This window comes from Sinomonas sp. B1-1, assembly GCF_050474465.1.
Taxonomy (GTDB): domain Bacteria; phylum Actinomycetota; class Actinomycetes; order Actinomycetales; family Micrococcaceae; genus Sinomonas; species Sinomonas flava.
Genome location: NZ_JBCHVF010000015.1, coordinates 1 through 104,285, shown reverse-complemented (window position 1 = coordinate 104,285; position 104,285 = coordinate 1). Strand labels below are relative to the sequence as shown.

Here is a 104,285-nt window from a genome sequence, read left to right as displayed (position 1 = left end):
CCCTGCTCGAACAACGCTACAGCCGCCGACCGCTGCCCCTCGGACAGCGAACTACTCACACGCATGAACTGCTCCCCAGAAGACGGAACCGAATATCACGGTCCAACTTCCGGGGAGCAGTGCATTGCGGGGTCCCGTCCCTACCGTTGCGGGGTCCCGTCCCTACCGTTGCGGGGTCCCGTCCCTACCGTTGCGGGGTCAGACGGCGACGGCCTCGAACTCGCCCGCGCGGACCTTGGCGAACGCGACGGTCCAGGCCACGAGCTGGTCCAGCATCGGGTCCACGGAGGCGGCCTGCTGCTCGGTCGGGGTGAAGACGGAGAAGTCCTTGAAGTCCGTGAAGAGCGAGAACATGCCGGTCTTCTGCACGTGCGCCACCTGCAGCTCGGACAGGATGCCGCGCAGGTGCTCGACGGCGCGCGCGCCCATCGCCGAGCCGTAGCCGACGATGCCCGCCGCCTTGTTCGCGAACTCGGCGTTGAGGAAGCTCAGTGCGTTGGCGAGGGCCGGCGTCGTCGAGTGGTTGTACTCCGCGGTGACGAACACGTAGCCGTCGAACTCCGCGATCTTCGCGGCCCAGGCCTTGGTGTGCTCGCCCTGGTAGTTGCCATACGCGGCAGGGAAGGCCTCGTCGAGCAGCGGGAGGTCGAACGAGTCGATGTCCACGAGCTCGTAGACGGCGTCGCCGCGCTGGCCCGCGCGGGCCACGAGCCACTCGGCCACCTGGAGGTTGTTGCGGCCCGGGCGGGTGCTGCCCGTGACCACGGCGATGCGGGGCGCACCGGCGCGCACGACGGCGGCGGGAGCCTCGGCGGGGGCGGTCGCCGGAGCCTGGACCGCCTCGGCGGCCGGGGCGGCCTCGACGACGGGCGCGTCAGCGCGGTGGGCAGCGGCGGAGTCAGACTTGCCGAAGAGCTTGGAGAACCAGGACATGATGCCTCACAGGGGAGAGTAGTTGATGTTTCAACGATTACTCTACGCCGTTGTAGTTGACGCATCAAGTTCCTGTCGGCGAGATCATAGTGCAGCTTCAGGATTGGCAGAGGCGGTCCAGCGTCTCATTCAGTGACGACTCGATCTGCTCCCCGTACAGCCCCCGCTGGCGTGCGGTGTCGGGGTCTTCGAGCTCGGTCGCGAATGGTTTGACCGAGACGCTCATTGCGGCCTGGTACCTGCCGTCGTCGCTGGCCACCGCGACCGTCACGGTGTGCCAGAAGGCGCCGCGGCTCTCGTAGCGCTCGTTCGTCGAGCAGCCGGAGTGCACCCAGAGTCCGAGTGCGTACGGGAGCCCCGGCCTCGGGCTCTTCTTCATCTGCGCCAGGGACGGCGCGGAGACGAGCCTGCCCTGGAACAGCGCGCCGAAGAAGGTGTTCACATCTGCCACGCTGGAGACCGCTCCGTTGTACGGCATTCCCGCGGAGAACGTGTTGTCGCTGAGATCGATCCGTTCGCCGCGAAGCGTCACGTAACCGTGGAGGAGATCGGCCGCGCGGACATCGGCCCGGTCCATGCTGGTCTTCGAGAGCCCGAGCGGTGAGATCACCTCGTCCCGCAGGACATCTGCGAAGGGACGGTGCCGCAGCGTCTGGACGAGCAGCCCGAGTGCAGCGTAGTCGGTGTCCGAATAGCGGAACCCTCCGACATCGGCGGCGGTCCACGGGAGGGTGCCCGCCAGTTCGAGCGCGCGTTCCATGGTCATCGGCCGGTCGAGCAGCGGCCGGAAGTCGGGGTTGCCGGGAAGCGCATCGTTGAAGTCGGGGACGCCTGAGGTGTGGCTCAGCAGCTGGCGCACGGTGATCGGTCCTGGAGGCTTCAGCAAGGTTGTGAAGCCCGGGATCGCATCGTTCACGGTGCTGTCGAGGCCGATCAGCCCGTCATCGACGAGCTTGAGCACGGTCACCGCGGTCATGGACGCCGTGACGGCGGCTACCTGCACGCGGTCATCGGGCCTGGCCGGCATCCTCGTGTCGAGGTCGCTGACCCCGTAGGCCCGTGACCACTCTCCCCCGGGCCACCGGACCTGGACGACGGCGCCCACGGCACCGTTGTCGATGAGCAGTCTGGCCTGGCTGTCCAGGGAGTCCATCGGGCCGGGCGCTGGAGCGGGCGGCGCCGGGTCCGGACCGGCGTACGCGCAGCCCGAGAGCGCGAGGAAGAGTGCAAGCACAGCCGCTGCGCGCCGTCGTGCGCCATGCTGGGGTCCCATGCCGGTGCTCTCTCAGTGGTGGGGGACGTGGAGTCGACCGCCCGCGGCGCCGCACCCGGTCAAGCGCCTCCCGGCGTCGCTGCCCAGCACTCACATTTTAGACCCGCCCCGCAGCCGCGGTGGGGCCGGGATGCGCCCGGATCCATCGCCGGACTCTGGTGTTGAAGGCGTCGGGCTCCTCGAGGAAGGTCAGGTGCCCTGGGCCTGGGATGACCGCGAGCTGGGCCTGGGGGATGGCCTCCCGCATCGCCTCGCCGACCGCCACCGGCGAGCGCGTGTCCTTGGATCCATAGAGGAGGAGGGTCGGAACCGAAATCGTCGGAAGCACGGGGCGGTAGTCTGCGCGCCCGGCCAGCTCGAGCAGGGACCGCATGCCCGCGGGCCGGAAGTCCGCCATGACGTGGGAGACGAGGTCGACGGCCTCGGGCGGCGCATGCTCGCTGAAGAGCGTCGGAAGCCACGCGGGGATGATCTCGGCAGCTGGCTTCTCGAGCTCGGCGAGCACCTGGGAGTACCGCCGCTCGACCTCCTCGGGGGGCAGCGATCCGGCCCACCCGGCGTAGGCCGAGGCGAGGATGAGTGAAGCCGGGGCGCCCGGCGCCACCCGCACGAGGTCCAGCGCGACCGTGGACCCGAACGACAGGCCCAGCACATGGGGCCGGGTTGCGCCCGTGAGCCCGAGCCCCGTCAGGAAGCCCGCGAGGACCGCGCCGAGGCTCCCGGTGAAGCCACCGGGAAGGTCGTCCGAGCCGCCGCAGCCGGGGGTGTCCCAGGCGATGACCGTGAACTCGTCGGCGAGGCCCTCGAGCTGGTACTGCCAGATGCGGCTGTCCTCGTACGCCCCGTGCAGCAGGACGAGCGGCGGGCCGTTCCCCGCCCGGCGGTACGCCACGCGGAGGCCGTCCACGTCCACGCCCTGCAGCTCTGGAACGTCCATGCCGCAAGCGTGCGGCCCCCCCGCCGCTGCCGTCAACGGGCTCAGGCGAACGGGGTCGGGGCGACACCGGCGCGCAGCATCGCGGCCGAATCCTCGTCCCGGCGGGCGCGGAGGCGCGCATCGACCGCGGCCGCCGCGCCGAACTGCCCCGCGAGCCACGCCCACGTCCGGCGGAGGCGGCGGCGCAGCGCCGAGAAGTCGGGCAGTCCGAGGAGGTCGCCGGAGTGGTCCGGAAGCGTCGTCGGCGCGACGAGGGGCCGGTCAGCGCGGCGGGGAGCCCGCGCTGCGTCAGGCTCCGCGAGCGGCAGGCGGGGGGACGACGGCGGGTTCCCGGCCGGCGTCGTGCGCTCACCGGCGGGCGGCCCACCGGCGTCGCGGTGCGGGTCGCGGACGGGCCGACGCGTGGTGGGGCGGAGCGGATGCAGGGTCCGGTCGAGCCGTTCGGTGGAGTGCTGGGTGCGGGTGTTCGTTGCCATGCCCACGAGTGTGCGCCGCACTCGGAACGGCCGAAACGATTCGGCGTTCACCGAATCCTCGCCCTGGGAGGTCCGGGTTCCTACGCTGGATCCATGTTCATCACGCTCACCCACGAGGACCTCACGAGGGTCCGCTTCGAGGCGTCGCCGCTGTGGGAGACGGTCACGAGCCTGCGGGCCCTCCAGGCTGGGACGCCCCTGCACCGGCCGTGGGTCACCGAGGCACGCCGCCGCATCACGGCCAGCGGCGACCCCCTCGCGCGCGAGCACCTGCGCCTGCTCACCACGCTCGTGCAGCCGCAGGGGTTCATCGCCGACTCGCTCACGCCCACGCCCGAGCGGGGGGACTCGTTCGCCGATGCGCTCGACGCCGTCGCCGCAGTCCCGGGCGAGCTGTGGCTGCGCGACCTCGGCTACCTCGAGCGCCGCAAGCCGACGGGGACCATCCTCGCCACGCTCGAGGAGCTCCGTGCGGACATCGACGCCGCCGTGCCCCGCATCGTCGCGGCGCTGCGCTGGTACTGGGCGACCGCCGTCGAGCCCTACTGGCCGAGGCTGCGCTCGGTCCTGCTCGCGGACATCGACTCCCGTCTGGATGAGCTCTCGCACTACGGCATCCAGGAGGTCTTCAAGACACTCCACCCGAGCGTGCGCCCCACCGAGACGGGCCTCGAGATCACGCGCGGCTGCGAGGCCACGGACCTGCCCGAGCCGGGCAGCGGCCTCATCCTCGTGCCCAATGCGTTCGTGTGGCCGAACACGCTGGTGCTCAACATCGCCCCGTTCGTGCCGACCATCACCTACGCGCCCCGGGGCGTCGGGCGGCTGTGGGAGGCCACGCGCGAGACGCGCGAGTCCCCCATCTCGCGGCTTCTCGGGCGGACGCGCGCGCAGATCCTCGCCCAGCTCGACGTCCCGATGACGACGACGCAGCTCGCCTGCGCGCTCGACCTCGCCGCCGGGACGGTCAACGCGCATCTCAAGGTGCTCGCGGAGTCGGGGCTGACCGAGCCGGTGCGCGCCGGGCGGGAGGTGTTCTACCAGCGCGGCCGCGTGGGCGAGGAGCTCCTGGCCCGCGCCTGATCCTGTTGTGGGGTCATGTCCCTGCGTTGAGGGGTCATGTCCCTGCCTTGAGGGGTCATATCTCTAGAGAGCGGATTCCTTTTCTTAGAGACATGACCCCTCAACCTCCGGACCGGGGCCTGAGAGGCTAGGGATGTGACCCCACAAGGAGGGGCTATCTAGCAGGCGGAGGCTGGGACCCCGGCCGTCGCCTCGCCGATGCTGTGCAGCGCGACCGGGGAGACGCCGTTGACGAACCAGTCCCCCAGCCCGCGCGCCTTGAACGCCACGGGGTTGTGCGTCGCGACCGTGCGCGCGTTGCGCCAGTGGCGGTCCAGCGCCTTGCCCCGGGACACCGCGGAGGCGCCGGCCGTGTCGAAGAGCTGCTGCGCGGCGTCGATCACCAGCGGCGGCACGGCCACCTGGGCGAGGTCGACGGCGACCGCTCCCCGCGCGTAGCGGTCCTCGGCGCTCGCGTCGGGTCCCAGCGCGAGGGCGTCATCGAGCTCGCGGGCGGCCGCGAGCACCGACGACTCCGCAGCGAACGACTTCGCGGCGAGCTGCCCGACGAGGTTCAGGATGAGCGGATCCTCGCGGAACAGCTGGCCCGAGCCCGTGGAGAACGTGCGGGTCCGCTTCGCGACGAGCGACGACGCGTCCCGCACCACGGCCTTGCCGATCCCTGCGAGGACGGACAGGAGCATGAGCTGCAGGAACGCCGGCTCGTGGGTGGTGGACTCGGTGCGCGGCACGGTGTCCTCGGCGGGGATCGGGACCTCGCGGAACACCGCCGTCCCCGTACCAGTCATCTGCTGGCCGAATCCGTCCCAGTCGTCGCGGATCTCGACGCCGGCGTGCCGGGTCGGGGCGATCGCGTACAGCCGGGAGCGCTCGCCCTCGGGGGACGCCATCACGGCCACGTAGTCGGCGAAGATCGTGCCGGTCGTGTAGTACTTCTCGCCCGTGAGGAGGTACCCGCGGTCGCCCGCGGGCACGAGCCTGGTCGCGACCGTGCCGAGGGCGTTGCCGGCCCGCTCAGTCGCGGCGTTGCCGAAGATCACGCCGTCGACGACGCGGCCGAACCACCGCGCGCGGAACGCGTCGTCCTGGAGCGAGATCGTCTCGACGAACGCGAAGTGGGAGCGCAGCAGGTGCGCCACCGACGAGTCCGCGGCGGCGAGGTCGATGAGCAGCCGCACGAGGGTCTCGACGGAGGCCCCGAAGCCCCCATATGCGACCGGAACCCGGAGGCGGCCGAACCCGGCCTCCTTGAGCCACTCGACCTGCTCGAAGGGCAGCGTCCGGCCCAGTTCGCGCTCCAAGGCACCCTCGGCAATGCGGTCGAAGACCGGTGCGAAGCGCTCGGCGAGCTCGGCGTACGAGGCACCGCCCGGCGTCGTGCGTCCCATGCGTGCATCCCCTCTCCGGCGGGCCATCGGCGGGCGCACGCCGTCGAACAGTATTCGGCGCCAGCCAGCCGAGCGCGAGTGTGACGAAATAATTTGCCTCGTTACGGCCCCTCTGGCGACAATCGGAAGGACCATCCCGAGCGGCCGAGAGATCTGGATCTGTGACGCCGCAGCAACCATTGCCCCCAAATGCCGGAACAACGGCCGGAGCCAAAGGTGCTACTGCCAGAAGCGATGGTGAGCGATCAGGCCACATCCTGCGCTGCACGTCGCGCCCGAGTTCCAAGGAGCGCAGCATGACCGACCACCGCATCGACTTCGAGACCCCGCTGAAGTTCGCGTACTGGGTGCCCAACGTCTCGGGCGGCCTCGTCGTCTCGACCATCGAGCAGCGCACCAACTGGGAGTTCGAGTACAACAAGAAGCTCGCCCGCATCGCGGAGGACTCCGGCTTCGAGTACGCGCTGACCCAGACCCGCTACGCCGCGAGCTACGGCGCGGACAAGCAGCACGAGGCGACCTCGTTCAGCCTCGCCCTCCTCGGCGCGACCGAGCGGCTCAAGGTCATCTCCGCCGTGCACCCCGGCATGTGGCACCCGGGTGTCCTCGCCAAGTTCATCATCACCGCGGACCACCTCTCCGGCGGCCGCGCGGCCGTGAACATCGTCTCCGGTTGGCTCAAGGACGAGTTCGTGAACTTCGGCCTGCCGTGGCTCGAGCACGACGAGCGCTACGTGCGCACCGAGGAGTTCATCAACGTGCTCCGCGGCCTGTGGACCCAGAAGGGCTACTCGCAGTCGGGGAAGTACTACAACATCAAGGACTTCACCCTCAGCCCGGCCCCGCTGGACATCCCGGGCCGGGCACACCCCGAGATCTTCTTCGGCGGCAACTCGACGGCCGCACAGGCCGCCGCGGGGCGCACCGCGGACTGGTACTTCTCCAACGGCCGCGACCTCGAGCCGTTCAAGGACAACATCCGCGGCGTCCTGGCCGCCGCGCAGGACGGTCGGACCGCCCCCGCCGCCCCGCGTTTCGGCCTCAACGGCTTCGTGATTGCCCGCGACACGGAGAAGGAGGCCCAGGACACCCTCCGCGAGATCATCGCCAAGGCGCACAAGCCGGCCGTCGAGGGCTTCGCGGCCGCCGTCAAGGAGGCCGGCCAGTCCACGAAGGACGGCAAGGGAATGTGGGAGGACTCCACGTTCGAGGACCTCGTCCAGTACAACGACGGCTTCCGCACCAAGCTCATCGGCACCCCCGAGCAGATCGCCGAGCGGATCGTCGAGTACAAGAAGATCGGCGTGAACCTCTTCCTCACCGGCTACCTGCACTTCCAGGAGGAGGTCGAAGCGTTCGGCCGCGACGTCCTCCCGATCGTCCGCGAGCTCGAGGCGGACCTAGCTCGGAAGAACGGCACGGAGCTGCGCACGGACCTGCTGCCGGTGACGAGCTTCCAGGCTGCCGGGGCGAACGCCTGATGGCCGAGCGCCAGTTCGGGTTCCGCACCCGCGCCCTGCACGCCGGCGGCACGCCCGACGCCGAGCACGGCGCCCGGGCGGTGCCCATCTACCAGTCCACCTCGTTCGTGTTCAAGGACTCGGACGACGCCGCGAACCTCTTCGCGCTGCAGAAGTACGGCAACATCTACTCCCGCATCGGCAACCCCACGGTCGCGGCATTCGAGGAGCGCATCGCGTCCCTCGAGGGCGGCCTCGGAGCGGTCGCGACGAGCTCGGGCATGGCCGCGGAATTCATCACGTTCGCCGCGCTGACCCAGGCCGGGGACCACATCGTCGCCTCCTCCAAGCTCTACGGCGGCACGATCACACAGCTCGACGTGACCCTGCGCCGCTTCGGGGTCGAGACCACGTTCGTGGACTCGACCGACCCCGCCGCGTTCAAGGCCGCCCTGCGCGAGAACACGAAGGCCGTCTACACCGAGGTGGTGGCCAACCCCTCGGGCGACATCGCCGACGTCGCCGGCCTGGCCGCCGTCGCCCACGAGCACGGCATCCCGCTCGTGGTCGACTCGACGCTGACGCCGCCGTACATCTTCCGGCCGATCGAGCACGGCGCGGACATCGTGATCCACTCGGCCACGAAGTTCCTCGGCGGGCACGGCACGACCCTCGGCGGCGTCGTCGTAGAGTCCGGGACGTTCAACTGGGCCAACGGCAAGTTCCCGTCCATGACCGAGCCCGTGCCGAGCTACGGCAACGTGACGTGGTGGGGCAACTTCGGCGAGTACGGCTTCCTCATGAAGCTGCGCTCCGAGCAGCTGCGCGACATCGGCCCGTCCCTGTCGCCGCAGTCCGCGTTCCAGCTCCTGCAGGGCGTCGAGACGCTCCCGCAGCGCATGGACGCGCACCTCGCGAACGCGAAGGCGGTCGCCGAGTGGCTCGAGGCCGATCCGCGCGTGACCTACGTGAACTATGCGGGCCTGCCCTCGCACCCGCAGTACGAGTTCGCCCAGGGCCTCCTGCCGCTCGGCGTCGGGAGCGTGTTCAGCTTCGGCGTGAAGGGCGGCCGCGAGGCCGGGGCCCGCTTCATCGAGGCCCTCCAGCTCGCCTCGCACCTGGCCAACATCGGCGACGCACGTACGCTCGTGCTGCACCCGGCGTCGACCACCCACCAGCAGCTCTCCGCCGAGCAGCTCGTCGCGGCGGGCGTGCCGGGGGACCTCATCCGCTTCTCCGTGGGGCTCGAGGACGTCGAGGACATCATCTGGGACCTCGACCAGGCGCTGGCTGCCAGCCAGGAAGTGGACGAGCTTGAGGAGGAGTTCGCTGCACCGACGTACGACGGCGAGGCCTGCTCCCTGCCGCTGAAAGGGGGCGCCAAGTGAGCGCGACCGTTGAGACCGCGGACCGGACCTGGGTCGGCCCGACCGCCCCGGAGCGCCTGCAGATCCTGCGCGAGACGAAGTCGATCGCGATCGTCGGCGCGTCCGACAAGCCGAGCCGCGCGAGCTACTTCGTCGCGACGTACCTGCTCTCCTCGACGAAGTTCACCGTCTACTTCGTCAACCCGGCGCTGAAGACCATCCTCGGCCAGCCGGTCTACCCGTCCCTCGCGGACCTGCCCGAGACGCCGGACCTCGTCGAGGTGTTCCGCCGCCACGAGGACATCCCCGGGGTGCTCGAGGAGGCCAAGGCCGTGGGCGCCAAGACGCTCTGGCTCCAGCTCGGCTCGTGGCACGAGCAGGTCGCGGCCGATGCCGAGGCGGCAGGCATGAACGTCGTGATGGACCGCTGCGTCAAGATCGAGCACGCCCGCTTCCACGGCGGCCTGCACCTCGCGGGCTTCAACACCGGGGTCATCTCGAGCAAGCGCCAGGTCCTGTCCTAGCGCCGTACCCACTGCACGCACGACGCCGGCCGGTCACCTTCCGCACAGAAGGGGACCGCCGCCGTCGTGCTTAAGCACAGTGATGTGCGCCACGGAACGGGGCAAGATGGTGCCATGACTACCACTGCGAGCACCCGCGACGAGCCCGGCTACCGTGTCCTGAACCCGGCCACCGGCGAGGTCGTCGAGACGTTCCCGACCGCCACCGACGAGCAGGTCCAGGAGGCCTTGGCCGCGGCCCAGTCCGCGTTCGAGTCATGGCGCGAAACCCCGATCGAGACGCGCGCCAAGGTGGTCGCGCGCATCGGCGAGCTGTTCACCGAGCGAGCGGACAAGCTCGCCGCCATCATCACCGAGGAGATGGGCAAGCCGCTCTCCGAGGCCAAGGGCGAGGCCGAGTTCTGCACGGACATCTTCCGGTACTTCGCCGAGGAGGGGCCGGGCCTCGCCGCGGACACCGAGATCAAGACGTTCGCCGGCGGCCGCGCGGTCGTGCAGAAGCTCCCCGTCGGCCCGCTCCTGGGGATCATGCCGTGGAACTACCCGTACTATCAGGTGGCCCGCTTCGCCGCCCCGAACCTCATGCTCGGCAACACGGTCATCCTCAAGCACGCCGAGTCGTGCCCCCGCTCGGCGCTGGCGATCCAGGAGATCATGGACGACGCCGGCCTGCCGAAGGGCGCATACGTGAACGTCTTCGCATCGCACGCGCAGATCGCTGACATCATCGCGGACCCGCGGATCCAGGGCGTCTCCCTGACCGGCTCCGAGCGCGCCGGGGCGATCATCGGCGAGCTCGCGGGCAAGAACCTCAAGAAGGCTGTGCTCGAACTCGGCGGCTCGGACCCGTTCGTGGTCCTGGACTCCCCCGACGTCCGCGCCCTCGCGGACACGGCGTGGGAGACGCGCATGGAGAACACGGGCCAGGCCTGCAACTCCAACAAGCGCATGATCGTCATGGAGGACATCTTCGACGACTTCGTCGCCCGGCTCACCGAGCGGGCGCGGGGCCTCACCCCGGGCAACCCCGCCGATGACGCCGAGGGGACCTTCGCGCCGCTCTCCTCCCGCGCCGCTGCCGAGGGCCTCGCCGCCCAGGTGCGCGACGCCGTCGAGAAGGGCGCCACCCTGCACGCCGGCGGCGAGCTCTCCGACGGCGACGCGGCGTACTTCTCCCCCGCCGTCCTGACCGGCGTCACCCCCGAGATGCGCGCCTACAAGGAGGAGCTGTTCGGCCCGGTCGCGGTGGTGTACAAGGTGGCCAGCGACGAGGACGCGCTCCGTCTGGCCAACGACACCCCGTACGGCCTGGGCGGCTCGGTCTTCTCGGCGGACACCGCCCGCGCGGAGCGGGTCGCCCAGCGCCTCGAGGTCGGCATGGCGAACGTCAACCTCCCCTCCGCCGAAGGCGCCGAGATCCCGTTCGGCGGCGTCAAGCGCTCGGGCTTCGGCCGCGAGCTCGGCCCGCTCGGCATGGACGAGTTCGTGAACAAGCGCATGTACTTCGTCGCCGACTGATCCACAGCAAGTGACCCACAGAAGGTGACCCCCAGAAGGTGACCCCCAGACGGGGACGGGGTGGGCGGGCTCAGCCGATCTGCAGCTCGCCCATCGCGTCCCAGCCGTTGCCGTCGACCTGCCGGGAGACGATGCTCGGGGTCTTGGTCAGGCACGGGCGCATGGCCTCGAGGCCCTTCGCAAAGTGCTCGCTCTGGACGTGCGGGCCAGCGCCCTCGTCGGTGAACGCCTCCACGAGGACGTACTCGGCCGGGTTCTCGAGGGACCTGGACCACTCGAAGAACAGGTTGCCCGGCTCCTGGCGGGTCTTCTCGGTGAACTCGCGCACGATCTCGGGGAACTGCTCCGTCGACTCGGGCTTGGTCTCGAACTTCACGACGATGAAGTACATGGGGTCCTTCCGTGGTTTCGGATTCGCTCATCCACCGTATTCGACCGCTCGGCATGCCGCGATTCCCTCCCGCGCCCATTCCTCCTGCGCGGGGGTGCCGACCCGGGCGGCCCACTGTTCGGCGAGCTGGAACTCGACGAGCGCCCGGTGGGCCTCGCCGGCGTCGAGCAGGAGCCAGCCCAGGTGGCCGTGCAGCGAGGCGCACCACCGCTGCGCCCGGGGGCTGTGCGCCTCACGGGCGTATTCGATGCCGGCACGCGCCCAGGACTCGGCATGGGCGGCGTCCGCGATGGCGAGCATATGGAACGCGTCGGCGGCAAGGTACTCCTCCCCGAGGTGCTCGCCCAGTTCCGCGGCCTGCTCGAAGAGCGGCACCGCCATCGCGGCGCGTCCCGCGGAGTTCAGCAGCCGGCCGCGCTCGAGGAGGACGCGCACACCGATCGTCGGGTCTGCCTCGCAGTCGATCCCGTCCAGCAGGGCATCGGCCTCCTCGAACCGGCCCTGGAGCCCGATGGCACGCCCGAGCTGGGTGGCCAGCTCGCACCGCTCGACGCCGTCGTAGGAAGGGTCCTCGAGGGCCTCACGGAAGAGGCGTTCGGAGGCGGGGGGATCGTCGAAGTCCCACAGGGAATCAAGGGTGGTCTGGTCGAGCATCAGGCCTCCTGACAGGGTCGGGCGGGGGCTCGGTCCCCACCCTAGCAGCGCGCTCAGCGCGCGAGGCCGCTCCAGCCCAGGGCCTCGCGCTGGGCCTTCGGCAGGCCCGCCACGACCAGGTCGTAGGAGTCCTCGACGAGGTCGCGCACGTCCTCGTCCGTCAGGTCACCGTCCAGGCGCACATCGCTCCAGTGCTTCTTGCTCATGTGCCACGCCCCCGTGATCTCGGGGTGTGCCGCCCTGAGCTGGACGGCCAGGACCGGGTCGCACTTGAGCGCAACGCTGAGCGGCGCGGAGTCGAGCGCGGACAGCGCGAACATCTTCCCGCGCCGTTCGTCGCCGCCGGACGGTGCCCTGACCTTGAAGACGGAGGCCTCCGGCCCGAAGGGGAAGTCCTCATAGGCACCCGGGAAACCGAGGCACAGGATCCGCAGGGCCTGGGCGTCCATCAGGCAGGCCTTCTGCGATGCCAGATCTCCCGCTGGGGGCACGCATCCATCACCACGTCGAGGCCGGCAGCCTTGGCGCGGTCCGCCGCGTCGTCGTCGACCACGCCGAGCTGCAGCCAGACCGCCTTGGCCCCCACGGCGATGGCCTGGTCCACGACGGCCCCGACCTTCCGGGAGTTCACGAAGCAGTCCACGACGTCGATGGGGTGGTGATCCGCCGGGATCTCGGCAAGGGCGGCGTAGCCCTTCTCGCCGTGGACATCCTCGGCCCGCAGGTTCACGGGAATGATGCGGTGCCCGAGGGTGTCGCGGACGAAGAGGGACACCGAGTACGCCGCTCGCCACTCGTTCTGGGAGAGACCGACGATCGCCCACGTGCCGGGGGTGTCCATGAGGCTCTCGATGACCGCGGGGTCGTTCACGTGCCGCATGTGCCCATGCTATCCCCGCCGTCCGCGGCAGACCGGACGCCGCGAACCTGCCTAGCGGTTGCTGCCCTGGCTGTTGCCCTGCCGTCCGGACTGGCCGCTGCCGGTCTGCCCGGTGCTGCCCTGGCTGTTGCCGCCTTGGCTGTTGCCACCCTGGCTGCCCTGGGTCCCCGAACTGCCGGTGCCGCCCTTGGGCCGGGTCTGGTCCCCGCCCTGCGCGTCGGCGCCCTGGGAGCCGGCGCTTGGGGAGCTCTGGGCCGCGCCCGAGTCCGCGGCCGACTTCGCCGTCGGAGACTCCGGCTGCGCTGGCTGCACCGCGGCGGCTCCCGAGTGTGCAGGAGCCTCGGGCGTCGCCGGGTTCGCGTCCTGCGTGACGGACTCGGACGGCAGGACGCGGGCCAAGCCGGACGGCCAGGCCTCCCAGCCCTGAGAGCTGAGGGCCGCGACGCCGCTGACGCCGAGACCCATGCCCGCGACGACGACGGCACCGATCACGGCGCCGCGCCGGCGCCACCGGGGCCGGGCAGCAGACGCCGCCGCTGCCTCGGCACGCCGCGCCTCTGCGCGGCTGAGCTGGATCACCGCGGCACTGGGCACGACGGCGAGCTGCGCCGTCACCGGAACGTCAGCCCGCGGCGCGCCGTCGGCGCGCGAGAACACCGCTGCGAGCTCCGGCGAGAGTCCGGGCGCCACCGCCGGGCGCAGCGAAGGGAGCTGTGCGAGCGCACGCCGCAACTCGGCGTCGTGCTCCAGCCCTTCCTCCGCGAGCACCGCCTCCACCTGCGTCATTGATGCACTCATCGGACCCACTCTTCCTCGGACACGTGCTCCCGCAGCGCCTTGAGGGCCCTGCGCTGGAGCTGTTTGACGGCGCCGGGCGTCTTTCCCAGCGTGGACGCCACTTCCTCGATGCTCATCTCTCCCACGATGCGCAGGAGAAGCACTTCTCTCTGGTCGCCCTTGAGCTTGCCGATCAGCAGTTCGGCGTCCGAATTGCCGGTGGCCACGAGGGCCTCGTGCTCCGCGGAGCTGGAGAGGCGCCCGTCCAGGAGGGGGTCGTAGTCCACGCTCCTGGGGCGCCGCTCGTGGCGCCGGTAGTAGTCGACGACCCGCGCATGCGCCACCGAGAACACGAACGACCGCAGGCCAGACGCGCCGCCGCTGATGCTCCCCAGGCGGGGCAGGACCGTCACGAAGACGTCCTGCGTCAGCGCCTCTGGATCGTCGACGCCGCGCCCCGCGAGGTAGCCCATGACGGCGGGGGCCAGCGCACGGTACACAAGCGTGAAGAGCTCATGCTCCGTCCAGGCGCCCGGCGCCAGATCGGCGTCGGTGATGGGTTCTAGCACGGGGTTCCCTCTGCAGACTCCTGCGGCGGACAGGACCCGCTCAGTCTAGCCGTCAGCCAGCTGCGCCGACGGCCGGACCGAGACAGAGAAGAAGCCGGGCTGGAACATGATGGGGGACAGATTCCAGCCCGGCTTGCACTTGGGTAATCGCTCGGGGGCGCGCTGGGGTTACGCGCTCCCGGAAGTTTTTTTCAGATCAGTCGATCAGGTCCCGGACCACGATGGTCTGGTCGCGGTCCGGCCCCACTCCGATGGCCGAGAAGCGGGTCCCGGAGAGCTTCTCGAGCGCGAGCACGTAGTCGCGGGCGTTGGCGGGAAGGTCCTCGAGGGTCTTCGCGCCGGAGATGTCCTCGGTCCAGCCGTCGAAGTACTCGAAGATGGGCTTCGCGTGGTGGAACTCGGTCTGCGTCATGGGCATCTCGTCGTGCCGTTCGCCGTCGACGTCGTACGCCACGCACACCGGGATGCGCTCGATCCCGGTGAGCACGTCGAGCTTGGTGAGGAAGTAGTCCGTGAAGCCGTTGACGCGCGAGGCGTGGCGCGCCAGCACGGCGTCGTACCAGCCGCAGCGACGGGGACGGCCGGTGTTGACCCCGTACTCGCCGCCGGTCTTCTGCAGGTACTCGCCCATCTCGTCGAACAGCTCGGTGGGGAACGGGCCCGCACCGACGCGCGTGGTGTAGGCCTTGATGATCCCGATCGCGCGGGAGATGCGGGTCGGGCCGATGCCGGAGCCCACAGAGGCCCCGCCCGCGGTCGGGTTCGAGGACGTCACGAAGGGGTAGGTGCCGTGGTCGACGTCGAGGAAGGTGGCCTGGCCGCCCTCCATGAGGACCACCTTGCCGTCGTCGAGCGCCTGGTTGAGGACATAGGTCGAGTCGATGACGAGGGGGCGGAGCCGCTCGGCGTAGGAGAGGAAGTACTGGACGATCTCCTCCTCGATGACGGCGCGGCGGTTGTAGACCTTCACGAGGAGCTCGTTCTTCTGGCGGAGCGAGCCCTCCACCTTCTGCCGCAGGATCGATTCGTCGAACACGTCCTGCACGCGGATGCCGAGGCGCGCGACCTTGTCCATGTACGCGGGCCCGATGCCCCGCCCGGTGGTCCCGATGGCGCGCTTGCCGAGGAAGCGCTCCGTGACCTTGTCGAGTGTCTGGTGGTAGGGCGCGACGAGGTGGGCGTTGGCGGAGACACGCAGCCGGGAGGTGTCGCCGCCGCGGGCCTGGAGGCCCTCGATCTCCTCGAAGAGCGCCTCGAGGTTCACCACGCAGCCGTTGCCGATGATCGGGACCGCGTTGGGGCTGAGGATGCCGGCCGGGAGGAGCTTGAGCTCGTACTTCTGGCCGCCGACGACCACGGTGTGCCCGGCGTTGTTGCCGCCGTTGGGCTTGACGACGTAGTCCACACGGCCACCCAGCAGATCCGTGGCCTTGCCCTTGCCCTCGTCACCCCACTGGGCTCCGACGATCACGATTGCTGGCATGGATTCCTCCCCGGGACACCGCCCACGGCCCGGCTGGCCGTCGGCCTACATGCGAAGGCCCCGGTTCCACTGCGCACCTCGAGGGGTAAGAGCAAGAAGGCCGGGGCTCTTGCCACCCAAGTCTACCGAAGCGGTGCCCGGGGCCGCGAAAATAGGCGCACGACGACGATGAGGAGGCTTCCATGGCAGGGGGCACCGAGGCGGGGGGATCAATGGGCGGGGCAGCGAAGGGCGCCGCGCGCGATGCGGCGAGCGGGACTGTTCGGGCAGCCCGGTCCAAGGGGGGCCGCGCGCTCGCGCAGGGCGGGTTCGTCTTCGTCGGCCTCCTCCACCTGATCATCGCGTACCTCGCGCTGCGGATCGCCCTGGGCGGCCAGGGCGAGCACGCCGACCAGAGCGGCGCCATCCAGCAGATCGCCGGGGCGCCGGGAGGCCTGATCGTCCTGTGGGTGGCCGCCCTGTGCTGCGCCGCCCTCGCCCTGTGGTGGATCAGCGAGGCCATCCTGTCCGCCCGGAGCAGGTCCGAGGGCACGTGGGACGTGCTCTCTGCCGCCGGCAAGGCCGCCGTGTTCCTCGCCATCGGCGGCCTCTTCCTCTCGTATGCGCTCGGCGCGGGCAAGGACTCGCGCCAGAAGTCGCAGGAGATCACCGCGACGATCCTCGCGGCCCCGGGGGGGCAGGTGGTCCTGGTCATCCTCGGGCTCGTGGTGGTCGGAACGGGGGTGTACTACGTCTGGCGGGGCGTGAGCCGGAAGTTCTTGGACACAGAGGTTTCCCCGCACGGCCGGGCGCGCAAGCCGGTCGAGGCCGTGGGCGTGCTGGGCTACGCCGCCAAGGGCGCCGCGCTCGGCATCGTCGGCGTCCTCGTGACCGTGGCGGCCCTGCGCTTCGACGCCTCGGAGCAGACCGGGCTCGACGGCGCCCTCAAGGGCCTCGCCGCGCAGCCGTACGGCGCGTGGGTCCTCGGCATCGTCGCCCTGGGACTGGCCTGCTTCGGGCTGTACTCGGCCGCCCGGGCCAAGTATGGGCAGATGTAGCTAGCGGGCGAGCGTCCTGAGGCTGACGGCCGGGTTCGCCAGATCCGCGGGATCGGCCTTGGTGCGCCGGTCGATCATGCGCCGTGCGGCGCGCACGGCCGTCCCCCCGTCGACCGCCGCGCAGCCCACGAGGTAGCCGTCCGGGTCGAGCCGGAAGGCCACGGTCGGCACGCCGTCCACCTCCCGCAGCACGGTCGTCCCCTCGGCCGTCATCGACCCGACGCCCTCGACGTGGACCCCGTGGCGGTCGGACCAGAACCAGCTCGCACCGTGCTCGGGACGCTCGTGGCCGAGGAGCGCTGCGGCCGCCGTCGTGCCCGTGTTCATGGCATGCTCCCAGTGCTCGGCACGCGGCATGAGGGTCCCGTCCGGCAGCCTGGTCCGAGCCACATCGCCCACCGCGTAGACCCGCGGGTGGGCCGTCCGCTGGGACTCGTCGACGAGCACGCCGTCGTCCACCGCCAGGCCAGCCGCTTCCGCGAGCGCCGTGCGGGGCACGATGCCGATGCCTGCGAGGACGACGTCGGCGACCACCGTCTCGCCGGACGCGAGCCGCACATGGTGCTCGCCGCCGTCGCGCGTGATGCCCGTGGGCAGGCCGGTGACGACCCGGATTCCCTCGGCCGCATGCATGTCGTGGAGGCGGCGGGCGAGCTCCGGGCCGACGGCAGGGGCCAGGGGCGGGTCGACGGGGTCGATGAGCGTCACCTCGGCTCGGAGCCGCAGCGCCGAGGAGGCCACCTCGGCGCCGATGAGGCCGGCGCCGACGACCGCCAAGCGGGTGCCGGGCCGCAGCAGCGCGCGCAGGCGGTCGGCGTCCTCCCTGCTGCGCAGCTCGAGGACCGAGTCGAGGTCCCCGCCCGGGATCGGGAGCCGGCGGGCCGCTCCCCCCGTGGCCAGGACGACCGCCGCGGCCGCGATGGTGCGGCCGTCCTCGAGGACCACCTCGCCGTGGTCAGGGCGGAGCTCGACCACGGTGCCGCTCACGACGTCGACCCTGTTCTCGGCGAACCACTCCGCCTTGGAGAGCTGGATGGCCTCGGCGCCGCGGGCGCCGAGGAGGTAGCCCTTGCTCAAGGGCGGGCGGTCGTAGGGCAGGCCCTCAGGGTCGACGATCGTGATGGCCCCGGTGAAGCCGCGCGAGCGCAGCTCCTTCGCGGTCGTGAAGCCGGCCAGGCCGCCCCCGACGATGGTGACGGACGACAGGGACATGGCGTGCTTCCTCCAGTTCGGGACTGCCAGCCTACCGGCCCCGCCGGCGTGTCGTTGCCTGCTCCCGCGCCGCCTACCCCGCGTACTGCTTGCGCAGCTCCGTCTTGCGGATCTTCCCGCTGGCGGTGCGCGGCATCTCCTCGACGAAGACGACCGACTTGGGGATCTTGTACCGCGCGAGCCGCCCGTCCAGGTGTGCCCGGACCTCCTCCTCGGTAAGCGTCATGCCGTCGCGGACGGTCACGATGGCCTTGGGCACCTCGCCCCACTTGTCGTCGGGCACGCCGATCACCGCGACCGATGCGACCGGCTCGAGCTCGACGATGATCGCCTCGACCTCGGCGGGGTAGATGTTCTCGCCACCCGAGATGATCATGTCCTTGAGCCGGTCCGAGACGAAGAGGAAGCCCTCCTCGTCGAGGTAGCCCATGTCCCCGGACTTGAACCAGATGCCGTCGGCGAACGAGTCCCGCGTCGCCTCTGAGCGGTTCCAGTACTGCTTGATGACGTTGGGGCCGGAGATCTGGATCTCTCCCACCTCCCCGGGCGCGAGGACCTCCCCGATCGGGTCGACGATGCGCACGTCCGTGAAGAACTGGGGAAGGCCGGACGAGCCAGCCTTCTCCCTGGACCGCCACACGGGCAGCGTGGTTGCCCCGGGGGCCGTCTCGGTCATGCCGTAGCCGTTGGAGAACCCGAGGCCGCGCTCCTCGTAGGCCTCGAGGACCCGCATCGGGACCGCCGAGCCGCCGCACGTGAGCTTGTCGAGGGAGCTGATGTCCGTCGTCGCCCAGGCGGGGTGCTCGGCCAGCAGCTGGTAGGTGGTCGGCACGCCGCTGAGGGCGGTGATGCGGTGCTTCTCGATGAGCTCGAGCGTCCGGCCTGGATCGAACTTCTGCTCGAGCACCACCGTGGCGCCCTTGAGCAGCATCGGCAGGAGCCCCATGTCGAGGGAGGCCACGTGGAACAGCGGCGAGATCATGAGCGCGATGTCGTTCCGGTTCACGTCCATGTCCGTGATCACGTTGATGCAGTTCCACGTGATGTTGCCGTGCGTGAGCAGGGCGCCCTTCGGACGGCCGGTGGTTCCGGAGGTGTAGAGGATCATGGCGCCGTCGTCGTGCGTCACGGCCTCGTCGATCACCTCGGCCGGTGCCGCGGCGAGCGCGTCCTCGTAGCGTTCGACGCCGGCGGTGCCGGTCCCAGCGGTGGCGGTGCCGGCGTCGGGCGCAGCGCCGACGACGAGCCGCCGCTGCACCCCGGTCCCCTCGACCGCGGCAGCGGCGAGGGCGTCGAGAGCGGCACCGTGGACGAGGAGCCTCGTCCCGGAGTCCTCGAGCTGGTACTGCAGTTCGGGTGCGGCCAGGCGCGTGTTGAGCGGGATGAAGATGGCGCCCAGGATGCCGGCAGCGAAGAACGTCTCGACGAAGGCCGGGTCGTTCTCTCCGAGGTAGGCGATCCTGTCGCCGCGGGCGACCCCGCGGCGGCGCAGCGCGTTCGCGAGTCGGTCTGCGCGCTCCGCCAGCTCGTTGTAGGTGAGCTCGAGCTCCCCCGCCACGAGGGCGACCTTGGGACCGGACTTGGGGCGGCGGCGGTGGAGCCAGGAGCCAACTCCGTTGTTGTACATGGCGTCAGTCCTATCGAACGGTGGTGAGGTCGTTGTCCTTGGACTCCCGCGTGAGCAGGATGAACACGGCGGAGACGATGGACATCACGGCGAGGAACGCGACGACCGCCCCGATGCTCTCGCCCGAGTCCTTGTAGAGCGAGGCGACGATGCCGGGGGTGAAGCCTGCTCCGATGAGGGTCGCGAGCTGGTAGCCGAGCGCCGCTCCCGTGTAGCGGGACGTGGTGCCGAACTGCTCCGAGACGAACGCGGCCAGCGGCCCGTAGAGCGTCGAGTGCAGGATGAGGGCCACCGTGAAGGCGAGCAGCACGAGCCACACGTTGCCCGATCCGAGCAGGCCGAACATCGGGAAGAGGTACGCGACGAAGAGGACGAGTCCCACGACCATGACGGGCCGTCGTCCCAGGCGGTCCGAGATCCGGCCGCCCAGGAGCACGAACGCGATGGAGATGGCCGAGGCGGCGGCGAAGGCGTACAGCACGCCCTGCTGCGGCGCCCCCTTGGACACGGCATAGGTCACCGAGAAGGTGGGGAGCACCACCTGGAGGCCGAACCCCGCGGCGCCGGCGAGCATGATGAAGACCAGCGCCTTCGGACGCCTCAGGACGGCCAGCAGCGGCGCCTTCGGAGCGCGCTGCCCGGCGCCCTTGGACGCTTCGGCGGCCACGGCGGCGGCGAAGATCGGGCTCTCGGAGATCCTCACCCGGACGAACATGCCCACCAGGAGGAGCACGAAGGAGAGCAGGAACGGCACGCGCCAGCCCCAGGCCAGGAAGGCGTCCTGGGGCAGGGCCGAGAAGATGCCCATGACCACCGTCCCGAGGACCGCCCCGGAGGGGGCGCCCGCGTTGACGAACGACGCCGCGAAGCCGCGCCGCTTGGGATCGGAGTGCTCGAGCGCCATGAGCGCGGCCCCACCCCATTCGCCCCCGACGGCGATGCCCTGGAGCACGCGCAGCAGCACCAGGATCACGGCGCCCCAGGGCCCGATGACGTTCGCGCCCGGGATGAATCCGATGAGGGTCGAGGCGATGCCCATGACCGCCATGGACACGATGAGCATCCCCTTGCGGCCCAGCCTGTCGCCGAAGTGGCCGAAGATGATCCCGCCGAGCGGGCGGGCCACATAGCCGGCGGCGAACGTCGCGTACGCGGCGACGACGCCGACCCAGGGATCTGTCCCGGCGAAGAAGACCTTGGGGAACGCCACGGCGGCGGCCGTCGCGTACAGGAGGAAGTCGTAGAACTCGATGGTGCTGCCCAGGTAGCTGGACAGGATGACGCGGCGGGCTTCCTTGCGCTGCGCGCTCGTGCTCATGTGCGTGAGCTGAAGGGTTCCAGACATTGGAGGTTCCTAGGGGCGGGGCGGACGGGGATGGACTGGACCGAGGGGCCTACTTGTAGAAGCGGGCGAGGAACTCGGCGACGACGGCCGGGCGCTCCTGGCCTTCGATCTCGATGGTCGCGTTGACCTTGATCTGCGCGCCGCCCTTGACCTCGGAGACCTCGGCGATGGTGCCGACCATGCGGACCTTGGACCCGACCTTGACGGGGGAGGTGAAGCGGACCTTGTCGAGGCCGTAGTTGACCTTCGTCGTGACGCCCTCGACGTCGAACAGCTCGCCCCAGAAGGGGATGACGAGCGAGAGGGTCAGGAAGCCGTGCGCGATCGGGGCGCCGAAGGGGCCGTCCTTGGCCCGCTCGGGGTCGGTGTGGATCCACTGGTGGTCGTCGGTGGCGTCGGCGAAGAGGTTGACGCGGTCCTGGGTGATCTCCATCCAGTCGGTCGCGCCGAGGTCGGCGCCGGCCATGGTGAGGAGCTTGTCGAAGTCGACGACGAGCCTGGGCTCGGCGGAAGGGGACTCGGCGGTACGGGGGGTGGTCATGGTGGTCTCCTGTGGGTTCTCTATTTGGTGAAGGCGCTCTGCCCGGTGAGGGCGCGTCCGACGATGAGGGCGTTGATCTCGTGCGTGCCCTCGTAGGAGTAGACGGCTTCGGCGTCGGCGTGGAACCGGGCGACGTCGGTGTCGAGTGTGATGCCGTTGCCGCCTACAACCTCGCGGGCGAGGGCCACGGTCTCGCGCATGAGCAGGGAGGTCTGCATCTTTGCCAGTGCGGAGTCTTGGTCCCGGTAGATGCCCTTCTCCTGCTGCTCGGTGAGCCGGACGACGAGGGACAGGCTCGAGGTGAGGTTGCCCAGCATGCGGGCGAGCTTCTCCTGGACGAGCTGGAACGAGCCGAGCTGGCGGCCGAACTGCTCGCGCTCCCGCACGTACTTCAGCGCGGCCTCGAACGCTCCGGCCTGGATGCCGGTGGCGATCCAGGCGACATCCGAGCGCATGGCGCGCAGCATCGCGGCCACGTCCTTGAACGAGTTCACGTTGTGGAGGCGGTCCGCCTCGGTGACGCGCACGCCGTCGAGCGTGATGTGCGCGTTCTGCATCATCCGCAGCGCCGTCTTGCGGTGGATCTTCTCGAGGGTGACGCCGGGCGCCTCCCGCGGGACGAGGAAGGCCTTGACCTGGCCGTCGGCCACGTCGCGGGCGAAGACCGCCAGGACGTCCGCGGTGAACGCCCCGCCGATCCAGCGCTTCGCGCCGTCGATGATCCACGTGTCACCCTCACGCCGGGCCGTGGTCGCGAGGCCGCCGGCGATGTCCGAGCCCGACTCGGGCTCGGTGAGGGAGAAGACGCCCTTGAGCGAGAAGTCGACGACCTTGGGCATCCACTCCTTCTTCTGCTCCTCGGAGGCGCCCACGCGGATGGCGGTGCGGAACAGCCCGGCCTGGGCCGTGTAGAACGTCGCGATCGATGCGTCCGTGCGTGCGAGCTCGAAGATCCGGAAGCCCTGGTAGATGCCGCGGGCCTTCTCGCCGTCGCGGGTGAGCTCGGCGGGCTCCATGATGTCGAGGTCGATGAGGGGCTGGGCGATCTCGTAGGGGAACTCCCCGCGCTCCCAGTAGTCGCCCACCAGCGGCTTGGCCTTCTCCTCGAGGAACTCGCGCAGGCGCCCGAGGACCAGCCGCTCGTCGTCGGTCAGGAGGGCGGCGGCGTCGTACCAGTCGCAGGCTGAGTAGAGGTCCATCTCAGTCCTCTCCCCCGGCACCCAGGCGGAGCAGCTTCACCGCGTTGTCCTTGAGGATCTTCGGCCGGACGCTGTCCTTCAGCGGCAGCTCCGCGAAGGCGCCGAGCCACTTGGCCGGGGTGATGAGCGGGAAGTCGGTCGCGAAGAGGACCTTGTCCTGCAGCATCGAGTTGGACGCCTTCACCAGCGACTCCGGGAAGTACTTCGGGGACCAGCCCGACAGGTCGATGAACGCGTTCGCCTTGTGCGTGGCGATCGAGATCGCCTCGTCCTGCCAGGGCACGGACGGGTGGGCCATGATCACGGTCAGGCCCGGGAAGTCCGCGGCGACGTCGTCGAGCAGGAGCGGGTTCGAGTACCGCAGCTTGATCCCGCGGCCGCCCGGCATGCCCGCGCCCATCCCGTTCTGGCCCGTGTGGAAGACCGCCGGCAGGCCCAGTTCCTCGAGCACCGCCCACAGCGGGTAGAACTCCTCGCTGGACGGGTCGAATCCCTGCAGGGAGGGGTGGAACTTGAATCCGCGCGCCCCGAGCTCGAGCGCCTGGTGCTTGGCGCGGGCGATCGCGTCCTCGCCCGTGCGCGGGTCCACCGAGCCGAACGGGATGAGGACGTCGTTGTGCTCGGCCGCGCCGGCGATGAGGTCCTCAATCGAGTTGGGCTCGTGGTGGAGCTGGGTGCGGGCGTCGACCGTGAAGACCACCGCCGCCATGTTCAGCCCGCGGTAGGTGTCCGCGATCCTCTCGAGGGTGGGGTGCCGGTCCTCGGCCTTGAAGTACTTCGAGGAGGCCTCGTTGAGGTCATCCGGGAGGGAGCAGTGGCCGTGGCCGTCGATCTCGACGTGCACGTGCATGTCGATCGCGTCGATGGCCTCGACGTCGATGCCGAGTTCGTAGCGGGCCACCTCAGGCACCGGCCTTCGCGGCGGCCTTGTCGGCCTCCGGCCGCAGCTCGGCGGGCAGCGGGAGGAACTCCTCGCCCACGCTCTGCAGGTGGCCGCCGATGAGCTCGGCGCCGCGCTCCTGGAGGGCCTCGTACGTCCAGCCGCCCTCGCGGTAGTCGGTCGTGGCCGGCTCGGGGTGGGTCCACACCTGCAGGCGGTCGCCGCCGGCGCCGATCGCCTGGCCCGTGATGCCGGCGGCGGCGTCGGAGGCCAGGTACGCGACGAGGCCGGCGACGTCGTCGGCCGTGCCGAAGCCGAGGTCGTGGCGGAAGAAGGCCGGCATGGCCTCGCCGCGCTCGTCCGCCTCGACAGCCTTGGCGAAGTACGGGACCGTCTTGGTCATCGCGGTCGCGGCCACGGGGATGACGGCGTTGACGGTCACGCCGGCCTTCTTCATCTCCAGCGCCCACGTGCGCACCATGCCGACGATCCCGGCCTTCGCCGCGGCGTAGTTGGTCTGGCCGAAGTTGCCGCGCTGCCCGGTCGGGGAGCCGATGGTGACGATGCGGCCGGCCACCCCGTTCTCCTTGAAGTACGCGTAGGCCTCGCGGACGCACGTGAACGTGCCCTTGAGGTGGACGTTGATGACGAGGTCGAAGTCCTCGTCCGTCATCTTCAGCAGGCTCTTGTCCCGCAGGATGCCGGCGTTCGTGACAAGGATGTCCAGGCGGCCGAACGCCTCCACGGCGCCGTCCACGAGGGCCTTGGCGGCCTCGGACGTGCCCACGGGAACGACGACGGCCGTCGCCTTCCCGCCGTCGGCCTCGATCTGCGCGACGGCCGCGGCGGCGGTCTCCTCGTTGACGTCGTTGACGACGACCGCAGCGCCCTGACGGGCCAGCTCACGGGCGTAGGCGAGGCCCAGGCCCTGTCCGCTGCCGGTCACGATCGCTACCTTGCCTGCCAGGCTCATGCCATGCTCCTTCGCACTTCACTCCATGCGGTGCCCGCGGCCTGCTGACCGTGAGACCCTTGTCACAGTCCATGAAATTACGGATCATTGAGAATGTCAACGATTGATTTTTTCGTCCAGATTGTTCGCACGGTAGGAGATGCCCATGAGCGTGGACTTCCAGATTGAAGGCGACGGCGCTCCGCGGCTCGCTTCCTCGGCGATCGGCGGCGACGTCGGCCTGCTGCTGGCCAAGCTGCACGCGACCGGGTCCGTGCTCAACAACCACGCTCTGGCGGAGTTCGGGCTGCGCGAGCGCTCCTACTCGGTGCTGCGCCTCGCCTGCAGCGGCCTCGAGCCGACCCAGCGCGAGCTCGCGGACTTCCTGAGCCTTGACCCGAGCCAGATCGTCAGCCTCGTGGACGAGCTCGAGAAGCGCGGCCTCGTGACGCGCGAGCAGGGACGCACGGACAGGCGCCAGAAGATCGTGCTCGCGACCCCGGAGGGCGAAGTGGTGCATGCGAAGGCGCAGGCGGAGATCAGGGCCTGCGAGCGCCAGCAGCTCTCGGCGCTGACGGACGACGAGGCCGGCACGCTCACGGCGCTGCTCCGCAAGGCTCTCTGGGCGTAGGCCTCACTCGCAACGCCGCTCCAGGGCTTCGGCCGTCAGTCAGCGCGGGCCGGTCAGTCAGCGGCCAGCGCCGGGAGCCGGCCGTCCACGTAAGTGACCGTGCTGCGCTTGAAGATCTCCGCGTAGAGGGAGAGCTCAACCCCGAGAACGCCGGGCCGCCCCTCGATCCCCTCGACGACGGAGCGGAGCTCGACGACGGACCGGGCGGCAGTCTGGACGAGCAGTTGGCCCGAGACGTTGGCCGCCCAGCGGGTCGTGGGCAGTTCTGCGACGTAGGCACCTACCGCGTCGACGTCCCCGGGAGAGGTGCGGACCGTGAGGAAAGCCTCGAAGGGGTAGCCGATCGACGACGGGTCCAGGATCGCGCGGACGTACACGCCCCCCGAGGCGATGAGCGCCTCGAGCCGCCGGCTCGCGGTCGCCTTGGAGACGGAGAGGCCGGCGGCGAGTTCCTCGATGGTGGCCCGGCCGTTGGTCCTCAGGATGTCCACGAGGGCCTGGTTCGGCTCGTCGAGGCGGGGCATGCCGAGCTCCTCGTAGCGCGTGACGTACTGGGGAAGCTCGGAGGGGCTGAGCGCGTCGTACTGCTCGCGCGTGAGCAGGTCGGGACGCCAGCCGGAGACGGTGCGGTAGTACTCGAAGATCGGCTCCAGGGAGACGTCCCGCACGCCGTCGACCTGCGCAAGGTCCCGGTACAGCAGCGGCCCGATCTCCTCCTGCCCCGCGAAGAGCTCCACGATGCATTCGCTGGCGCCGGCGAGGGCGCTGACCCAGTGGGTCTCGGGGCGGTCCGCGAGCCACGCACCGATGCCCCGCAATGCTCCAGGGGCTGCCGCCACCCGGAGCATGTAGAGGTCCACGGGCGCCAGCGCGGCCGGGTTCGGGAAGGACTGGACCCGCACGACCCCGGACGCCAGCAGGCGGTTCCCCCGGCGGGCAACGGTCCGCTCCTGCTGGCCGAGGACCTCGGCGACGAGCCGCCACGGCGCCCTGCCGTTGCGGATGAGTGCCGCCACTATCTGTCGGTCGAGGTCGTCGAGCATGGCCCCATCCTGTCAGGAAGCGGGAGTGGGGGCGCACGACGGCGGGTGGGCGGCCGCCGTCGTGCGCCCCCGGTGGGGTGGGGCTACCGTCCGAGGTAGGCGAGCAAGCCGGTGAGTGCGGCGCCGGTGCCGTTGACGACGGCGAGCTCGGCGTCCGGCGCGAACTGCGGCGAGTGGTTCCCGGCCGGGGTCCCGCCGCCGGCGAACTCGTCGGCGGGGAAGGCCCCGAAGGACCAGAAGACGCCCGGCACGCCGATGGCGTCGCTGAGCCATCCGGCGTCCTCGGAACCCATGCCGAGGGGGCTTTCGGCGACGGCGTCCTCGCCGAAGCCTGCGCGCAGCGCGGCGGCGACGCGCGCGGCATGCTCCTCGTCGTTGAAGAGGCGCGGGAACCGATTGATCTCCACGATCGCCGGGTCCTCGATGCCGGAGGCCAGGGCCTCGGCGGAGATGATGCGCCGGATCGCGGACAGGACCCGCTCGCGGGTGTCCTCGTCCGGAGTGCGCACGTTGAGGCTGAATTCAGCGGTCTCCGGGATGATGTTCTCCTTCAGACCGGCATGGAACGTGCCGACCGTGACGACGGCGGGCGTGGTCGGCGGGAGCTCCCGCGAGACGATGGTCTGGAGGCGCAGCACCATCGCAGAGGCCGCGACGATCGGGTCGAGCGACTTCTCCGGCTGGGAGCCATGCGCCTGGCGTCCCCGCACCGTGACCCGCCACGAGTCGGCGAGGCTCGCCATGTTGCCTCCCCGGAGCCAGAACGTCCCTGCCTCCTGCGGCATGACGTGCTGGGCGAGCACGATCTCGGGTCGCGGCGCGCGGTCCCACAGCCCGTCGTCGACCATCTCCTTGGCGCCCCAGGCGGTCTCCTCGCCCGGCTGGAAGATCAGCACGAGGGTTCCGGTCCACTCCTCGGGGTGTTCCGTGAGGTACTGGGCGGCGGCGAGCGCCGCCGTGATGTGGGTGTCGTGGCCGCAGCCGTGCATGACCGGTGCCTCGCTCCCGTCCGGCAGGGTGCCGGTGGCGGTGCTCGCGTAGTCGAGGCCGGTCTCCTCGGCGATCGGCAGGCCGTCCGTGTCGGCGCGGAATCCGACCACCGGGCCCTCGCCGTTGCGCAGGATCCCGACGACGCCGGTGCTCCCGCAGCGGAAGTGCTCGATCCCGAGCGCGGTGAGCCTCGCCTCGATCGACTCGGCGGTCCGGTGCTCGGCCGAGGAGAGCTCGGGCGCGCGGTGGAACGCCTTGTACAGCGCGATGTGTTCCTCGATGAACGCTTCCGGGACCTCGATCGTGGAGGTCAGGGCAACGGTGGTCGCCTCGGTCATGGTGTTTCCTCTCTGCTTGAAGTCGGTGCGCGGCACAGGCGGGGTCGGGCTGGCGCGGTGGGGCTGGCGTCAGTGCCCGACGGACGACGCTGCAGCGGAAGGCCGACCGTCGGCGGCGCGGGAGCGGGCGAACCACGCGAGGATGATCGTCGCGGCCACGGCCAGGAGGGTCCCATAGAAGCTCAGCGCCGGAACCAGCGGGATGAGCACGTAGGTGATGAGCGCGGCGACGACGGCTGCGACGATGGTGATGCGCATGTTCTTCATCGTCACCACGGCCTGCACAGTGACCGCGCCGAAGACCGCGGGGAGGATGTAGAGACGGGCGACCGCAACCAGGCCAGGCGGGAGGACGCCCACGAGCCACGTGCCGAGGACTCCGACGAGGATCACGAGGGTGACGATGTGGATGAACGCCGCCCCGATGATGGCGGCTCCGGCGATGAGCTCGGCCCGCCGGGTGCCGGGCTTCTCGTCGAGGTCCGCCTGCGCCACGAGGGCGGAGGGCAGGAGCTTGTTGGCGATGTTGCCGATCATGAAGGCCTGGTACATGGCCGATCGGCCGAGGACCGGGTAGTACGAGATGGGCTCGATGACGGCGATCACGCCGAACGTCGCGACGACAAGGCCGACGGCCGTCCACAGTTCGCCGCCCGTGATGCCGAGGCCCGTGCCGAACGCGGCGAAGAGCGCAGCGCCGAGGGAGATGAGGAAACCGAGGCCGAGGGTGATCGGACCCCAGATGGACGTGGTGCGGTCGAACTGGGCGAGCCCGCTGAGCCGGGTGCTGGTCTGGGTGGACATGGTTCTCTCCTGGCTCTTACTTGGCGGTCACGAGGTAGGCGATGACGAGGGCGACGAGGATCGCGATCCCGAGACCCCATTCGCGCAGCCACGGCTTCTTGAAGTACTTCGCCCCGAGGAGGCAGAGCCCCATGACTCCCGCTGAGGACAGGAGCGTGACGATGTGGATCGGGGACTTGACCGTCTCGGCGAGCGCCAGCGAGAAGAAGGCGCCGAGGAGCGCGGCGGCGGGCACGATCGTCATGACGGCCGGGTTGACCTTGCGCAGCGTCTTGTCGCCCTTCGACAGGACCGGCGTGAGGACGAGGGCGGTGAGCATCCAGACCAGGCCGCCGAGGGTCATGGCCGCGAAGCCGATCGCGAAGACCTTCTGGGTGTAGGTCGGGCCGCCGAGCTGGGCGTGCTGGCTGCCGGCGGCGATGCCTGCGGCGGCGACGTCGAATGCGGCCGAGCCCACGAGGCCGATGCGGGTGAGGACCGCGGGCGTCGAGAAGAGCGGCAGGAGGGAGATCGCCACGAGGGCAACCGCGAGGGACGGTCCGATCGCCGCGATGGCACCGCGGCGGACGGACCCGGTCACCTGGGCGTTCGTCAGGTTGACCTCGGGTGCCGCCTTGCGGATGGCCCGCAGGTAGATCGCGGACTGGAGGATGATCACAGCGAAGACGCCCGCTGCGGCGATCCACAGGAGCGGGTGGAAGGACACCGGGGTGATGTCGGTGGACCCCGGGTCGACGGCGAGCGGGTGCATGGGACTCCTTGACGGTGATGACCGGAACCTGCAGTGAGGATCTGTGATGTCCAGAACACTGCACTGTGATCTGGAGCATTTCGGATTTACTCAATGAAACGGCTTCAAATGTCCGAAGTCAACAGTGTTGCCACAATTCCTCCGGGGCGTCAGCCTCGTCGCCCGGAGTGCCTGCTCGATAGAGTTGGGCGCATGAGCGAAGGAATCGTGGTCGGCGGCACCGATGAGATCGAAGAGGGCACCGCGAAGGTCGTCGAACCCGAGGAGTCCGGCTTCAGCGAGGCGATCGCCGTCTTCCATGCGGACACGGGCTGCTTCTTCGCGCTCAACGACACCTGCACCCACGAGGAGGCCTCCCTGGCGGAGGGCTGGATCGAGGGCGAGGAGGTCGAGTGCCCGCTCCACTCGTCGAGCTTCAACCTCCGCACGGGCAAGGTGACCTGCCTCCCGGCCACCGAGGACACGCGCACACACCGGGTCGAGGTCCGCGACGGCCAGGTCGTCCTCTTCCCCGGCACCGACGCCGATCCGGAGGCCTGCGCCAAGTAGTCCGCGGCAGCCCGCCGGGTTCCGGCCAGCAGAACCTACCGCGGTTCGGTGATGCCGGCGTCGTTCAGGGCAGCCGCGACGGCGGCGCAGCACGCCCGGAGCGCGTCGCGCGTGGCGGGCTCCGCGAGCACCGAGGCGCGGGAGCGCGGCGTGCTGATCGAGAGCCCGAGCCACGCGCGGCGCGGCGACCCTCCGGCGTCGTACTGGAGGACGGCGGCGCCCATCGCCGCGATGTCCGCCTCGGTGCGGCCGATGTTGACGGCAACACCCGTCTCGCGCACGGTCGCGAGCTCCGCCTCGAGCGCACGGAACGCGTCTTCCCCGAGCTGTTCGCCGGACATCCGCGCACCCCGGCCCATGTACAGCTGGCGCAGGGTCCCGAGGTCGAGCGTCGCGAGCATCGCCTTGCCGCCGGAGGAGAGGTTGGCCGGCAGCACCGTGCCTGTCCGGTCGCCCACGCGCAGCAGCTGGCGCGACTCCGCGCTCATCAGGAACCGCACGCTCGTGCCGAATCTGACCATGATGTTGACGGTCTCCCCCACCGTCGCGGCGAGCTCTTCGAGATGCGGCGCCGCCAGGGCGACCACCTCCTGGAGCCGCCCATGCCGCGACGCGCCCGAGAGCACGGGGCCGGCGGTGTAGCGCCGCGCTTCGTCCTGCGCGGCGAAGCCGCGGTAGACGAGCGTCGCGAGGAGCCTGTGCGCGGTCGACGGCGCCACGCCCAGCCGCTCGGCCGCCTCGTTGACTCGGATGGCCCCGCTCTCCTGCAGCAGGAGGATGAGCTGGAGGGCGTTGTCCACGGACTCGATCGCGTAGGCAGGCTTCTTTACGATCTGGAACTTCTGCACAACAGAATTCTATGGCCTGTGTGAGACACGGCACCCCATCCTGAGATGCATGTCCTCTAGCGTTACCACTCCCGCGTCCGGCAACGAGGCCGGCCAGACCCGTCCCGGCTCATCGCCCCGGCGAGGCAATGCCGTCATCGCCGTCATCATCTGCTGGGCCATGGTCGTCTTCGACGGCTATGACCTCATCGTCTACGGCACCGTCCAGAACAACCTCATCGAGTCCACCGGCTGGGGCCTCAACGCCGCCTCCGCCGGCACGATCGGCTCGATGGCGTTCATCGGCATGATGGTCGGCGCGGTCTTCGCCGGCCGGCTGTCGGACACATGGGGACGCCGGAAGGCCATCGTCCTGTGCACCGTCATCTTCTCCGTCGCGACGGTCCTGTGCGCGTTCGCCCCCAACGCCGCCGTCTTCGCCGCGCTGCGACTCGTCGCCGGCCTCGGGCTCGGCGGCCTCGTCCCCTCCGCGAACGCGATGGCGGCGGAGCTCATCCCCTCGAAGTGGCGTGGCTCGATGGCCACCCTCATGATGTCGGGCGTTCCGATCGGCGGCACCGCTGCGGCCCTGCTCGGCCTCTGGATGGTCCCGTCCTTCGGATGGTCGTCGATGTTCCTCGTGGCGATCATCCCGCTTGCGGTGTTCGTTCCGCTGGGCCTCAAGTACTTCCCCGAGACCCTCGGCTCGTCCGCGCACGAGGCCGGCGCCTCCCCCGCCGCTTCGTCCGCACCGTCCACCGCAGAGAGCACGACGCCGCGCAGCGGCTTCCGCGGTCTCTTCGGCAGCGGCTTTGCGTTCCTCTCGGTCCTGTTCGCGGCGTCGACGCTCTTCACCCTGTTCGCCTGGTACGGCCTGGGGACGCAGCTGCCCAAGATCATGCGCGATTCCGGCTCCGATCTCGGCCCGGCGCTGACCTTCACCATCGCGCTCAACCTCGGCGCCGTCGCCGGGTCGATCATCACGGCGTGGGCCGGTGACAAGTTCGGCACGGTGAAGGTCTCGGTGGTCGCAGCGTTCCTCGCAGGCGCAGCGCTCGTCGCGCTCCTCGTGATGCCGGCATCGAACACGGCCTTTGTCTACGCGGCCCTCGTCATCGCCGGCGTCGGGACCCACGGCACCCAGTCACTCGTCATCGGCGCGATCGCTTCGCACTACCCGAGCGCGCTGCGCGGCACCGCACTCGGCTGGGCCCTCGGCGTGGGCCGCATCGGCGCCGTGCTCGCACCGCAGCTCTCCGGGCTCATGCTGGCCAGCAAGGCGGTTCCCCCGTCGATGAACTTCCTCCTCTTCGGCGGAGCGGCGCTCATCTCCGCCGTGCTCCTGGGCGTCGTCGCCGTCCGCGACTCCCGGCGTCGCGCCGCGGCCGTCGCTGCTCCGGCCACAGTGGCCTAGCAGCCTGCGTATGAAAAGCGCGTGGCCGGCTTCCTTCGGGAAGCCGGCCACGCGCCGTCGTGCGTTGTCTGGCTCTAGCGCTGTCTGGCTCTATCGGGCGGCACCCTCGATCGCGGCTTTCGCCGTGGGGTCGGAGCCCTCGAGGAAAGCAGCAATCCGCTCGGGCTCGCCCTCTTCGCCGATCGCGGAGGCGGCCCGTCCGAGCGCGTAGAGCGCGCGGAGGAACCCGCGGTTCGGCTCGTGCTCCCACGGAACGGGGCCGGCACCGCGCCAGCCGCTTCGGCGCAGCGCGTCGAGCCCGCGGTGATAGCCGACTCGGGCAAAGGCGTAGGACTCGATCGTGCGGCCCTCGTCCCAGGCCTCCTCGGCGAGGACGGCCCACAGGAGGGACGACTCGGGATGCCTGGCCACCAGGTCGATGGCCGGCTGGCCGAGGGCGAGTCCTTGGTAGACCTCGTCCTCAGCGGGAAGCCTCGTGGGCTCGGGGCCGAGGAGGTTGGTGCGGAATGTCTCGCTCATCGCTGCCCCTGCGCCCGGCCTACTTGACGGACTTGCCGGCGGAGCCGAGCTGCTGGGCGGCCTCAACCACGCGCGCGGCCATGCCGGCCTCGGCGAGGGCGCCCCACACGCGGGGGTCGTAGGTCTTCTTGTTGCCCACCTCGCCGTCGACCTTGAGCACGCCGTCGTAGTTGGCGAACATGTGCCCTGCCACCGGGCGGGTGAAGGCGTACTGGGTGTCGGTGTCGATGTTCATCTTGATCACGCCGTAGGAGACGGCGTCCGCGATCTCCTGCTCGGAGGAGCCGGAGCCGCCGTGGAAGACGAGGTCGAACGGGTTGTCCTTGCCGATCTTCGCCCCGACCTGCGCCTGGATGTCCTTGAGGATCTCGGGGCGGAGCTTGACGTTGCCCGGCTTGTAGACGCCGTGGACGTTGCCGAACGTCAGGGCAGTGATGTAGCGGCCGTTCTCGCCGGCGCCGAGCGCGTCGACCGTGGCGAGGCCGTCGGCAACGGTCGTGTAGAGCTTCTCGTTGATGGCGTTCTCGACGCCGTCCTCCTCGCCGCCGACCGCGCCGATCTCGACCTCGAGGATCATCTTCGCCGCGGCCGTGCGGGGCAGGAGCTCCTTGGCGATGCGCAGGTTCTCCTCGAGGGTCTCGGCCGAGCCGTCCCACATGTGCGAGTTGAAGAGCGGGTCGCGGCCGGCCTTGACCTCGGCCTCGGAGGCCTCCAGCAGCGGCAGGACGAAGCTGTCGAGCTTGTCCTTGGGGCAGTGGTCCGTGTGCAGGGCGATGTTCACGTCGTAGCTCTTGGCGATCTCGCGGGCGAACGCCGCGAAGCCCAGCGAGCCGACCACCATGTCCTTCACCGACGCGCCGGACCAGTAGGCCGCACCGCCGGTGGAGACCTGGACGATTCCATCCGAGCCAGCCTCCGCGAAGCCGCGGATCGCGGCATTGAGCGTCTGCGACGAGGTGACATTGACTGCCGGGAACGCGTAGCCGCCAGCCTTGGCGGAGTCGATCATCTCGGCGTACTTCTCGGGGGTAGCGATAGGCATTGATGCTCCTCGGCAGTGGCTCGATGGGGTTCACGCGGGGTGCGTGGTTGGGCCACTGCCCATCCTAGCGAGCGGGCCCGCACGGGCGAGTTTCAGGATTTCAAGATGACAGGCAGGCACGACGGCGGCGGGCAGCTCCCGCCGTTGGAGCCCCTCGGCGCGAACCGTTACTCGGAAATGCGTTCGGATATATGTATGGATCTAAGCGGTATTTGGCGCTAGAATAGGAACACGTGTACGAGCAAACCGGGGGTGGAGCGAGTGGCGGGGACGGCAGACCGAGTAGCCGGCGAATTGGCCTTCACCTCCCGGCATCCCGAGGCGCTTCACGGCTTCATCGAGCTCGATCCTCGCACCCTCGACACCCCTGCAGGTGTGGCCAAGGGACTGCGCGCCCTCGCAGAGTTCGAGGCATTCAGCGCAAGCCTTCGCGCGCTTCTGGTCGACAGGCAGAACCAGCACGTCGCCGACCAGCCGCTGGAAGGACGCAAGGGTCAGCCGGAACGACTCGGCGGAGAGGTGGCCCACGCAGCCGCCGTCTCAGAGATCGCGGCACTCCAGAACACGTCGGAAGCGGCTGCCGCCCGCACGCTCAACTTCTCGGTGGCACTCGTCAACACGCATCCGGCCCTCCACGAGGCGCTGGCGGCCGGGGACATCACGGAGTCGCACGCGCGAGCGGTCGTCGACCAGGCCGCGACCCTGCCAGAACGGGCTGCCGAGGCATTCGGCATCGAAGCGCTCGCGCGCCTCCGGGCCCGGAAGGGGCGAATCCGGACGCCGGGCGAGTTCCGCTCCGTCGTTCGGGATCTGCGCGAAAGGCTGCATCCCGAGTCGATCACCCGGAGGAGAGAGGCTGCGCGCGAAGACCGCCGCGTGTGGCTCCAGCCCGACGAGGACGGAATGTGCGTCCTGTCTGCGCTCTTGCCGGCGGAGACGGCCCGGGCGGCCTACGAGCGCATCGACGGCGCCGCGCGCGATCGCGACAGCGAGCATCGGACCCTCCAGCAGCTGCGGGCCGACATCCTCCTCCAGCTCTGCTTGACGGGCCGTGGCGGCGAGGGCCCTCGGTCCGGCGAGGCTCCGCTGTCCGGCGAGCCCATCCCGTCGCTCGAGCAACTGCTCTCCCGAATCACCGCGGAAGTCGTGGTCCACATCCCGCTGGCGGTGGCACTCGGCGCGTCCGACGACGTGGCCCACCTCGACGGGTCTGGCGTCATCGATGCGACCACCGCCCGGCTCTTGGCCGCCGCCGCACCGACCTGGCAGCGCCTGTTCACCGACGACGAGGGAGTCCCGGTCAAACTCGGACGGTCCACCTACAGACCCCCGGCCGGACTCGTTCGCTTCATCCAGTACCGGGACGGCAAATGCGTGGTCCCGGGATGCACGGCCGCGGCGAGGCGTTCCGAGATAGACCACACAATCGAGTGGCAGGACGGCGGCGCAACCAATGCAGAGAACCTCGCACTCCTGTGCACCAAGCACCACGCCCTGAAGTCACTCGCCGTGTTCCATCTGAGGCGGTCCATGCCGGATCACGGCGGGAGGCACATCGGCGAGCCGCCGAAGGTCAGCGGGGACCTTGTGTGGAAGAGCCTCCTCGGCGAGGAGTACCCCGCCGAGCCGGCGGACCGGACCCACATTCTCGGGCCCCGGCCCGCTGCACCCACTGCTGTTCCCGCGGCGCCGCCGGCGCACACCAGCGGGGCCTGCGCCCCGCCGCCCTTCTGATCCCGGATGCCTTCCGATCCCAGACGGCTTTTGCCCTCGGCCGCAGCCTGCCTGTAGCCTAGGAAGTGCGCAGGGGAGTATCCCAAGCGCTGCATACGTCAACACGTCGGGCGCCGGAGCCCGGCCGGGTGCAGCGGCCATCCCATCGGGGTGGTGGAGAGACTTGTGGCGATAGCGCCTACCTGCGAAAGGGACATCTTCCCATGTCTGTATCCCCACTTGTCTGGGGCGTCACGATCGTTCTGATCCTGGCCCTGCTGGCTTTCGACTACTTCTTCCACATCCGCAAGGCCCACGTGCCGACGCTCAAAGAGGCGGCGGTGTGGTCGTCGATATACGTCGGAGCGGCCATCCTCTTCGGCATCGCGGTCCTGGTCTTCGGCGGCCCGTCCATGGGGTCCGAGTACTTCGCCGGCTTCATCACGGAGAAGGCCCTCTCGGTCGACAACCTCTTCGTGTTCCTGGTGATCATGGCGAGCTTCCGGGTTCCCCGTGAGGACCAGCAGAAGGTGCTGCTGTTCGGCATCGTGTTCGCGCTCATCGCGCGCACAGCCTTCATCTTCCTCGGCGTCGCGCTGATCAACAGCTTCTCGTGGATCTTCTACGTCTTCGGCATCATCCTGCTCATCACCGCGGGCAACCTGCTCAAGCCCGAGGACTCCGGTGACGACGAGGCGGACAACTTCATCATCCGTCTGGCCCGCAAGTTCCTCCGCACGTCGCAGCACTACGACGGGGACAAGCTCTTCACGGTTGAGAACGGCAAGCGCGTCCTGACCCCGATGCTCCTCGTGATGGTGGCGATCGGCGGCACGGACCTCCTGTTCGCCCTCGACTCGATCCCCGCGATCTTCGGCCTCACCCAGAACCCGTACATCGTCTTCACGGCCACCGCGTTCTCCCTCATGGGCCTGCGCCAGCTGTTCTTCCTCCTCGACGGACTGCTCGACCGCCTCATCTACCTCTCGTACGGCCTCGCCGCGATCCTCGCGTTCATCGGCGTGAAGCTGGTCCTCCACGCGCTGCACGAGAACACGCTGTTCTTCATCAACGGCGGCAACCATGTCCCGGTCTTCGAAATCACCACCGGCCTGTCGCTCACCGTCATCATCGGCGTCCTGGCCATCACGATCTTCGCGTCGCTGTTCAGCAAGGCCGGCAAGGCCCATGCCGCGGTCAACAACGCCCGCCGCCATGCCGAGAGCTACCTCGACCTCGAGTACACCGCGGACCTCTCCGAGCGCGAGCGCGTCTACCGGGAGCTCATGGACGAGGAGCAGTCGATCCTCGCCATGGACAAGAAGTACCGCGACAAGGTGAAGGACATCGAAGAGATCCGGGCGAAGGTGGCCGAGGCCCACGCCGCGCACGCGGATTTCACCGCCAAATAGCGGCACCCCCTGCCCAGCACACGACGGCGGGCGGTCACCCCGGAGGCCTATGGCCTCCGCGGGTGGCCGCCCGCCGGCGTCTGCGCGAGAATCACAATCCCGCGGTCCACAGCGCAGGTCGCGGCCTCGGTGCGGGAGGCGACGCCGAGCTTGACGAAGATGTTGCTCAGGTGACGGTGGACCGTCCGCTCGCTCAGGTACAGCCGGTCAGCGATGGCGCGGTTGGTCAGGCCCAGGGTGACCAGTTTGAGCACCTCGACTTCGCGTGACGTAAGACCGTACGGTGCAGGATCCCCCCGCAGTAGCCGCTCGACCTCAGCCAGGTCCGGCCCCGCTCCCAGGCCTCGGAAGACTTCGCGGGCGAACGCGAGCTCAATCAGGGCGGCTTCCGCGTCACCCGCCAGCCGGTAGGCCTTGGCAATCAGCATCGCAGTCCGGGCGGTCTCGTACGGAAACGCAAGCGACCGCCACAGATTCGAGGCCGTCCGCAGGAGGGGCAGCGCGCCACGCCAGTCCTGCTCCGCAATGGCAATCTCCCCTGAAGCAGCAGCACAGGCGGCGCGGAGTGCGTCCGAGGTGAAAGCCTCGGCGAGTTGCGCGAGCTCGTCCGCAGCCTCTCGCGCCTTCGTCGCCTCGCCTGCCGCGAGGAGGACTGTCACCGCAGCGGGCAGAACCTCGGCACGCACGGACCTCGCCTCGGACTCGCTGAGCGCACGGAGGATACCGGCCGCCGCAGCCGGCACATCGCCGAGCGACAGCCGGAGCAGCGCAAGGCCCGGCTGTGTCGGCCCTCCCGAGAACGCCGCCGCACGGTACGCCGCCTCTGCGTCCGCAGCGTGGCCGAGAAGCCGATGCGATTCCGCCCGTTCGTAATGGGCATGACCGACCACGAGCGCCCCCGCCTCTTCCGCGAGCAGCCGGCAGGCCTCCTCGAGAGCGGCCAGTGCCTCACGCCAGCGCCCGGCGAGCCGCAGATCAGCGGCCCGATACGTGAGGCAGTTGCCGTAGAAGGGTCTGCCGAAGGGAGGCACACGATGGAGCCAGGAGCCGAGCGCCACACTCCACTCACGGACCCGCACGTCGTCATGCACCTCCTCGTGGCACGTGCCGATCGCGGCGCAGAACAGGAGGCTCGTCACACGCGGCGATGTCTTCCCGGACAGCACCCCGAGCATCGCCTCGTCGAGTCGTTCCAGCCCCTCCCTGCGCTGGCCCGACTTGAGGAGGGCGCGGCCACCGAGGAGGGTCGAGAACGCGTGGAGATCGGCGTCTCCCGTCGCCATCGCGACTTCCCGTGCCTGCTGAAGAACCGGCAGCGCCGCTTCGTACGCTCCCGAGCCGATCAAGCCATAGGCCTCGGCGATCAGGGGCCAGCCCGGAGCGTTGCCAGCGCCGGCTCCCTGAGCGAGCTGGCGGGCTTTCGCCATCCAGCCGCCGCCGCGCGCGAATTCCCCGTTGAGGACGTAGGCCTCCCACAGCCAGAACGCCGAAGCGGAGGCCTCCCGTATCTTTCCCGCGCGCATCCGGAGAGCAAAGGAACGCTCGAGGGCCGCGATGGCTTCCTGCCGGAAACCCGCGATCTGCGCACATTCGGCAAACCGCTCGAGGTCATCGACCTCAAGGCCTTCGACACCGCCAGCGGACCGGAACTCCTCGCAGGCTGATCGCCAGTCAGCAGACCGCCGGAGATCTGCCGCCCTCGCCAGATGGAGTGCTGCTGCATCAGCCACGTCGTCCTCCAAGGACAACTATGGCACTCGCGGATGGGCAGAACTACCCACGCCCCAGGCAGAGCGAGGCCCGGTCTGCCGATGCCGCGACCACGGGGCCGGCGGGACGCTGAAGGTGACCCGCACGGCGCGGGTCCCGATCCCAGGAGGTCACCATGTCCGGGCCATTCATCTTCATCAGCACCTACTCCGTCCGGGAAGGGCGGTTCGAGGACGCACTCGCGGCCTGTCGGGCAGTCGTCGAGCTTGTGCAGAGCCGCGAGCCCAACATGCTCGTCTTCCAGTTCTTCGCCGACGAGGCTGGCCAGCAGATCACGTCTGTCCAGGTGCACTCTGACTCAGCGTCCATGGAGAACCACATGGGGGTCATCAGCGGGCATCTCGCGCAGTCGGCCGACTGGCTCTACTCCACCACTGACTCGGCAGCCCTCGGAGACGCTCCGGCTTCGCTGCGCCAGTGGTACCAGGCAACGGGCCAGCCACTGGCCCGGTTCCCGCGCCACCTCGCGGGAGTTGTCCGTCCGGCGGCAGAGGAGGTGGCGCGTACGACAACGTGACAGCACCACGCCAGTCATCGTCGGCGTCATGCTCGGCGCCCGCTCTCAGAGCCGTGCGAGGACCCGTTCGCGGGTCGGATACGACCTCTGGGCGCCCCTCGCCATCGTCGAGAGTGCCGCGGCGACAGCGGCGTAGCGGGCGGCGTCCCCAAGCGCGTCTCCGGCGGCAAGGCGTGCTGCGAGGGCCCCGGCGAAGGCGTCTCCCGCTCCGGTGGTGTCGACCGGCTCCACGGGCAAAGCCGGGATCCTTTCAACCCTGGCCCGGCCCGTCCTGCCCTGCTCGTCCTCGAGCACGACGGCGCCTCCCGCGCCCAGCGTGACGACCGCCCTGACCCCCGCCTCGGCGAGGCCGCGGGCGATCGGCGCCCACGCGGCGTCGTCCGCGGAAGCCGGCGGGAGAGGCGCCCCGGCGAGCAGCTGGGAAGCCTCGTGCGCGTTGACGAGCAGGACGTCCACGGCGGCGAGGAGCTCGGGCGCGAGCGGGCCGAAGGGCGAAGCATTCAGGATGACCGTGGCACCTGCCGCGCGGCCCGCGAGCGCGGCAGCGAGAACAGCCTCGCGGGGCACTTCGAGGCACAGGCACACCGCTCTGGCACCGCGGAACACCTCACCGGCTACCTCGACGTCTCGTGCCGAGAGGCGCCCGTTGGCGCCGGCTGTGGTGACGATCGTGTTCTCGGCCGCGTCGTCAACCGTGATGATGGCCATTCCGGAAGCCTGGTCCCCGAGGGTGCGCACGCGGCTCACATCCACTCCGGCACCCGAGACCGCATGTCGGAGCATGGCGCCATTGGAGTCATCCCCAACCGCGCCGACGATGGCGACGCCGGCCCCCGACAGGCTCGCCGCCACCGCCTGGTTGGCGCCCTTCCCTCCGGGCCCGACCTCCGTGGCCGTGCCCGCGATCGTCTCCCCTGGCGCCGGAAGACGGGGGCAGTAGACCGTCAGGTCCGCGTTGAGGGACCCGACGACCACCACGCCGGCCACAACTGCCCCGTCAGGCCTGCCCCGGCGCGACGGCGGGGCCGTAGCAGAGGTGGACAATCCCGTTGGTGTACGCCTCCGAGGACTTGAGTGCCAGCCGCGCGGCCTCGCCGTCCTCGCCCCAGAGTCGCTGCCCCTTGCCAAGGGCGATCGGGTAGACGAAGAGGTGCAGCTCGTCGACGAGTCCGTCGGCCAGAAGCGCCCGGACCAGCTGCCCGCTGCCGCTGATGTAGATGCTTCCCTCGGTGCGGGCCTTGAGGCTGCGGATCGACTCCGCGTCGTAGGTGCCTAGCGCGGTGGAGTTGTTCCAGTCGACAGCAAGCTCGCCCGAGGTGACGACGTGCTTCGGCGTGTCGTTGAAGAACGGAGCCCCAGGATCATCCTCTGCCGTGCGGGTGGACCACGCGGGTGCGAACATCTCGAAGGTCCGGCGCCCCAGCAGGATGTCGCTTGCCGAGGCCGTCAGCGCGCCCACGGCCTCCTCCATCCTCGGATCCCATGGCCACCATTCGACAGTCCAGGACGGGTCCTCGAACACCCCGTCGACGGTGATGAACTCGTGCACCTTGATCTCGCCCATGGAGGCAGACTATCCGGAGGCACCGACAGCTGTGAGTCCCGCGGGCTACCCGAGCGCGCCCCGAAGCTCTCCCACGGATGCCACCGTGAGATCCGGCGCCGCGAAGTAGCTCGGGTACGTCCCGCCCCCGCGGCTGATCCACGCTGCGTGGAGGCCTGCGCGCCGCGCTCCGTGGATGTCCCAGGGGTGGACAGCGACCAGGAGCAGCTCGTCAGGGCTGGCATCGCACGCCTCCGCGGCATACGCGTAGGCCCCGGGGTGGGGCTTCCACGCGGGAGCCTGCTCGACGGACAGCAGGCGCTCGAACTCGTCGCGGATCCCGGCCGAGGCGAAGAGCGCCTCGGCGACCGTGGCGGAGCCGTTGGTGAGGGTCACGAGGCGGTAGCCCGCCACGCGGAGGGCGCGCACGCCGTCGACCACGTCGGGGTGAAGGGGCAGATCGCCCATCGACGAGGCGAGCCGCCTGGCAGCCTCCTCGGGCTGGGCCACGCCCGCGGCGTCGAGCATCGGCGCGAGGATCTCCGCGCCGAGGGCGGCGAAGCCGGCCGAGTCGCCCGTCGTGGAGAGCGCGAACCCGTCACGCAGCAGGCTCGCGAACCACTGCTTCGCGAGATGGGCGGGAGCGCCCGCGTCTGCGAAGCGCTGCCCCATCGGGGACATGTCGGACAGAGTCTCGTTGACGTCGAAGACGATGACGCTCGGGTGGACGGCCATGGACTACTCCTTCGGCGGAAGCGCGGCTGCCCTGTCGCCATGGTCAGCGCGGTGCCGTACCTGAGCTACCCGGATGCGCCGAAGGCAATCGAGTTGCTCCTGGAGCTGGATTCACTCTCGCCGCGCGACAGCATGATCGGGTCAGCCCACCCGCTGGCCGAACACCCACCTCCGCACCCACGCGTGCATGGCGATCGCAGCGGCGGAGGCGGCGTTGATCGAGCGCGTCGACCCGAACTGCTCGATCGAGAGCGTCGCGTCCGCCGCCGTGTGCACCTCGGGCGTGAGTCCGGGCCCCTCCTGGCCGAACACGAGCACGCAGCGGCGCGGCAGCTCGTAGGTCTCCAGCGGGACCGAATCGGGGAAGATGTCGACTCCGAGGATGGGGAGGTCCTCCCGGCGCGCCCATTCGACGAAGTCCTCGACCGTGGCGTGGTGCCGCACGTGCTGGTAGCGGTCGGTGACCATCGCCCCGCGACGGTTCCAGCGCCGTCGTCCGATGATGTGGACCTCCTTGGCGAGGAACGCGTTCGCGGTGCGCACCACCGTGCCGATGTTGAGGTCGTGCTGCCAGTTCTCGATCGCCACGTGGAACTCGTGGCGCCGCGTGTCCAGCTCGGCGACGATCGCCTCGTGCGTCCAGTACCGGTACTTGTCCAGCACGTTGCGGCGGTCGCCGTGCGTGAGCAGCTCCGGGTCCCAGTGGTCGCCTTCCGGCCACATGCCCTTCCATGGGCCGACGCCGACCGTCTGGTCTGGGTGGCCGTGCTCCCGGCCCTCCGCCTCGCGCACGACGCCGGCGCGCTCCTCGCGCTGTTCAGTCACCGGTCCAGACTAGCCGCGCACGGTCTGGGATTCAGTCGCGCGGATCGCCTCGACCACGCTTCCGAGGTGGACGAGCACCGCCTCCGCCGCCGCGGCGCCGTCGTGCGCGCAGACCGCCTCGATGATCCCCAGGTGCTGCGGGAGCAGGGCGCGGGGACGGCCCGGCTGCAGGGCGAGTCGGAACTGGAACTGTGCCGCCTGGCCTCGGAGCCGGCGGATGGTCGCGGCCGCGGTCTTCTGGCCGCTGATCTCGAGGATGGCGGCGTGGAGGGCCCGGGCGCATTCGGAGTACAGTTCCCGATCGCCCTCCGCCACAGCCTCGCGCATCCGCCCGGCAAGGGCTCGGAGGTCGGCCGCTTGGCCGTCGGTGATGCGTTCCGCCGCCTTGCGCGCGCACAGGGCCTCGAGGGCGCCGCGCACCTCGGTGATCTCGACGGCTTCCTCGGCCGAGACCGCCCGCACGCGGGCACCTCGGTTCGGGAGCCGCTCGACGAGCCCCTCCACGGTGAGCTCGGAGAGGGCAGCACGGACGGTGCCCCGGCTCGCGCCATACTCGGCGGCAATGTCCGCCTCGATGAGGCGCTGGTTCGGCACGAGGTCGCCCGCCGCGATCGCCGACTGCAGCGACTCCACGAGCTCAGCGACGGATGGGCCGCGGCCTCGCGCCGCATCAACCTCCGCCATCGCCGGCCTCCTCCTACCTGCTGCGCGATCAGAGTACGCCCGGGACGCGATTTTTGCACCAGATTGTCGACAATCTTGTGTCCCAGCTGCCCGCCCGCGTGCATCTCCGCATCGGCGTGCATATCTGCATCACTCACGTCCGGTTCTTCAGATTCCCGCGCCCCGACGGCCCCGAGTTGTGTCGAAATGCTCGGCAGCTCGCCGGGTCACGCCCCGTAGACGGTGACCGCGGCAGCCTTCGCGACCAGGACCACCACGACGCCCGGGGCGAGGTCGAGCTCGGCAGCTGCCGCCGGGGTCAGGTCCGCCACCAAGGCAGGGCCTGCCGCACCCGCGCCGCCCCCCGGGGTGCAGTGCACCCGCACCTGTGCGCCGCGCGGTTCGAGCTCGCGGACAACCGCGCTCCACGCGTTCCGCGGGGAACCGTGGGGGACCCTCTCCGGGCGGAAGAGGGCGACGTCCGCCGGGCGGAACACCGCGATCGCCTCCTCGCCCGAAGCCGGGGCATCGGCTCCCTCGGGTACGGTCCCCGCCACCTCGCCGAGTCCCTGCACCCGGAGGCTCGCCGGCGCCGTCTCGCGGGACACCGTCTGGCCGGAGACGAAGTTGAGGCCAGCAAGCCCCGCGGCGAAGGGGCTGCGCGGGCGTTCGAGCAGCTCCGCGGTGGGTCCCGACTCCGCGACACGGCCGTCTTCGAGGACCACGACGCGGTCGGCGAGGAGGTGCGCGTCGAGGGGCTCGTGCGTGATGACGAGCGCCGTCCGTCCCGCGAGGACGCGGCGCAGGAGGCGTCGCAGGGCTGGCGCGGCGGAGACGTCCAGGGCGGCGAAGGGCTCGTCGAGCAGGAGGACGTCCGGATCGGCGGCGAGTGCCCGGGCGATCGCAACCCGCTGCGCCTGCCCGCCGGAGAGCTGTGCGGGGCGTCGCGAGGCGAGCTGGGCGGCGTCGACCTCGGAGAGCCAGCGTTCGGCGACCGCCCGCGCATTGCGGCGGGGCACCCCGGCCGCCCGCGGCGCGAACGCGACATTCTCGAGCACGCTCAGGTGCGGGAACAGCAGCGGCTCCTGCGCCAGCAGGGCAACCCCGCGCCGGTGCGGCGGGACCCATGTCCCGTCGGCACCAGCCAGGACACGCCCTCCCACCGACACGCGGCCCTCGTCGGGGCGCAGCAGGCCTGCGCAGAGCCCGAACAGCGTGGACTTCCCGGCGCCGTTCGGGCCCATGACCGCCACCGTCTCCCCCTCGCCGACCGTCAGGGCGACCCGCACTCCACGGGAGGCGAGGCCGGCGTCGACCGTCAGGAAGGACTGCGGGGACGGGCTCATCGCGCGCCCCCGGCCCGGCGGCCGTAGGCGAGCCCCACGACCGCGGCCGCCACGGCGACGAGGAGCAGCGCGAGGGCGACTGCGGCGTCCGGGTCCGACTCGCGCTGCAGGTACACCTCGAGCGGCAGCGTCCGCGTGACGCCCTGGAGGCTCCCCGCGAAGGTGAGCGTGGCGCCGAACTCGCCGAGCGACCGCGCGAATGCGAGCACGAGCCCGGAGGCGAGCCCCGGCAGCACGAGAGGCAGGGTGACCCGCCGGAACGTGTGCGTCGGGGACGCCCCCAGCGTCGCGGCCACCGCCTCGTATCGGCCGCCTGCGGTCCGCAGCGCACCCTCGAGGGACACCACGAGGAACGGCAGCGACACGAACGCCTGAGCCATGACGACGGCTGCGGTCGAGAACGCGAGCTGTACGCCCAGGACGTCGAGCCAGCGTCCCACGAGCCCGAGCCGCCCGAACGTGTACAGGAGCGCGAGGCCGCCCACCACGGGCGGGAGCACGAGCGGCAGCAGGACGAGCGCACGCAGCCACCGCAGCCCCGGAAGGCTGCCCCGGGCGAGCGCCATCGCCATCGGGATGCCCAGGACGAGCACGACGGCGGTGCTCGCCGCCGCGGTCTGCAGGCTCAGCCGCAGCGCGTCGAGGGACGATTCCGAGGTGACGAGCAGGACGAAGTGCGCCCAGTCGACCCGGGCCAGGATGCCGGCCAGGGGCACGACGACGAACAGCGCCCCGAGCGCGGCCGGCACCCAGATCCAGCCCGGGAGGCCCGTGAACTCCCGGGGCCTCCCCCGGGTCTTGGTTCCCGCCCCTGCGTCAGGGGGCGCCGAAGCCGGCATCCGCAAGCGCCTTCCGGCCGTCCGGGCCGAGGACGTACGCGGTGAACGCGCGCGCCGCCTCCACGTTCTTCGACTCGGCGAGCGGGACGATCGGGTAGGTATTCACGGCGGAGGCGGCCTCGGGGAACGTGACGGCCTCAGCCTTCCCGCCGGAGCCCCGCACGTCCGTTGTGTAGACGAGCCCGGCGTCGGCCTCGCCGGCAATGACCTTGCCGAGGACATCCGTCACGTTGGACTCCTCGCTGACCGGCCTCAGGGTGATCCCGGCGCCGTGGTCCGCGGCCGCCTCCGCCGTCCGGGCGGCCGAGCCGCACGGCACCTGCGGCGCGCACGCGACAAGCTTCACGCCCGGCTTGGCAAGGTCCGCGAGCCCGGTGATTCCGGCCGGGTTCCCGGGGCGGACGGCGATCACAAGGGTGTTGGTCGCGAAGGCGCGCGGATCGCCGTCGGCGAGCCCTGCCCCAGTGATCTTGTCCATGTTCCGGGTGTCGGCAGAGGCGAAGACGTCGGCCTTCGCGCCCTGGGAGATCTGTGCGGCGAGGTCCGAGGACCCGGCGAAGTTGAAGGTGACCTCCACGCCCGGGTTCGCGGTCTCGAACTTCTTCCCGATGTCCGTGAAGCTCTGCTTGAGCGAGGCCGCCGCGAAGACGGTGACGGACCCCTTGACCGAGGACGACGACGCACCGGAACCACCCGTCGTCCCCCCGCACGCCGTGAGCGCCACCAGGCCGACGGCGGCCGCGGCGATGAGGCGCCTCACAGCGCGCGCCCGGAGGGAGTCTCGACGATCACTGTGGTCGCCTTCACCACGGCGGTGGCCACCGAGCCCGGCTCGAGCCCGAGCTCGCGCACGGCCTCCGCGCTCATGAGGGACACGACCCGGTGCGGCCCGCACTGCATCTCGACCTGCGCCATGACGGTGTCGGTGACGACCTCGGTCACGAGCCCCACGAACTGATTGCGCGCCGAGCGGCCGACGCCGGACGGGTCGGCGGGCGCCGTCGAGGTGCGCCGGGCGTGCGCGGCGAGTTCTGCGCCGTCGACGGCGGCCCGACCCGATTGATCCTTGTGCGCCGCGAGGGTGCCCGAGTCGACCCAGCGGCGAACGGTGTCGTCCGAAACGCCGGTGAGGCGCGCGGCGTCGGCGATGCGGAGGAGGCCCATGCGGGAAGTGTATCCGCAGCTGCGGCCCGCAGAGCGCCCTATTTCCGCGAATGCGCTTCGTGGTCGGATGTGAGCGTCACCATGCCGCAGCGCGGCCCGAGGTGGAAGACTGGCCCTTGTCCGTCCCTCACCCCCAGGAGCCGTCCATGAACGAATCCCCGGTCGTCGAGTCGAGTCCGGAGTCCTCCCCCGCCGGCCCGGTCATGTACCGCAGCGGCCAGGAGATCGAGTGCTGGCTCACCGACATGGACGGAGTGCTCGTCCACGAGAACCACCCCATCCCCGGTGCGCCTGAGCTGATCCAGCGCTGGGTGGACACGTCCCGGCGGTTCCTCGTGCTGACGAACAACTCGATCTTCACCCCCCGCGACCTCGCGGCGCGGCTGAGGTCCTCCGGCCTGTCCATCCCGGAGGAGAACATCTGGACCTCGGCCCTCGCCACCGCGGGGTTCCTCAAGGACCAGATGCCCGGGGCGCGCGCCTACGTGATCGGCGAGGCAGGGCTCACGACGGCGCTCCACGAGTCCGGCATGATCCTCACCGACCAGGATCCGGACTACGTGGTGCTCGGCGAGACGCGCACCTACTCGTTCAACGCCATCACAACCGCGATTCGTCTGATCCTGGACGGCGCGCGCTTCATCGCGACCAACCCGGACGCGACGGGTCCCTCGCGCGACGGCGTCCTGCCCGCCACGGGTGCCATCGCGGCGCTCATCACCAAGGCGACGGGCCGCGAGCCCTACACGATCGGCAAGCCGAACCCCATGATGTTCCGCTCGGCGATGAACCAGATCGACGCCCACTCCGAGACGACCGCGATGATCGGCGACCGCATGGACACGGACATCATCGCCGGCATGGAGGCGGGACTGCACACGGTGCTGGTGCTCTCCGGCATCACCCAGCAGGCCGACATCACCACGTATCCCTTCCGCCCGAATCAGGTGCTCAACTCGGTCGCCGACCTGCTGCAGCAGCTCTGAAGCCGTCGCCCTCGTCACAGGGTGGCGTGAGCGACTGGACTCCCCTTGTGTGGAATATTGACGCGTCAACCTTTGCTGTACGGGACAGATGCCCCCATGGGGCACCGGAAGGCGCACAAGTGCGCAGCGTCGAACACGGAGGAGAGCACCATGGCTCGATTCACTGGCAAGACCGTCGTCATCACCGGAGCGGGCTCAGGGCTGGGTCTGGAGACGGCGGTGAGGATCGGTTCCGAGGGGGCGAACCTCGTCCTCGTCGACCTCAACGAGCAGGCGCTCGAGGCCGCCAAGGCCAAGGTCCTCGAGACCGAGGGCGGCGGCCGAGTCGTCAGCGTGGCAGCCAACGTCGCCGACGCTGCCCAGGTGCAGGGCTACGTGGACCGCGCGGTGGCGGAGTTCGGCCAGATCGACGGCTTCTTCAACAACGCCGGCATCGAGGGCCGCCAGAACCTGACCGAGGACTTCGGCGCCGAGGAGTTCGCCAAGGTCCTTTCCGTGAACCTCAACGGCGTCTTCTACGGTATGGCGTCGGTGCTGAAGGTCATGCGCGAGCAGGGCTCCGGCTCGATCGTCAACACCGCTTCGGTGGGCGGCATCCGCGGCGTCGGGAACCAGTCAGGCTACTCCGCGTCGAAGCACGGAGTCGTGGGCCTCACCCGCAACTCCGCCGTCGAGTACGGCGAGTCCGGCGTCACGATCAACGCGATCGCACCGGGTGCCATCATGACCGCAATGGTCGAGGGCTCCCTCAAGCAGATCGACGCCGAGAACTGGGAGGAGGTCGGCAAGCAGTTCGTCCAGGCGAACCCGACGAAGCGCTTCGGCCGCCCCGCGGAGGTCGCCGCCGTCGTCGCCTTCCTCCTCTCCGGCGAGGCGAGCTTCGTCAACGGCACAGTCATCCCGATCGACGGCGGTCAGTCCGCGAAGTACTGACACCGCACACGGATGAATTCTCAAGAGAAGGAGACAGTCATGGCACAGTTCACTGGCAAGGTCGCGCTCGTCACGGGCGGCGGTTCGGGTCTGGGCGAGGCGATCGGCAAGGAGCTCGCTGCGAAGGGCGCGAGCGTTGTCCTCACGGACATCAACCTCGAGGCCGCCGAGCGGGTGGCGAAGGAGATCACGGAGGCCGGGGGCACGGCGTCGGCCTTCCGGCAGGACACCGCGGTCAAGGAGGACTCCGAGAAGGCGGTCCGCTTCGCGGTCGAGACGTACGGCAAGCTCAACTACGCGGTCAACAACGCAGGCATCGGCGGGAAGAACGCGCCGACCGGGGAGATCGACCTCGACGACTGGGACAAGGTCATCGACATCAACCTCAACGGTGTCCTGTACGGCATGCGCTACCAGATCCCAGAGATGCTCAAGGCCGGCGCCAAGCAGAGCGCCATCGTCAACATGGCCTCGATCCACGGGACCGTCGCGGCGCTCGGCAACAGCGCGTACACGGCGGCCAAGCACGGCGTCGTCGGCGTGACGAAGAACGCGGCCGCGGAGTACGGGCCGCAGGGCCTGCGCATCAACGCCGTCGGCCCCGGCTACATCAACACGCCGCTCGTCGTGAACAGCCTCTCCCCCGAGGTCATGGAGCTCCTCAAGGGCAAGCACCCCCTCGGCCGCCTCGGCGAGCCGGAGGAGGTCGCCCACCTCGTGGCGTTCCTGCTCTCCGAAGACGCGTCCTTCATCACCGGCGGCTACTACCTCGTCGACGGCGGCTACACCACCGTCTGACCCACCACGCACGACGGCGGCGGGGTCGGCCTTCCTAGGCGGCCCCGCCGCCGGCCCCTCCGGTGGGCCTGGGCAGCGGAAGCAGCTGCGGCAGCAGGCGGCCGAGCGCCCGGTTGTAGACGATCCCGCTCCACTGCGGGCTCGCGTGCGGCGGGAACGCGCCGATGGTCTGCAGGTCGCTGCTGACGAGGTTCCGGCCGAAGTACCGCTCCCAGCGGGCGCGGGCGGAGGGGTAGGACACGGTCGTGTCGGAGGGGTTGCCGATGAACGCCATCTGAGCCGTTCCCATCGCATCCCCGAACCGGGTCGCGTCCCACTGGTAGATGTACTCCGACTCGGACTGGATCAGCACGCTCGACGGCGCGAGCGGGGACAGCTGCTCGAGCGTCTGGTCCACGATCTCGCCCCAGGTGCGCTCGTGCTTGTTGATGACCCGTTCTCCGAACTCGTAGCCGCCCCGCACAATGGATGGGATGCGCACCCCGATCTCGTACAGGCGCACCACCGAGTCGAACCAGGCCTGGTCCAGGACGTCGAACTTGGACGCCGGCGACGAGTCCAGGACGACCACCTTGACCTGCACGCCGTCCTGCGACAGGAGCCGTGCCGCGACCTCCGTCGCGACCATCCCGCCGAACGAGTGGCCGTAGAAGTAGAGCGTCCGCAGGCGCTTCTGACGGACGTAGACGCGCAGGGCGTCGAGGATCTCGTCGATGTCGAGGCCCAGATTCGAGTACCCGACCGTCGCGAGCTGGCCGCGGTCCGCGAGCGAGCCACGCAGCGAGGCGAGGATGATGCGGGCCTCCTCCCAGCTCGTCTTGTAGCCGGGGAACAGGAGCCAGGAGGCATCAGGGAAGCGGCGCCGCGCGGCGTCGTCCGCCACCTCGAGGACCACTGTCTGCCGGCGCTGCCTCTGCACCTCGCGCGTGACGAACATGTCGGCGGCGAGCAGCGACGACGCCGTCACACCGCCCAGGAAGGCGCGCCGGGAGAAGGCCTTGAGCCGCTGGGCAGCCCTCAGGATGGCAGGGTCCACGTCCCGCCTCTCCCCAGCGCGCGCCTCAGGTCGCCTCCGGCCGGATCAGTCGAGCCCGAGCTCGTCCTTGCCGAAGGCGTACAGGTACGGCACGCCCGCCTCCGCCTCGATGCGCTCCTTCGCGCCGGTGGCGCGGTCCACGATGACGGCGACGGCGGTCACCTCGCCGCCCGCGTTCCGCACGCCTTCCACCGCGGCGAGCGCGGAGCCGCCCGTCGTCGAGGTGTCCTCGAGCACGACCACCTTGCGGCCCTCGACCCCGGGCCCCTCGACCTGCCGGCCCATCCCGTATGACTTCTGCGCCTTGCGCACCACGAATGCGTCGACGGCGCGGCCAGCCTCGCGGGCGGCATGCATGACGGCGGTGCCCACCGGGTCGGCGCCCATCGTGAGGCCGCCGGCGGCGTCGGCCTGCACGCCCGCCTTGTCGATGAGGTCCAGCATCACCTGGCCCACGAGCTGGCTCGCCTCGTGGTGGAGCGTGATCCGGCGGAGGTCAACGTAGTAGTCCGCCTCCGCGCCGCTCGAAAGGGTCACCTTCCCGCGCACGACGGCGAGCTCCTTGATCAGCTCGAGCAGGCGGGCGCGGGCAGCGGCGATGTCCGGGGTGGCGGCGTCAGTCATGGCTCCGATTCTAGTGGCGCGCCCTCCAAGCGCGGGCGCGCGAGGTGAGCGCGCGGCGTCGTGCGCCTATCATGTGCCTTAACCCCGCACTCTAGGAGGCCTGTGAACACGTCCCTGACCCCAGCCGAGGTCTACAACGCCACGACCGATGCCGAGGAGGCCGCGCCGCTCGCGCTCGAGGTCACCTCTGCTGCGGCGGGCCGACGCCTCCTGGACCGGGACGACGTGATCCGGGACACGAAGCGCGGCTACGCCCTCGTCAACCGGACCCAGACGCCGCTCGAGGCGATGGTCGAGGACCTCCTGTTCGTCCGGGACGTGCTCGAGCGGGCCGAGATCCCGTACCTCCTCGTGCGCGGCAACGACGCGCGGCCCGTCATCGCCGTCGACTGGACGCACCGCAAGACCCTCCGCCGGGCCCTCGTGGAGGCCTGCCAGGACGAGCCCTTCTACTCCCTGACCGTGGACGCGCGGAAGGACCGCGCCCTGCTCGTCGCGGACGGCAAGCTCGCCGAGTCGGGACACGCGCGCATGTTCCGCCTGTACCGGCCGCGCGTCGAGCCCCGGGGCGGGCTGCGGTACGGCCACGAGACCGGCGTGCAGATCGAGCTCTGGAAGTGGGACGGCGACCTCCTGCGGCTGCCGATCGAGAACTCCCTCACGCGCCGCACCCTCCCCGCCGGGGAGGCCGTTCGCGGTACGGTAGAGCGGTTCGGCGTCACATGGCCCACGATCGAGAACATGTTCGCCGACCACGCGACGGACATCGACTTCGAGATCGACATCGTCTTCTCGTGGGTGGACGGCTCGGACTCCGAGTTCCGCAAGTACCGCGCCTCGTTCCTGCCCGGCGTCGTGCTCGGCGAGGGCGACGACGCCGACGCGCGCTTCCGCCAGATCGACGAGCTCAAGTACGCGCTCCGCAGCCTGCACATGTTCGCGCCGTGGATCCGGCGCATCTTCATCTGCACGGATTCGAAGGTGCCCCAGTGGCTCGACGACGCGCACGAGAAGATCACGGTGGTGCGCGCCGAGGACCACTACCGCGACCCCTCGGTCCTGCCGGTGTTCAACTCGCAGGCCATCGAATCGCAGCTGCAGCACATCGAGGGCCTGTCCGAGTACTTCCTCTATTCGAACGACGACATGTTCTTCGGCCGCCCCCTCGGACCGGACATGTTCTTCTCCCCCGGCGGGATCACGAAGTTCATCGAGGCGTCCACCCGGATCGGGCTCGGCGACAACCACCTCGACCGGTCGGGCCACGAGAACGCGGCCCGCGTGAACCGGCGCCTCCTCCACGAGCGGTTCGGCCGCATCACAACACGCCACCTCGAGCACACGGCTGCGCCGCTGCGGAAGAGCGTCCTGCTCGAGATGGAGCAGGAGTTCCCCGCGGAGTTCGCCAAGACGGCGGCAGCGCGCTTCCGGACGTGGGACAGCATCTCGGTGACGAACTCGTTCTACCACTACTACGCGCTGCTCACCGGTCGCGCCGTGACCCAGACCGGCGCGAAGGTCCTGTACGTCGACACCACGGTGCGCTCGGGGCTCGACCTCCTGCCGAAGCTGCTGAAGAAGCGCAACCAGGACTTCTTCTGCCTCAACGACAGCTCGTTCCCGGAGGTGTCGGCGCAGGAGCGGCAGGAGACCGTCACAGACTTCCTCGAGAAGTACTTTCCCATCCCCGCGCCTTGGGAGCGGCGGCCCTAGCCACCGCCCCGCCCCCTCCGTCTCGGGTACAGGTACGTCGCCTCTGCACCGTCTCGGGTACGCGAAAGAGCGCGCGACGGCGCCCGGTCGCCGAGGGTGCAACCCCCCCGCCACCTTGAGCTGGCGTCGCGGGTGTACCCGGAGCAGGCCCCGGGGCGGCTCATCTGTACCCGAGATGAGCGTGGGGCGTGAACATGTGTACCCGAAACCCGGCGGGGGCGGGGCGAGGGGCGAGTGCGGGGGCTACAGGATCGGGAGCATGCCCGTCGTGGGGCGAGTCCGGGCGCCGTCGTCCGCGGGGAACTCCACGCCTGCGGCCTCGAGGATGCGCGCGACGTCGGCCGAGTCCACCTCTCGGCCCACCGTCTCGCCGCCCGCGGCCGGCACCACCGAATGCACCACGGAGTCCGGGTACACGTGCACGAGGTTGTACGCCTGCGCGCCGTCGCGCCCGCGCGTCGGCCGGATGCCGGTCTCCGGGTCCACGGCACCGGCGAGGTCCTGGGTGTAGCAGGTGGCCGAGGCGACCGAGACAGGGATGCCGGCGAAGGTGCCGGACGTCGAGTAGTGCAGATGCCCGGCGAGGATCGCACGCACGTCGGAGCCCCGCAGGACGTCCGCGATGGCGGCCTGCCCGCGCAGCTCGACCAGCACGGCGAGCTCCTGGACGCACGGCACGGGAGGGTGGTGCATGGCGAGGATCGTGCCGTCGGGGGCGGGGAACTCGAGCTCCGCGGCGAGCCATTCGAGCTGCTCCGGCGCGAGCTCGCCGTGGTGCTTCCCGGGCACCGTGGTGTCGAGGGTGATGACCCGGAGGCCATTCAGCCAGTAGGCGCGGTCGAGCGGCTCGGTGGAGGGCCGCTGGCCGAGGAGATGCTCGCGGAGCGCGGCGCGGTCGTCGTGGTTGCCCATCGCCCAGATGAGCCTCGCCCCGAGCGACTCGGCCACCGGCTCCGCAATGCGCTTCAGCCGGGCGTACGCCTCCGGTTCGCCCCGGTCCGCGAGGTCTCCGGTGACGACGATCGCCTCAGGTGAGCCAGCGGCGTCGCGCATCTGGCCGAACAGCGCCTCGAGGCGGTCTTCGGGGTCAAGGGTGCCGTGAAGGAGTCCTCCGCCGATCAAGTGCGTGTCGCTCACGTGCAGGAGGAAGTGACGCGGCCGCGGATGCTCCGCCTGGATGGTGTCCATCTGACCCTCTTCCTGAGTCGGGTGTTTACCCCAGTGCACACATAGAAGACAGCGGGGCGATGAATGTCCAGTTAACGCGCCACAAACTGGAAACATTTCGGAAACACACAAGGCGGACGACGGCGGAAGGTGGGTTCCGCCGTCGCCCGCCCTTGCGCTGGGGCCGGGTCGCCGCGCCTAGTGGTCGGTCTGCGAGTGCCGCGTGACAGTGTCCGCGTCGGCGCCGATGCCCGCGCCGGCCTGCACATGCCGCTCGCGGATCTCGGCGACGATCTTCGCGAAGCGGTCGTCCGTGAGCTGGTAGAAGAACATGATCGCTCCGGCAGCGACGGCGAGGAGGCCCGGGATGAGGCCCGCAGCGATCTGGATGCCCGTCACGGCCTGGGCGGTCTGCTCGGCCGCCTTGCCGTCGTAGCCCGCGATCCCTATGACGTAGGCGGCGAGCGCGCCGCCCACGGCCTGGCCGGTCTTGCGGGTGAAGGAGAACAGCGAGTAGATGATGCCCTCAGAGCGGACACCGGTCTTCCACTCGCCGTACTCGACGGTGTCCGCCTCGAGGGCCCACACCAGGATGTTGACGCCGGCGATGCCCGCCATGGCGACGGCGAAGCCGACGAAGCCGAGCCACACGACGGAGACGGGCGCGAACATGATGATGAGACCGCCCACCAGCGTGACGCCGGTCAGCGCGATGTACAGGGGGCGCTTGCCCACGCGCTGCACGAGCGGCGGGACGATGGCCGAGAGCACGAACGTCTCGATGAGCTGCACGATCGCGAGCACCGGGACGAGCTCGAGGTGCCGCAGCGCGTCGCGGAAGTAGTACAGCTGCACCGTGGTGAGGGAGAGCTGCCCCGAGAGGAACAGCAGCGAGGAGAGGCACAGCATGAGCAGCGGCTTGTTGCCCTTGAGCGTGGCCATGCTCTGCTTGAACGAGACCTTCGGGACCTCGCGGACCACGCGCTCCCGCGCGGTGAAGAACGTGAACAGGTACAGCGCGACGCCCACGACCATGAACACGATGGTGAGGGTCGTGAAGACGGCTTGGAGGTCGGCGCCGGCCTTGAGCAGCGGTGCCACGAAGATGCCGAGCGCCGAGGAGACCATCAGCGCGCCGATCGTGCGCGCCGAGGCGAGCTTGGCCCGCTCCTTGGGCAGCTGCGTCATCGAGGCGGCCATCGAGCCGAAGGGGATGTTCACGAGGGAGTAGGCCAGGCCCATGGCCGCGTACAGGATGTACGCGTACGCGAGCTTGCCGCCCTCCCCGATCTGGGGGATGTGGAAGTTCAGGAACGTCAGCACCATGAGCGGCAGCGACCCGAAGAGGATGAACGGGCGGAACTTGCCCCACCGCTTCGTGTAGGTGCCGTCCACCAGCCGGCCCGCGAAGAGGTCCGCGAAGGCGTCGAACACGCGCACCACGAGGAAGAGGGTGCCCGCCGCGGCGGCCGAGATCCCGGCGACGTCCGTGTAGTAGACGAGCAGGAACATCACCGTCGTGGTGAACGCGAGGTTGTTCGCGGCGTCGCCGGCCCCGTAGCCGATGATCGACGTGAGAGGCAGCTTGCCCGGGCCCTTGGCCGGTGCCGTGGTCGAAGACGTCATTGTCATGGTCCTTGTCGTGCTCTCCAGGCCCTACTTGGCCTGCGGCTTCCTGTTGGGGATCTCGCTCCAGCGCTTGCGGAGGCTGAAGGCGGCCGTCTTGGGGCGGCGGTCGCGCGTGAAGGCGCCCTTCTTGTTGCCGTCCACGCGCATGATGCCGTTGGACGTGGCGAAGTCGGCGAAGTTCCAGACGTGCTCGCCCACCATGGCGCCGACGCGGTCGAACACGCGGTGGTACATGTCGAGGAAGTCCGCCTGGTACTCCTCACTCCACGGTGCATCGTAGAGCGAGTGGAACCCGGCGAGGGTGTCCGCGCCGTACTCGGTCATGATCATGGGCTTGCCGTACTTGGACTCCCACGCGCGCAGCTCGGCTTCGAGGGCCTTCTCCGCGGAGGCGAGGTCTCCCGTGTTGACGTACCAGCCGTAGTACCTGTTGAGCATGATCACGTCGAAGAGGTCCGTGACGATGTCCTTCTCGGCGTTGTCGAACATGACGTTGACGAAGCCGACCGGCCGCGTCGGGTCGAGGTCCCGGGCGAGCTGGGCGAGCGGCGCGAAGTACTCGCGGGCACCCTCCTCCGAGGACTGGGGCTCGTTGGCGATGGACCAGATGACCACGGAGGGGTGGTTCTTGTCGCGGGCGATGAGCTCCTCGATGACCTGGCGATGGGAGGCTGCGGTCTCGTCGCTGACGAAGTCCGGATCGTAGGTCTTCTTCGCGCCGGTGCCGAAGAACCCGGCGAAGTCCGCGTTGAGGCCGACGGCGGGCGTCTCGTCGATCACGACGATGCCGTGGCGGTCCGCGAAGTCCATGATCTCTTCGGAGTACGGGTAGTGCGAGGTGCGGAAGGAGTTCGCCCCAATCCACTCCAGCAGCGAGAAGTCGTTGACCATGTGCGCGGCGCTGTAGCCCTTGCCGATCACCGCATGGTCCTCGTGCATCCCGAAGCCCGTGAAGTAGAACGGCTCGCCGTTGATGAGGAACTCCGCCCCGCGGACCTCGACCGTACGGACGCCGAACGGCTGGGTGTAGGAGTCCACGAGCTCGCCCGAGGCATCCACGGCCTCGGCGACGAGGCTGTACAGGTACCCCCTGCCGGGCTGCCAGAGCACGACGTCGGGGATCGCCACAGTGCCCGACGCACCGTCCGCGGTGGCCACCTCGGCGCCAGAGGCGTCGAGCACCCGGACGCGGACGGCGGAGTCGGCGGCAGCGGCGCCGTCGAGCTCGATGCGGTAGTCCACGGTGCCGGTCGCGCCGGACCCGGGCGTTCCCTCGAAGCCGGTCACGACCGTGACGTCCTCCACGCGCACCTGGGGGGTGCTGTAGAGGTGGATGCTGCGGGCCAAGCCCGCGTAGTTGTAGAAGTCGTGCATGTAGGTCTGGGCGCGCTGGCCGGCCTCGGTGACCACGACCTTGCCCGGGGGGATCGTGGCCTGGGTCAGCTCATTGTCCACGGCGACGGTGAGCCGGAACGTCGTCCCGGCCGTGACGCGCTCGGTGATCTCGGCCTCGAAGGGGGTGTAGCCGCCCTGGTGCTCGGCGACGAGCGTGCCGTCCACGAACGCCTTAGCCCCGTGGGTGGCCGACTCGAAGCGCAGCCAGATGCGCTCGCCGGCCCAGCCGCGCGGGACGCGCACCTCGCGCTCGTACCAGACCCAGCCCACGTGGTTTCGCACCGACTTGTCGGCGAAGACGTCGTTGTAGCTGGCCGGAACCGCCATCTCGAGCGCCGTCTCCAGCGGGCTGGCCTGCCAGCCATCGCGGAGGCCGACATTCTCGGAGTCCACCCTGAATGCGAACAGGCCGTCGAGGGTCACGACTTCGCGGGTGGGGCCGTTCTGGGGCTTGAGCATCGCTGCACGTCCTTGGGCGTCGGGATTGGGGTCACATCCAGCGTAGGATCGGCGGCAAGCGTGCGGCAATCGTTTGCCAAAATTTGCCAACCGGACGGTCGGTAAACTCCCGCTCCAGAAGGTGACCCCTAGACGGAGGCGCGGAGCCACTCCGCCGCCTCCTGGGCGATTTCGGCGGGCTGCTCGGCGATGTCGTAGACGGCGCCCCGCTCGTCCGGGCCCAGGTCCTCGAGCGTCGCGAGCTGCGACTCCAGGAGCGAAACGGGCATGAAGTGCTCGCTCCGCCGGGCCATGCGCTCCGCGAGCAGTTCGCGGCTGCCGTGCAGGTGAACGAAGGCGACCTCGGGGACCCTTGCCCGGATGATGTCCCGGTAGGAGCGCTTGAGCGCGCTGCAGCCGACCACCGTGGTCCCCTCCCCGGCGGCCAGGCGCTCGGCGACGGCGCGAAGCCACGGTGCGCGGTCGGCGTCGTCCAGCGGGATCCCCGCGGCCATCTTGGCGACGTTGGCCGCTGGGTGGAGGTCGTCGCCGTCGAAGAACTCACCGCCGAGCTCCTTTGCGAGGAGCTCGCCGACGGTGCTCTTGCCCGAGCCGGAGACGCCCATGGCAATCACCCGGAACACGGGCTCAGCAGTGCCGGTCACGTCGCGGGTCACCAGTCGTGGACGGTGCCGTCGATGAGGCGGTTGTACGGCAGGTAGGCCTGCTGGTACGGGAACGAGTTCGCCGCCTCCTCGTTGAACTCGACGCCGAGTCCCGGCTTGTCGCCCGGGTGCAGGTAGCCGTCCGCGAACGTCATGGACTGCTCGAAGACGGTGTTGGTCTTCTCGGAGTGCTGCATGTACTCCTGGATCCCGTAGTTGTGGATCGCGAGGCCCACGTGCAGCTGCGCGGCAAAGCCGACCGGGGAGATGTCGGTCGGGCCGTGGAAGCCGGACTTGATCTGGTACTGCGCCGCGAAGTCCATGACCTTCTTCAGCGGCGAGATGCCGCCGAAGTGAGTGGAGGCCGCGCGCACGTAGTCGATCAGCTGCTCCTTGATGAGCGTCTGGAAGTCCCACACGGTGTTGAAGATCTCGCCGATGGCGAGCGGCGTCGTCGTGTGCTGGCGGACCAGGCGGAGGGCCTCCTGGTTCTCCGCAGGGGTGCAGTCCTCGAGCCAGAACAGGTCGTAGGGCTCGAGTGCCTTGCCGAGCTTGGCCGCCTGGATGGGAGTCATGCGGTGGTGGCCGTCGTGCAGGAGGGGGATCTCGGGGCCGAACTCGTTCCGGACGGCCTCGAAGACGGTGGGAAGGTGGCGCAGGTAGGCCCGCGTGTCCCAGTCTTCCTCCTGCGGGTAGGCACCGCGGCCGGCCGGCTCGTAGTCGTAGCGCTCGCCCGAGGACTGCGCCTGGGCGGCGACGCCGTAGACGGCCTTGATGCCCGGAATGGCGGTCTGGACGCGGATCGACTTGTAGCCGAGCTCGAGGTGCTCCCGGATGGAGTCGAAGAGCGAGGGGATGTCGGTGCCCGAGGCGTGGCCGTACGCCCGCAGCCCATTGCGCGACGCTCCGCCGAGGAGCTGGTAGACGGGCAGGCCGGCGACCTTGCCCTTGATGTCCCACAGGGCCATGTCCACGGCGGCGATCGCGGCCATCGTCACCGGGCCGCGGCGCCAGTACGAGGAGCGGTAGAGGAACTGCCACGTGTCCTCGATGCGATGCGGGTCCCGGCCCACGAGAAGCTGGGCGACGTGCTCCTTGAGGTACGCGGCCACGGCGAGCTCGCGCCCGTTGAGCGTCGCATCGCCGATGCCCGTGATGCCCTCGTCGGTGGTGATCTTCAGGGTCACGAAGTTGCGCGTCGGGCTCGTCACGAAGACTTCGGCGGAGACGATCTTCATCGTCGCTTCCTTTCACTGCGGGGACTACAGGGCTGCGTCAGCGTCAGCTGCTTCTTCCAGCCTAGAACGGGTGCAACAGGTATGGCAATCGGTTGCAGCAAATTGCCAACTTTGTGCCGCCCTGTCAGGAGCGGGTCAACGAGCCCCGCAGGGCGTCGATGCGGTCCACGACGGGCGAATCGTCGACGAGCTCCGGGGCGACCAGCCCAAGGAGCGCCGCCGTCCGGTCGCGTCCCTCGAGGCCGACGGCAGCGAGGATCTGCTCCTTCAGCGGATCCTGGAAGTCCGCTCCGCTGCTCGCCGAGGCAGCGACGAAGTCCATCCACGCAGCGATCATGCGCGCCGCAGCCACCCCGCTGCGCCCGTCCGCCTGCTCCGCGGCCAGGACCGGCACCGCGCGCATGCGCAGCTTGGTCGTCCCGTCGGCCGCGATCTGGGCAAGGTGGTGCGCGATCCGCGGATTGGCGAAGCGGTCCAGGAGCGCCTGCCGGTACGCCGGGACGCCCAGCTCCGGGAGCGTCAGGTGCCGCTCGGCCTCGTCCCAGAACGCCTCCATCGCCTGGCGGCACTCTGGATCCGCGAGCGCCTCGGCCACCGTCGCGTGGCCGCGGAGCTGGCCCGCGTAGGCCAGGAGCGAGTGCGCCCCGTTCAGGAGCCACAGCTTCCGGTTCTCGAACGGCTCGATGTCGTCGACGAACTGGGCACCGGCATCCTCCCAGCGGGGGCGGCCGGCGGGGAACTCGCCCGAGAGGATCCAGTTCGCGAACGGCTCGGCGACCACCGGGGACTCGTCCCGGTAGCCGCACTGGGCGGCCACCTCGGCGACATCCTCCGGAGTCGTCCGCGGCGTGATCCTGTCCACGGACGTCCCCACGAAGCTCACATGCTCGCGGACCCAGCCCGCCAGGCCGACGTCGATCCCCTCCGCGATCCGGCACACGGCCGCCTCGGCGACCTCTCCGTTGCCGGCCACGTTGTCGCAGCTCACGACGGCGATCGGCCCGGCTCCCGCGTCCCGCCGCGCCGCGAGGCCTCGCACGAGCCGCCCGAGGGGCGAGTCGGCGTCGTCCTTCTCGTAGACCGCCTCGGTGACGGTCAGGGTCACGATCGCGGTGCTGGGCGAGGAGAGGAGTCCGTTGAGCCGGGCGACGTCGGCGCCGTCGACCGCCTCGGCGATCGAGCCGACCACCTCGAACCGGTCGCCGTCGCCCCCGCGCTCGACGAGCGTGTAGAGCCCGTCCTGGGCGGCGAGCGTCACGGCCGCGTCGGGGCGGCGGCCCGTGAATGAGGCGATGCCCCACTCCGCGGCGTCCGAGGCGTGGGCGGTGAACCAGGCCTGGTGCGAGCGGTGGAACGCGCCCAGCCCCAGGTGCACGATCCGCACCGGGGGCGCGGGCACGCCCTTGCGGCCGAGCAGCGGAAGCGGCTCCCCGGTCTGGGCCGCACCCTGCGGCGCGGCGGCAGTCTTCTCGGACATGGTCGTACTCCTCTACAGCTTGAAGACGCGGCGCGGTGATCCGTCGACGAGGTCGCGGATGATCTCGTGGGCCCGCGACTCGGTGATGCGGTGCTCGGCCACGAGGCGCGCGAGGAAGCTCGCGTCCACGCGGCGGCTCATGTTGTGGCGGGCGGGGATCGAGCAGAAGGCGCGGGTGTCGTCGATGAAGCCGGACGTGCGGGTGAAGCCGGTCGTCTCGGTCACGGCGGAGCGGAACCGCTGGATCGAGTCGGGGGCGTCGAGGAACCACCACGGCGCGCCGACGTACACCGACGGGTAGAACCCGGCGAGCGGGGCGAGCTCGCGGCTGAACACCGTCTCGTCCAGCGTGAAGAGGACCAGGTGGAAGTCCTTGGCCGTCCCGAAGTCCTGCAGGAGCGCCCGGATGCCCTCGGTGTAGCCGATCGCGAAGGGGATGTCGTGGCCGGTGTCCGCCCCGAACCTCTCGAAGGTCGCGGTGTGGTGGTTGCGGAAGGAGCCGGGGTGGACCGTCATGACGAGTCCGTCCTCGACGCTCATGCGGGCCATCTCGTACATCATGTGGCCCTCGAACGCGTCGCGGTCGGCAGCGGTGGCCTCGCCGCGGCGGGCCTTGGCGAAGAGTGCCTCGGCCTCGGCACGCGCGAGCTTGAGCGTGAGCGGTGTGCGGACGCCGTGGTCCGCGGACACCGCCCCGTGCTCCACGAAGTACCGCCGGCGGTTCTCGAGCGCGCGCAGGTAGCCCGCATAGCCTTCGACGCCGTCGCCCGCCTCCGCGGTGATCCGGTCCACGCGCTCGGCCCACTCGGGATGCGCGATGTTGAGGTACGGGTCGGGGCGGAAGGTCGGCAGGACGCGCCCGGCGAACGTCTCGTCCTTGGCCAGGAGGGTGTGGGCCTCGAGCGAGTCGAGCGGGTCGTCGGTCGTGGCGAGGACCTCGATGCCGAAGTCCTTGAACAGCTGGCGCGGCCGGAACGACGGTTCCGCGAGCTTGCCCGCGATCGCGTCGTAGACGGCGTCCGCAGTGTCCGCCCCGAAGGAGTCCACCGTCTCCGCGGACAGGCCGAAGACGTGCTCGAACTCGCTGCGGAGCCAGTAGCCGGAGGCCGTGCCGTCGAAGAGGGGCCACGCCTCGGCGAACTTCCGCCACGCGGTACGGGAGTCGACCTCCGCTGTCCCGCCGACGCGCAGCTGGTCCAGCGGCGTGCCGTTGGCGTGGATGAGGCGGGTGACGTAGTGGTCCGGGCTCACGAGGAGTGCCGTCGGGTCGGGGAACGGCGTGTCCTCGGCGAGCATCTCCGCGGGAACGTGTCCGTGCGGGGAGATGATCGGGAGGTTCTCGACGTCGGCCAGCAGCTCCCGCGCGATCGCGCGGGTGCCCGGGTCGGCGGGGAGCAGGCGGTCCGGGTTGGCCGCGATCGACTCAGTCATGGTGCCTCTTCTTCTCGTGTCGTCGACAGTGGTCAGTTGGCCTCGACGCCCGCGCTCGCGAGGACCTTGGCGAAGGCCCGGGCGGCGACGCCGAACGCGTAGGGCCCGCTGAAGCCCCCGAGGGCGAAGCCCTCCGCCAGGTGCGGCTCGAGCGAGGCGAAGCCGGTGTACCCGCTGTCGCGCAGGGCCTCGACGGTGGCGAGCACCTCGCCGTCGCCCTCGCCGGCCGGGACCACGGTGCCGTCGGCGAACAGGGCGTCCTTCACCTGGAGGTAGACCACATGCGGGCGTAGGAGCTCATAGCCCTGCGTGAAGGGCTTGACGCCCACCTGGACGAAGTTCGCCGGATCCCACGCGAGCTTGAGGGCCGGGGAGTCCACGGCCGTGACCAGGTCGTGGACGCGCTCGGGGATGTCCCCGAAGATGTCCTTCTCGTTCTCGTGCACGAGCGTGACGCCCGTGCCCTCGGCGCGGCGGGCGAGCGCCGTCATGCGTTCGATGACGGCGTCGCGGACGTCCTCCGGTTCCTTGCCCTCGTAGTAGAAGGAGAAGATGCGGATGTAGGGCGCGCCGAGGACCTCCGCGGCGCGGAGGGCCCGGCCGAGTCGCTCGACCTCGTGCTCGACCGGGAGCGCGACGTCGACCTTGCCGATCGGGGAGGCGATCGCGGACACCTTGAGGGCCGCCTCGTCGAGGACGGCCTTCAGCTCCGCGAGCTGCTTCTCGGACAGGTCCACGATGTTGGTGCCCCACGCGCTGCGGACCTCGATGTGGCTCGCGCCGAGGGCCCGCATGACGGCCGCCTGGACGCGGGGGTCGGCGTCGATCTCGTCGCCGAAGCCGGAGAGGTCCCAGCGGACGGTGCCGGTCGGTGCGGTGGCAGATGGTTCGGTCACGGTCACTTCACTCCCCCGGCGGTCAGGCCGCCGACTAGATAGCGCTGGAAGAACAGGTACAGGAGCACTACGGGCGCGGCGCACACGAGGGCACTCGCCATCATCTGGCCGTAGTACGGGACAGCGCCGCTCTCGGTGCTCGTGGCGAAGATCTGCAGTGCCACTGCCGCGGTCTGCGTCTCGGGCCGGGTCATGACCGAGGCGAAGAGCACGTCGTTCCACCCGAGCAGGAACGCGAAGATGCCAGAGACGATGATGCCCGGCCAGCTCAGCGGGAGGATGATCCTCGTCAGGATGCCCATGTTGCTCGCGCCGTCGATCCTCGCCGCCTCTTCGAGCTCGCGCGGGAGCCCGCGGAGGTAGGTGACCATGACCCACGTGGAGAACGGCAGGGCGAACGTGAGGTAGGTGAGGAAGAGTCCCCAGTACGTGCCGATGATCTGGATCCCGAGCACCGTCGCTGCGGAGGCGTACAGGACGAACACCGGGAGCACGAGGAGCGTGCCCGGGATGCTCTGGAGGCCCAGGAGGCCCCGGAGCATCGTGAGCCGCCCCCGGAACTCGTACCGGACCAGGACGTACGCGGTGGCGACGGCGAGCATCGCCGAGACGATGGCCGTGAGGCCTGCGACGATCACCGAGTTCATCAGGCCGTTCGCGAGGCCGACGCTCGTCCAGATCTTCGAGTAGTTCTCCAGGCTGAACGTCTCGGGCCAGAAGTCACCGCGGGCCACGCTGAGGTCGTTGTTCAGCGAGGCGAGGAACACGTACAGCATCGGGACGAGGATGAACGCGCACAGCGCGGCGACCACGAACGCGAGCAGCCACGTGGGCAGCAGGCGCGTGACCTCCCTCTGCTGGCGCGAACCGGGACGGTCGACCGTGTCGGGCGTCCCGATGGCGGGGACGTCGAGGGTGGCGCTCACTTGCGGCCTCCGCTCTCGCCGTCGTCGAGCCGGACGGCGCGCAGGTAGATGAACAGGGGGATGGCGATGAGGACCAGCGAGACGACCGCCATCGCGGCCGAGAGCCCGAAGCGGAAGCTCTGGAAGCTCGTCACGTAGGTCAGGATCGGCAGGACCTCGATGTCGTGGGGGGCTGGGATGCCGAAGAGCACGAACGGGAGGGTGAAGTTGTTGATGTGGTGCAGCATCCCGATGAGGAACGCGAGCGAGAGGGGGCCCTTGAGGTAGGGGAAGACGACGTAGCGTAGCTTCTTCCACCAGAGCGCGCCGTCGAGGGCCGCCGCCTCGTGCACCTCGTGGTCCACGGACTGCAGGCCGGCGAGGGCGAGGAGGTAGATGAACGGCCACGACGCCCAGATCTGGACGAACACGAGGGCCCAGTAGGTGTTAGGCCCGTTGAGCCACAGGCCGGCCTCGATGCCGACGCCGTGCAGGGCGTTGTCCACCACGCTGCCCGGCTGGAACATCGTCCGCCACACCGTGGCGACCACGAACGTCGGCAGGACGTAGGGGACCAGGAAGATCGAGCGGATGACGGCGCGTCCGCGGAAGGAGTTCTGGGTGGCGACGGCGGCAGCGACGCCGAGCGGGACCGTCACGACCATCGCGATGAGGGAGTACGAGAGGCTGAGCCAGACCGAGCGCAGCAGTCCCGACTGCGTGATGGCCTCGACGTAGTTCTCGATGCCGATGAACGGCGCGGAGAGCCACTTGCGCAGCGAGTACTGGTCGAGGTCCAGGAGGGACATCCACACGCCCAGGACCATCGGGACGATGATGACGATGGCCATGAGCACCCCGCCCGGGATGAGCATCCAGAGGGGGCGGTTGCGGCGCGACAGGCCCTTGCGGGCCGCGGGGTCAGGGGCGGGGCCCCTGCCCGTCGCGTGCGCGGCGGGCAGGGGGCGCTTGATGGATTCGGTGGACATGGCGGTCACCCGGTCACTGCTTCCCGGCGCGGTCGAGGGACGACTGCGCCTTGTCCTGGGCGTCCTTGAGGCGCTGGTTCAGCGTGGCCTCGGGCACGTTGCCGGCCGCGAGGTCAGGGACGCTCTGCACGGTGACGTTGAGGAGGGCGAGCTGGATGTCGCCCCACGCCCCGGTGAACGGGGTGGCGAACGACTTCTCTGCGGCTTCGGTGATGGCCGCCATGTGCGGTGCGCTCGAGAGCGACTTGAGGCCCTCGGCGTTGGCGGGGAGATCGCCGAACGTCTTCTGGTAGTTCAGCTGCTCGTCCTTCGAGGTCACCATCTCCATGTAGGCGTAGGCGAGGTCCTTGTTCTTCGAGTAGTCGGCGACCACCATGTTGTCCCCCGAGAGGATTGACGCGGCAGGTGTGCCGCCGTCCTTCGGCGAGGAGTCGCCGGGGGCCGCGACCGGCATGATCGCGTACTCGTACTTGTCCTTGAGCGGGGACTTGTCGAGCGTCGGGATGGAGTTGGACGTGGTCATCGGGAAGAACGCGGCCTTGCCGGCGGCGAACTCCGCGAGCGCCTGGCTGTTGCTCCAGCCCACGGCCGCGGGGTTGACGACCTTGTCCTTCGTCACCCAGCCGAAGTAGGTCTCGTAGGCCTTCTTCACGGCCGGGTCGTCGAGCTTGGCCTTGTCGCCGTCGACGATCTTGTTGCCCGCCTGGACCGACATCGCCCAGACGAACTTCCACGGGTCGAAGTTGTCCTTGTAGGAGATCGCGAGGCCGTACTGGCCCTTGGAGGCGTCAGTGGTCTTCTTGGCCTGCTCGAGGAGCCCGTCCCACGTGGTCGCAGGCTTGTCGATGCCGGCGGCCGCGAGGATCTCCTTGTTGTAGGCCATGACGAAAGGACGCGAGACGAACGGGACGCCGAAGAGCTTCTTGTCGCTCGGCCCCGAGATGCCGAGGGTGGCCTTGTTGAAGCGGTCCTTGCCGCCGATCTTCTTCCACTCGTCGTCGCCGAGCTGCACGAAGGCGCCGGTGGCGACGGCGGTCGGCGTGAAGGTGGTCCCGAGGGAGTAGACGTCCGGGCCCTGGCCGGACACGACCGACGTCTGGATGCGCTGGAGCTCCTCGTTGGCGGAGGTGAAGGTCTCGTACTTCAGGTCCGCGCCGGTCTTGGCCTTGAACTTCGTGGCCATGTCCGAGAACCACTGCTTCTGCTGCTCCGGGTAGAGCGTGTTGGTGTTGACGAGGACGCTGAGGGTCTTGCCCTTCCCGTCGACGGCGGCGGGACTCCCGCTGTCCCCCGACGACGACGACCCCGCCCCGCACGCAGCCAGTGCGAGCGCTGCGAGCGTGGCCAGCGAGGCCACCTTGGCTGTGGTTCGGATTCGCATGTGTCTCCTCCTTGAGTACGGTGCGCGCCGTTGGCGACTGTGATCCTGCTCACGGCCCATCGCCACATGCCCTTGAGTCTAGGAATGGAAAATCCGCAACGGCAAGCGATTGCCAAAATTTGCCAGTACCGGTCACAATGGATGCCATGACCGCCTCGTCCGCTCCGCCCGCGTCCTCCGACCCGGAGCGCCTGCCCACGATCCGCGACATCGCTGAGCGCGCCGGCGTCGCGACGTCGACCGTCTCGCGGGCGCTGTCGAACCCCCAGCGGGTCAACGCGCGCACCCGGGAGCGCATCGAGAAGATCGCCGCCGAGCTCCACTATGTCCCGAGCTCCCAGGCCCGCGGGCTCAGCTCGGGGCGGACCGGCGCCATCGCCGTCCTCGTGCCCGACGTGACCAACCCGTTCTACTTCGACATCATCCGGGGCACGCAGAACCAGCTCAAAGCCTCGGGGTACACCCAGCTGCTCGTCGACACCGAGGAGGCGACCGACGTCGAGCTCGAGGCGCTGCGCAGGCTCCGCCGAACGGCGGACGGGATCATCCTCGCGGCGTCGCGCCTCACGGACGCGCAGCTCGCCGAGGCCGCGCGCCAGCAGCCGCTCGTCACGATCAACCGCGCGACGGCGGACGCGCCCACCGTGCTCATCGACACCCCCGGCGCCATGGTGCAGGCTCTCGAGCACCTCGCCTCGCTCGGCCACACCAAGGTGACGTACGTGGGCGGACCCACCAGTTCCTGGTCGACCCACCGCCGGTGGAAGGCGATCGAGGAGGCAGCCTCCCGGCGCGGCATGGAGGTGACGCGGATCGGACCCTACTCCCCCAAGACGTCATCCGGGGCAGCCGCGGCCGACGCCGCGCTGCGCACGGGTGCGACGGCGCTCATCGCCTTCAACGACCTCATTGCGATCGGCATGCTCCAGCGCTTCCGCGAGCGCGGCGTGCGCGTGCCCGAGGACGTGAGCATCGTGGGCTGCGACGACATCTTCGGCGCGGACTTCTGCAACCCTCCGCTGACCACGATCGCATCGCCGATCGAGCAGGCGGGCCGTACCGCGGTGTCCATGCTCCTGGCCCAGCTCGACCCGCTCCGCGGCGGCATGCCGCGCAAGCTCGCCGTCATGCCCACGCACCTGCAGATCCGGGCATCGACTGGCCCCGCGAAGGCCTGAGGGACTTCGCGGGGCCGGGCTGGCCGCGCCGTTCGGGCTGGCCGGCCCGGCCTGGCGGTCAGGGCTGCTGGGGGAACTTGCCTTCTTCGGCGATCTTCTTGTTCAGCTCGGCCAGGAACTCGTCCTCGTCGAAGTCCATGGGGACCTCCCTGCCGGTCCACGCCGAGAGGTGGATTGCGTTGGCCAGCCGGACGCCGAGGATGCCGTCGCTTCCCGGCGCGATGAGCGGGGTGCCGTCGAGGATGTTCGCGGCGAAGTTCTCCAGGACGGCCGCGTGCTGGCCACCCCATGCGGTGTCGAACTCGAGCGTCTCCTGCGTGTAGTACTCGTCCGGGTCGAACTGGTCGCTGGTCATCTTCCAGATCTCCTCGGGCGGGATGCCCGCGCTGACCTCCTGCTCGGAGTGGCGGAAACGGGTGACGACGGCGGTCGTGGAGCCGTCGACGACGATCTTGCCCTTGTCCCCGGAGATCTCGAACCGGTCGGTGCCCACGAGCTCGTGGGTCGCGGTGGTGAAGGTCCCTGTCGCGCCGCCGCCGTAGTCGACGACGGCGACGACCTCGTCCTCGACGTCGATGGCCCGGCGGAAGCCGAAGGCTGCCTTCGCGAAGACCTTCTGGGGCACGCCGCAGATCCACTGCCACAGGTCGAGCTGGTGCGGGGCCTGGTTGACCAGCACGCCTCCGCCCTCGCCGCCCCACGTGGCCCGCCAGGCGCTCTGGTCGTAGTACGCCTGCGGCCGGTACCAGGTGGTGATGATCCAATTCGTGCGGCGGATCGCGCCGATCTCGCCGGAATCCACGATCTCCTTGAGCCGGCGGTACAGCGGGTTGGTGCGCTGGTTGAACATGATCGCGAACGTCAGCTCGGGCTTCGAGGCGGCAAACTCGTTGAGCTCGCGGACCTGCTTCGTGTAGACGCCCGCAGGCTTCTCCACGAGGACGTGGAGGCCCCGCTCGAGCGCCTGGATGCCCATGACCGGGTGGAGGTAATGGGGCACGGTCGTGACGACGGCCTCGACCTCGCCGGAGTCGAGCATCGACAGATGGTCCTCGAACAGCGTGACGCCCTGATGCTGCTGGGCGGCGAGCTCGCGCCGGGCGTGATCGATGTCGGCGATGGCCGTGACCTCGATGTTGCCCACGCGCCCGTCGGCGACGAGCCTCGCGTACTGGCTGCCCTGGTTGCCGAACCCGATGATCCCGAGGCGGACTTTCCTGCTCATGCTGCGTGCTCCTTGTCGGTGCGGATCAGAAGTGGGTGTTGATCAGAAGTTGATCAGGAGTTGATCAGAAGAGGTCGCCGAAACCGAGGGCGACGAGGTTGTCGTGGGAGGTGGTCAGGGCCTCGAAGACCGTGCGCCCGTAGAGCAGGTCCTGCTCGACCAGGAGGTAGCGGGCGCCGGCGTCGATGGCGGCGGGCACGATCGCGGCGAAGTCGAGGTTCCCCTCGCCCACCTCGGCGAACTGGACCACATCCTTGAAGTGGCTCTGGAAGGCGGTGGAATCGCCGGATTCGTAGGCGGCGATGCCCTCCTCGGACAGGGCGCCGATCCGGTAGTCCTTCAGGTGCACCATCGCCGTGCGGCCAGCGTACTTCTGCAGCGTGCGGACGGGGTCGAGGCCGCCGCGCTGGACCCAGTGGACGTCCACCTCGAGCCCGATGCTGGGGGCCTCCTCGGCCAGGATGTCCATGACGTAGCGGCCGCCCATCCTGGCAAAGTCGACATGGTGGTTGTGGTAGTACAGGGTGACGCCGTGGTCCGCGAGCGCCTGCGCGGCCTTCTCCACGCGCTTCGCGTAGTCGACAACCCGTGCCTCGCTGCGCAGCTCGGACATGGGGAGCATGCCGATCCGCAGCATGTCCGTCCCGAGCCGCCTGCAGTCCTCCGCCGCGCGCTCGACATCGGAGGCGAGCGGGTACGGCGTCGCTCCCGGCTCGCCGTCGAGCTGGGCGGAGAGCGCCGCGAACTCGATGCCGAGCTCCCTGCGCGAGCGTTCGAGCTCGGCGACGTTCTCCCGGTCCATCGGGATCTGGGACACCTCCACGGCGCGGTATCCGATGTCCGCGACCTTGCGGAGGGTCTCGAAGGGGCCGATGTCCGCGAAGCTCTCCTTGAGCATCATTGCCTGCACGCCGATCGTGGCCATGGTTCTCCTCAATCGCTCTCACCTGCCGCCGCAGTGGCGGCGGTCACACGTGCATCCACTCTAGGCGCGGGCAGCAACGCACGGTAAACGTTTGCCAACAGTTGCCGGATTCAGACCCACTCGCCGTGGGGGTACGAGCGCGCGTACACGTCCTTGATGAGCCGCAGGGAGGCAGTCGCCTCCTCGGCGCCGATCCAGAAGCGCTCGCCCGCCGCCACCGCCCGGTAGAAGTCGGCGATGAGGAGCTGGTGCGAGGCTCCCCAGTAGCTGCGCTCTCCCGGGAGCACCCCGGCCTCCTCGACCACCTCTACTCGGCCGTCCGCATGGCGCACGGTGAGGGCGCCTCGGAGGGACAGCTCCGCCCGCTCGGTCTGGATGTCGAGGGTCACGGGCGCGTTGACGGCGTTCGCGTTGGTGGCGAAGAAGACGCTGCGGACGGCGGCGCCGTCGTGCGCGGCATGCTCGAGGAGGATGTCCGCGGTGTCCTCGACCTCGATCACCCCCTGAAGGGCGCGCGTCGAGGCGCGCCCGTCCACCACCTGCGCCGGCCCCACGAGCCACTGGAGGAGGTCGAGGGTGTGGATGGCCTGGTTCATGAGGAGCCCCCCGCCGCTGCCTGACCACGTGCCGCGCCACGGGCGCGCCTCGTAGTAGGACGGCGGGCGGTGCCACATGACCGTGGCCTGCGCCCCGAGGATGCCGCCGAGGCCCCCGTCTCGCACGAGCCTGCGCAGGGCCACCACCGGGGCGTTGTAGCGGTTCTGGAAGCACACCCCGAGCTGCGTGCCGGCGGCCGCCCACGCGCGGTCTGACGCCGAGGTGAGCGCCTCGGCATCCCCGAGCGTGTGCGCCACCGGCTTCTCCGTCAGGACGTGCACGCTGGCGGCGAGTGCCTGCTCTGCGAGAGCCGCGTGGTCGCCATGGGGGGTGCAGAGGTGCACGACGTCGACCGCCCCCTCAGCCAGCAGCTCGCCGAGACTCGCGAACGCAGGGACGCCGTTCGTCTCGGCCGCAGCCCGGCGGCGCCCCGGGTCGCGGTCGACGACGGCGGCGAGCCTCGCGTACCCGCTCTCGGCCAGCGCGGCGATCGCCGCGATGTGCTGGGCTGAGATGTCCCCGCACCCGACGACTGCGGAGCGGAGGGAGTCGGACGGGGGCGGGGGAGGCGCGTCAGTGGGCATGGCACCACGCTAGTGACGCGGAGCACGCAGAGGCAACCGTTTGCCGTTCGGTGCCGTGTCAGGACCCGTCGAGTGCCGCGGCAGCGGCCACGAAGGCCCGCGCCCGCTCCGCGAGCGCCTCCGGGTCGCCGCCCCGGGCGCCGTCGCCCACGAGGGGGCCTCCCGCGCCGATGCCGAGCGCCCCGGCGGCGACGTACTGCGGGAGCTCGGCCAGCCCCATGCCGCCGACCGCCAGGAAGGGGATCTGCGGGAACGGGTCAGCGAGTGCCTTGAGGTATCCCGGCCCCACCGCGGAGGCCGGGAACAGCTTGACCGCGGCCGCGCCCTGGCGCCACGCCTCGTAGGCTTCCGTAGCCGTGAAGGCGCCGGCGAGCACCGGGATGCCCCGGTCCACGGCGTGGGCGACGGACGCCGAGACGCTCGGCGTGACGATGAACGACGCGCCGGCGGCAGCGACCACGTCCACGTCCTGCGGGGTCATGACGGTCCCGGCGCCGAGATAGGAGCCCATGGGAACGCTGGGCGCGACGGCGGCGATCGCCGACGGCGTCTCAGGCGTCGTCATGGCGATCTCCACGAGCCGGATGCCCTCCCGGAAGAGGATGCGGGCGGCGTCGGCGGCGTGCTCGGCGGAGTCCCCGCGCACGACGGCGACGACCCGGCTGGTGCGGACAGCGTCCAGGAGCGTGGGGATGTCCAGAGTCGTCATGGGCGCCTTTCGTGGAAGGTCAGGGGGCGGCAGGTCACCATTCGGCGAAGGCCCCGTCCGGGTGCCTCCACACCGGCCCGCGCCAGGCGTGGCCGCGGCGGTCCGCGTCGCGCACGGCGGCCTCGTCGATCTCGAGGCCCAGGCCAGGGCCCGTGAGCCGCTCGATGGATCCGTCCACGAAGCGCAGCGGCGTCTTGTCCAGCACATAGTCCAGGACCTCGGCGCCCTGGTTGTAGTGGATGCCGATGCTCTGCTCCTGGATCAGGTAGTTCGGCGTCGAGAAGCCGACCTGGAGGCAGGCCGCGAGCGCGAGGGGCCCGAGCGGGCAGTGCGGGGCGAGCTGGACGTCGAACGTCTCCGCGAGCGCCGCGATCTTGCGCACCTCGGTGATGCCGCCCGCGTGGCTCAGGTCCGGCTGCGCGACCGCGATCCCCGCCTGCAGCACGGGGAGGAACTCCTGCCGCGAGTACAGCCTCTCCCCCGTGGCCACGGGGATCGTGGTCGAGTCGGTGAGCCGGCCGATGAGGTGCGAGTTCTCCGGGACCACGGGCTCTTCGAGGAAGAACGGGTGGAGCTCGTCCAGGAGCGAGGCGACCCGGCGGGCGGTCGCGAGGGTGAAGCGCCCGTGGAAGTCGACCGCGACATCGCGGTCCGGGCCGAGCACCTCGCGGGCCGCGGCAACGCGCCGCACCACCCCGTCGAGCTCGGAGACGCTCCCGTGCGGCGACATCTTCCCGGACGCGTTCATCTTGACAGCGGTCAGGCCCACCTCGAGCTGGGCTGCGATCTGGTCCGCCACCTCGCCCGGCTCGTCGCCGCCCACCCAGCCGTAGACCCGGATGCGGTCCCGGACGGGACCCCCGAGGAGCTGGTGGACCGGCGCGTCGAAGTGCTTGCCCGCGATGTCCCACAGGGCCTGGTCAAGGCCCGCGACGGCGCTGGCGAGGATGGGGCCTCCACGGTAGAAGGAGCCCTTGGTGAGCACCTGCCAGTGGTCCTCGATGCGCAGCGGGTCCTCGCCGAGGAGGAGCTCGGAGAGCTGGTCGACGGCGGTGCGGACCGTCTCGGAACGGCCCTCGCAGGTCGCCTCGCCCCACCCGACGATCCCGGTGTCCGTCTCGAGCCGGACGAAGAGCCAGCGGGGCGGGACGAGGAAGGTCTCGATGCGTGTGATCTTCATGTGCCTCCTCAGCCCTTCGTCGCGCCGGCTGTGAGGCCCGAGACGATGTAGCGCTGGGCGAAGAGTGCGATCACCATGATCGGCAGCGTCACGACGGTGGCGGCCGCCATGAGGCCGCCCCAGTCGATGCTGGCGTACGAGACGAAGTCGAAGATCGCCACGGGCAGGGTCTTGGTCTTCGCACCCGAGAGCACGAGGGCGAACATGAAGTTGTTCCACGAGAAGATGAAGGCGAGGATCCCCGCGGTCGCCATGCCCGCCACGGAGAGCGGCAGGGTGATCCTCCGGAAGGCGCCGATGGGCGTGAGCCCGTCCACCTGGGCCGACTCCTCGAGCTCGAGGGGCATCGAGTCGAAGTAGCCCATCATGATGTACACGATGAGCGGCAGCGCCACGAACATGTGGCTGAGGATGAGGACCTCGAACCCGCCGACCATGCGCAGGTTGGAGAACACGTAGTACCAGGGCACGAGGAGCGAGACGCCCGGGATGACGCGGGCCATGAGCACCACGAGCGCGGAGCGGTGCATCGTGAAGCGGCTCATCGAGTAGGCCGCCGGCACGCCGAGGACGAGCGAGAGCACCGTTGAGACGAACGCGACCCAGAAGCTGTTCGCGACGAAGACGAAGTAGTTGTTGCGCGTGAGGACGTTGACGTAGTTCTCGAGCGTCGGCTCGAACAGGATCGACTTGGACGGGTCGTAGATGTCCACATTGGTCTTCAGTGACGCCAGGACCATCCACACGAGGGGGAGGATGAGCGCGACCACGGTCGCGATGAGGGCCACGACCCTGAACGTCGGGTACACGCGGGTCGAGGCCGGCCTGCGGCGGCGGGCGGGCGTCGCGCCCGAGGCGGGGAGCGCCGTCGTGCGTGCCATCTCAGGACTCCTTCTTCTTGCGGCCGGTGAGGGCCCACATGACGCCGATGATGAGGAGGAAGAACAGGATCAGCACGGTGGAGGAGACGCCGTACTGGTTGTAGTCGAACGAGAGGCCGTAGGCGTAGACGTTGAGCGTCTCGACCTCGTTGAACGATCCGCCGCCCTTGCCCTTGGTCGCGTAGAGGATGTCGAAGGTCTTGAGCGCGTCGATGCCGCGCAGGAGGATCGCCACGACCACCGTGGGCATCATGAGCGGCAGGGTGACGAACCAGAACCGCTGCCACGTGCTCGCGCCGTCGATCTTCGCGGCCTCCTGCGGCTCCTCGGACAGGGACGTGAGGCCCGCGAGGAGGATGAGCGCGACCATCGGCGTCCACTGCCACACGTCGATGAACATCGTGGTCCACAGCGCCGACTCCTGGCCCGCGAGCCACGGCTGGGGCGGGATCCCGAACCAGCCGAGCGCCTGGTTCGCGAAGCCGATGTTCGGGTCGAAGATGAGCCGCCACATCATGCCGACGGCCACCGGGGTCGCCACGAGCGGAAGCAGGACCGCGACGCGGACCCAGCGCTCGCCCCGGAAGGGACGCCACAGCAGGAGTGCGATGCACATGCCGAGGACCACCTCGAACACGAGCACGACCCCGGTGAACAGCACCGTGCGGCCCACGGCCGGCCAGAAGCGGGCGGTATCGGTCAGCACGGTGAGGTAGTTCTTCAGGCCGACGAAATCGGCCGCCGCGCGCACGGACCCGCGGGCGTCCGTCAGAGACAGGTACGCGGTCCAGACGAGCGGGATGACGATGAGGATGGCCACGAAGGCCATAGCGGGTGCCGCGAAGAGCCACTTGCGGTGGCGGTTGGCCCACGTGGAGAAGGCCGAGGTGGGCCGGGGCCGCAGCGGCGGGGCGTTGGTGAGGTCCGGGTCGATGGTCGTGGAAGCCATGGGTTACCTTGCCAGGGGATCGGGCCGGTCAGGCCGGGACGCACGACGGCGGTCGCGCGCCCCGGCCTGACTCCGGCGGATCGGTGCGGCTACTTGTCCGACTCGAGGAACTTCGAGAAGTCGGACTGGGCCTGGTCAGCGGCCTTCGCGGAGTCCGCGCCGGTGATCGCCGCGACGATGGGCGCGCCGACGATCTCGCGGGCCTTGCTCACCGTCACGACCTCGGGTCGGTCGTGGCCCACGCCGTCCTTGGCGCTGACCGTGATCGCGTCCGCGAGGTCCTTCGGATAGGTCGAGATCCCGTCCGGGCTCGACCAGGCGGACGTCCGGGCGCCGGGCACGCCGGCCTTCTGGGTCGCGAGCGTGCGCTCCTTCGAGGTGGCCCACTGCACGAACTTCCACGCGTTGTTCTTGTGCTTGGAGGCATCGTTGATGCCGAGCGCCCAGGACGGGATGTTATACGGCTTGGAGCCGGCGGGGCCCGCGGGCAGCGGCGCGAAGCCGACCTTGTCGGCGACCTTGGACTTGGCGGGGTCGGTGGCGTTCTTGTAGAGCGAGTCGGCCTCCGTGTAGAACGCGGCCTTGCCCTGGGTGAAGATGGCCATCGCCTCGGGCCAGCTCATGTCGGTGGAGACGTTGGCCGGGCCGGAGTCCTTGATGAGGCCACCGTAGAAGGCGTAGGCCTTCTTGGCCTCGTCCGTGTTGACCGAAGCCTTGCCGTCCTTCATGAAGTCGCCGCCGAAGCTGTACAGGAAGCTCGAGAACTGGGTCACCGCGGTCGACTTGCCCGTGCGGGCCACGAAGCCGGCGGTGTCCGGGTTGGAGGCCTTGATCTTGGCCGCGGCGTCCTTGAGCTCGTCCATGGTCTTGGGCACACTGATGCCGGCGCCCTGGAGGAGGTCCTTGCGGTAGTAGAGCACCTCGCGCTCGGTGATGATCGGCACGCCCACCACCTTGCCGTCAGAGGTCGTTGCCGCGACGGTGTTCTGCTGGAAGTCGTTCCAGTCCCAGGACGAGTCCTTCTTGACGTTGTCCGAGAGGTCGGCGAGGTATTTGTTCTTCGCGAAGAGCTTGCCCTCCTGCAGGGGGCGGTACATCATCACGTCGATGTCCTCGCTGCCCGCGTTGAGCTTGACGTTGTACTGGTCCGAGAGCTGGTCCTCGCCGAGCTGGGTAAGCTCGACCTTGACCCCGGTCTCCTTCTCGAACTCCGGGATGGCCGCCTTGATCTGCTCGGTCCACACGTGGTTGGCCAGCGTGACGCGCAGGGGTCCGGCAGCGTCGCTGCTCTCGTTGCCCCCGCTGCTCCCTGAACCGCAGGCCGCGAGCCCCAGACTCGCGATGGCGGCAACGGCCGCCGCCCTGATGAATGACTGAACCTTCACCGTTGAACTCCAATCTCTCGGACCGCCGTGGCGACCCGCGTCCGACGCCCCTTTACGTCGGATCTCAGCAGCGACACTAAGTTATAAGTAGTACGTATTCAAGAGTTGCCCACGTCACAGTATGATTTCTCCATGGTGCACGCGACGGAGCTGCAGACAGCCTCCACGGACGACGGCGACAGCTCGCCGCCGCCATCGGGGCCCCTCGCCACTGTGGCCGCCACGGCGTCGCGGCGCCATACCCAGATCCTCGACGCGCTCGGCGCGGGAATCTGCTCCGGCGAGCTCCCGCCGTCGTCCGTCCTGAACTCCGACGAGCTCGAGGCGCAGTTCGGCATCTCGCGGACCCTCGTGCGGGAGGTGCTCCGCGTGCTCGCGTCGCTGGGGCTCGTGGAGGCAAGGCGCCGCGTGGGCACGGTCGTGCTGCCCGAGGAGTCGTGGGACGCCTTCAACCCGCAGGTGATCCGCTGGAAGCTCGCCTCCCCGGCCCGGCTGACCCAGCTGCGCGAGCTCACGGAGCTGCGCAACGCGGTCGAGCCGCTCGCCGCGCTGCTGGCCGCCGAGCGCGCCAGCGACGCCGAACGGGAGGAGATCGTCCGGCTGGCGGCTTCAATGTGGGCGGCGGGGAAGACCGGGCGGCAGCAGGCGTTCCTGGACCTCGACGTCACGTTCCACCACATGGTGCTCGCCGCGAGCGGGAACCGGATGATCGGCAAGCTGCACCTCCTCACCCAGGAGGTCCTCGAAGGACGTGTGCAGTACGGGCTCATGCCGCAGCTGCCGGACCACGCCGCGCTCGAGTGGCACATGGACGTCGCGGCGGCGATCCAGCGCGGGGACGGGCCGGCGGCGCGCGCGGGCATGGAGAAGATCGTGGAGCAGTCCCTCGTGGAGATGGCCCACATGTGGGAGGCCACCTGACCCACGGCGCCCTGCGTGTCCCGGCACCGGGCTGGTCTACGCTAGGCCCATGCGCGAACTCCAGGCGAAGATCATCGAGGAGATGGGCGTCAAGCCCGAGATCGACCCGGCCGCGGAAGTGGCGGCCCGCGTCGGATTCCTCAAGGACTACCTCAAGGCGACGGGCACCAAGGGCTTCGTCCTCGGCATCAGCGGAGGCCTCGACTCCTCCCTCGCCGGGCGGCTGGCCCAGCTCGCGGTCGACTCGCTCGCGGACGAGGGCGTCGACGCGGACTTCGTCGCCGTGCGGCTGCCCCACGGCGTCCAGCACGACGAGGAGGACGCCCAGGCAGCCCTCGACTTCATCAAGGCCAAGACCGAGTGGACGTTCAACGTGAAGCCTGCAGTGGAAGGGTTCGAGCAGGAGTTCGAGCGGACGTCGGACGACGAGCTGACCGACTTCGTGCGCGGCAACACCAAGGCGCGGGCCCGGATGATCGCCCAGTACATGATCGCCGGCGAGCGGAATCTCCTCGTGATCGGCACGGACCACGGCGCGGAGTCGGTCACCGGCTTCTTCACCAAGTATGGCGACGGCGGCGCGGACATCCTGCCGCTGTTCGGCCTCAACAAGCGCCAGAACCGAGCCCTCCTCCGGCACCTAGGAGCCCCTGAGCGCGTGTCGGAGAAGATTCCGACGGCGGACCTACTCGACCTCCAGCCTGGCCGGCATGACGAGCACGAGCTCGGCATCACGTATGAGGAGATCGACGACTACCTCGAGGGGCGCGAGGTCTCCGATTCCGCCGCCGAGTCGATCGAGAAGCGCTACCTGCTGACCCGGCACAAGCGGGCCACGCCCGTCACCCGCTTCGACACCTGGTGGCACGAGGGCGCGACCGCCTGGACGAAGTAGCGATCCTCCACCCTCACATCGCAGCGAGTCGACACCGCACGGTGCCGACTCGCTGCGGTGATTGATAGCGTGGGCGGCGTGAAGATCGCTACCTGGAACGTCAACTCCCTCCGCGCCCGAGCCGACCGTGTCGAGAACTGGCTCCTGCGCAGCGACGTGGACGTGCTCGCGATCCAGGAGACGAAGTGCAAGGACGAGAACTTCCCCTGGGAGCTCTTCGAACGCAACGGCTACGAGGTGGCGCACTTCGGCGTCAACCAGTGGAACGGCGTGGCGATCGCGTCCCGCGTGGGCCTGACCGACGTCGAGCGGACGTTCCCCGACCAGCCAGCCTTCGGCAAGGGCGGCAAGGACGGCGTGCAGGAGGCGCGCGCCATGGCCGCGACCTGCGCCGGCGTCCGGGTCTGGAGCCTCTACGTTCCCAACGGCCGTGCCCTCGATGACGAGCACATGCCGTACAAGCTCGAGTGGCTCAAGGTGCTCAACGGCCACGCCGCCGAATGGGTCGCACAGGACCCCGACGCCCAGATCGCCCTCGTGGGCGACTGGAACATCGCCCCGCGCGACGAGGACGTGTGGGACATCGAGCTCTTCCGCACCGAGGGCTACACGCACGTGAGCGAGCCCGAGCGGGACGCATTCCGCGCCTTCGAAGCCAGCGGCTACGAGGACGTGGTGCGGCGCCACACCCCGGGCCCCGGCGTCTATACCTACTGGGACTACACCCAGCTCCGCTTCCCGCGGAAGGAAGGCATGCGCATCGACTTCGTGCTGGCCTCCCCCGCGCTCGCCGCCCGGGTGGTCAACGCGCACATCGACCGCGAGGAGCGGAAGGGCAAGGGCGCCTCCGACCACGCGCCCGTCGTCGTGGAGCTGGCGGAGGATTCGTGATCCGGCGGCGTCCCGGGACCGGGCTCCCGGCGGGCGGCGTGACATGAGCCCGTACCACGGTCCCCTGTCATCGCACCTGCGGGTCTACGAGCCACTCGAGGCCTTCAGCCCTGAGGAGCGCGCCCGCATGGAGCACAGCCTCGCGGGGCGCGAACCAGGGCGCCGGGGCCTCGAGACCGCCGAGTCAGAGGCGGCGCTGGGACGCATCATCTCCTCCTCGGGGGATCCCTTCCCGGACGACGACGCGGAGTTCACGCGAACGGTCACCATCGACGGGCGGACCCTCTACTGCCCCTCGCAGCTTGTCCTCCGGGCCGGCCTCGCTGCTGAATCGGTGCTCACGACGGCCCCGACCCCACTGGCCACGGTGCTGCTGCCGGCCCCGGCCCGCGCCAAGCACCAGGAGCGCGTCGACCGGATTGCCTCCGAGCCCGGCACGCCCCGGATCAACACGCGCGAATCCCTGTGGGGGATACCGTTCAGCTGGTTCGTGCTGTTCCACGAACAGGACGCCACCGAGGTGGTCGAGGAGGCCGACCACGTCCAGACCGTCCGGATCACGACAACGTGGGCCAAGGCGCTGCATCGGGCACGCTTCGCGGTGGCGAACCTCGCCCTCGCGGCCCCCGAGATGAACCTCCTCGACGAACTCACGTCCCTCACCGAATGGCTCGAGGAGTTCCACCCCGATTCCGCGGTCGAACTCGACTACGGCGCCGTGGCCGACCGCGTCTACCCCGACGAGTCCCCGACCGACGTGCTCCTCGGCATCGAATGCCTCGCCGAGGGAGACATGACCGGGGCCGCAGCGGCCTACCGGCGGCTCGCCTCCCGCTGGATCCCCATTCGCCAGCTCGCCCGCGCCTCCTGACCCGCCTTCCACTGCGGGACGCACGACGGCGGCGCGGCCGCGGGGGCTGTTCCCCCGCGGCCGCGCCGCCACTCGCTCGGGTACCGTTACTGGTCGCGCAGGTTCTGCTGGGCGTCCTGCGCCCGCTCCTGCACGACCTGCTTCTGGTCCTGGGCCTCTTCCTTCACGGCCTGCGCACTCTCGGACGCGGTACCCCTGACGCTCTCCACGGCCTCCTGCGCCGGCTGCTTCAGGTTCGAAGCGGCCTCGGAGGCGGCGTCCTTGAGCTGGTCGGTGACCGGCTCGGCCTTCTCCTTCAGCGTCTGGGCGACCTCCCGCTCCTTCTCACTCGGCGGGATGAGCGAGGACACGAGCAGGCCAGCGCCGAAGGCGATGAGACCCGCAGCGAGCGGGTTGCCCTGCGTCTTCCGCGCAACTCGCTGCTGCGTGCGGTCGACAGCCGCACCGGCGTCGGACATCGCTCCGTGCGTGCCCTCCGAGACATCGTCGGCGGCACCCATGACCCGGTCCTTCATACTGTTCATCGCCCCCTTGATCTTCTGGCCCTGGCGGTGGGCGATGTGCGACGGGGTCACCTTGTCCGCCACCGCGTCGACGTCGTAGCCAAGCCGTTCGCGGGTCTGCTCGATGTCGGCTCGAATGGCATCAGGATTCTGGCTCATCGTGGCTCCTCACTCGGCTTGAGTGCTTCGGGAATCTTCTTCACTGTGTCGGTGGTGCGCGGGAGGCCCTTGATCGCGGCCATCTCCTTCTTCGCCCGGGCAGCGAGGACGGCTGCGATGATGCCCCAGATGACTGCCACGATGACGGCAGACCACCCGAGCCCGGTCAAGTAGTAGCCGAGCGCCCACCAGAGCGCCAGCGACAGGAACAGCAGGACGAAGTGGCCTGCCACTCCGGCCCCCGCGTACATGCCCGCGCCCTTGCCCGCGCTCGTGGCGGACTGCCTGACCTCGGCCTTGGCGAGCTCGAGCTCCTGGCGCATGAGCGTCGAGAGGTCCGCCGCCACATCGCCGACCAGATCGCCCAGCGACGATGATGCGGCCTTCTGCTCCGCTGGCGGCGCGGCCCCAGCTGCGGTGGGCGCGCCCGGCGACGGAGTTCCGTAGTCGGGGACGTGGCTCATCGCAGATCATCCCTCTCCCGGCGCAGGCGCTCCGTGTCCAGCGGCGGGACCTCGCCCTGCACCCCGCCGGCACCGGAACCGTCCTCGTTCTCGTACTCGCGGTATGCCGCGTCCTGGCCGGGGGTCTGCCCGTACGCCCCGCCCTCGTCGACGGCGTTCGTCAGGGCGCCGTCCTCGCCGCGGGCCGGCGTGTACGCGCTCGGCGCCGCGCCCCGGCCGTAGGCGCCGGTCTCGGGTGCAGGGTATGCAGCACCCTGGCCCAGATCAGCGGCCGGCGTGCCCGTTCCCGCAGTGCCCATTCCAGCAGTGCCGCCGGAGTACTGGCCTGCGGCATGCTGGCCCTCGCCATACTGGCCCTCGCCATGCCGGCCGGCCGCGTACTGGCCATCACCGTACTGGCCGTCACCGTACTGGTTCCCCGCGGCGTACTCGGTGCCGGCTCCGTACTCGGTACCGCTCGGGTACTGGGTGCCGGCGGAGTACTGGCCCCCGGCCGGGTACTGGCGCTGGGCAGCGCCGTTCGATTCGTCGGTGGCCCCGGCCGCGAGCGATCGGGTGAGCCGTCCGGCAAGCAGCCCGGCACCGGCCGCAAGGGCCAGGAACGCGCCCGGGCGGCGCCGTGCGTAGGACTTGACCTCTTGAAGGAGCGAACCCGGGTCGCGCTGGTCGAGCCACTCAGCGAAGCTGGCGGACTTCTCGGCTGCCTGGCGGACCAGATCGGTGCCAACCCCTTCATGCTCGCTGTTGGACGCCATGGAGCTGAGCTCACGGTGGATGGACCTCAGGCCCTCGGCCGCGCGCGTCTGCTGCTGGGCCGCCTGGTCCATCAGCTCCTGGCGGCTCTGGTGGATGAGGTCCTTGGCCTGGTACTTGGCTTCCTTGGCGACCGTGGTCGCCTCCTGCTTCGCGACGTCCTTGACGGCGCCTGCAGAGGAGGCTGCCTCTGCGGCGACACCCTCGGCCTCCTGCTTGGCGGCGGCTGGCTTCGAGTCAGGGCGCGGCGGTGTACCTGGGGTGGTCGAATATGGATCAGTCATCATCGGTTCCTCTCGCGATCCTTGAGGGTCGAGCGGGTGTGACAATCTGGCCACTACCCGAGCGACGTCCATTCAGACGTTCGAGAAACGAAAAATGAGTCTTTGCTATACCAAACGGGGCGGTGCGGTGGTCTCGCGGACGATGAGCCGCTGCTCGGCGAGCTCGCTGCGCACCGCCCCGGAATCGCCCCCGAGCTCCCCCATGAGCATCTGGGTCCCCCGGCGCGCCTGGGCCGTCGGGTCCTGCCACACGGTGGTGAGCCCGGCGCACTCGCCCATCTCGTGGCCGTCGATGCCGACCACTGAGAGGTCCTGCGGCACCCGCACCCCCTGCCGGGCCGCCTCGAAGAGCACGCCGAGGGCCATTTCGTCCGACGCGCACACGATCGCCGTAGGCCGCGGCTCCGGGAGGTCCATGAAGCGCCGCATCGCCTCGACACCGCTCTGCACCGTGAAGTTCCCGAACAGGGAGGCATCGGGATGGAGCTCGAGGCCCGCCGCCTGGACAGCGTCGTGGAAGCCCTCCACCCGGATCTTCGGCACCGAGAAATTCAGGTCGGAGTCGTCCTGTCCGTGGAGGAGCGCGATGTGCCGATGCCCGAGGTCGATGAGGTGCTCTGTGATGGAGCGCGCGGCCAAGTAGTCGTCGATCCCCACATTGGGACACCCCGGGACGGGTCCCCCCACGACCACGAGCGGGATGTCGATCGCATGCAGGTCGTCGATCTCCTCCGGGTGGAGGAACATGCACAGCAGCAGGAGCGCGTCGATCTGCTTGTGGACCATCGAGCGGCTGAAGAGCCGCTCACGCGGGGCGGTACGACCGCCGAGATTGAAGAGGGACAGGTTGTAGCCTCGCCCATGCAGCTCCTGGTCGACCCCCGCAATCGCCTTCCCGAAGAACCACCGGTCGACGTACGGGGCAAGCACGCCGATCGTGCGCGTCTTCCCCGTCGCCAGCCGCGACGCGGCCGACGACGGGACATAGCCGAGTTCCTTGGCCGTGGCGAGGATCTTCGCCCGCGTCTTGGGCGACACCCGCGGCAGTCCACGGATGGCCCGCGAGACCGTGGCCGTCGAGACCCCCGCCGCTGCCGCGACTTCTTCGATGCCTACCATTGCCCTCTCCCGGGAGGCATCCGCTGAACCGGCGGAACCTCATTCCTCGTTGTCGTTGGTGGCCCCGCGGAGCACCTTCCGCCGCAATGCCCAGAGACCGGCCATCGCGAGGACGACAGCGAGCAGCCCGAGGGCCCAGCCCAGCGCGAACTGGCCCGTGATCTCAAGCCACGCGGTCACCCCGAGCAGCACGACCCCCCAGAAGCCCAGGAAGCCCATGAAGATCTCGAACTGCTCGACGACAGCCTTCCGATGGCGGGAGGAGCGGCGGTAGGCCGCCCCTCCCACCGAATACGGATCGGGCGCCTGCGCCGGCGTCACTTCACCGCGCCGGCGGTGAGGCCGGCAACGATCTTGCGCTGGAACACCAGGACGAGGATCACGAGCGGCACGGTCACGATCGTGCCCGCAGCCATGACCGCCGTGTACGGCTCCTGATGCGGCTGGGCGCCGGCGAAGTACGCGATCGCCACCGTGACCGTGCGGGTGGAGTCCGAGGAGAGCTGGCTCGCGATGAGGAACTCGTTCCACGCCGAGATGAAGGCGAGGATCGCGGTCGTGAACGTCGCCGGTGCGGCCAGCGGGAGGATGACCTTCCGGAAAGCCTGCCCCTGGGTGCAGCCGTCGATGCGCGCCGACTCCTCCAGCTCCCACGGCATCTCGCGGAAGAACGAGGTGAGCGTGTAGACGGTCAGCGGCAGGACGAACGAGATGTTGGGAATGATGAGCGCCTGATACGTGCCCATCCACCCGATGTTGGTGAACAGCTGGAACAGCGGCGTCACGAGGGCGACGCCCGGGAACATCGACGCCCCGAGGATGAATCCGAGGACGGCGAACTTGAACCGGAAGTTCAGCCGGGCGAGGGCATAGGCCGCGAAGACGCCCACGACGAGGGCGACAATCGTGGTCGCGCCGGCCACGATGAGGCTGTTGAGCAGGTTGCGGCCGAAGTGGTTGCCGAGGTTCTCATCGAACACTGTCGAGAAGTTGTCCCACGTGACATGGGTGAAGAAGAACGTCGGATCGAACGTGTACGCCGTGTCCCGGAACGCGGTGACAATCATCCAGTAGGCCGGGGCGAGGCACCAGATCAGGATGACCGCAGCGGAGATATACGTTCGGAGCGAGGCCCAGTCGAAGCGCTTGCGGCGCTCCGGGACAGTTGCGGTCCGAGGCAGGGTTGCTGTCGCTGCCATGTCACTTCCTCCCCGAGGACGTGGCCGCACCGACGGCATTGGCGCCGAGGAAGCGGACGAAGATGAAGGCCACGATGAAGATCACGAGGAACGTGATGGTCGACAGCGCGGCTGCTGCGTTGAAGCCTTGTCGGATCTGGTCGACGACCAGGATCGAGAGCGTCGACGTGTTGTTGCCGCCCTGGGTCATGATGTAGGGCAGGTCGAACATGCGCAGGGCATCGAGGACGCGGAACAGCACCGCGACCATGAGCGCGGGCTTGACGAGCGGCAGCGTGATCTGCGTGAAGCGCTGCCACGAGGAGGCCCCGTCGACCTTCGCGGCCTCGTACACCTCGTCCGGGATCAGCTGCAGGCCGGCGAGGATGAGGAGGGCCATGAAGGGCGTGGTCTTCCAGACGTCGGCGATGATGATGGCCCACTTGGCCGGCCACTCGGAGCCTGTCCAGAGGATCTGGGTGCCGAACAGCTTGTTGGCGATCCCGTCGAACGCGAAGATGAAGAACCACAGCTTCGCCGTCACGGCAGTGGGAATGGCCCATGGCACGAGGACCGCCGCGCGCACGGCGCTGCGTCCGCGGAACGACCGCGCCATGATGACCGCCATCCAGAACCCCAGCACCGTCTCAAAGGCCACGGTCACGACCGTGAAGAAGAAAGTGGTGCCGAAGGAGTTCCAGAACTGGGCGCCGAGAGTGCCGGGAGGGCACGGGGCGCCGTTGCACTGCTGGAAGAGCCAGTGCGCGTAGTTGTCGAATCCGGCCGGGCCGCCCTCCTCGAAGAACCCGGTGGCCGGGTTGAGGCCTGCGTCCTTCTGGAAGGACATGATGATGGCGTTCACCACCGGGTAGATGATGACGACCGCGAGCAGGATGAGGGTCGGCGTCAGCAGGGTGTAAGCCCAGCGGCCCTGCGTCACCTGCTTCCTGTCGGCGCTCTCGCGACCGGGCATGTGGCGGGCCTCGGCGGCCTTCGTCTCGGTGCGCTCCGGGAGTTTCGTGGACATGGGATGTCTCCTGTTCAGGGGGCCGGCGGCCCGGGCGTCGGTTCCGACTCCCGGGCCGCCTGCTCAGAACCTGGCTACTTGGCCGCCGCGTCGATGGCCGACTGCATGTCGGACAGCGCTTGGTCGACCGACTTCTCCCCCTTCAGGGCGGAGTAGGCGTTGTCCTGCACCGCCTTGGTCACGGCCGGGTAGTACGGCGTGACCGGACGCGGCACAGCGTTCTCGATCGACGTCTTGAGCACCGGCAGGTACGCGAGCTTGGCCGTCAGGTCCTTGTCCGTGTACAGGCTCCCGAGCACCGGCGCCAGCGAGCCCTGCGTCGCGTAGAACTTCTCCGTCTCCTCGCTCGTCATGAACTTCATGAAGTCGAGGGCGGTCGCCTTGTTCTTCGAGTAGACGCTCATCGCGATGTTGTGGCCGCCGAGCGACGACGCACCCGGCCCGTCCTTGCCCGGAAGCGGGGCGATGCCGAACTTGTCGGCGACCTTGGAGGAGCCGTCGGTCTTGTTCACGATGTTGTAGACGTACGGCCAGTTGCGCAGGAACATGAGCTTGCCGTCCTGGAACGCCGTCCGGCCCTGCTCCTCCTGGTAGGTGATGGCCTCCTGCGGGATGTTCCCGCTCTTGAAGGCGTCGACGAGCTTGCCCAGACCGGTCTTCGCCTCCGGGGAGTTGACCGCGGCCTTGCCCTGGTCGTCGACGATCTTGCCGCCGAACGAGTTGATCGCCTCAGACGCGTTGACCGTGAGGCCCTCGTACTTCTGGAACTGGCCCGCGTAGCAGCCGATGTTGTTCTGCTTCGCGATCGAGCACATGCCCATCATCTCGTCCCACGTCTTGGGCGGGTTGGGCACGAGGTCCTTGCGGTAGTACAGGAGGCCGCCGTCGGAGGTCTGCGGCGCGGCGTACAGGGTGCCGCCGTAGGTTGCCGTCTTGACGGTCGCCGGGAGCATGGCCGAGGTGTCGATCGTCGTCTTGTCCTTGAGCGGCTGGAGCCAGCCCTTCGCGGCGAACTCGGCGGTCCAGACGACGTCGACATCGACGACGTCGTAGTTCGCGTCCTTGGCCTGGAAGTGCTGCACGAGGTCGTCGTGCTGCTGGTCGGCCTGGTCCGACTGCTCCTTGAACGTGACCTTCTGGTCCGGGTGGGCCGCGTTCCACTTGTCGACGAGCGGACGGACGACGTTCGAGTTGTCCTTGCCCTGGACGTAGGTGATGGGTCCGCGCCCGTCGAGGTTGTTCGCGGCGTCGCCACTCAGGCCGCCACTGCTCTGCCCTCCGCCGGAGGTTCCGCCGCCGCCTCCGCCGCCACAGGCGGAGAGGGCCAGCGCCAAGACGCCTGCGACGGCCAATGGAGGGGCATACCTCGAGAACTTGCGGTTTCTCATGCTCGACTCCCGTGTCTGTGAGGCGGCCCTGGTGGCGCCCCAAAAAAGGTGTTGTGGTGGACCTCACACTAGGCAACGGCAACACGGCAGTGCAAGCGCTTACGCATTTCGTGTCCTCTCTGTGACCATCCCCTCACGAGAGCCCTATTCGGCCTTGCGCCCCTTCACGTTCCGAGCGATGTCGGCGGCGAGTTCCCTGACGTTCTGGGCGGCCTCGGACGCCAGGTCCCGGACGTTCTCGACCGCGTCCTCGGCGAACTCCTTGGCCTTCTCGGCCGCCTCCCCCGCGAGGTCCTTCGCCTTCTCGGCGTTCGGGCCGGTCACCGGACGCGTTCGGCGCGGCTGAAGCGGGCGCGCGCGCCGGAGGTGACGTGGAGGAGCACCGGGACGGCGGTTCCCATCACGAGGTCCAGACGCCGTACGAGCTGCTCGACCTCCGCGGCAATGGCGCCCGGGTCCGCGCCCTGCCGGGCCACTGTGCGGATGCGCAGCGCCGTCCGCCCCTCGAACTCGACTGCCGCGACGGCCGTGCTGAGCACGTCCTTGCGCTCGGCGAGGACTCCGCGCAGGGCCTGGTCGACCGCAGCGGCAGCGATGCCGACCAGGCCGGGCACCTCACCCTCGGCGAGCTGGCCGCCCGGGGCCGTGCCGCCGTCGGGCGCCGTGGCGGCAATCAGGTCACGGCGGCCGGTCCCCTGCTGCGACACCCACCAGACCATCAGCAGCACGACCAGGACTGCGAGCGCGGCGGCGATGAGCCAGAGCCACGACACCCGGGTGCCCGGGAAGTGCGTTGCTTCGAAGGCCGCGCCCGCACGGACAGCGGCGTCCGGCGCCCAGGACTGCCACCACTGCGCGACGGCCGGCACCGCGGCGAGCAGGAGCATCAGGGCCCCCGCCGCGAAGACCAGAAGCCCGAAGACCGCGATGAGCACGCGGTTCAGCGTCCGCGGCGTGCCGTTCATGCGCCGACCACCCCGGTCCCCTCGACGCGGACCCGGAGCTGCGGGTACGGCCGTGGCGCCAGCCGGCCGAGCTCGTCCTCGGTGGCTGCCAGGACGTCCTCGGCCCGTACGGGGATCCCCGAGGTGGGCCGGACGTTGACCACAGCCTCCCCCGCGGAAACCACCACGTTCACCTGCTCCGGCCGCACGACCGCGGCGGCGCGGGCCCGGCGCGCAAGCGCGGAGGCGAGCACCTCGTCGTCCACCACGACAGCGATGCGACCGCCCGGCAGCTCGCGCCGTCCGCGACGGCCAGGGCGTGCCGCGAGGATGACGAGGGCCAGGCCGGCCATGGCCACAACGGCGCCGAAGAGGCCGAGGAGCGCGCGGTTCGTGCCGTTGGGAAGGGCCGCGACGGCACGGGCGGCCGCCTCAGGGTTGACGAGCCACTCGTGCTGGCCGAGGGCCTGGAGGGTCGTCTCGAGGAGGAGGTACGCGCACAGCGCCGTGACCGCGAGCGCGACGAGGCCCACCACGTAGGCCCTCGACGAGGTCACCTCGCGCTGGACCGCGCGGTCGAGCCCGTGCGGCGCCTCGCGCTTCTCGAGCGTGCCATGGTCAGCCATGGCCGGCCGCCTCGAGCAGTACCGGGCTGCCCACACGGACACCGGAGATGCGGATGTCGACGCGGCTCAGCATCGCCCCGCTCAGCGACGTCACCGACTCGAGGATCCGTCCCTTCGCCCGGGCCGCACGCTCCCACACGCTTCCGCCCCAGGGGAGAAGGTCCTCCGGCCCGTCGACCAGCGCAAGGTGCGGGATGGCGATGGGGGCGACGATGCGGAGGGCGAGGAGGCCGGCGTCGTCCGACCAGTCGGCCCGCACATCGGTGGGCTCCACGCCGAGCGCGGCCCCGGCGGCTGCTTGGGCGAGCCGGGTCAGGGCCTGGGTGCTCACGCGGTTGTGGCCGGCGAGCGGATGCGAGGCCGGCGGATGGGCGGGCGGGGCCGGCACTCCTGGCTGAGGGGCGCCGGGCGAGGCTTCCATGCTCACGAGGAGGATCGCCGCCCGGTCAGCGCCTCCCACACACGGCGGAGGTCCACCCTTCCCTCGGCGGCGCGCCCGAGGACCGCGCCGACGACAAGGAACACGAGCGACCCGAGGAAGCCCCCCACGCCGAACTGGAAGGACATGTAGGCGAGGAACGCCCCGACGCCCATGCCGACCACGACCAGGTTCACTGCACCTCGATTCCGGAAGGCTTGGTGCCCACCCTCGGCTCTCCGATGAAGACGTCCGCGATCTCGACGTTGACTTCGATGACCGCGAGGCCCGTGAGCTCCTCGACGGCCCGGTACACCGCAGCCCTCACCCTGTCGGCGAGCGACTGCAGCGGCACGCCGTAGGCCGCCACAAGCGTGACGTCGACAGCCACCTGCGTCTGTCCTACCTCAGCGCGGACGCCGGAGACATGGTCGGTCTGGCCGACGGCATCCCGGATGGCCCCGAGGGCCCGCGAGGGCGCGGTGCCGAGCGAGTGGACGCCGGGAACGTCGCGGGCGGCGGCGGCCGCGACCTTGGCGACGGCCGCCTCGTGGATCACGGTGCGCCCTGAGGCCCCCACCGGAAGCGGGACCTCCGCGGCTGCGCCGTGCACCATGCCGTACCGGACTTCTGGCTCCTGGCTCACCGCGCCTCCCTCGCTCGCCGGGCGGCAGCAGCCGTCGCGGCAGTGAATGGCAGCCGTCCCGTGTGAGGACGCTTACGGCTCTACCTTAGTACGGCAGGTGCGCGGAAATCGGCGGCAGCACGGGCGAGGCGCGCGCATCGTGCACCACGGGCGTTCCGCCCCTTTTCGGGTGGCCGCCGCCTGTGTCAGCATGGCGCTGCCGATACTTTTCGGCAGCCTGCTGGGGGCTGATCGAGCAGTGCGAGGAGGAACTGCCGTGGTTACCGGCCCAGCTGAGCCTCTGGCGGACGCGTCGGCGTCCGGCGGGTGGCGCGTGGAGCGCATCCCGCCGGAACCCCTCCCGCCCGAGGTGCTCGACCTCTTCCCGGACGTCCCCGTCCGTCTCGCCGAGGCCTTCGTCCTCCTCTCCCCCGCGGCCCCCGGTCCCGGCAGCGCCACGGTCGCCGCGCCGTTCCCCGACAGCTCACTTGTGCTCGTCGTGCTGCGGCCCGGCGGAACGCCGGAACTCGTCAGTGCCCAGCTCGACCATGGCTTCGGGGAGCCGGCCGTGGGCGTGTTCCGGGTCCGCCTCGGGAAGCACGACGGCGGCACGCGGCTCCTGCTGCTGGCCATCCGGCCCGAGGTGCTCGCCGAGGCCCCTGCGCCTGGGCGGATGGCACCTCTCCCCGCCGCCCCCGCGCCCCTCCCCGACGGCGCCGCGGTGGTCCCTCCCCCGAACGGCGCCACCCGCCCGTCGCCGGAGGTGGCGACGCTCCCACGCACCCGTTCCGCCTCGCCGCCGCACGTGCCCGCGTGGGTCGCAGCCGACATGCCGTCGGCCCTCCGGCCCGAGGCCCGGGCAAGGGTCACGGTCCGGATCTCCCGCACCGAGCTCACGGCGCTGCCGGACAGCGCCCATGCCGCGCGGCCACTGCTCGCGGCTGTGCCGGGCGAGCCGCTGCGCCTCAAGCTGCACCGGCGGAACCTCCAGGTGGTCCCCGGCACGCCTGACCGGTTCGACGACGTCCCCTTCCCCGAGGAGGCCGAGGTCGTCGAACGTGCCTTCGAGGTCATCGCCGGGGGGCCCGGGCCAGCCGAGGCGACGGTGGTGGTCAAGCAGGGGACCTCGGTGTACTCGCTCGCCGAGGTGACCCTCGTCGTCGAGGTGACCGATGCGCCCCCCGCTGACCCGCCGCCCGCGGAGGCCGATGCCTGGACCACCGCTCCCGACCCGAGGATGGCGGGAACGCCGGTGCTGCGGATCGACGAGGACGTCTTCGGCGACTCATGGAGGTTCGAGTTCGACCTGGAGCTGGGCGACGGGCTCCCGAGGCACTACGAGAGCGCACCCGCGATGTCCAAGGCCGCCTTCCTCGACGCGCTCTTCGCGCGCATCGACGAGTCCTGGAGGGATGCCGGCGGCGACGACGGCTTCGCGTCCCGGCTCGCCCAGCTCGGAACCGAGCTCACTGACGCGCTGCTTCCGGCGGACCTGGTCGCAGACCTGACGGGGGCCTGGGAGCAGATCGACGGGCTGGCGTTGCTGAGCACCGAGGCCTCCGTGCCCTGGGAGCTCGCACAGCTCGGGGAGCCCTCGGCACCGCGCTACCTCGGGGAGACGGGCCTCGGCCGGTGGGCGTACAGCGTGGTCCACCCGCACCGCCTCCGCGCCCGCGCAGGCCGCTGCCGCTACCTGTGCCCCTCCTACACGGGCGAGCTCGCCCTCACCCAGACGGCCAGGGAGGCGGAGTTCCTCTCCACGCTCGGTGCCAGCGCCATCGAGCCCGGCGACGCCGCCTCCCTCTCGTCGCTCCTGCGCGCGGGCGGGTTCGACCTCCTCCACTTCGGCGGGCACGGGGCGTCCGACGCCGAGGGGCAGCGGCTGCTCCTCGCCGCGGTCGCGGAGGCGGGGGCGGCCGCGCTTCCGGCCTACCCCGCGTCCTCGCTCACAGCGGACTTCCCCCGGCGCCGGCCCGACCCGAAGGCCGAGCCGGGGCCCGTCGTGGTGCTCAACGCGTGCGGGCTCGCGCACGGCGCCCGCACGGGTGCGGACGCGTTCGCGTCGGCGTTCCTCGCCGGGGGCGCAGGGGCGTTCGTGGGGTGCATGTGGAGCGTCGGCGACCGGCCCGCCCTCGCGTTCGCCGAGACGTTCTACTCCGCACTGCGCAGCGGGAAGACGGTCTGCGAGGCGGTCAAGGCCGCCCGGCAGAAGGCCCGCGCCGCGGGGGACGCCTCGTGGCTCGCCTACACCGCCTATGCCCACCCCCTCGCCACGGTGGAATTCTCGCCCTAGCCGCCGGGCGCCGTCGTGCGCCCCACCGCCGTCCCACCCCTCCCGAGGCTCCACTCAGCAGAAGGACACCGCCATGACGATCCCAGCCACCCCCAGCGCACCCCGCGGCTCCGGGCTCAGCGACGAGGAGCTCGCCGCGCTCAAGCCGCACGTCATCAACCTCCGCCGGGGCCAGCTGGCCGACGGCCCGGCAGGAGAGGGTGAGTACTTCTCGACGGCGGCGGACGTGGAGGCGATCTTCGCGACCCATCTGCCGGCCTTCCTCGCCGGGCGAAGCGGACCGGTGCCGCTCATGGTCAACGCCCACGGCGGACTCGTCACGGAGGCCGCCGGGCTGCGGGCCGCAGCGGCGCGCATCCCGTGGTGGAGGGAGAACGGCGTCTACCCCATCTACTTCGTGTGGGAGACCGGCCTCGTGACGTCCCTCGCGGACGCCCTCGCCGGGTGGCTGGGCGGCAGCCGCGGACCCGGCGACTTCAAGGACCGCATCGTCGAGCTCGCCGCACGCTTCGGGCAGGGCGAACGGGTCTGGGGCGAGATGAAGCAGTACGCCGAGGCCGCCAGCGCCGGCGGCGGGGCCTCGGTCTTCGCCGACGCGCTCGGGTCCTTCATGAACGAGCACCGCGGCGCGCTCACCGTCCACGCCGTGGGACACAGCGCGGGCTCGATCTTCCACTCGTACTTCATCCCCGCTGCGGTGAAAGCCGGCGTGGACCGCTTCGAGACGGTGAGCTTCCTGGCGCCCGCCGTCCGCACGGACCTCTTCAAGGAGAAGCTCAAGGACGAGGTGGACCAGTCGATCGGCCGGCTCTCGATGTTCACCATGACCGATGACCGCGAGCGCGCCGACAACTGCGTGCGCGTCTACGGCAAGAGCCTGCTGTACCTGGTCCGGGCCGCGTTCGAGCCGAGGATCGGCGACCCCATCCTCGGCCTCCAGGACTCGGTGCGGAGCGACCCGGACCTGCGCGACTGGTTCGGCGAACCGGACTCGCCCTCGTCGGCCCAGGTGGTGTGGTCGGTCGCGGACAGCGGCCCGTACAGCAGCAGCGACGCCACGAGCCACGGCGCCTTCGACGACGACCCTGCCACGATGGAGAGCGTCCTGCGGCGCATCGTGGACCGCAAGGACGTCACCCCCTTCCCGCTGCCGCGCGCCGTGGAGCCGCTCTGGCCGACCCAGCCCCGCGACGTCCCCGCCCCCACCTGGCCGCACTCGGCCACGCGGAAGGCGCTGTGCGTCGGCATCAACGCCTACCCCGACGCGGCCGACCAGCTCTCGGGCTGCGTCGCGGACGCCGGGGCCTGGGCCACCGAACTCGAGAAGGCCGGATTCGCCGTGCACCTCCTCGCCGACGCGCAGGCGACCCGGTCGGAAGTCCTGCTGCGGATGCTCGAACTCGTCTCGACCAGCGCCCCCGGGGACACGCTCGTGGTCCAGTACGCGGGCCACGGCACGACGGCGCCGGACCTCGACGGCGACGAGGCCGCGAGCGGGCAGGGCGGCAATATGGAGGACGAGGCGCTCTGCCCCGTGGACTTCCGCGCCGGCGAGCTCATCATCGACGACGACCTCGGACTCATCTGGGACCAGCTTCCCGACGGGGTGGCTCTCACGCTGTTCTTCGACTCGTGCCATTCGGGTGACGGGCAGCGCCGCATCCTCTCCCAGGCCGAGCTCGAGCAGGAGACGACGCTGCGGCGCCTGCCGCGGCGGGTCGTCCTGTCCGAGGCCGACCGCGAGGCGTTCCGGGCGCGTCGCGGCTACACATCGGCGAGGGGCTCCCGGCGGGCGGCGGACGCGGCGTCGCCCGGCGCTCCCGTGGACGGGCAGCAGAAGCCGCACCGGGAACTCCTGTTCAGCGCCTGCCAGCCCACCGAGCTCGCGTACGAGACCGCCGGGCATGGGGACTTCACCTCGAAGGCCTCGCCCCTGCTCGCCGACGCGATGGGGAAACTCACCAATGAGCAGTTCCTGGGGCGCGTCGTCGATGGATTCGGGGACCGGCAGCACCCCAAGATCAACGGCGAGAAGGCGCTCTTCGGCCGAACCTTCCTCGCGGCGGAGGAGGGTTCGGCGCCCACCGCACCCATCGGCGTCGCCAGCGCCTCCTCGGGCGGGGCGGCATCGGGCGGCGTGCCCGCGAGCGGCGAGGCGGTCCAGGCGGCTGCGCCGCACAACGGGGGCGGCGCGGGGACGCTGACCACGGTCGGGAAGCGCGCGGACGACGCCGAGGTGGCGGCCCTCGAGGCGACGCTCGCCGCAGCGGCGGGAGCCGCGGAGCACCGGGCGACGAGGGTGGCGCGGCTCCTGCGGGCCATCGCGGATGTCATCGAGGAGTAAGAGAAGTAATCGGGAGCAGCAGTCAGAGCCGGCGGAACACGAGCCCGTAGTTCGGCGGGATGGTCACCAGGGCCTCGTCGCCGTCGTGCAGCGGGCTCAGGAGCATCGCGCTGTCGATCTGCTCGCGCCAGTCTCCGGCGGCCTGCAGCGGCAGCCAGACCGTGGCGGGCGCGTCGCCGAAGTTGAGGGCGACGGCGAAGTCCTCCGGTGGGGCGGCGCCGTCGGCCGGTGCATGACGGCGGAAGGCGAGCACCTTCGCGCTGAGGTGGTCCGGGCGCGAGTAGTAGTAGAAGTCGCCGCGGGCGCGGAGGGCGCGGCTCGTGTTCCGCAGCGAGCCCAGGATGCGGTAGAGGCGGACGAGAGCCTTGCCCGGCGGATCGTAGAAGTAGTCCCAGTGCAGCGGGCGCTCGAAGAGGTTCCGCCCGATCCCGTCCTCGGGCAGGCCCCAGTTCTCGCCGAACTCCTGCCCCTGGAAGAGGAAGGGGATGCCTTTCCCCGTGAACAGGGCTATGGCGTAGGGCTGCGTCTTATAGAACCTGGTGCGGTCGCCGTAGGGCTGCTCGAGGAGATCCGGGGCGAGGGCCCTCCCGAACTCGTTCAGGAAGCGCTCGTGGTCATGGGTCTCGAGGTACTGGAACGGGGCGACCGGGAACGTCTCGCCGGAGGCAGGATTGGTGTAGTGGTCCGGGTAGCCGACGAACGCGGGATCGAGGAGGTGTGCGAAGTCCTCGCTGACGTAGCCGCCGCGGGCCATCCCGCGCGCGGTGTCCATGAGCCGGTTCTGCCAGCACGTGTTCGTGTAGGTCCGTGAGAGCATCCCGATCGGGTCGTCGAGGTTCTCGGAGCACTGGATGATCGAGCTGGCGCCGGAGGCGGTCTGGAAGCGCGGAAGGGTCCGCGAGTACTCGTAGGTCTCGTACACGAGCGCGGGGTAGCCGGGACCGGCAGGGTTCCCGTCGTAGTAGCCGGGAACGTAGTCGTAGCGGAAGCCGTCCACGTGGTACTCGTCGAGCCAATACCTGTTGAGCGCCGTGAAGTACTGCGCGGTGAATGCCTTCGTGAAGTCGCTGCCGGGGCGGTGCGGGAAGAACTCTCCCGCGAAGTGGCCCATCATCGGGTTGGGCTCTCCTGTGGAGCTGTATACCGTGTTGTACGCGAAGTCCGGGTGCGAGTGGGCATACACGGCGTCGAGGATGACCGCCATCCCCTTCGCGTGGCACGCGTCCACGAGCCGCTTGAGCCCGGCCGACCCGCCGAAGCGGTCGTCTGGGCAGAAGTAGCCCAAGGGGGTGTAGCCCCACTCGACGTCCTCGCCGACATTCGTCACGGGCATGAGCTCGAGGACGTTCACCCCGAGCCCGCGCAGGTAGTCGAGCTGGGTCACGACGCCGTCGAAGTCCTGGTTGAACTCGCGGACGTTCAGCTCGTAGACCACCATCCCGTCCACGGGCGGCGGGGCGTGGGCGTCGTCGGTCCAGGCGAAGGGCGGAGGCGCCGGCGCCGTGAAGGAGGAGAGCGTGCCGAGGCCTGCGTCCCTGCCGAACGGGTCGGCGAACCGCACGGTGCCCAGTCCCGGAATCCCTCCCGGCTCGCGGAGCAGCTCATACCTGTAGAGGTACCGCCCGGGCGAACCGAAGTGGGTCCCGGGCTGCTGGTCGGCCGCGGCGGAGAGGGAGAGCCCTCCCGCCCAGAGGTCGTGGTCTGAGCCCTTCATCCAGCTGAGCCACACGGCCACCGGTTCGATCCCGCGGACGAACTGGTCCGACTCGTGGATCACCTTCGCCCGCACCCGGTACCCCTTGTCGAAGGTGATGCCGGGCAGGTACACCCCGAAGTCGGCCCTCCCGGGTGTCCCGGTCTCAGGGGAGATGCGGGCGCCGACCTCGGACAGCGTGATCATGCCGCCATCCTAGGGGTGCGGTGCGTTACGGGGCTGTTATCGCGCAGCCCTACGTGGTGGCCTGTACGGCTCGCGCCATCGCCGAGGTCCCTGAGGTGAACGCCTTCAGGCGCGGGCATTCGATGGTGTTCCTCGACGAGATCATCGTCGAGGTCATCGTGGAGCGCCGGATCGGCGGCCAGTCTGCGGTGAGCTACCTGCCGATCCGCCGCGCCGATACCAAACCGCTCCGGGAGATGCATGAGGAGATCCGCGCCGCCCAGCGCGGCAGCGCCGAGCCGATCGCCGGCCAACGGTGGCTCGAGGCGATCCCGCCAGTAGCCGTTCCATGGATCATGCGATGGGGCAGCCGGAGCATTCCGTGGGCGAAGCGGTTCGGAGTCGTGGGCGTCAACAATGTGGGCATGGGAACCGACGCCGTGGGGTGGGCGCTGAGCCCCGGAGCAGGGACACTCGCGGTCACGATCGGCGGGATCAGCCTGGAGCCGAAGCTCGACGGCGACCGCGTCGTCGAGCGCGAGATCGGCCGCATCACGCTCACTCTGGACCATGACGTGATCGACGGCGCGCCCGCCGCGCGCTTCACCTCCCGCCTGCTGAGGCATCTGGCCTCGGGCGAGGCGGTGCGGGAGACGATGGGGACCACGGGACGGGTCAGCTGAAGGCGGTCGACACTCTCAGCGGCTCGCGCATGGCGGCGGAGCCGGGACGGGCGGACGGCCCGACGCTGCCCGGTCATCGCAAGGTGGAGCGCTGCAGGCAGGCGGCCGGGCGAAGGCGGGAGGAGCCGAGGGCGACACACCGCCGGCACAGTTCTGGCCCGCACCCTTCGCCGATGAGTCGGTGGGAGAGGGCTGGGGTGGCGGGGAAGCGGGAGCCGCGGGGCCCGGAGCCTGGGCGGGGACGAGGGCTGGCGCTGCCGGAACAGGAGCTGGAGCTGGAACCGGTGCGGGAGCTGCAGCCGGCGCGGGTGCCAGTGCGGGCGCTGGAGCCCGGAGCGCGAGCGGCGGGGAGGAGACGAGCGGAAGGGGGATGAGCGGAACCTGCGGCAGGGACGCCGCGGGGGCGGCGGCCGGAAGGGCGCCGAGTACCCCCGGAGCCTCTGCAGCGGGACCCTCGGCGGGCACCCCGGCAGCTCCAGCGGCCGGGGAGCTCTGCGCTCCGCCCGCCGTCGGGAGGGCGGATGGACTGGGACTTGGGCTCGGGCTGGCCGCGGAGGCCGTGGGCGCAGGTGTCGGACCCGTGGTCGGGCTCCCTGCCGTCCCGGACGGCGGGGACGAGGATTCTCCGCCCTGGCGCGCGCTCGCGCCCGGACCGGTGCCGCCGGAGAGGAAGGACTGGACGGCCAGCGAGCCGACACCGAGCACCACCACGGCAGCAGCACCCCAGACCGCGGCGAGGGGCATCAGGAGGACGCCGCGCGACCGGCGGGCCGGCGACCTCCAGGAGGCGGCCGCGATGAGGACCACGGCCGCGAGGACCAGCGCAGCCAGCGGTGCCAGGACGACGAGCGTCAGGGCCGCGACCGCGATGATCACGACCAGTCCGATGAACAGGACCCTGGCAGCCGCCCACCGGGCGCCGGAATGGGGCTCGGCACGAGCCCGGACGGAGGGCAGGGAGGACGCTCCGCGTCGCACCATGTGCCCCATTTTCTCAGGGACGGGCAGGCTGCGCGACCCCCCGTCGCCGCCCGGCGCGGGACAGCGCCAGGGCGGCACTCGCCAGGACGCGGGCAGTGAGGAGCATGGCCCGTTCGTCCACGGTGAACCGGGGGTGGTGGTGCGGGGCGGCGTCAGGGCCTCCGCAGCCGACGCCGAGGAACAGCCCGGGCATCCGCGAGGAGAACTCGGCGAAGTCGTCGCTCGCCGTGAGCGGCCGGGCGTGCACGACGGCGGCGACCCCCTCCGCGGACAGCGCACCGGCCGCCGCGGCAGCCAGCGCAGGGTCGTTGGCCAGCGGCGGTGCGTGGCCGGTCCACTCGAGGCCCGTGGAGCAGCCCAGCGCGCCGGCGACGCCAGCAGCGATCTCCCCCACCCGGCGTCGTGCGCGCTCCGCGACGCCCGGCTCGAACCAGCGGAGGTTCCCGAGGACCACGACCTCCTCGGGAGCCGCATTCGCCGCGTTGCCGCCGCGGACCGAGCCCAGGCCCACCACCAGGGCATCCTCGAGCGGGGTCTCCCGCGCGGGGAGGGCCTGGAGTGCCGTGGTCACGTGGGCCGCCGCCAGGAGGGCGTCCGCGAACTGGCCCGGGGTCCCCGCGTGGCCGCCCCCGCCCCTCACGGCCAGGCGGAAGAAGTCGGCGCCGGAGAGCACCAACCCGGGGTTCGCCGAGACCGTCCCGTACGGGAGCCCGGAGAGGACGTGCGCCCCGAGGGCGAGGTCGACGCCGTCGAGCACGCCGTCCGCGATCATCGCCGCCGCGCCGGCAAGGAGCTCCTCGGCTGGCTGGAAGCAGAACCGGAAGGAACCGGCGAGGCCTTCGCGGAGCCCGCTGAGGACGGTGGCGACCCCGACGAGCGCCGCGAGATGCGCATCATGCCCGCAGAGGTGGCCCGCTGGAGCCGACTCGGGGGTGTCCGCGCCGAAGGGACGGCCGCCGGCCTCGCGGACAGGGACGGCGTCCAGCTCGGCACGCACCAGGACCCGCGGGCCGGACTGGCCTCCGCGCAGGTCCGCGACCACCCCCGTGCCGCCCACTCCGGTCCGGACCTCGAGCCCGAGCCCGTCTAGCCGCCGGGCCACGAGCGCGGCCGTGGCATGTTCGGCGAAGCCGAGTTCGGGGTGCGAGTGGACGCGGCGCCGCAGTTCCACCAGCTCGGGCGCGAGGCGGACGAGGGCACGGTGGGCTGCGGCTGCAACGCCCGGCGCGGTCGAGGGCCCGGCGCCCGTCGGCCCTGGGGTGACCGAAGAGTTCACGGAGCGGCCTCTGCCGGGGCCGGAATGAACCCGAGCTGCATCAGCATCGTGAGCTGGTCCACCACGTGCCAGTGCTCGGCGAGGCGACCCCCGACGACGCGGTAGATGTCGATGCCCGCGATGTCGAACGGTTTCCCGCTGGCGGGCAGGCCTGCGAACGGCTCGACCTGTGTTCCCCGGTTGCGCCAACGGACCGCGATGCGGTCGCCCTCGGCGATGACGTCCTCCACGCTGAAGCGCGGCTCGAGCGCGGCGATCAGCATCGAGACGCGGTCCCGCAGGCCTGCCCGGCCCTCGCTCTGACCGGGCAGGGGGTCGTGCTCCGTGTAGTCCTCGGCGGCGATCTCGTCGATGACCTCGAGCCTGCGCCCATTGAGCACGTCGCCGTAGAAGCGGTCCACGAGGCCTCGGGACATCTCGGCAGACATGGCGTCCTCCTTCAGGTTGATGTGCCTTCAGCGTGCTCTTTCCGGAGGTCCGGGACCATGACGGGAACCCACCGACCTGCCCACTGACTTCCGTCGCGGCCCACGTGCAGTGTCACTGTCGGCCTCGCCCGCGCGGGCCTAACCTTGAGGCGTGGAAGGGAGCGCGAGGGGCGCCGAGGCCGGCGTCGGCGCCGCGCTGCGGCGGCTCCGTACGGCGGCCGGCCTCACCCAGGAGGGCCTCGCCGAGCGCGCCGGGATAAGCGTCCGGGCGGTGAGCGACACCGAGCGGGGGCTGCGCACGCGCCTCTACCCGGGCACGACGGCGCGCCTCGCCGACGCGCTCGGCCTCACCGGCAGCGAGCGGGAACGCTTCGCCCTGGCCGCGCACGGAGCCGGGGCGGCGCGCACCGCCTTCGCGGCGCCCGAGGCCCTGCCCCAGCCGGTGTCCGAGCTCATGGGCCGGGAGGCCGACCTTGCCGGTCTCGTCGGGTTCCTCACGGCTCCCGGCGCGCGGCTCGTGACCCTCACTGGACCCGGTGGGGTGGGCAAGACGCAGCTCGCGCTCACGGCGGCCGCCGAGTGCGTGGCGTCGTTCCCAGACGGGGCGGCGTTCGTGCAGCTCGCGGGGTGCCGCGATACCGAGGCGGCAGGGCTCGCCATCGCCACGGCGGTCGGGGCCAACCCAGCCCACGGGACGGTGACGGACCTAGTGTGCGAGGCGATCGGCGCACGACGGATCCTCGTCGTATGCGACACCTTCGAGGGCGTGCTCGGGGCCGCCCCGATCCTGTCCGAGGCCCTGCGCCGGTGCCCGGAAGCGGTCTTCCTCGCCACCAGCCGCTCACCTCTTCGGCTGAGTGCCGAGCGGCTCGTGCGCGTCGGACCGCTGGATCCTGTCGCGGCGGACCAGCTGTTCCGGGCGCGGGCAGCGGCGGCCCGCCCCGGATCGGACCTCTCCGGTGCAGGCTCCGCCATCGCCGACATCTGCGAGCGGGTCGAGTGCATCCCGCTCGCCGTGGAACTCGCGGCTGCACGGGTGGCCCACCTCGGGCTCGCCGACCTTCGGGACCGGCTGGGTGCCCAGCTCGGCGTCCTCACCGGCGGACCCGTGGACGACGACGAGCGCCACCGCACGCTCGAGGCGACGGTCGCCTGGAGCGCCGGGCTCCTCGACGACGCGGGGCGTGAGGCCCTCGCGCGCCTGTCCGTGTTCGACGGCTGGACTCTGGCTGCCGCGGCCTCTGCACTGGGCCACGACCCGCTGCCGGCGGTCAGCGCGCTCGTCGACCAGAGCCTCGCCTTCGCCCCCGACCCGGCGGCGAAGTCCCCCCAGTACCGCATGCTGGACGCCGTGCGGGAATACGGTTCCGGGCTGCTGGCCGCCGCGGGCGCCCTCGGCGAGGCACGGGACAGGCACGCGGCGTGGTTCCTCGCCCGAGCAGAGGCAGCAGCTGGCGCCATGCGCCACGTCGGCCAGCGCGACGCACACCGCGAGACCGCGGCGGACCTCGGGAACCTGCGGCTCGCCTTCCAGCACGTCCAGGACTCGGGACAGGGGCGTGATGCGCTGCGACTGGCAACTGCCCTGTGGATGTTCTGGCTCTGGCAGGGAGGGTTCTCGGAAGGGCGTGCTTGGTTCCGCTCCGCGCTTGCCGCCGCGCACGACGCCGACCCCTCCCTTGTCGCGCGCGCCCGCTGGGGCGCGGGCTGGCTCGCCTACCACCAGGGCGACTGGGCCGAGGCACGAATCCATGCCGCGCAGCTGGCACGGCTCGCCGAAATGAGCGAGGCCGCGGTCGAACACCGGAACGCGCTCACCCTCAGGGGCATGCTCGCGCTCGCCGACCGCAGGCTCTCGGACGCGGCGCAGCTCCTCGCCGACGCTCTGGCGGGTGCGCGCCGCCTCGTCCCGGCGGATCCGTGGCTCCTCGCAGTCTCGACTCTCAACGACGGTGCCGGGCTGACGCACACGGGCCGGCTCGACGCCGCGGCGCAGCGCTTCGGCGAGGCGGGGGACATGTTCGCCGACCTCGGCGACGACACCTACCGGGCCCGGTGCCTCAGGCATCTCTCCGCCGTGCGCCTCCTGACCGGCGATTCCGCCCCCGCCGGGCGCCTGCTCGAGGAGAGCCTCGCGCAAGTGACCGACGCCGAGGACCAGTGGGGCCTTGCCGAGACGCTCTCCGGGATGGCCCTGGCCGCCGCGGCCGCGCACGACGCGCGGCGAGCCGGGGCGCTCGCGGCGAAGGCCGGCGTCGTACGCCACGCGCTCGGGGTGGAGCAGCATCCGTTCGACGCGATCCTCGCGGAGCGATACCTCGGTCCCCTGTCCGGCAGCGACGACTTTGCGGCAGGATGGGCCGAGGGCCGCGCGGAAGGAAGGCTGGATGACCTGATAACGCCGCAGTAACGCCGTCGGCGCTACGCTTCTCGCCGCCCAACCCATCTCGAATCGAACCGTCAGAGGCCTACCGTGTTGAAGACCACCAGACGAGCACTGTGCTCGATCGCGCCGCCAGACCTGCTGGCGTACCTCGCGGTCCATGGCAAGCTTGCCGAGCGCGAGGCTGCGGTCCGCGCGCTGGCAGCCACGGCCGCCATCCATTCCCAGCGCAGCGTCATGAGCCACCTGACGCGGCAGCTGGACCTCAAGATCGGGCCGATGATCGGATTCGGGGTCACGCCCGGCGGCCGGCTGACGGTCTACGACGCCAAGAACAAGGGCAGGTCCTTCCTGCCCGGGGTGAGGATGCGCGGCACGGGCGAGCCGGCCGTCGCCGACGTCGCCGTCAACCAGGCGTACGACGGCAGCAACACCACCTATGAGTTCTACCGGAACGTGTACGGGCGCAACTCCGTGGACGACAGAGGACTCGAGCTGGTCTCCAGCGTCCACTTCAGCACCGGCTACGACAACGCCATGTGGGACGGCACCCAGATGGTCTACGGCGACGGCAGCGGGCGGATCTTCCAGACCGGGGCCCTCACGCGCGCCCTCGACGTCATCGGGCACGAGCTCACCCACGGCGTCACCCAGTTCACGGCCGGGCTCGTCTACAGCAAGCAGTCCGGGGCGCTGAACGAGTCGTTCTCGGACGTCTTCGGCTCGCTCGTCAAGCAGTACAGCCTCAAGCAGACAGCGGACAAGGCCGACTGGCTCATCGGCGAGGGGACGCTCGTTCCCACGCTCGGCACGGCACTCCGGTCGATGAGCAAGCCCGGCACCGCCTGGTCCGGCGACCGGCAGCCCGCGCACATGAAGGACTACGTGGACCTCCCGGACGATGAGGATCCCCACAACGACAACGGCGGCGTCCATATCAACTCGGGGATCCCCAACCACGCCTTCTACTTGGCGGCGACGACGATCGGTGGGAACGCCTGGGAGGTCACGGGGAAGATCTGGTACGAGACTCTGACCAAGCGTCTGCACCAGACCGCGCAGTTCGAGGACGCTGCAAACGCCACGGTCGACGTCGCGGGGCAGCTCTTCGGGCAGCCCGAGCAGAAGGCCGTCAGCGATGCATGGAAGGGGGTCGGCGTCCTCACGTGAAGCTCACGGTTCGCCGCGGCGGGGGAATCTCCGGGATCGTCACCCGCACTGAGCTGGACACCGCGGCTCTGCCCGATCCCGTGGCCGAAGACCTCGTCGGCGAGGTGCAGCGCGCGGGGCTGCAGGACCTCCCCGCGCCACACCACGAGGTCCTGGCCGCAGAGGGGCCGCACGAGCCCCGTGCCCCGGCGGCGCGGCAGCCGGATTCGCAGCTGTACGAGATCTCCGTCGAAGGGCTGGGGCCGACGCCGTTGAGTGCCCGGTTCACCGACGAGTCCCTTCCCGAGCGGGTGCGGCACCTCATGGAACTGATCGACGCCAGGCCCGAGCGGACGGACTCGGTGGAGATGTAGGCGCCGGGTGCGCCACCCGGCCACGCCCCGGATACGCGAAAGGCCCCCGCATCACGCGGGGGCCTTCTTCGTGGTGGCTCCGACCGGCGTCGATCCGGTGACCTTTCGATTTTCAGTCGAACGCCTAATAGGCTTAGATCCCAGTGATCACGCGGGTCGCACGACCCCCTACCAAGGGAATACCAGAGAAGCGATCCAAGTTTCCGGGAAGTTGAACAAGTTGGGACCCCTGAAGCGCCCTGAGCTTCTTGGAGGCTCCTGGCCTTGGAAACGAGGATGGAGTTATGCCGAAGGAACTGGCGTCGGGGAAGCCGGCGACGCGTCGCTACTCGGATGAGGAGAAGGCGGCCGCGGTGCGGATGGTGAGGACGCTGCGCGCCGAGCTCGGTGTCACGCAGGGGACGGTGCAGCGGGTGGCGAGGCAGCTCGGCTACGGGGTCGAGTCGGTGCGGATGTGGGTGAAGCAGGCCGACATCGATGACGGTGTCGCCCCGGGCGTGAGCAGCAGCGAGGCACAGCGGATCCGGGAGCTGGAGCAGGAGAACCGGGAGCTTCGACGCGCCAACGAGGTCCTCAAGCGGGCCGCGTCTTTCTTCGGGGCGGAGCTCGACCGCCACTACCGGAAGTAGTCGCGTTCATCGACGCGAACAGGGACGACGTCGTGGACGGGCGCCGGCTCGGAGTCGAGCTCATCTGCAGGCTGCTGCAGGTGGCTCCGAGCACCTACTATGCCGCCAAGGCCCGCACCCCGTCAGCGCGTGCGGTCGGGGCGGGGGACTGGTCCCGCAGCTGGTCGAACTCTGGGAGGCCAACTACCGGGTCTACGGGGCTCTTCGCGGTTCAGCGGGAATTGGCCTGCTGGAGTGAGTGTCACGCCGCTGTCTGTGCGGCGCTCCTGAGCAGGATACGCGACTTGTAGTTGTCGGCATTGCGGAATCCGCGGCCGGTGCGCTTGATGTTCTTGATCGCGGTGTTGTTCGCCTCGACCTTGGCCGTGGTCGCCCCGGTGGTGATGAGGACCTCGATCTCGTTCCACCAGCGCTTCACGGTGCGCAGGAGCCGCTTCGTCTCCACGGTGGGGGCAGCCTCGACGAGGCCTTCCAGGATCCGCCGGTGCTCCCACGCCTCCTCGAGCGAGCCGGCGGCGAGGAGGGTGCGCAGCTGTTCCTTGGCCTCCCACGCGGAGCGCAGCTGCCCTGTGGGGTCGTCGGTGTCGAACACGGTCCGCAGCCTGGTCCGGGCCCGGTCGGAGAGGGTCTCGGCGGCGCGCAGGAGCAGGCGCCGGTTCGCCCACCCCGGGTCGGTGGTGCGTCCGCGGCGGCCCCTGGTCTCCTGCGAGAGCCGCTGTCTGGCCTCCGTGACGGCCTGGTTGGCCAGGGAGACCAGGTGGAAGGCGTCGACGGAGACCGCGGTGCGGGGCAGCCACATGCGCAGGGCCTTGCGGAACGCCGCGGACGGGTCGATCGCCACGACCTCGACCCCGAGCCGCCAGGCCAGCGGCCGGGCGAAGAGCCACTCGCCCACGCCGGTGCTGTCGCGGCCGTCCACGATGCCCAGGACCTGCCCGGTGTCCAGGTCCACGATCGTGGTCATCCACGGCTCGACCCGCACCCACGGGGAGCCTTCGGCCTCGCGGTACCAGCGCACGGAGCGGTAGCGGTGCTCGTCGATCCCGAGCCGCTTCGGGGCCAGGGCATCCACGTCCGGCAGCGTCGCAGCGGCCAGGTCCAGGGCCTTCTGCACCAGCCACCACGACACCCCGTGCGCCGTGGCGGCCTCCACGGCCGCCCGACCGGAGAGGATGACCGCATCGACGAGCGAGCTCAGGAGCCGGCCTGTGGCCCGGGCCCGGCGGGGCACCTCGCCGGTGGCTTCCGTGAACGACGCCCGCGGGCAGGCCGGCTCGTCGCAGAACCAGCGCCGCTTCCGCCACAGCACCACCGCCGCCCCTGCCATCGGCACATCGCGCAGGCGCTGGAGCCGGCGGTCCTTGACGCGTTCGGAAACGACCCCGCAAGCCGGGCACCCGGGAACGCCAGTGGACTCGACCAAGATGCGGCGGACCCCGAGGCCGGTGACCGTGGCGGAGAGGACGCGGTATTCGGGCAGGTTGAAGATCACGGTGGCAGCACTGGGCTGCCCCGTCGTAGGCTCGATCAAGGCTCGTGGTTCCT

102 protein-coding genes, 1 tRNA gene, 1 pseudogene, 1 riboswitch and 1 other annotated feature are annotated in these 104,285 nt (G+C 70.2%); of the genes and pseudogenes, 28 read left to right on the top strand and 76 right to left on the bottom strand.

Translation table 11 applies throughout. The features are described from left to right. Positions 1-198: 198 nt before the first annotated feature. The 4 genes from ACQ5BE_RS17590 to ACQ5BE_RS17575 form a co-directional block, all read right to left on the bottom strand. Positions 199-933 carry an NADPH-dependent FMN reductase gene (locus ACQ5BE_RS17590; RefSeq protein ID WP_430298261.1) on the bottom strand — a complete coding sequence of 245 codons (735 nt, stop codon included), beginning with the start codon at positions 931-933 and terminating at the stop codon, positions 199-201. Between the two features lie 97 nt (positions 934-1,030). Further along, the gene (locus tag ACQ5BE_RS17585; protein ID WP_430298260.1) at positions 1,031-2,206 is read right to left on the bottom strand and encodes a serine hydrolase domain-containing protein; all 1,176 of its coding nucleotides are present in this window, start codon (positions 2,204-2,206) and stop codon (positions 1,031-1,033) included. A 97-nt stretch (positions 2,207-2,303) separates the two neighbouring features. Then, on the bottom strand, positions 2,304-3,143 hold the full coding sequence (locus tag ACQ5BE_RS17580; protein ID WP_430298259.1) for an alpha/beta fold hydrolase: 840 nt from the start codon (positions 3,141-3,143) through the stop codon (positions 2,304-2,306). A 41-nt stretch (positions 3,144-3,184) separates the two neighbouring features. Next, the gene (locus ACQ5BE_RS17575; protein ID WP_430298258.1) at positions 3,185-3,619 is read right to left on the bottom strand and encodes a hypothetical protein; all 435 of its coding nucleotides are present in this window, start codon (positions 3,617-3,619) and stop codon (positions 3,185-3,187) included. Positions 3,620-3,712: 93 nt separating this feature from the next. Here ACQ5BE_RS17575 and ACQ5BE_RS17570 point away from each other — a divergent pair, with 93 nt between their 5' ends. Then, entirely contained in the window at positions 3,713-4,702 is a 990-nt protein-coding gene (locus ACQ5BE_RS17570; RefSeq protein WP_344297556.1) for an ArsR/SmtB family transcription factor, read from the top strand. Between the two features lie 158 nt (positions 4,703-4,860). Here the strand turns inward: ACQ5BE_RS17570 and ACQ5BE_RS17565 are convergent, their stop codons facing one another. Continuing rightward, positions 4,861-6,090 carry an acyl-CoA dehydrogenase family protein gene (locus tag ACQ5BE_RS17565; protein ID WP_430298257.1) on the bottom strand — a complete coding sequence of 410 codons (1,230 nt, stop codon included), beginning with the start codon at positions 6,088-6,090 and terminating at the stop codon, positions 4,861-4,863. 128 nt (positions 6,091-6,218) lie between these two features. Beyond that, a riboswitch (SAM riboswitch) is annotated at positions 6,219-6,331 on the top strand. 55 nt (positions 6,332-6,386) lie between these two features. On the opposite strand from ACQ5BE_RS17565, the gene sfnG reads away from it, so the two are divergent. The 4 genes from sfnG to ACQ5BE_RS17545 all read left to right on the top strand — a co-directional run bounded on the left by sfnG (position 6,387) and on the right by ACQ5BE_RS17545 (position 10,959). Next, positions 6,387-7,571: a dimethylsulfone monooxygenase SfnG gene (sfnG, locus tag ACQ5BE_RS17560; RefSeq protein ID WP_430298256.1), complete on the top strand. Its 1,185-nt coding sequence runs from the start codon at positions 6,387-6,389 to the stop codon at positions 7,569-7,571. Next, entirely contained in the window at positions 7,571-8,938 is a 1,368-nt protein-coding gene (locus tag ACQ5BE_RS17555) for an O-acetylhomoserine aminocarboxypropyltransferase/cysteine synthase family protein (RefSeq protein ID WP_430298255.1), read from the top strand. The genes sfnG and ACQ5BE_RS17555 overlap by 1 nt, the downstream gene beginning before the upstream one ends. After that, entirely contained in the window at positions 8,935-9,441 is a 507-nt protein-coding gene (locus ACQ5BE_RS17550; protein WP_430298254.1) for a CoA-binding protein, read from the top strand. Before ACQ5BE_RS17555 ends, ACQ5BE_RS17550 begins: the two co-directional genes overlap by 4 nt. Before the next feature lie 114 nt (positions 9,442-9,555). Continuing rightward, positions 9,556-10,959, top strand: a complete 1,404-nt coding sequence (locus ACQ5BE_RS17545; RefSeq protein ID WP_430298253.1) for an NAD-dependent succinate-semialdehyde dehydrogenase — start codon at positions 9,556-9,558, stop codon at positions 10,957-10,959. A 70-nt stretch (positions 10,960-11,029) separates the two neighbouring features. Here ACQ5BE_RS17545 and ACQ5BE_RS17540 read toward each other — a convergent pair whose 3' ends face one another. The 7 genes from ACQ5BE_RS17540 to ACQ5BE_RS17510 form a co-directional block, all read right to left on the bottom strand. Beyond that, positions 11,030-11,350 (bottom strand): putative quinol monooxygenase, encoded by a 321-nt coding sequence (locus ACQ5BE_RS17540; RefSeq protein WP_430298252.1) that lies wholly within the window; start codon positions 11,348-11,350, stop codon positions 11,030-11,032. A gap of 27 nt (positions 11,351-11,377) precedes the next feature. Then, a complete protein-coding gene (locus ACQ5BE_RS17535; RefSeq protein ID WP_430298251.1) occupies positions 11,378-12,004 on the bottom strand; it encodes a hypothetical protein in 627 nt (208 codons plus the stop codon). A gap of 53 nt (positions 12,005-12,057) precedes the next feature. Continuing rightward, on the bottom strand, positions 12,058-12,453 hold the full coding sequence (locus tag ACQ5BE_RS17530; RefSeq protein WP_430298250.1) for an MmcQ/YjbR family DNA-binding protein: 396 nt from the start codon (positions 12,451-12,453) through the stop codon (positions 12,058-12,060). Further along, positions 12,453-12,884 (bottom strand): CoA-binding protein, encoded by a 432-nt coding sequence (locus ACQ5BE_RS17525; protein WP_430298249.1) that lies wholly within the window; start codon positions 12,882-12,884, stop codon positions 12,453-12,455. Before ACQ5BE_RS17525 ends, ACQ5BE_RS17530 begins: the two co-directional genes overlap by 1 nt. 51 nt (positions 12,885-12,935) lie before the next feature. After that, entirely contained in the window at positions 12,936-13,670 is a 735-nt protein-coding gene (locus tag ACQ5BE_RS17520) for a hypothetical protein (RefSeq protein ID WP_430298248.1), read from the bottom strand. Positions 13,671-13,678: 8 nt separating this feature from the next. Continuing rightward, positions 13,679-14,230: an RNA polymerase sigma factor gene (locus tag ACQ5BE_RS17515; RefSeq protein WP_430298247.1), complete on the bottom strand. Its 552-nt coding sequence runs from the start codon at positions 14,228-14,230 to the stop codon at positions 13,679-13,681. Between the two features lie 196 nt (positions 14,231-14,426). Then, the gene (locus ACQ5BE_RS17510; RefSeq protein ID WP_344297505.1) at positions 14,427-15,713 is read right to left on the bottom strand and encodes an adenylosuccinate synthase; all 1,287 of its coding nucleotides are present in this window, start codon (positions 15,711-15,713) and stop codon (positions 14,427-14,429) included. Between the two features lie 182 nt (positions 15,714-15,895). On the opposite strand from ACQ5BE_RS17510, the gene ACQ5BE_RS17505 reads away from it, so the two are divergent. Continuing rightward, the gene (locus ACQ5BE_RS17505; RefSeq protein WP_430298246.1) at positions 15,896-16,750 is read left to right on the top strand and encodes a DUF1206 domain-containing protein; all 855 of its coding nucleotides are present in this window, start codon (positions 15,896-15,898) and stop codon (positions 16,748-16,750) included. On the opposite strand, the gene ACQ5BE_RS17500 is transcribed toward ACQ5BE_RS17505, so the two are convergent. The 7 genes from ACQ5BE_RS17500 to ACQ5BE_RS17470 form a co-directional block, all read right to left on the bottom strand. Continuing rightward, positions 16,751-17,962, bottom strand: a complete 1,212-nt coding sequence (locus ACQ5BE_RS17500) for an NAD(P)/FAD-dependent oxidoreductase (protein ID WP_430298245.1) — start codon at positions 17,960-17,962, stop codon at positions 16,751-16,753. A gap of 73 nt (positions 17,963-18,035) precedes the next feature. Then, complete coding sequence (menE, locus tag ACQ5BE_RS17495) at positions 18,036-19,589, bottom strand: o-succinylbenzoate--CoA ligase (protein ID WP_430298244.1); 1,554 nt, start codon at positions 19,587-19,589, stop codon at positions 18,036-18,038. 10 nt (positions 19,590-19,599) lie between these two features. Then, positions 19,600-20,934 carry an MFS transporter gene (locus ACQ5BE_RS17490; RefSeq protein ID WP_413249766.1) on the bottom strand — a complete coding sequence of 445 codons (1,335 nt, stop codon included), beginning with the start codon at positions 20,932-20,934 and terminating at the stop codon, positions 19,600-19,602. Positions 20,935-20,983: 49 nt separating this feature from the next. After that, positions 20,984-21,475: a MaoC family dehydratase gene (locus ACQ5BE_RS17485; RefSeq protein WP_430298243.1), complete on the bottom strand. Its 492-nt coding sequence runs from the start codon at positions 21,473-21,475 to the stop codon at positions 20,984-20,986. 20 nt (positions 21,476-21,495) lie between these two features. After that, complete coding sequence (locus tag ACQ5BE_RS17480; RefSeq protein WP_430298242.1) at positions 21,496-22,674, bottom strand: acyl-CoA dehydrogenase family protein; 1,179 nt, start codon at positions 22,672-22,674, stop codon at positions 21,496-21,498. A 1-nt stretch (position 22,675) separates the two neighbouring features. Then, positions 22,676-23,524: an amidohydrolase family protein gene (locus ACQ5BE_RS17475; RefSeq protein WP_430298265.1), complete on the bottom strand. Its 849-nt coding sequence runs from the start codon at positions 23,522-23,524 to the stop codon at positions 22,676-22,678. A gap of 52 nt (positions 23,525-23,576) precedes the next feature. After that, positions 23,577-24,527 (bottom strand): SDR family NAD(P)-dependent oxidoreductase, encoded by a 951-nt coding sequence (locus ACQ5BE_RS17470; protein WP_430298241.1) that lies wholly within the window; start codon positions 24,525-24,527, stop codon positions 23,577-23,579. A gap of 139 nt (positions 24,528-24,666) precedes the next feature. Here ACQ5BE_RS17470 and ACQ5BE_RS17465 point away from each other — a divergent pair, with 139 nt between their 5' ends. After that, positions 24,667-25,137, top strand: a complete 471-nt coding sequence (locus tag ACQ5BE_RS17465) for a MarR family winged helix-turn-helix transcriptional regulator (RefSeq protein ID WP_369802266.1) — start codon at positions 24,667-24,669, stop codon at positions 25,135-25,137. A 53-nt stretch (positions 25,138-25,190) separates the two neighbouring features. Here ACQ5BE_RS17465 and ACQ5BE_RS17460 read toward each other — a convergent pair whose 3' ends face one another. The 4 genes from ACQ5BE_RS17460 to ACQ5BE_RS17445 form a co-directional block, all read right to left on the bottom strand. Beyond that, positions 25,191-26,180, bottom strand: a complete 990-nt coding sequence (locus tag ACQ5BE_RS17460; RefSeq protein ID WP_430298240.1) for an Lrp/AsnC family transcriptional regulator — start codon at positions 26,178-26,180, stop codon at positions 25,191-25,193. Between the two features lie 83 nt (positions 26,181-26,263). Next, a complete protein-coding gene (locus ACQ5BE_RS17455; protein WP_430298239.1) occupies positions 26,264-27,508 on the bottom strand; it encodes an amidohydrolase in 1,245 nt (414 codons plus the stop codon). A gap of 69 nt (positions 27,509-27,577) precedes the next feature. Further along, entirely contained in the window at positions 27,578-28,312 is a 735-nt protein-coding gene (locus tag ACQ5BE_RS17450) for a hypothetical protein (RefSeq protein ID WP_430298238.1), read from the bottom strand. A gap of 16 nt (positions 28,313-28,328) precedes the next feature. Beyond that, positions 28,329-29,063 (bottom strand): DUF5058 family protein, encoded by a 735-nt coding sequence (locus ACQ5BE_RS17445; protein ID WP_430298237.1) that lies wholly within the window; start codon positions 29,061-29,063, stop codon positions 28,329-28,331. A 192-nt stretch (positions 29,064-29,255) separates the two neighbouring features. Here ACQ5BE_RS17445 and ACQ5BE_RS17440 point away from each other — a divergent pair, with 192 nt between their 5' ends. Continuing rightward, on the top strand, positions 29,256-29,612 hold the full coding sequence (locus ACQ5BE_RS17440; protein WP_344297458.1) for a non-heme iron oxygenase ferredoxin subunit: 357 nt from the start codon (positions 29,256-29,258) through the stop codon (positions 29,610-29,612). 35 nt (positions 29,613-29,647) lie between these two features. Here ACQ5BE_RS17440 and ACQ5BE_RS17435 read toward each other — a convergent pair whose 3' ends face one another. After that, positions 29,648-30,460 carry an IclR family transcriptional regulator gene (locus ACQ5BE_RS17435; RefSeq protein ID WP_430298236.1) on the bottom strand — a complete coding sequence of 271 codons (813 nt, stop codon included), beginning with the start codon at positions 30,458-30,460 and terminating at the stop codon, positions 29,648-29,650. 49 nt (positions 30,461-30,509) lie between these two features. Between ACQ5BE_RS17435 and ACQ5BE_RS17430 the strand changes: the two genes are divergently transcribed. After that, positions 30,510-31,853, top strand: a complete 1,344-nt coding sequence (locus ACQ5BE_RS17430; protein WP_430298235.1) for an MFS transporter — start codon at positions 30,510-30,512, stop codon at positions 31,851-31,853. A 90-nt stretch (positions 31,854-31,943) separates the two neighbouring features. Here the strand turns inward: ACQ5BE_RS17430 and ACQ5BE_RS17425 are convergent, their stop codons facing one another. Together ACQ5BE_RS17425 and fbaA are read right to left on the bottom strand one after the other, a co-directional pair. Continuing rightward, positions 31,944-32,372: a DUF3151 domain-containing protein gene (locus ACQ5BE_RS17425; protein ID WP_430298234.1), complete on the bottom strand. Its 429-nt coding sequence runs from the start codon at positions 32,370-32,372 to the stop codon at positions 31,944-31,946. A 19-nt stretch (positions 32,373-32,391) separates the two neighbouring features. Then, the gene (gene fbaA / locus ACQ5BE_RS17420) at positions 32,392-33,414 is read right to left on the bottom strand and encodes a class II fructose-bisphosphate aldolase (RefSeq protein WP_208711403.1); all 1,023 of its coding nucleotides are present in this window, start codon (positions 33,412-33,414) and stop codon (positions 32,392-32,394) included. 294 nt (positions 33,415-33,708) lie between these two features. On the opposite strand from fbaA, the gene ACQ5BE_RS17415 reads away from it, so the two are divergent. Together ACQ5BE_RS17415 and ACQ5BE_RS17410 are read left to right on the top strand one after the other, a co-directional pair. Then, on the top strand, positions 33,709-35,148 hold the full coding sequence (locus tag ACQ5BE_RS17415; protein ID WP_430298233.1) for a DUF222 domain-containing protein: 1,440 nt from the start codon (positions 33,709-33,711) through the stop codon (positions 35,146-35,148). A 203-nt stretch (positions 35,149-35,351) separates the two neighbouring features. Continuing rightward, the gene (locus ACQ5BE_RS17410; RefSeq protein WP_430298232.1) at positions 35,352-36,539 is read left to right on the top strand and encodes a TerC family protein; all 1,188 of its coding nucleotides are present in this window, start codon (positions 35,352-35,354) and stop codon (positions 36,537-36,539) included. Positions 36,540-36,586: 47 nt separating this feature from the next. Here ACQ5BE_RS17410 and ACQ5BE_RS17405 read toward each other — a convergent pair whose 3' ends face one another. Then, entirely contained in the window at positions 36,587-38,269 is a 1,683-nt protein-coding gene (locus ACQ5BE_RS17405; protein ID WP_430298231.1) for a response regulator transcription factor, read from the bottom strand. 155 nt (positions 38,270-38,424) lie between these two features. Between ACQ5BE_RS17405 and ACQ5BE_RS17400 the strand changes: the two genes are divergently transcribed. Further along, entirely contained in the window at positions 38,425-38,826 is a 402-nt protein-coding gene (locus tag ACQ5BE_RS17400) for a hypothetical protein (RefSeq protein ID WP_430298230.1), read from the top strand. Positions 38,827-38,871: 45 nt separating this feature from the next. Here ACQ5BE_RS17400 and ACQ5BE_RS17395 read toward each other — a convergent pair whose 3' ends face one another. The 9 genes from ACQ5BE_RS17395 to ACQ5BE_RS17355 form a co-directional block, all read right to left on the bottom strand. Continuing rightward, positions 38,872-39,813, bottom strand: a complete 942-nt coding sequence (locus tag ACQ5BE_RS17395) for a ribokinase (protein ID WP_430298228.1) — start codon at positions 39,811-39,813, stop codon at positions 38,872-38,874. A gap of 10 nt (positions 39,814-39,823) precedes the next feature. Then, a complete protein-coding gene (locus ACQ5BE_RS17390; RefSeq protein WP_430298227.1) occupies positions 39,824-40,390 on the bottom strand; it encodes a dihydrofolate reductase family protein in 567 nt (188 codons plus the stop codon). Positions 40,391-40,435: 45 nt separating this feature from the next. After that, on the bottom strand, positions 40,436-41,104 hold the full coding sequence (locus ACQ5BE_RS17385; protein WP_430298226.1) for a haloacid dehalogenase type II: 669 nt from the start codon (positions 41,102-41,104) through the stop codon (positions 40,436-40,438). A 141-nt stretch (positions 41,105-41,245) separates the two neighbouring features. After that, positions 41,246-41,827: a TrmH family RNA methyltransferase gene (locus tag ACQ5BE_RS17380; protein ID WP_430298264.1), complete on the bottom strand. Its 582-nt coding sequence runs from the start codon at positions 41,825-41,827 to the stop codon at positions 41,246-41,248. Positions 41,828-41,938: 111 nt separating this feature from the next. Next, a complete protein-coding gene (locus tag ACQ5BE_RS17375) occupies positions 41,939-42,613 on the bottom strand; it encodes a GntR family transcriptional regulator (protein ID WP_430298225.1) in 675 nt (224 codons plus the stop codon). A 206-nt stretch (positions 42,614-42,819) separates the two neighbouring features. Next, complete coding sequence (locus tag ACQ5BE_RS17370; RefSeq protein ID WP_430298224.1) at positions 42,820-43,938, bottom strand: sulfate/molybdate ABC transporter ATP-binding protein; 1,119 nt, start codon at positions 43,936-43,938, stop codon at positions 42,820-42,822. Further along, entirely contained in the window at positions 43,935-44,777 is an 843-nt protein-coding gene (locus ACQ5BE_RS17365; RefSeq protein WP_430298223.1) for an ABC transporter permease, read from the bottom strand. Before ACQ5BE_RS17365 ends, ACQ5BE_RS17370 begins: the two co-directional genes overlap by 4 nt. Beyond that, positions 44,755-45,537 carry a molybdate ABC transporter substrate-binding protein gene (gene modA, locus ACQ5BE_RS17360; protein ID WP_430298222.1) on the bottom strand — a complete coding sequence of 261 codons (783 nt, stop codon included), beginning with the start codon at positions 45,535-45,537 and terminating at the stop codon, positions 44,755-44,757. Before modA ends, ACQ5BE_RS17365 begins: the two co-directional genes overlap by 23 nt. Beyond that, the gene (locus tag ACQ5BE_RS17355) at positions 45,534-45,941 is read right to left on the bottom strand and encodes a TOBE domain-containing protein (RefSeq protein WP_430298221.1); all 408 of its coding nucleotides are present in this window, start codon (positions 45,939-45,941) and stop codon (positions 45,534-45,536) included. Before ACQ5BE_RS17355 ends, modA begins: the two co-directional genes overlap by 4 nt. A 146-nt stretch (positions 45,942-46,087) precedes the next feature. On the opposite strand from ACQ5BE_RS17355, the gene ACQ5BE_RS17350 reads away from it, so the two are divergent. The 3 genes from ACQ5BE_RS17350 (at position 46,088) to ACQ5BE_RS17340 (ending at position 48,658) form a co-directional block, all read left to right on the top strand. Next, a complete protein-coding gene (locus ACQ5BE_RS17350; protein ID WP_208711391.1) occupies positions 46,088-46,927 on the top strand; it encodes an HAD-IIA family hydrolase in 840 nt (279 codons plus the stop codon). 150 nt (positions 46,928-47,077) lie between these two features. Beyond that, entirely contained in the window at positions 47,078-47,860 is a 783-nt protein-coding gene (locus ACQ5BE_RS17345; protein ID WP_430298220.1) for a glucose 1-dehydrogenase, read from the top strand. A gap of 39 nt (positions 47,861-47,899) precedes the next feature. Continuing rightward, a complete protein-coding gene (locus ACQ5BE_RS17340; protein WP_430298219.1) occupies positions 47,900-48,658 on the top strand; it encodes an SDR family NAD(P)-dependent oxidoreductase in 759 nt (252 codons plus the stop codon). A gap of 34 nt (positions 48,659-48,692) precedes the next feature. Here the strand turns inward: ACQ5BE_RS17340 and ACQ5BE_RS17335 are convergent, their stop codons facing one another. Continuing rightward, complete coding sequence (locus ACQ5BE_RS17335) at positions 48,693-49,694, bottom strand: alpha/beta fold hydrolase (protein WP_430298218.1); 1,002 nt, start codon at positions 49,692-49,694, stop codon at positions 48,693-48,695. Between the two features lie 45 nt (positions 49,695-49,739). After that, a complete protein-coding gene (gene pyrE / locus ACQ5BE_RS17330; RefSeq protein WP_413249739.1) occupies positions 49,740-50,318 on the bottom strand; it encodes an orotate phosphoribosyltransferase in 579 nt (192 codons plus the stop codon). A 288-nt stretch (positions 50,319-50,606) separates the two neighbouring features. Between pyrE and ACQ5BE_RS17325 the strand changes: the two genes are divergently transcribed. After that, positions 50,607-52,031 (top strand): stealth conserved region 3 domain-containing protein, encoded by a 1,425-nt coding sequence (locus tag ACQ5BE_RS17325; RefSeq protein ID WP_430298263.1) that lies wholly within the window; start codon positions 50,607-50,609, stop codon positions 52,029-52,031. A 243-nt stretch (positions 52,032-52,274) separates the two neighbouring features. Here ACQ5BE_RS17325 and ACQ5BE_RS17320 read toward each other — a convergent pair whose 3' ends face one another. From ACQ5BE_RS17320 to ACQ5BE_RS17270, 11 genes are all read right to left on the bottom strand, one after another. Continuing rightward, positions 52,275-53,219, bottom strand: coding sequence for a phosphodiesterase (locus tag ACQ5BE_RS17320; protein WP_430298217.1), 945 nt, complete (start codon positions 53,217-53,219; stop codon positions 52,275-52,277). Positions 53,220-53,396: 177 nt separating this feature from the next. Then, positions 53,397-54,824 carry a glucuronide transporter gene (gene uidB, locus ACQ5BE_RS17315; protein ID WP_430298216.1) on the bottom strand — a complete coding sequence of 476 codons (1,428 nt, stop codon included), beginning with the start codon at positions 54,822-54,824 and terminating at the stop codon, positions 53,397-53,399. A gap of 30 nt (positions 54,825-54,854) precedes the next feature. After that, the gene (gene uidA, locus ACQ5BE_RS17310; RefSeq protein WP_430298215.1) at positions 54,855-56,681 is read right to left on the bottom strand and encodes a beta-glucuronidase; all 1,827 of its coding nucleotides are present in this window, start codon (positions 56,679-56,681) and stop codon (positions 54,855-54,857) included. Positions 56,682-56,809: 128 nt separating this feature from the next. Next, entirely contained in the window at positions 56,810-57,337 is a 528-nt protein-coding gene (locus tag ACQ5BE_RS17305; protein WP_430298214.1) for a gluconokinase, read from the bottom strand. Continuing rightward, on the bottom strand, positions 57,334-58,563 hold the full coding sequence (manD, locus tag ACQ5BE_RS17300) for a D-mannonate dehydratase ManD (RefSeq protein ID WP_430298213.1): 1,230 nt from the start codon (positions 58,561-58,563) through the stop codon (positions 57,334-57,336). The genes ACQ5BE_RS17305 and manD overlap by 4 nt, the downstream gene beginning before the upstream one ends. A 124-nt stretch (positions 58,564-58,687) precedes the next feature. Then, positions 58,688-60,040: a mannitol dehydrogenase family protein gene (locus ACQ5BE_RS17295; RefSeq protein ID WP_430298212.1), complete on the bottom strand. Its 1,353-nt coding sequence runs from the start codon at positions 60,038-60,040 to the stop codon at positions 58,688-58,690. Between the two features lie 12 nt (positions 60,041-60,052). Beyond that, positions 60,053-61,471: a glucuronate isomerase gene (gene uxaC, locus ACQ5BE_RS17290; RefSeq protein ID WP_430298211.1), complete on the bottom strand. Its 1,419-nt coding sequence runs from the start codon at positions 61,469-61,471 to the stop codon at positions 60,053-60,055. A 32-nt stretch (positions 61,472-61,503) separates the two neighbouring features. Continuing rightward, on the bottom strand, positions 61,504-62,367 hold the full coding sequence (locus tag ACQ5BE_RS17285; RefSeq protein ID WP_430298210.1) for a sugar phosphate isomerase/epimerase family protein: 864 nt from the start codon (positions 62,365-62,367) through the stop codon (positions 61,504-61,506). A gap of 2 nt (positions 62,368-62,369) precedes the next feature. Beyond that, entirely contained in the window at positions 62,370-63,293 is a 924-nt protein-coding gene (locus tag ACQ5BE_RS17280) for a carbohydrate ABC transporter permease (RefSeq protein WP_430298209.1), read from the bottom strand. Then, the gene (locus ACQ5BE_RS17275) at positions 63,290-64,270 is read right to left on the bottom strand and encodes a carbohydrate ABC transporter permease (protein ID WP_430298208.1); all 981 of its coding nucleotides are present in this window, start codon (positions 64,268-64,270) and stop codon (positions 63,290-63,292) included. The genes ACQ5BE_RS17280 and ACQ5BE_RS17275 overlap by 4 nt, the downstream gene beginning before the upstream one ends. 4 nt (positions 64,271-64,274) lie before the next feature. Beyond that, positions 64,275-65,642, bottom strand: coding sequence for an ABC transporter substrate-binding protein (locus ACQ5BE_RS17270; protein WP_430298207.1), 1,368 nt, complete (start codon positions 65,640-65,642; stop codon positions 64,275-64,277). A gap of 146 nt (positions 65,643-65,788) precedes the next feature. Here ACQ5BE_RS17270 and ACQ5BE_RS17265 point away from each other — a divergent pair, with 146 nt between their 5' ends. Continuing rightward, positions 65,789-66,820, top strand: coding sequence for a LacI family DNA-binding transcriptional regulator (locus tag ACQ5BE_RS17265; RefSeq protein ID WP_413249726.1), 1,032 nt, complete (start codon positions 65,789-65,791; stop codon positions 66,818-66,820). Between the two features lie 58 nt (positions 66,821-66,878). Here ACQ5BE_RS17265 and ACQ5BE_RS17260 read toward each other — a convergent pair whose 3' ends face one another. The 8 genes from ACQ5BE_RS17260 to ACQ5BE_RS17225 form a co-directional block, all read right to left on the bottom strand. After that, positions 66,879-68,045, bottom strand: a complete 1,167-nt coding sequence (locus ACQ5BE_RS17260; protein ID WP_430298206.1) for a Gfo/Idh/MocA family protein — start codon at positions 68,043-68,045, stop codon at positions 66,879-66,881. Positions 68,046-68,109: 64 nt separating this feature from the next. Further along, complete coding sequence (locus ACQ5BE_RS17255) at positions 68,110-68,970, bottom strand: sugar phosphate isomerase/epimerase family protein (protein ID WP_430298205.1); 861 nt, start codon at positions 68,968-68,970, stop codon at positions 68,110-68,112. A 110-nt stretch (positions 68,971-69,080) separates the two neighbouring features. Continuing rightward, entirely contained in the window at positions 69,081-70,151 is a 1,071-nt protein-coding gene (locus tag ACQ5BE_RS17250; RefSeq protein WP_430298204.1) for a Gfo/Idh/MocA family protein, read from the bottom strand. 58 nt (positions 70,152-70,209) lie between these two features. Then, positions 70,210-70,860: a bifunctional 4-hydroxy-2-oxoglutarate aldolase/2-dehydro-3-deoxy-phosphogluconate aldolase gene (locus ACQ5BE_RS17245; protein WP_430298203.1), complete on the bottom strand. Its 651-nt coding sequence runs from the start codon at positions 70,858-70,860 to the stop codon at positions 70,210-70,212. Between the two features lie 34 nt (positions 70,861-70,894). Continuing rightward, positions 70,895-72,040, bottom strand: a complete 1,146-nt coding sequence (gene dgoD / locus ACQ5BE_RS17240; RefSeq protein WP_430298202.1) for a galactonate dehydratase — start codon at positions 72,038-72,040, stop codon at positions 70,895-70,897. Between the two features lie 8 nt (positions 72,041-72,048). Next, positions 72,049-72,921 carry a carbohydrate ABC transporter permease gene (locus tag ACQ5BE_RS17235; protein ID WP_430298201.1) on the bottom strand — a complete coding sequence of 291 codons (873 nt, stop codon included), beginning with the start codon at positions 72,919-72,921 and terminating at the stop codon, positions 72,049-72,051. A 1-nt stretch (position 72,922) separates the two neighbouring features. Next, positions 72,923-73,870 (bottom strand): carbohydrate ABC transporter permease, encoded by a 948-nt coding sequence (locus tag ACQ5BE_RS17230; protein WP_430298200.1) that lies wholly within the window; start codon positions 73,868-73,870, stop codon positions 72,923-72,925. A gap of 89 nt (positions 73,871-73,959) precedes the next feature. After that, positions 73,960-75,255 (bottom strand): ABC transporter substrate-binding protein, encoded by a 1,296-nt coding sequence (locus ACQ5BE_RS17225; RefSeq protein WP_430298199.1) that lies wholly within the window; start codon positions 75,253-75,255, stop codon positions 73,960-73,962. Between the two features lie 132 nt (positions 75,256-75,387). Here ACQ5BE_RS17225 and ACQ5BE_RS17220 point away from each other — a divergent pair, with 132 nt between their 5' ends. The 4 genes from ACQ5BE_RS17220 (at position 75,388) to ACQ5BE_RS17205 (ending at position 78,833) form a co-directional block, all read left to right on the top strand. Next, a complete protein-coding gene (locus tag ACQ5BE_RS17220; protein ID WP_430298198.1) occupies positions 75,388-76,176 on the top strand; it encodes a FadR/GntR family transcriptional regulator in 789 nt (262 codons plus the stop codon). A 49-nt stretch (positions 76,177-76,225) separates the two neighbouring features. Beyond that, the gene (nadE, locus tag ACQ5BE_RS17215; protein WP_430298197.1) at positions 76,226-77,071 is read left to right on the top strand and encodes an ammonia-dependent NAD(+) synthetase; all 846 of its coding nucleotides are present in this window, start codon (positions 76,226-76,228) and stop codon (positions 77,069-77,071) included. A 78-nt stretch (positions 77,072-77,149) separates the two neighbouring features. Continuing rightward, positions 77,150-77,962 (top strand): exodeoxyribonuclease III, encoded by an 813-nt coding sequence (locus ACQ5BE_RS17210; RefSeq protein WP_430298196.1) that lies wholly within the window; start codon positions 77,150-77,152, stop codon positions 77,960-77,962. A gap of 43 nt (positions 77,963-78,005) precedes the next feature. Next, positions 78,006-78,833, top strand: coding sequence for a hypothetical protein (locus ACQ5BE_RS17205; RefSeq protein ID WP_430298195.1), 828 nt, complete (start codon positions 78,006-78,008; stop codon positions 78,831-78,833). Between the two features lie 86 nt (positions 78,834-78,919). On the opposite strand, the gene ACQ5BE_RS17200 is transcribed toward ACQ5BE_RS17205, so the two are convergent. The 14 genes from ACQ5BE_RS17200 to ACQ5BE_RS17135 all read right to left on the bottom strand — a co-directional run bounded on the left by ACQ5BE_RS17200 (position 78,920) and on the right by ACQ5BE_RS17135 (position 88,312). Then, positions 78,920-79,495 (bottom strand): DUF3618 domain-containing protein, encoded by a 576-nt coding sequence (locus ACQ5BE_RS17200; RefSeq protein ID WP_430298194.1) that lies wholly within the window; start codon positions 79,493-79,495, stop codon positions 78,920-78,922. Next, on the bottom strand, positions 79,492-79,959 hold the full coding sequence (locus tag ACQ5BE_RS17195; RefSeq protein ID WP_430298193.1) for a phage holin family protein: 468 nt from the start codon (positions 79,957-79,959) through the stop codon (positions 79,492-79,494). Before ACQ5BE_RS17195 ends, ACQ5BE_RS17200 begins: the two co-directional genes overlap by 4 nt. Then, a complete protein-coding gene (locus ACQ5BE_RS17190) occupies positions 79,956-80,996 on the bottom strand; it encodes a hypothetical protein (protein WP_430298192.1) in 1,041 nt (346 codons plus the stop codon). Before ACQ5BE_RS17190 ends, ACQ5BE_RS17195 begins: the two co-directional genes overlap by 4 nt. A 105-nt stretch (positions 80,997-81,101) precedes the next feature. Then, complete coding sequence (locus tag ACQ5BE_RS17185) at positions 81,102-82,115, bottom strand: LacI family DNA-binding transcriptional regulator (RefSeq protein ID WP_430298191.1); 1,014 nt, start codon at positions 82,113-82,115, stop codon at positions 81,102-81,104. A 39-nt stretch (positions 82,116-82,154) separates the two neighbouring features. After that, a complete protein-coding gene (locus tag ACQ5BE_RS17180) occupies positions 82,155-82,436 on the bottom strand; it encodes a hypothetical protein (protein WP_369802261.1) in 282 nt (93 codons plus the stop codon). Beyond that, positions 82,433-83,314: a carbohydrate ABC transporter permease gene (locus ACQ5BE_RS17175; RefSeq protein WP_344297369.1), complete on the bottom strand. Its 882-nt coding sequence runs from the start codon at positions 83,312-83,314 to the stop codon at positions 82,433-82,435. The genes ACQ5BE_RS17180 and ACQ5BE_RS17175 overlap by 4 nt, the downstream gene beginning before the upstream one ends. Position 83,315: 1 nt before the next feature. Beyond that, a complete protein-coding gene (locus tag ACQ5BE_RS17170) occupies positions 83,316-84,320 on the bottom strand; it encodes a carbohydrate ABC transporter permease (RefSeq protein WP_344297367.1) in 1,005 nt (334 codons plus the stop codon). Positions 84,321-84,394: 74 nt separating this feature from the next. Then, positions 84,395-85,708, bottom strand: a complete 1,314-nt coding sequence (locus tag ACQ5BE_RS17165) for an ABC transporter substrate-binding protein (RefSeq protein ID WP_430298190.1) — start codon at positions 85,706-85,708, stop codon at positions 84,395-84,397. 144 nt (positions 85,709-85,852) lie between these two features. Next, on the bottom strand, positions 85,853-86,032 hold the full coding sequence (locus tag ACQ5BE_RS17160; protein WP_344297363.1) for a hypothetical protein: 180 nt from the start codon (positions 86,030-86,032) through the stop codon (positions 85,853-85,855). Further along, a complete protein-coding gene (locus ACQ5BE_RS17155; RefSeq protein WP_430298189.1) occupies positions 86,029-86,673 on the bottom strand; it encodes a hypothetical protein in 645 nt (214 codons plus the stop codon). Before ACQ5BE_RS17155 ends, ACQ5BE_RS17160 begins: the two co-directional genes overlap by 4 nt. Continuing rightward, positions 86,670-87,278, bottom strand: a complete 609-nt coding sequence (locus ACQ5BE_RS17150) for a hypothetical protein (protein ID WP_430298188.1) — start codon at positions 87,276-87,278, stop codon at positions 86,670-86,672. Before ACQ5BE_RS17150 ends, ACQ5BE_RS17155 begins: the two co-directional genes overlap by 4 nt. Continuing rightward, positions 87,271-87,699, bottom strand: a complete 429-nt coding sequence (locus tag ACQ5BE_RS17145) for a hypothetical protein (RefSeq protein ID WP_344297357.1) — start codon at positions 87,697-87,699, stop codon at positions 87,271-87,273. Before ACQ5BE_RS17145 ends, ACQ5BE_RS17150 begins: the two co-directional genes overlap by 8 nt. A 2-nt stretch (positions 87,700-87,701) precedes the next feature. Then, positions 87,702-87,893, bottom strand: a complete 192-nt coding sequence (locus ACQ5BE_RS17140; RefSeq protein WP_430298187.1) for a hypothetical protein — start codon at positions 87,891-87,893, stop codon at positions 87,702-87,704. Continuing rightward, positions 87,890-88,312 (bottom strand): Asp23/Gls24 family envelope stress response protein, encoded by a 423-nt coding sequence (locus ACQ5BE_RS17135; RefSeq protein ID WP_430298262.1) that lies wholly within the window; start codon positions 88,310-88,312, stop codon positions 87,890-87,892. The genes ACQ5BE_RS17140 and ACQ5BE_RS17135 overlap by 4 nt, the downstream gene beginning before the upstream one ends. Positions 88,313-88,598: 286 nt before the next feature. Between ACQ5BE_RS17135 and ACQ5BE_RS17130 the strand changes: the two genes are divergently transcribed. Beyond that, the gene (locus ACQ5BE_RS17130; RefSeq protein ID WP_430298186.1) at positions 88,599-90,614 is read left to right on the top strand and encodes a CHAT domain-containing protein; all 2,016 of its coding nucleotides are present in this window, start codon (positions 88,599-88,601) and stop codon (positions 90,612-90,614) included. Positions 90,615-90,687: 73 nt separating this feature from the next. After that, complete coding sequence (locus ACQ5BE_RS17125) at positions 90,688-92,958, top strand: caspase family protein (RefSeq protein ID WP_430298185.1); 2,271 nt, start codon at positions 90,688-90,690, stop codon at positions 92,956-92,958. Positions 92,959-92,980: 22 nt separating this feature from the next. On the opposite strand, the gene ACQ5BE_RS17120 is transcribed toward ACQ5BE_RS17125, so the two are convergent. After that, a complete protein-coding gene (locus tag ACQ5BE_RS17120) occupies positions 92,981-94,858 on the bottom strand; it encodes an alpha-amylase family glycosyl hydrolase (protein ID WP_430298184.1) in 1,878 nt (625 codons plus the stop codon). A 95-nt stretch (positions 94,859-94,953) separates the two neighbouring features. Here ACQ5BE_RS17120 and ACQ5BE_RS17115 point away from each other — a divergent pair, with 95 nt between their 5' ends. Continuing rightward, positions 94,954-95,520, top strand: a complete 567-nt coding sequence (locus ACQ5BE_RS17115; RefSeq protein ID WP_430298183.1) for a 2-oxo acid dehydrogenase subunit E2 — start codon at positions 94,954-94,956, stop codon at positions 95,518-95,520. Positions 95,521-96,514: 994 nt separating this feature from the next. Here ACQ5BE_RS17115 and ACQ5BE_RS17110 read toward each other — a convergent pair. Together ACQ5BE_RS17110 and ACQ5BE_RS17105 are read right to left on the bottom strand one after the other, a co-directional pair. Beyond that, entirely contained in the window at positions 96,515-97,777 is a 1,263-nt protein-coding gene (locus tag ACQ5BE_RS17110; RefSeq protein ID WP_430298182.1) for a M20 metallopeptidase family protein, read from the bottom strand. After that, a complete protein-coding gene (locus tag ACQ5BE_RS17105; RefSeq protein ID WP_430298181.1) occupies positions 97,774-98,205 on the bottom strand; it encodes an ester cyclase in 432 nt (143 codons plus the stop codon). The genes ACQ5BE_RS17110 and ACQ5BE_RS17105 overlap by 4 nt, the downstream gene beginning before the upstream one ends. 151 nt (positions 98,206-98,356) lie before the next feature. Between ACQ5BE_RS17105 and ACQ5BE_RS17100 the strand changes: the two genes are divergently transcribed. The 3 genes from ACQ5BE_RS17100 to ACQ5BE_RS17090 all read left to right on the top strand — a co-directional run bounded on the left by ACQ5BE_RS17100 (position 98,357) and on the right by ACQ5BE_RS17090 (position 102,111). Next, positions 98,357-100,615, top strand: coding sequence for an ATP-binding protein (locus tag ACQ5BE_RS17100; RefSeq protein WP_430298180.1), 2,259 nt, complete (start codon positions 98,357-98,359; stop codon positions 100,613-100,615). A gap of 63 nt (positions 100,616-100,678) precedes the next feature. Next, positions 100,679-101,758 carry a M4 family metallopeptidase gene (locus tag ACQ5BE_RS17095; RefSeq protein WP_430298179.1) on the top strand — a complete coding sequence of 360 codons (1,080 nt, stop codon included), beginning with the start codon at positions 100,679-100,681 and terminating at the stop codon, positions 101,756-101,758. After that, positions 101,755-102,111, top strand: a complete 357-nt coding sequence (locus ACQ5BE_RS17090; RefSeq protein ID WP_430298178.1) for a protealysin inhibitor emfourin — start codon at positions 101,755-101,757, stop codon at positions 102,109-102,111. Before ACQ5BE_RS17095 ends, ACQ5BE_RS17090 begins: the two co-directional genes overlap by 4 nt. A 71-nt stretch (positions 102,112-102,182) precedes the next feature. On the opposite strand, the gene ACQ5BE_RS17085 is transcribed toward ACQ5BE_RS17090, so the two are convergent. Next, positions 102,183-102,252: transfer RNA gene (locus ACQ5BE_RS17085), tRNA-Phe, on the bottom strand. Positions 102,253-102,395: 143 nt separating this feature from the next. Between ACQ5BE_RS17085 and ACQ5BE_RS17080 the strand changes: the two are divergent. Continuing rightward, a pseudogene (locus tag ACQ5BE_RS17080) lies at positions 102,396-102,966 on the top strand (transposase); the annotation flags it as partial. Next, positions 102,695-102,829, top strand: a sequence feature (AL1L pseudoknot). It overlaps the preceding pseudogene by 135 nt. A gap of 15 nt (positions 102,967-102,981) precedes the next feature. On the opposite strand, the gene ACQ5BE_RS17075 reads toward ACQ5BE_RS17080, so the two are convergent. Further along, a partial coding sequence (locus ACQ5BE_RS17075; protein WP_430298177.1) for an ISL3 family transposase occupies positions 102,982-104,285 on the bottom strand: 1,304 nt, incomplete at its 5' end.

Excerpts from the sequence above, each read along its gene's own strand:
- ACQ5BE_RS17590 (WP_430298261.1), bottom strand. The coding sequence starts at position 933 with ATGTCCTGGTTCTCCAAGCTCTTCGGCAAGTCTGACTCCGCCGCTGCC.
- ACQ5BE_RS17585 (WP_430298260.1), bottom strand. The coding sequence starts at position 2,206 with ATGGGACCCCAGCATGGCGCACGACGGCGCGCAGCGGCTGTGCTTGCA.
- ACQ5BE_RS17580 (WP_430298259.1), bottom strand. The coding sequence starts at position 3,143 with ATGGACGTTCCAGAGCTGCAGGGCGTGGACGTGGACGGCCTCCGCGTG.
- ACQ5BE_RS17575 (WP_430298258.1), bottom strand. The coding sequence starts at position 3,619 with ATGGCAACGAACACCCGCACCCAGCACTCCACCGAACGGCTCGACCGG.
- ACQ5BE_RS17570 (WP_344297556.1), top strand. The coding sequence starts at position 3,713 with ATGTTCATCACGCTCACCCACGAGGACCTCACGAGGGTCCGCTTCGAG.
- ACQ5BE_RS17565 (WP_430298257.1), bottom strand. The coding sequence starts at position 6,090 with ATGGGACGCACGACGCCGGGCGGTGCCTCGTACGCCGAGCTCGCCGAG.
- sfnG (WP_430298256.1), top strand. The coding sequence starts at position 6,387 with ATGACCGACCACCGCATCGACTTCGAGACCCCGCTGAAGTTCGCGTAC.
- ACQ5BE_RS17555 (WP_430298255.1), top strand. The coding sequence starts at position 7,571 with ATGGCCGAGCGCCAGTTCGGGTTCCGCACCCGCGCCCTGCACGCCGGC.
- ACQ5BE_RS17545 (WP_430298253.1), top strand. The coding sequence starts at position 9,556 with ATGACTACCACTGCGAGCACCCGCGACGAGCCCGGCTACCGTGTCCTG.
- ACQ5BE_RS17540 (WP_430298252.1), bottom strand. The coding sequence starts at position 11,350 with ATGTACTTCATCGTCGTGAAGTTCGAGACCAAGCCCGAGTCGACGGAG.
- ACQ5BE_RS17535 (WP_430298251.1), bottom strand. The coding sequence starts at position 12,004 with ATGCTCGACCAGACCACCCTTGATTCCCTGTGGGACTTCGACGATCCC.
- ACQ5BE_RS17530 (WP_430298250.1), bottom strand. The coding sequence starts at position 12,453 with ATGGACGCCCAGGCCCTGCGGATCCTGTGCCTCGGTTTCCCGGGTGCC.
- ACQ5BE_RS17525 (WP_430298249.1), bottom strand. The coding sequence starts at position 12,884 with ATGCGGCACGTGAACGACCCCGCGGTCATCGAGAGCCTCATGGACACC.
- ACQ5BE_RS17520 (WP_430298248.1), bottom strand. The coding sequence starts at position 13,670 with ATGACGCAGGTGGAGGCGGTGCTCGCGGAGGAAGGGCTGGAGCACGAC.
- ACQ5BE_RS17510 (WP_344297505.1), bottom strand. The coding sequence starts at position 15,713 with ATGCCAGCAATCGTGATCGTCGGAGCCCAGTGGGGTGACGAGGGCAAG.
- ACQ5BE_RS17505 (WP_430298246.1), top strand. The coding sequence starts at position 15,896 with ATGGCAGGGGGCACCGAGGCGGGGGGATCAATGGGCGGGGCAGCGAAG.
- ACQ5BE_RS17500 (WP_430298245.1), bottom strand. The coding sequence starts at position 17,962 with ATGTCCCTGTCGTCCGTCACCATCGTCGGGGGCGGCCTGGCCGGCTTC.
- menE (WP_430298244.1), bottom strand. The coding sequence starts at position 19,589 with ATGTACAACAACGGAGTTGGCTCCTGGCTCCACCGCCGCCGCCCCAAG.
- ACQ5BE_RS17490 (WP_413249766.1), bottom strand. The coding sequence starts at position 20,934 with ATGTCTGGAACCCTTCAGCTCACGCACATGAGCACGAGCGCGCAGCGC.
- ACQ5BE_RS17485 (WP_430298243.1), bottom strand. The coding sequence starts at position 21,475 with ATGACCACCCCCCGTACCGCCGAGTCCCCTTCCGCCGAGCCCAGGCTC.
- ACQ5BE_RS17480 (WP_430298242.1), bottom strand. The coding sequence starts at position 22,674 with ATGGACCTCTACTCAGCCTGCGACTGGTACGACGCCGCCGCCCTCCTG.
- ACQ5BE_RS17475 (WP_430298265.1), bottom strand. The coding sequence starts at position 23,524 with ATGCACGTGCACGTCGAGATCGACGGCCACGGCCACTGCTCCCTCCCG.
- ACQ5BE_RS17470 (WP_430298241.1), bottom strand. The coding sequence starts at position 24,527 with ATGAGCCTGGCAGGCAAGGTAGCGATCGTGACCGGCAGCGGACAGGGC.
- ACQ5BE_RS17465 (WP_369802266.1), top strand. The coding sequence starts at position 24,667 with ATGCCCATGAGCGTGGACTTCCAGATTGAAGGCGACGGCGCTCCGCGG.
- ACQ5BE_RS17460 (WP_430298240.1), bottom strand. The coding sequence starts at position 26,180 with ATGCTCGACGACCTCGACCGACAGATAGTGGCGGCACTCATCCGCAAC.
- ACQ5BE_RS17455 (WP_430298239.1), bottom strand. The coding sequence starts at position 27,508 with ATGACCGAGGCGACCACCGTTGCCCTGACCTCCACGATCGAGGTCCCG.
- ACQ5BE_RS17450 (WP_430298238.1), bottom strand. The coding sequence starts at position 28,312 with ATGTCCACCCAGACCAGCACCCGGCTCAGCGGGCTCGCCCAGTTCGAC.
- ACQ5BE_RS17445 (WP_430298237.1), bottom strand. The coding sequence starts at position 29,063 with ATGCACCCGCTCGCCGTCGACCCGGGGTCCACCGACATCACCCCGGTG.
- ACQ5BE_RS17440 (WP_344297458.1), top strand. The coding sequence starts at position 29,256 with ATGAGCGAAGGAATCGTGGTCGGCGGCACCGATGAGATCGAAGAGGGC.
- ACQ5BE_RS17430 (WP_430298235.1), top strand. The coding sequence starts at position 30,510 with ATGTCCTCTAGCGTTACCACTCCCGCGTCCGGCAACGAGGCCGGCCAG.
- ACQ5BE_RS17425 (WP_430298234.1), bottom strand. The coding sequence starts at position 32,372 with ATGAGCGAGACATTCCGCACCAACCTCCTCGGCCCCGAGCCCACGAGG.
- fbaA (WP_208711403.1), bottom strand. The coding sequence starts at position 33,414 with ATGCCTATCGCTACCCCCGAGAAGTACGCCGAGATGATCGACTCCGCC.
- ACQ5BE_RS17410 (WP_430298232.1), top strand. The coding sequence starts at position 35,352 with ATGTCTGTATCCCCACTTGTCTGGGGCGTCACGATCGTTCTGATCCTG.
- ACQ5BE_RS17400 (WP_430298230.1), top strand. The coding sequence starts at position 38,425 with ATGTCCGGGCCATTCATCTTCATCAGCACCTACTCCGTCCGGGAAGGG.
- ACQ5BE_RS17390 (WP_430298227.1), bottom strand. The coding sequence starts at position 40,390 with ATGGGCGAGATCAAGGTGCACGAGTTCATCACCGTCGACGGGGTGTTC.
- ACQ5BE_RS17385 (WP_430298226.1), bottom strand. The coding sequence starts at position 41,104 with ATGGCCGTCCACCCGAGCGTCATCGTCTTCGACGTCAACGAGACTCTG.
- ACQ5BE_RS17380 (WP_430298264.1), bottom strand. The coding sequence starts at position 41,827 with ATGTGGCCGGAAGGCGACCACTGGGACCCGGAGCTGCTCACGCACGGC.
- ACQ5BE_RS17375 (WP_430298225.1), bottom strand. The coding sequence starts at position 42,613 with ATGGCGGAGGTTGATGCGGCGCGAGGCCGCGGCCCATCCGTCGCTGAG.
- ACQ5BE_RS17370 (WP_430298224.1), bottom strand. The coding sequence starts at position 43,938 with ATGAGCCCGTCCCCGCAGTCCTTCCTGACGGTCGACGCCGGCCTCGCC.
- ACQ5BE_RS17365 (WP_430298223.1), bottom strand. The coding sequence starts at position 44,777 with ATGCCGGCTTCGGCGCCCCCTGACGCAGGGGCGGGAACCAAGACCCGG.
- ACQ5BE_RS17355 (WP_430298221.1), bottom strand. The coding sequence starts at position 45,941 with ATGGGCCTCCTCCGCATCGCCGACGCCGCGCGCCTCACCGGCGTTTCG.
- ACQ5BE_RS17350 (WP_208711391.1), top strand. The coding sequence starts at position 46,088 with ATGAACGAATCCCCGGTCGTCGAGTCGAGTCCGGAGTCCTCCCCCGCC.
- ACQ5BE_RS17345 (WP_430298220.1), top strand. The coding sequence starts at position 47,078 with ATGGCTCGATTCACTGGCAAGACCGTCGTCATCACCGGAGCGGGCTCA.
- ACQ5BE_RS17340 (WP_430298219.1), top strand. The coding sequence starts at position 47,900 with ATGGCACAGTTCACTGGCAAGGTCGCGCTCGTCACGGGCGGCGGTTCG.
- pyrE (WP_413249739.1), bottom strand. The coding sequence starts at position 50,318 with ATGACTGACGCCGCCACCCCGGACATCGCCGCTGCCCGCGCCCGCCTG.
- ACQ5BE_RS17325 (WP_430298263.1), top strand. The coding sequence starts at position 50,607 with ATGGTCGAGGACCTCCTGTTCGTCCGGGACGTGCTCGAGCGGGCCGAG.
- ACQ5BE_RS17320 (WP_430298217.1), bottom strand. The coding sequence starts at position 53,219 with ATGGACACCATCCAGGCGGAGCATCCGCGGCCGCGTCACTTCCTCCTG.
- uidB (WP_430298216.1), bottom strand. The coding sequence starts at position 54,824 with ATGACGTCTTCGACCACGGCACCGGCCAAGGGCCCGGGCAAGCTGCCT.
- uidA (WP_430298215.1), bottom strand. The coding sequence starts at position 56,681 with ATGCTCAAGCCCCAGAACGGCCCCACCCGCGAAGTCGTGACCCTCGAC.
- manD (WP_430298213.1), bottom strand. The coding sequence starts at position 58,563 with ATGAAGATCGTCTCCGCCGAAGTCTTCGTGACGAGCCCGACGCGCAAC.
- ACQ5BE_RS17295 (WP_430298212.1), bottom strand. The coding sequence starts at position 60,040 with ATGTCCGAGAAGACTGCCGCCGCGCCGCAGGGTGCGGCCCAGACCGGG.
- uxaC (WP_430298211.1), bottom strand. The coding sequence starts at position 61,471 with ATGACTGAGTCGATCGCGGCCAACCCGGACCGCCTGCTCCCCGCCGAC.
- ACQ5BE_RS17270 (WP_430298207.1), bottom strand. The coding sequence starts at position 65,642 with ATGCGAATCCGAACCACAGCCAAGGTGGCCTCGCTGGCCACGCTCGCA.
- ACQ5BE_RS17265 (WP_413249726.1), top strand. The coding sequence starts at position 65,789 with ATGACCGCCTCGTCCGCTCCGCCCGCGTCCTCCGACCCGGAGCGCCTG.
- ACQ5BE_RS17260 (WP_430298206.1), bottom strand. The coding sequence starts at position 68,045 with ATGAGCAGGAAAGTCCGCCTCGGGATCATCGGGTTCGGCAACCAGGGC.
- ACQ5BE_RS17255 (WP_430298205.1), bottom strand. The coding sequence starts at position 68,970 with ATGGCCACGATCGGCGTGCAGGCAATGATGCTCAAGGAGAGCTTCGCG.
- ACQ5BE_RS17250 (WP_430298204.1), bottom strand. The coding sequence starts at position 70,151 with ATGCCCACTGACGCGCCTCCCCCGCCCCCGTCCGACTCCCTCCGCTCC.
- ACQ5BE_RS17245 (WP_430298203.1), bottom strand. The coding sequence starts at position 70,860 with ATGACGACTCTGGACATCCCCACGCTCCTGGACGCTGTCCGCACCAGC.
- dgoD (WP_430298202.1), bottom strand. The coding sequence starts at position 72,040 with ATGAAGATCACACGCATCGAGACCTTCCTCGTCCCGCCCCGCTGGCTC.
- ACQ5BE_RS17235 (WP_430298201.1), bottom strand. The coding sequence starts at position 72,921 with ATGGCACGCACGACGGCGCTCCCCGCCTCGGGCGCGACGCCCGCCCGC.
- ACQ5BE_RS17230 (WP_430298200.1), bottom strand. The coding sequence starts at position 73,870 with ATGGCTTCCACGACCATCGACCCGGACCTCACCAACGCCCCGCCGCTG.
- ACQ5BE_RS17220 (WP_430298198.1), top strand. The coding sequence starts at position 75,388 with ATGGTGCACGCGACGGAGCTGCAGACAGCCTCCACGGACGACGGCGAC.
- nadE (WP_430298197.1), top strand. The coding sequence starts at position 76,226 with ATGCGCGAACTCCAGGCGAAGATCATCGAGGAGATGGGCGTCAAGCCC.
- ACQ5BE_RS17205 (WP_430298195.1), top strand. The coding sequence starts at position 78,006 with ATGAGCCCGTACCACGGTCCCCTGTCATCGCACCTGCGGGTCTACGAG.
- ACQ5BE_RS17200 (WP_430298194.1), bottom strand. The coding sequence starts at position 79,495 with ATGAGCCAGAATCCTGATGCCATTCGAGCCGACATCGAGCAGACCCGC.
- ACQ5BE_RS17195 (WP_430298193.1), bottom strand. The coding sequence starts at position 79,959 with ATGAGCCACGTCCCCGACTACGGAACTCCGTCGCCGGGCGCGCCCACC.
- ACQ5BE_RS17190 (WP_430298192.1), bottom strand. The coding sequence starts at position 80,996 with ATGACTGATCCATATTCGACCACCCCAGGTACACCGCCGCGCCCTGAC.
- ACQ5BE_RS17185 (WP_430298191.1), bottom strand. The coding sequence starts at position 82,115 with ATGGTAGGCATCGAAGAAGTCGCGGCAGCGGCGGGGGTCTCGACGGCC.
- ACQ5BE_RS17175 (WP_344297369.1), bottom strand. The coding sequence starts at position 83,314 with ATGGCAGCGACAGCAACCCTGCCTCGGACCGCAACTGTCCCGGAGCGC.
- ACQ5BE_RS17170 (WP_344297367.1), bottom strand. The coding sequence starts at position 84,320 with ATGTCCACGAAACTCCCGGAGCGCACCGAGACGAAGGCCGCCGAGGCC.
- ACQ5BE_RS17165 (WP_430298190.1), bottom strand. The coding sequence starts at position 85,708 with ATGAGAAACCGCAAGTTCTCGAGGTATGCCCCTCCATTGGCCGTCGCA.
- ACQ5BE_RS17155 (WP_430298189.1), bottom strand. The coding sequence starts at position 86,673 with ATGAACGGCACGCCGCGGACGCTGAACCGCGTGCTCATCGCGGTCTTC.
- ACQ5BE_RS17150 (WP_430298188.1), bottom strand. The coding sequence starts at position 87,278 with ATGGCTGACCATGGCACGCTCGAGAAGCGCGAGGCGCCGCACGGGCTC.
- ACQ5BE_RS17145 (WP_344297357.1), bottom strand. The coding sequence starts at position 87,699 with ATGGAAGCCTCGCCCGGCGCCCCTCAGCCAGGAGTGCCGGCCCCGCCC.
- ACQ5BE_RS17135 (WP_430298262.1), bottom strand. The coding sequence starts at position 88,312 with ATGGTGCACGGCGCAGCCGCGGAGGTCCCGCTTCCGGTGGGGGCCTCA.
- ACQ5BE_RS17125 (WP_430298185.1), top strand. The coding sequence starts at position 90,688 with ATGACGATCCCAGCCACCCCCAGCGCACCCCGCGGCTCCGGGCTCAGC.
- ACQ5BE_RS17120 (WP_430298184.1), bottom strand. The coding sequence starts at position 94,858 with ATGATCACGCTGTCCGAGGTCGGCGCCCGCATCTCCCCTGAGACCGGG.
- ACQ5BE_RS17105 (WP_430298181.1), bottom strand. The coding sequence starts at position 98,205 with ATGTCTGCCGAGATGTCCCGAGGCCTCGTGGACCGCTTCTACGGCGAC.